This window comes from Rhizobium sp. Leaf321, assembly GCF_001423215.1.
Taxonomy (GTDB): domain Bacteria; phylum Pseudomonadota; class Alphaproteobacteria; order Rhizobiales; family Rhizobiaceae; genus Neorhizobium; species Neorhizobium soli.
In genome coordinates this window covers 634,220-744,493 of sequence record NZ_LMOF01000008.1, presented here as the reverse complement: position 1 = coordinate 744,493, position 110,274 = coordinate 634,220, and the positions used below count along the sequence as shown (strand labels likewise).

116 protein-coding genes, 1 tRNA gene, 1 other RNA gene and 1 pseudogene are annotated in these 110,274 nt (G+C 60.4%); 59 read left to right on the top strand and 60 right to left on the bottom strand.

Annotated elements, in window-relative coordinates; all coding sequences use genetic code 11:
* Positions 1-192 precede the first annotated feature (192 nt).
* From pal to ybgC, 6 genes are all read right to left on the bottom strand, one after another.
* Entirely contained in the window at positions 193-735 is a 543-nt protein-coding gene (gene pal, locus ASF70_RS20645) for a peptidoglycan-associated lipoprotein Pal (RefSeq protein ID WP_062460745.1), read from the bottom strand.
* Positions 736-908: 173 nt separating this feature from the next.
* Positions 909-2,213, bottom strand: a complete 1,305-nt coding sequence (gene tolB / locus ASF70_RS20640; RefSeq protein ID WP_062460748.1) for a Tol-Pal system beta propeller repeat protein TolB — start codon at positions 2,211-2,213, stop codon at positions 909-911.
* Between the two features lie 11 nt (positions 2,214-2,224).
* Positions 2,225-3,406 carry a cell envelope integrity protein TolA gene (locus ASF70_RS20635; RefSeq protein WP_062460751.1) on the bottom strand — a complete coding sequence of 394 codons (1,182 nt, stop codon included), beginning with the start codon at positions 3,404-3,406 and terminating at the stop codon, positions 2,225-2,227.
* Between the two features lie 9 nt (positions 3,407-3,415).
* Positions 3,416-3,874 (bottom strand): protein TolR, encoded by a 459-nt coding sequence (gene tolR, locus ASF70_RS20630; protein ID WP_062460755.1) that lies wholly within the window; start codon positions 3,872-3,874, stop codon positions 3,416-3,418.
* Between the two features lie 27 nt (positions 3,875-3,901).
* Positions 3,902-4,621, bottom strand: coding sequence for a protein TolQ (gene tolQ / locus ASF70_RS20625; RefSeq protein WP_062582426.1), 720 nt, complete (start codon positions 4,619-4,621; stop codon positions 3,902-3,904).
* A gap of 267 nt (positions 4,622-4,888) precedes the next feature.
* Entirely contained in the window at positions 4,889-5,338 is a 450-nt protein-coding gene (gene ybgC, locus ASF70_RS20620; RefSeq protein WP_062583118.1) for a tol-pal system-associated acyl-CoA thioesterase, read from the bottom strand.
* Between the two features lie 122 nt (positions 5,339-5,460).
* Between ybgC and ASF70_RS20615 the strand changes: the two genes are divergently transcribed.
* From ASF70_RS20615 to ASF70_RS20605, 3 genes are read left to right on the top strand one after another with little or no spacing between them, the layout of a single operon-like run.
* Positions 5,461-6,681 (top strand): NAD-dependent epimerase/dehydratase family protein, encoded by a 1,221-nt coding sequence (locus ASF70_RS20615; protein WP_062582424.1) that lies wholly within the window; start codon positions 5,461-5,463, stop codon positions 6,679-6,681.
* 7 nt (positions 6,682-6,688) lie between these two features.
* Positions 6,689-7,498, top strand: coding sequence for a glycosyltransferase (locus ASF70_RS20610; RefSeq protein ID WP_062582422.1), 810 nt, complete (start codon positions 6,689-6,691; stop codon positions 7,496-7,498).
* The gene (locus tag ASF70_RS20605) at positions 7,495-8,364 is read left to right on the top strand and encodes an NAD(P)-dependent oxidoreductase (protein WP_062582420.1); all 870 of its coding nucleotides are present in this window, start codon (positions 7,495-7,497) and stop codon (positions 8,362-8,364) included. Before ASF70_RS20610 ends, ASF70_RS20605 begins: the two co-directional genes overlap by 4 nt.
* Positions 8,365-8,382: 18 nt before the next feature.
* Here ASF70_RS20605 and ASF70_RS20600 read toward each other — a convergent pair whose 3' ends face one another.
* From ASF70_RS20600 to ruvC, 6 genes are all read right to left on the bottom strand, one after another.
* Positions 8,383-8,808, bottom strand: a complete 426-nt coding sequence (locus tag ASF70_RS20600; protein WP_348270996.1) for a hypothetical protein — start codon at positions 8,806-8,808, stop codon at positions 8,383-8,385.
* Positions 8,801-9,022 (bottom strand): DUF2945 domain-containing protein, encoded by a 222-nt coding sequence (locus ASF70_RS20595; protein ID WP_062460771.1) that lies wholly within the window; start codon positions 9,020-9,022, stop codon positions 8,801-8,803. The genes ASF70_RS20600 and ASF70_RS20595 overlap by 8 nt, the downstream gene beginning before the upstream one ends.
* Before the next feature lie 55 nt (positions 9,023-9,077).
* Positions 9,078-9,566 (bottom strand): NUDIX hydrolase, encoded by a 489-nt coding sequence (locus ASF70_RS20590; protein ID WP_244474113.1) that lies wholly within the window; start codon positions 9,564-9,566, stop codon positions 9,078-9,080.
* A 31-nt stretch (positions 9,567-9,597) separates the two neighbouring features.
* Positions 9,598-10,638: a Holliday junction branch migration DNA helicase RuvB gene (gene ruvB, locus ASF70_RS20585; protein ID WP_062460777.1), complete on the bottom strand. Its 1,041-nt coding sequence runs from the start codon at positions 10,636-10,638 to the stop codon at positions 9,598-9,600.
* Positions 10,639-10,849: 211 nt separating this feature from the next.
* Complete coding sequence (gene ruvA / locus ASF70_RS20580) at positions 10,850-11,467, bottom strand: Holliday junction branch migration protein RuvA (protein ID WP_062460779.1); 618 nt, start codon at positions 11,465-11,467, stop codon at positions 10,850-10,852.
* A gap of 181 nt (positions 11,468-11,648) precedes the next feature.
* Positions 11,649-12,158 (bottom strand): crossover junction endodeoxyribonuclease RuvC, encoded by a 510-nt coding sequence (ruvC, locus tag ASF70_RS20575; protein ID WP_062460782.1) that lies wholly within the window; start codon positions 12,156-12,158, stop codon positions 11,649-11,651.
* Positions 12,159-12,376: 218 nt separating this feature from the next.
* Here ruvC and ASF70_RS20570 point away from each other — a divergent pair, with 218 nt between their 5' ends.
* Entirely contained in the window at positions 12,377-13,228 is an 852-nt protein-coding gene (locus ASF70_RS20570) for a methyl-accepting chemotaxis protein (RefSeq protein WP_062582416.1), read from the top strand.
* 129 nt (positions 13,229-13,357) lie between these two features.
* Positions 13,358-14,368 (top strand): LLM class flavin-dependent oxidoreductase, encoded by a 1,011-nt coding sequence (locus tag ASF70_RS20565; RefSeq protein WP_062583114.1) that lies wholly within the window; start codon positions 13,358-13,360, stop codon positions 14,366-14,368.
* 57 nt (positions 14,369-14,425) lie between these two features.
* On the opposite strand, the gene ASF70_RS20560 is transcribed toward ASF70_RS20565, so the two are convergent.
* The gene (locus ASF70_RS20560; protein ID WP_062460788.1) at positions 14,426-15,172 is read right to left on the bottom strand and encodes a YebC/PmpR family DNA-binding transcriptional regulator; all 747 of its coding nucleotides are present in this window, start codon (positions 15,170-15,172) and stop codon (positions 14,426-14,428) included.
* Between the two features lie 141 nt (positions 15,173-15,313).
* Here ASF70_RS20560 and ASF70_RS20555 point away from each other — a divergent pair, with 141 nt between their 5' ends.
* Positions 15,314-15,826: a pyridoxamine 5'-phosphate oxidase family protein gene (locus ASF70_RS20555; RefSeq protein ID WP_062460791.1), complete on the top strand. Its 513-nt coding sequence runs from the start codon at positions 15,314-15,316 to the stop codon at positions 15,824-15,826.
* Between the two features lie 33 nt (positions 15,827-15,859).
* Here the strand turns inward: ASF70_RS20555 and ASF70_RS20550 are convergent, their stop codons facing one another.
* The 8 genes from ASF70_RS20550 to ASF70_RS20515 all read right to left on the bottom strand — a co-directional run bounded on the left by ASF70_RS20550 (position 15,860) and on the right by ASF70_RS20515 (position 23,173).
* Positions 15,860-16,723 (bottom strand): MBL fold metallo-hydrolase, encoded by an 864-nt coding sequence (locus ASF70_RS20550; protein WP_062582414.1) that lies wholly within the window; start codon positions 16,721-16,723, stop codon positions 15,860-15,862.
* Between the two features lie 142 nt (positions 16,724-16,865).
* Positions 16,866-17,060 carry a hypothetical protein gene (locus tag ASF70_RS24095; RefSeq protein WP_156461898.1) on the bottom strand — a complete coding sequence of 65 codons (195 nt, stop codon included), beginning with the start codon at positions 17,058-17,060 and terminating at the stop codon, positions 16,866-16,868.
* A 145-nt stretch (positions 17,061-17,205) separates the two neighbouring features.
* Positions 17,206-18,030 (bottom strand): TIGR00282 family metallophosphoesterase, encoded by an 825-nt coding sequence (locus ASF70_RS20540; protein ID WP_062460799.1) that lies wholly within the window; start codon positions 18,028-18,030, stop codon positions 17,206-17,208.
* A gap of 11 nt (positions 18,031-18,041) precedes the next feature.
* Positions 18,042-18,644 carry a 5-formyltetrahydrofolate cyclo-ligase gene (locus tag ASF70_RS20535; RefSeq protein WP_062582410.1) on the bottom strand — a complete coding sequence of 201 codons (603 nt, stop codon included), beginning with the start codon at positions 18,642-18,644 and terminating at the stop codon, positions 18,042-18,044.
* Between the two features lie 13 nt (positions 18,645-18,657).
* Complete coding sequence (locus ASF70_RS20530) at positions 18,658-19,938, bottom strand: hemolysin family protein (RefSeq protein WP_082471996.1); 1,281 nt, start codon at positions 19,936-19,938, stop codon at positions 18,658-18,660.
* Positions 19,939-20,192: 254 nt separating this feature from the next.
* Positions 20,193-21,224: a sensor histidine kinase gene (locus ASF70_RS20525; RefSeq protein ID WP_062582408.1), complete on the bottom strand. Its 1,032-nt coding sequence runs from the start codon at positions 21,222-21,224 to the stop codon at positions 20,193-20,195.
* A 9-nt stretch (positions 21,225-21,233) separates the two neighbouring features.
* On the bottom strand, positions 21,234-21,677 hold the full coding sequence (locus ASF70_RS20520) for a response regulator (protein WP_062460808.1): 444 nt from the start codon (positions 21,675-21,677) through the stop codon (positions 21,234-21,236).
* Entirely contained in the window at positions 21,674-23,173 is a 1,500-nt protein-coding gene (locus ASF70_RS20515) for an ATP-binding protein (protein WP_174196153.1), read from the bottom strand. The genes ASF70_RS20520 and ASF70_RS20515 overlap by 4 nt, the downstream gene beginning before the upstream one ends.
* Positions 23,174-23,396: 223 nt before the next feature.
* Here ASF70_RS20515 and ASF70_RS20510 point away from each other — a divergent pair, with 223 nt between their 5' ends.
* Positions 23,397-23,675 (top strand): BON domain-containing protein, encoded by a 279-nt coding sequence (locus ASF70_RS20510; RefSeq protein ID WP_062460811.1) that lies wholly within the window; start codon positions 23,397-23,399, stop codon positions 23,673-23,675.
* A 96-nt stretch (positions 23,676-23,771) separates the two neighbouring features.
* Here ASF70_RS20510 and ssrS read toward each other — a convergent pair.
* From ssrS to ASF70_RS20495, 3 genes are all read right to left on the bottom strand, one after another.
* Positions 23,772-23,930: non-coding RNA, 6S RNA (gene ssrS, locus ASF70_RS20505), on the bottom strand.
* Between the two features lie 99 nt (positions 23,931-24,029).
* Positions 24,030-24,401, bottom strand: coding sequence for a cell division protein ZapA (locus ASF70_RS20500; RefSeq protein ID WP_062460814.1), 372 nt, complete (start codon positions 24,399-24,401; stop codon positions 24,030-24,032).
* 10 nt (positions 24,402-24,411) lie between these two features.
* Positions 24,412-24,684, bottom strand: a complete 273-nt coding sequence (locus ASF70_RS20495) for a DUF4164 domain-containing protein (RefSeq protein ID WP_062460818.1) — start codon at positions 24,682-24,684, stop codon at positions 24,412-24,414.
* 319 nt (positions 24,685-25,003) lie between these two features.
* Here ASF70_RS20495 and tkt point away from each other — a divergent pair, with 319 nt between their 5' ends.
* Complete coding sequence (gene tkt / locus ASF70_RS20490) at positions 25,004-26,980, top strand: transketolase (protein ID WP_062582406.1); 1,977 nt, start codon at positions 25,004-25,006, stop codon at positions 26,978-26,980.
* 73 nt (positions 26,981-27,053) lie between these two features.
* On the top strand, positions 27,054-28,064 hold the full coding sequence (gene gap, locus ASF70_RS20485; protein WP_062582404.1) for a type I glyceraldehyde-3-phosphate dehydrogenase: 1,011 nt from the start codon (positions 27,054-27,056) through the stop codon (positions 28,062-28,064).
* 126 nt (positions 28,065-28,190) lie between these two features.
* On the opposite strand, the gene ASF70_RS20480 is transcribed toward gap, so the two are convergent.
* Positions 28,191-28,424, bottom strand: coding sequence for a hypothetical protein (locus ASF70_RS20480; protein ID WP_062582401.1), 234 nt, complete (start codon positions 28,422-28,424; stop codon positions 28,191-28,193).
* Between the two features lie 192 nt (positions 28,425-28,616).
* Between ASF70_RS20480 and ASF70_RS20475 the strand changes: the two genes are divergently transcribed.
* The 6 genes from ASF70_RS20475 to ASF70_RS20455 all read left to right on the top strand — a co-directional run bounded on the left by ASF70_RS20475 (position 28,617) and on the right by ASF70_RS20455 (position 35,009).
* A complete protein-coding gene (locus ASF70_RS20475; RefSeq protein WP_156461897.1) occupies positions 28,617-29,177 on the top strand; it encodes a histidine phosphatase family protein in 561 nt (186 codons plus the stop codon).
* A gap of 90 nt (positions 29,178-29,267) precedes the next feature.
* Entirely contained in the window at positions 29,268-29,429 is a 162-nt protein-coding gene (locus ASF70_RS24090) for a hypothetical protein (RefSeq protein ID WP_156461896.1), read from the top strand.
* 118 nt (positions 29,430-29,547) lie between these two features.
* Positions 29,548-31,374, top strand: a complete 1,827-nt coding sequence (locus ASF70_RS20470) for a potassium/proton antiporter (RefSeq protein WP_062582399.1) — start codon at positions 29,548-29,550, stop codon at positions 31,372-31,374.
* Between the two features lie 118 nt (positions 31,375-31,492).
* Positions 31,493-32,692, top strand: a complete 1,200-nt coding sequence (locus ASF70_RS20465) for a phosphoglycerate kinase (protein WP_062582397.1) — start codon at positions 31,493-31,495, stop codon at positions 32,690-32,692.
* A gap of 271 nt (positions 32,693-32,963) precedes the next feature.
* The gene (locus ASF70_RS20460) at positions 32,964-33,860 is read left to right on the top strand and encodes a fructose bisphosphate aldolase (protein ID WP_062582395.1); all 897 of its coding nucleotides are present in this window, start codon (positions 32,964-32,966) and stop codon (positions 33,858-33,860) included.
* Positions 33,861-34,091: 231 nt separating this feature from the next.
* A complete protein-coding gene (locus tag ASF70_RS20455) occupies positions 34,092-35,009 on the top strand; it encodes a PhzF family phenazine biosynthesis protein (RefSeq protein WP_062582393.1) in 918 nt (305 codons plus the stop codon).
* Here ASF70_RS20455 and ASF70_RS24375 read toward each other — a convergent pair whose 3' ends face one another.
* The gene (locus tag ASF70_RS24375; RefSeq protein ID WP_165699874.1) at positions 35,010-35,174 is read right to left on the bottom strand and encodes a hypothetical protein; all 165 of its coding nucleotides are present in this window, start codon (positions 35,172-35,174) and stop codon (positions 35,010-35,012) included.
* 207 nt (positions 35,175-35,381) lie between these two features.
* Between ASF70_RS24375 and ASF70_RS20450 the strand changes: the two genes are divergently transcribed.
* From ASF70_RS20450 to ASF70_RS20440, 3 genes are all read left to right on the top strand, one after another.
* Positions 35,382-36,659 carry an MFS transporter gene (locus tag ASF70_RS20450; protein WP_062582392.1) on the top strand — a complete coding sequence of 426 codons (1,278 nt, stop codon included), beginning with the start codon at positions 35,382-35,384 and terminating at the stop codon, positions 36,657-36,659.
* An 18-nt stretch (positions 36,660-36,677) separates the two neighbouring features.
* Positions 36,678-36,869, top strand: coding sequence for a DUF1192 domain-containing protein (locus tag ASF70_RS20445; protein WP_062460843.1), 192 nt, complete (start codon positions 36,678-36,680; stop codon positions 36,867-36,869).
* Positions 36,870-37,310: 441 nt separating this feature from the next.
* Positions 37,311-37,823 carry a DUF1465 family protein gene (locus tag ASF70_RS20440; RefSeq protein WP_062461855.1) on the top strand — a complete coding sequence of 171 codons (513 nt, stop codon included), beginning with the start codon at positions 37,311-37,313 and terminating at the stop codon, positions 37,821-37,823.
* Positions 37,824-37,880: 57 nt separating this feature from the next.
* Here ASF70_RS20440 and ASF70_RS20435 read toward each other — a convergent pair whose 3' ends face one another.
* Together ASF70_RS20435 and rpmE are read right to left on the bottom strand one after the other, a co-directional pair.
* Positions 37,881-38,417 (bottom strand): AAA family ATPase, encoded by a 537-nt coding sequence (locus tag ASF70_RS20435; RefSeq protein ID WP_156461895.1) that lies wholly within the window; start codon positions 38,415-38,417, stop codon positions 37,881-37,883.
* A gap of 65 nt (positions 38,418-38,482) precedes the next feature.
* A complete protein-coding gene (gene rpmE, locus ASF70_RS20430; RefSeq protein ID WP_062460846.1) occupies positions 38,483-38,704 on the bottom strand; it encodes a 50S ribosomal protein L31 in 222 nt (73 codons plus the stop codon).
* A gap of 188 nt (positions 38,705-38,892) precedes the next feature.
* Here rpmE and ASF70_RS20425 point away from each other — a divergent pair, with 188 nt between their 5' ends.
* Positions 38,893-40,689, top strand: coding sequence for an ABC transporter transmembrane domain-containing protein (locus ASF70_RS20425; protein WP_062582390.1), 1,797 nt, complete (start codon positions 38,893-38,895; stop codon positions 40,687-40,689).
* The gene (locus tag ASF70_RS20420) at positions 40,689-41,963 is read left to right on the top strand and encodes a glucoamylase family protein (protein WP_062582387.1); all 1,275 of its coding nucleotides are present in this window, start codon (positions 40,689-40,691) and stop codon (positions 41,961-41,963) included. Before ASF70_RS20425 ends, ASF70_RS20420 begins: the two co-directional genes overlap by 1 nt.
* On the opposite strand, the gene ASF70_RS20415 is transcribed toward ASF70_RS20420, so the two are convergent.
* The 4 genes from ASF70_RS20415 to ASF70_RS20400 form a co-directional block, all read right to left on the bottom strand.
* Positions 41,964-42,185 (bottom strand): hypothetical protein, encoded by a 222-nt coding sequence (locus ASF70_RS20415; RefSeq protein WP_062460856.1) that lies wholly within the window; start codon positions 42,183-42,185, stop codon positions 41,964-41,966.
* Position 42,186: 1 nt separating this feature from the next.
* Positions 42,187-43,218 carry a peptidoglycan -binding protein gene (locus tag ASF70_RS20410; RefSeq protein ID WP_062582385.1) on the bottom strand — a complete coding sequence of 344 codons (1,032 nt, stop codon included), beginning with the start codon at positions 43,216-43,218 and terminating at the stop codon, positions 42,187-42,189.
* A 3-nt stretch (positions 43,219-43,221) separates the two neighbouring features.
* Positions 43,222-44,292 (bottom strand): hypothetical protein, encoded by a 1,071-nt coding sequence (locus ASF70_RS20405; protein WP_062460863.1) that lies wholly within the window; start codon positions 44,290-44,292, stop codon positions 43,222-43,224.
* A 154-nt stretch (positions 44,293-44,446) separates the two neighbouring features.
* On the bottom strand, positions 44,447-45,247 hold the full coding sequence (locus ASF70_RS20400; protein ID WP_062461861.1) for an inositol monophosphatase family protein: 801 nt from the start codon (positions 45,245-45,247) through the stop codon (positions 44,447-44,449).
* A 208-nt stretch (positions 45,248-45,455) separates the two neighbouring features.
* Here ASF70_RS20400 and ASF70_RS20395 point away from each other — a divergent pair, with 208 nt between their 5' ends.
* Positions 45,456-45,812, top strand: coding sequence for a hypothetical protein (locus ASF70_RS20395; RefSeq protein ID WP_062460866.1), 357 nt, complete (start codon positions 45,456-45,458; stop codon positions 45,810-45,812).
* A 23-nt stretch (positions 45,813-45,835) separates the two neighbouring features.
* Here the strand turns inward: ASF70_RS20395 and ASF70_RS20390 are convergent, their stop codons facing one another.
* Both ASF70_RS20390 and ASF70_RS20385 read right to left on the bottom strand, forming a co-directional pair.
* Complete coding sequence (locus ASF70_RS20390; RefSeq protein ID WP_092659857.1) at positions 45,836-46,972, bottom strand: tetratricopeptide repeat protein; 1,137 nt, start codon at positions 46,970-46,972, stop codon at positions 45,836-45,838.
* Positions 46,972-47,625, bottom strand: coding sequence for a thiamine phosphate synthase (locus tag ASF70_RS20385; RefSeq protein WP_062460869.1), 654 nt, complete (start codon positions 47,623-47,625; stop codon positions 46,972-46,974). The genes ASF70_RS20390 and ASF70_RS20385 overlap by 1 nt, the downstream gene beginning before the upstream one ends.
* Positions 47,626-47,761: 136 nt before the next feature.
* Between ASF70_RS20385 and ASF70_RS20380 the strand changes: the two genes are divergently transcribed.
* Both ASF70_RS20380 and ASF70_RS20375 read left to right on the top strand, forming a co-directional pair.
* The gene (locus tag ASF70_RS20380) at positions 47,762-48,547 is read left to right on the top strand and encodes a sulfite exporter TauE/SafE family protein (protein ID WP_062460872.1); all 786 of its coding nucleotides are present in this window, start codon (positions 47,762-47,764) and stop codon (positions 48,545-48,547) included.
* A 107-nt stretch (positions 48,548-48,654) separates the two neighbouring features.
* Positions 48,655-48,912 carry a metalloregulator ArsR/SmtB family transcription factor gene (locus ASF70_RS20375; protein WP_062460875.1) on the top strand — a complete coding sequence of 86 codons (258 nt, stop codon included), beginning with the start codon at positions 48,655-48,657 and terminating at the stop codon, positions 48,910-48,912.
* A gap of 118 nt (positions 48,913-49,030) precedes the next feature.
* Here the strand turns inward: ASF70_RS20375 and ASF70_RS23790 are convergent, their stop codons facing one another.
* Positions 49,031-49,207 carry a DUF465 domain-containing protein gene (locus tag ASF70_RS23790; protein WP_082471995.1) on the bottom strand — a complete coding sequence of 59 codons (177 nt, stop codon included), beginning with the start codon at positions 49,205-49,207 and terminating at the stop codon, positions 49,031-49,033.
* A gap of 229 nt (positions 49,208-49,436) precedes the next feature.
* Between ASF70_RS23790 and ASF70_RS20370 the strand changes: the two genes are divergently transcribed.
* The 6 genes from ASF70_RS20370 to ASF70_RS20345 all read left to right on the top strand — a co-directional run bounded on the left by ASF70_RS20370 (position 49,437) and on the right by ASF70_RS20345 (position 53,319).
* A complete protein-coding gene (locus ASF70_RS20370; protein WP_062461867.1) occupies positions 49,437-49,640 on the top strand; it encodes a YdcH family protein in 204 nt (67 codons plus the stop codon).
* Between the two features lie 21 nt (positions 49,641-49,661).
* A complete protein-coding gene (gene purE / locus ASF70_RS20365) occupies positions 49,662-50,159 on the top strand; it encodes a 5-(carboxyamino)imidazole ribonucleotide mutase (protein WP_062582383.1) in 498 nt (165 codons plus the stop codon).
* Positions 50,160-50,167: 8 nt separating this feature from the next.
* On the top strand, positions 50,168-51,241 hold the full coding sequence (locus ASF70_RS20360; protein ID WP_062582382.1) for a 5-(carboxyamino)imidazole ribonucleotide synthase: 1,074 nt from the start codon (positions 50,168-50,170) through the stop codon (positions 51,239-51,241).
* Between the two features lie 144 nt (positions 51,242-51,385).
* A complete protein-coding gene (ykgO, locus tag ASF70_RS20355) occupies positions 51,386-51,511 on the top strand; it encodes a type B 50S ribosomal protein L36 (protein WP_003497670.1) in 126 nt (41 codons plus the stop codon).
* 188 nt (positions 51,512-51,699) lie between these two features.
* Positions 51,700-52,272 (top strand): tetratricopeptide repeat protein, encoded by a 573-nt coding sequence (locus ASF70_RS20350; RefSeq protein ID WP_244474092.1) that lies wholly within the window; start codon positions 51,700-51,702, stop codon positions 52,270-52,272.
* A 9-nt stretch (positions 52,273-52,281) separates the two neighbouring features.
* Positions 52,282-53,319 (top strand): alpha/beta hydrolase, encoded by a 1,038-nt coding sequence (locus ASF70_RS20345; RefSeq protein WP_062582377.1) that lies wholly within the window; start codon positions 52,282-52,284, stop codon positions 53,317-53,319.
* Between the two features lie 61 nt (positions 53,320-53,380).
* Here ASF70_RS20345 and pyk read toward each other — a convergent pair whose 3' ends face one another.
* Positions 53,381-54,820: a pyruvate kinase gene (pyk, locus tag ASF70_RS20340; protein WP_062460890.1), complete on the bottom strand. Its 1,440-nt coding sequence runs from the start codon at positions 54,818-54,820 to the stop codon at positions 53,381-53,383.
* Entirely contained in the window at positions 54,820-55,203 is a 384-nt protein-coding gene (locus tag ASF70_RS20335) for a DUF1036 domain-containing protein (protein ID WP_082472039.1), read from the bottom strand. Before ASF70_RS20335 ends, pyk begins: the two co-directional genes overlap by 1 nt.
* A 281-nt stretch (positions 55,204-55,484) precedes the next feature.
* Here ASF70_RS20335 and ASF70_RS20330 point away from each other — a divergent pair, with 281 nt between their 5' ends.
* The 4 genes and pseudogenes from ASF70_RS20330 to ASF70_RS20315 all read left to right on the top strand — a co-directional run.
* A complete protein-coding gene (locus ASF70_RS20330) occupies positions 55,485-56,282 on the top strand; it encodes an N-formylglutamate amidohydrolase (protein WP_062582375.1) in 798 nt (265 codons plus the stop codon).
* A gap of 23 nt (positions 56,283-56,305) precedes the next feature.
* Positions 56,306-56,614: a DUF1244 domain-containing protein gene (locus ASF70_RS20325; RefSeq protein WP_062582373.1), complete on the top strand. Its 309-nt coding sequence runs from the start codon at positions 56,306-56,308 to the stop codon at positions 56,612-56,614.
* Positions 56,615-56,711: 97 nt separating this feature from the next.
* Complete coding sequence (locus ASF70_RS20320) at positions 56,712-56,984, top strand: DUF2312 domain-containing protein (protein ID WP_062460899.1); 273 nt, start codon at positions 56,712-56,714, stop codon at positions 56,982-56,984.
* Between the two features lie 85 nt (positions 56,985-57,069).
* Positions 57,070-58,347 (top strand): annotated as a pseudogene (locus ASF70_RS20315) (FAD-dependent oxidoreductase); the annotation flags it as partial.
* On the opposite strand, the gene ASF70_RS20310 reads toward ASF70_RS20315, so the two are convergent.
* Both ASF70_RS20310 and ASF70_RS20305 read right to left on the bottom strand, forming a co-directional pair.
* Positions 58,331-60,310: a DUF882 domain-containing protein gene (locus ASF70_RS20310; RefSeq protein ID WP_244474091.1), complete on the bottom strand. Its 1,980-nt coding sequence runs from the start codon at positions 60,308-60,310 to the stop codon at positions 58,331-58,333. The pseudogene ASF70_RS20315 and the gene ASF70_RS20310 overlap by 17 nt on opposite strands.
* Before the next feature lie 195 nt (positions 60,311-60,505).
* Positions 60,506-62,089, bottom strand: coding sequence for a sigma-54 dependent transcriptional regulator (locus ASF70_RS20305; protein ID WP_062582368.1), 1,584 nt, complete (start codon positions 62,087-62,089; stop codon positions 60,506-60,508).
* Positions 62,090-62,279: 190 nt separating this feature from the next.
* Here ASF70_RS20305 and ASF70_RS20300 point away from each other — a divergent pair, with 190 nt between their 5' ends.
* Both ASF70_RS20300 and ASF70_RS20295 read left to right on the top strand, forming a co-directional pair.
* Positions 62,280-64,124, top strand: a complete 1,845-nt coding sequence (locus tag ASF70_RS20300; RefSeq protein WP_062582366.1) for a M3 family oligoendopeptidase — start codon at positions 62,280-62,282, stop codon at positions 64,122-64,124.
* Positions 64,125-64,160: 36 nt separating this feature from the next.
* Positions 64,161-64,814, top strand: coding sequence for an aminotransferase class IV family protein (locus ASF70_RS20295; RefSeq protein WP_062460911.1), 654 nt, complete (start codon positions 64,161-64,163; stop codon positions 64,812-64,814).
* 9 nt (positions 64,815-64,823) lie between these two features.
* Here ASF70_RS20295 and ASF70_RS20290 read toward each other — a convergent pair whose 3' ends face one another.
* Together ASF70_RS20290 and ASF70_RS20285 are read right to left on the bottom strand one after the other, a co-directional pair.
* Positions 64,824-65,156 carry an Atu4866 domain-containing protein gene (locus tag ASF70_RS20290; RefSeq protein WP_062582364.1) on the bottom strand — a complete coding sequence of 111 codons (333 nt, stop codon included), beginning with the start codon at positions 65,154-65,156 and terminating at the stop codon, positions 64,824-64,826.
* A gap of 14 nt (positions 65,157-65,170) precedes the next feature.
* The gene (locus ASF70_RS20285; RefSeq protein WP_062582362.1) at positions 65,171-65,890 is read right to left on the bottom strand and encodes an SDR family oxidoreductase; all 720 of its coding nucleotides are present in this window, start codon (positions 65,888-65,890) and stop codon (positions 65,171-65,173) included.
* 112 nt (positions 65,891-66,002) lie between these two features.
* Here ASF70_RS20285 and ASF70_RS20280 point away from each other — a divergent pair, with 112 nt between their 5' ends.
* Positions 66,003-66,893, top strand: coding sequence for a LysR family transcriptional regulator (locus ASF70_RS20280; RefSeq protein WP_062582360.1), 891 nt, complete (start codon positions 66,003-66,005; stop codon positions 66,891-66,893).
* A 6-nt stretch (positions 66,894-66,899) separates the two neighbouring features.
* On the opposite strand, the gene ASF70_RS24450 is transcribed toward ASF70_RS20280, so the two are convergent.
* Positions 66,900-67,043: a hypothetical protein gene (locus tag ASF70_RS24450; RefSeq protein ID WP_156461893.1), complete on the bottom strand. Its 144-nt coding sequence runs from the start codon at positions 67,041-67,043 to the stop codon at positions 66,900-66,902.
* A gap of 379 nt (positions 67,044-67,422) precedes the next feature.
* Here ASF70_RS24450 and ASF70_RS20270 point away from each other — a divergent pair, with 379 nt between their 5' ends.
* The 5 genes from ASF70_RS20270 (at position 67,423) to ASF70_RS20250 (ending at position 73,810) form a co-directional block, all read left to right on the top strand.
* Positions 67,423-68,871 (top strand): homospermidine synthase, encoded by a 1,449-nt coding sequence (locus ASF70_RS20270; RefSeq protein ID WP_062582356.1) that lies wholly within the window; start codon positions 67,423-67,425, stop codon positions 68,869-68,871.
* A gap of 285 nt (positions 68,872-69,156) precedes the next feature.
* Positions 69,157-69,519: an outer membrane lipoprotein Omp10 gene (omp10, locus tag ASF70_RS20265; protein WP_062460929.1), complete on the top strand. Its 363-nt coding sequence runs from the start codon at positions 69,157-69,159 to the stop codon at positions 69,517-69,519.
* Positions 69,520-69,741: 222 nt separating this feature from the next.
* Positions 69,742-71,940 (top strand): 5'-nucleotidase C-terminal domain-containing protein, encoded by a 2,199-nt coding sequence (locus ASF70_RS20260; protein WP_062583104.1) that lies wholly within the window; start codon positions 69,742-69,744, stop codon positions 71,938-71,940.
* 132 nt (positions 71,941-72,072) lie between these two features.
* Positions 72,073-73,107 (top strand): ferrochelatase, encoded by a 1,035-nt coding sequence (gene hemH / locus ASF70_RS20255; protein ID WP_062582354.1) that lies wholly within the window; start codon positions 72,073-72,075, stop codon positions 73,105-73,107.
* 16 nt (positions 73,108-73,123) lie between these two features.
* Complete coding sequence (locus ASF70_RS20250; protein WP_062582352.1) at positions 73,124-73,810, top strand: SDR family oxidoreductase; 687 nt, start codon at positions 73,124-73,126, stop codon at positions 73,808-73,810.
* 3 nt (positions 73,811-73,813) lie between these two features.
* Here the strand turns inward: ASF70_RS20250 and queC are convergent, their stop codons facing one another.
* Positions 73,814-74,524 (bottom strand): 7-cyano-7-deazaguanine synthase QueC, encoded by a 711-nt coding sequence (gene queC / locus ASF70_RS20245; RefSeq protein ID WP_062582350.1) that lies wholly within the window; start codon positions 74,522-74,524, stop codon positions 73,814-73,816.
* A 148-nt stretch (positions 74,525-74,672) separates the two neighbouring features.
* On the opposite strand from queC, the gene ASF70_RS20240 reads away from it, so the two are divergent.
* On the top strand, positions 74,673-75,710 hold the full coding sequence (locus ASF70_RS20240; RefSeq protein WP_062582348.1) for an SPFH domain-containing protein: 1,038 nt from the start codon (positions 74,673-74,675) through the stop codon (positions 75,708-75,710).
* A 7-nt stretch (positions 75,711-75,717) separates the two neighbouring features.
* Positions 75,718-76,197 carry an NfeD family protein gene (locus ASF70_RS20235; protein WP_062582346.1) on the top strand — a complete coding sequence of 160 codons (480 nt, stop codon included), beginning with the start codon at positions 75,718-75,720 and terminating at the stop codon, positions 76,195-76,197.
* Positions 76,198-76,211: 14 nt separating this feature from the next.
* Here ASF70_RS20235 and ASF70_RS20230 read toward each other — a convergent pair whose 3' ends face one another.
* Positions 76,212-77,207, bottom strand: a complete 996-nt coding sequence (locus tag ASF70_RS20230; RefSeq protein ID WP_062582344.1) for a KpsF/GutQ family sugar-phosphate isomerase — start codon at positions 77,205-77,207, stop codon at positions 76,212-76,214.
* A 307-nt stretch (positions 77,208-77,514) separates the two neighbouring features.
* Positions 77,515-77,700 (bottom strand): Flp family type IVb pilin, encoded by a 186-nt coding sequence (locus ASF70_RS20225; protein WP_062460949.1) that lies wholly within the window; start codon positions 77,698-77,700, stop codon positions 77,515-77,517.
* Between the two features lie 460 nt (positions 77,701-78,160).
* Here ASF70_RS20225 and ASF70_RS20220 point away from each other — a divergent pair, with 460 nt between their 5' ends.
* Positions 78,161-79,684: an outer membrane beta-barrel protein gene (locus ASF70_RS20220; protein WP_062582342.1), complete on the top strand. Its 1,524-nt coding sequence runs from the start codon at positions 78,161-78,163 to the stop codon at positions 79,682-79,684.
* Between the two features lie 393 nt (positions 79,685-80,077).
* Positions 80,078-81,355, top strand: a complete 1,278-nt coding sequence (gene fucP / locus ASF70_RS20215) for an L-fucose:H+ symporter permease (RefSeq protein ID WP_244474112.1) — start codon at positions 80,078-80,080, stop codon at positions 81,353-81,355.
* Positions 81,356-81,436: 81 nt separating this feature from the next.
* Here the strand turns inward: fucP and galU are convergent, their stop codons facing one another.
* A complete protein-coding gene (galU, locus tag ASF70_RS20210; RefSeq protein WP_062460958.1) occupies positions 81,437-82,324 on the bottom strand; it encodes a UTP--glucose-1-phosphate uridylyltransferase GalU in 888 nt (295 codons plus the stop codon).
* A gap of 198 nt (positions 82,325-82,522) precedes the next feature.
* Here galU and ASF70_RS20205 point away from each other — a divergent pair, with 198 nt between their 5' ends.
* From ASF70_RS20205 to ASF70_RS20195, 3 genes are all read left to right on the top strand, one after another.
* Positions 82,523-83,743, top strand: a complete 1,221-nt coding sequence (locus tag ASF70_RS20205; protein WP_082472037.1) for a lytic murein transglycosylase — start codon at positions 82,523-82,525, stop codon at positions 83,741-83,743.
* Between the two features lie 110 nt (positions 83,744-83,853).
* Positions 83,854-85,020, top strand: coding sequence for a DUF459 domain-containing protein (locus ASF70_RS20200; protein WP_082472036.1), 1,167 nt, complete (start codon positions 83,854-83,856; stop codon positions 85,018-85,020).
* 118 nt (positions 85,021-85,138) lie between these two features.
* Entirely contained in the window at positions 85,139-86,059 is a 921-nt protein-coding gene (locus ASF70_RS20195) for an alpha/beta hydrolase (RefSeq protein WP_062582337.1), read from the top strand.
* A 67-nt stretch (positions 86,060-86,126) separates the two neighbouring features.
* Here ASF70_RS20195 and ASF70_RS24445 read toward each other — a convergent pair whose 3' ends face one another.
* From ASF70_RS24445 to gltB, 3 genes are all read right to left on the bottom strand, one after another.
* Positions 86,127-86,297: a hypothetical protein gene (locus ASF70_RS24445; RefSeq protein ID WP_210166807.1), complete on the bottom strand. Its 171-nt coding sequence runs from the start codon at positions 86,295-86,297 to the stop codon at positions 86,127-86,129.
* Positions 86,298-86,310: 13 nt separating this feature from the next.
* Positions 86,311-87,765, bottom strand: coding sequence for a glutamate synthase subunit beta (locus ASF70_RS20190; RefSeq protein WP_062582335.1), 1,455 nt, complete (start codon positions 87,763-87,765; stop codon positions 86,311-86,313).
* A gap of 182 nt (positions 87,766-87,947) precedes the next feature.
* On the bottom strand, positions 87,948-92,684 hold the full coding sequence (gene gltB / locus ASF70_RS20185) for a glutamate synthase large subunit (protein ID WP_062582333.1): 4,737 nt from the start codon (positions 92,682-92,684) through the stop codon (positions 87,948-87,950).
* Positions 92,685-93,161: 477 nt separating this feature from the next.
* Here gltB and ASF70_RS20180 point away from each other — a divergent pair, with 477 nt between their 5' ends.
* A complete protein-coding gene (locus ASF70_RS20180) occupies positions 93,162-94,214 on the top strand; it encodes a low specificity L-threonine aldolase (RefSeq protein WP_062582331.1) in 1,053 nt (350 codons plus the stop codon).
* A gap of 3 nt (positions 94,215-94,217) precedes the next feature.
* On the opposite strand, the gene ASF70_RS20175 is transcribed toward ASF70_RS20180, so the two are convergent.
* Positions 94,218-95,075 (bottom strand): LysR family transcriptional regulator, encoded by an 858-nt coding sequence (locus ASF70_RS20175; protein WP_062582329.1) that lies wholly within the window; start codon positions 95,073-95,075, stop codon positions 94,218-94,220.
* Between the two features lie 97 nt (positions 95,076-95,172).
* Between ASF70_RS20175 and ASF70_RS20170 the strand changes: the two genes are divergently transcribed.
* On the top strand, positions 95,173-96,174 hold the full coding sequence (locus ASF70_RS20170; protein WP_062582327.1) for a bile acid:sodium symporter family protein: 1,002 nt from the start codon (positions 95,173-95,175) through the stop codon (positions 96,172-96,174).
* A gap of 16 nt (positions 96,175-96,190) precedes the next feature.
* Here ASF70_RS20170 and mazF read toward each other — a convergent pair whose 3' ends face one another.
* The 3 genes from mazF to ASF70_RS20155 all read right to left on the bottom strand — a co-directional run bounded on the left by mazF (position 96,191) and on the right by ASF70_RS20155 (position 97,415).
* Complete coding sequence (gene mazF, locus ASF70_RS20165) at positions 96,191-96,526, bottom strand: endoribonuclease MazF (RefSeq protein ID WP_062582325.1); 336 nt, start codon at positions 96,524-96,526, stop codon at positions 96,191-96,193.
* Complete coding sequence (locus tag ASF70_RS20160) at positions 96,523-96,765, bottom strand: AbrB/MazE/SpoVT family DNA-binding domain-containing protein (RefSeq protein ID WP_062582324.1); 243 nt, start codon at positions 96,763-96,765, stop codon at positions 96,523-96,525. The genes mazF and ASF70_RS20160 overlap by 4 nt, the downstream gene beginning before the upstream one ends.
* Positions 96,766-96,932: 167 nt before the next feature.
* Positions 96,933-97,415 carry an Hsp20 family protein gene (locus ASF70_RS20155; protein ID WP_062460976.1) on the bottom strand — a complete coding sequence of 161 codons (483 nt, stop codon included), beginning with the start codon at positions 97,413-97,415 and terminating at the stop codon, positions 96,933-96,935.
* Positions 97,416-97,706: 291 nt separating this feature from the next.
* On the opposite strand from ASF70_RS20155, the gene ASF70_RS20150 reads away from it, so the two are divergent.
* A complete protein-coding gene (locus ASF70_RS20150; RefSeq protein ID WP_062582322.1) occupies positions 97,707-98,696 on the top strand; it encodes an alpha/beta hydrolase in 990 nt (329 codons plus the stop codon).
* Between the two features lie 6 nt (positions 98,697-98,702).
* On the opposite strand, the gene hisN is transcribed toward ASF70_RS20150, so the two are convergent.
* On the bottom strand, positions 98,703-99,479 hold the full coding sequence (hisN, locus tag ASF70_RS20145) for a histidinol-phosphatase (protein ID WP_062460982.1): 777 nt from the start codon (positions 99,477-99,479) through the stop codon (positions 98,703-98,705).
* Between the two features lie 373 nt (positions 99,480-99,852).
* A complete protein-coding gene (locus ASF70_RS20140; protein WP_062582320.1) occupies positions 99,853-100,740 on the bottom strand; it encodes an N-formylglutamate amidohydrolase in 888 nt (295 codons plus the stop codon).
* Positions 100,741-100,920: 180 nt separating this feature from the next.
* Here ASF70_RS20140 and cpdR1 point away from each other — a divergent pair, with 180 nt between their 5' ends.
* The 7 genes from cpdR1 (at position 100,921) to ASF70_RS20105 (ending at position 104,997) form a co-directional block, all read left to right on the top strand.
* Positions 100,921-101,283, top strand: coding sequence for a response regulator CpdR1 (gene cpdR1, locus ASF70_RS20135; protein WP_062460988.1), 363 nt, complete (start codon positions 100,921-100,923; stop codon positions 101,281-101,283).
* Between the two features lie 97 nt (positions 101,284-101,380).
* Positions 101,381-101,455, top strand: a tRNA-Val gene (locus ASF70_RS20130).
* 525 nt (positions 101,456-101,980) lie between these two features.
* Entirely contained in the window at positions 101,981-102,196 is a 216-nt protein-coding gene (locus tag ASF70_RS20125) for a hypothetical protein (RefSeq protein WP_062582318.1), read from the top strand.
* A gap of 69 nt (positions 102,197-102,265) precedes the next feature.
* On the top strand, positions 102,266-102,751 hold the full coding sequence (locus ASF70_RS24080; RefSeq protein WP_156461892.1) for a hypothetical protein: 486 nt from the start codon (positions 102,266-102,268) through the stop codon (positions 102,749-102,751).
* A 149-nt stretch (positions 102,752-102,900) separates the two neighbouring features.
* Positions 102,901-103,674 (top strand): hypothetical protein, encoded by a 774-nt coding sequence (locus ASF70_RS20115; RefSeq protein ID WP_062582314.1) that lies wholly within the window; start codon positions 102,901-102,903, stop codon positions 103,672-103,674.
* The gene (locus ASF70_RS20110) at positions 103,674-104,027 is read left to right on the top strand and encodes a MazG nucleotide pyrophosphohydrolase domain-containing protein (RefSeq protein ID WP_062582312.1); all 354 of its coding nucleotides are present in this window, start codon (positions 103,674-103,676) and stop codon (positions 104,025-104,027) included. Before ASF70_RS20115 ends, ASF70_RS20110 begins: the two co-directional genes overlap by 1 nt.
* On the top strand, positions 104,017-104,997 hold the full coding sequence (locus ASF70_RS20105) for a hypothetical protein (protein ID WP_062582311.1): 981 nt from the start codon (positions 104,017-104,019) through the stop codon (positions 104,995-104,997). Before ASF70_RS20110 ends, ASF70_RS20105 begins: the two co-directional genes overlap by 11 nt.
* A gap of 453 nt (positions 104,998-105,450) precedes the next feature.
* On the opposite strand, the gene ASF70_RS20100 is transcribed toward ASF70_RS20105, so the two are convergent.
* Positions 105,451-106,167: a hypothetical protein gene (locus ASF70_RS20100; RefSeq protein ID WP_062582310.1), complete on the bottom strand. Its 717-nt coding sequence runs from the start codon at positions 106,165-106,167 to the stop codon at positions 105,451-105,453.
* 412 nt (positions 106,168-106,579) lie between these two features.
* Between ASF70_RS20100 and ASF70_RS20095 the strand changes: the two genes are divergently transcribed.
* On the top strand, positions 106,580-106,777 hold the full coding sequence (locus tag ASF70_RS20095) for a hypothetical protein (RefSeq protein WP_062582309.1): 198 nt from the start codon (positions 106,580-106,582) through the stop codon (positions 106,775-106,777).
* A gap of 211 nt (positions 106,778-106,988) precedes the next feature.
* On the opposite strand, the gene ASF70_RS20090 is transcribed toward ASF70_RS20095, so the two are convergent.
* The 4 genes from ASF70_RS20090 to ASF70_RS20075 form a co-directional block, all read right to left on the bottom strand.
* Complete coding sequence (locus ASF70_RS20090; RefSeq protein WP_082471994.1) at positions 106,989-107,600, bottom strand: hypothetical protein; 612 nt, start codon at positions 107,598-107,600, stop codon at positions 106,989-106,991.
* A 603-nt stretch (positions 107,601-108,203) separates the two neighbouring features.
* Complete coding sequence (locus ASF70_RS20085) at positions 108,204-108,527, bottom strand: hypothetical protein (RefSeq protein ID WP_062582307.1); 324 nt, start codon at positions 108,525-108,527, stop codon at positions 108,204-108,206.
* A 137-nt stretch (positions 108,528-108,664) separates the two neighbouring features.
* A complete protein-coding gene (locus ASF70_RS20080; protein ID WP_062582306.1) occupies positions 108,665-108,889 on the bottom strand; it encodes a hypothetical protein in 225 nt (74 codons plus the stop codon).
* 19 nt (positions 108,890-108,908) lie between these two features.
* On the bottom strand, positions 108,909-109,640 hold the full coding sequence (locus tag ASF70_RS20075; protein WP_062582303.1) for a peptidoglycan recognition family protein: 732 nt from the start codon (positions 109,638-109,640) through the stop codon (positions 108,909-108,911).
* Between the last annotated feature and the right edge of the window lie 634 nt (positions 109,641-110,274).

Genomic DNA, 110,274 nt, shown 5'->3' with positions numbered 1-110,274 from the left:
GGCGCTGTAGCTTGCGCCGGATTGGCGCAATACGGATTTTTCTGAACTGCCGTCAAAAAGCAACCAAGTCGACGTTCAAAATCAAGGGAAACGGGGCCAAACTAAGGAAAAACAAAAAAGGTGGCGCGAAGGCCACCTTTTCTCACCAAAATGTCATGTGTGGAACGGGGACTGGCCCGCCCCTCACCGGCATTACATGCCAGCGCCACCGAGAACGGTAACCGCGCGGCGGTTCTGCGACCAGCAGGAGATGTCGTCGCAAACTGCGACCGGACGTTCCTTGCCGAAGGAAATGGTCTTGATGCGGTTGGCAGGAATGCCGCGCGAAGCAAGATATTCCTTGGTGGACGAAGCGCGACGGGCGCCGAGTGCCAGGTTGTATTCGCGTGTACCGCGTTCGTCGGCATGGCCTTCGACGGTGATCGCGTAGTTCGGGTAACGCTGCAGCCACTGAGCCTGACGATCGAGCGTCTGCTGGGCATCTGCACGGATCGAGGTCGAGTCCGTATCGAAGAAGATCCGGTCGCCGACATTGACCGTGAAGTCCTGGCTCGAGCCAGGTGTTGCCGAGCCGCCGGCACCACCGCCGTTGAGGCCAAGGTCACCCGCGTTGTTCGGAAGGTTCTTCTTGTTGGCGCAGCCTGCGAGAGCGAGGGCCAGCGTCAGAGCGATGACGGCCGGGTTGCGAGCGAGGGTCTGCATACGGCTCATCGCCGGGGTATGAATGCGGCTCATGGCCGTTCTCTCCTTGATCATTTAATTTAAGAGTTGCCGAACTCTAACGGATTTAGGTTAACCATGATCAAACGCTTATGGTTAACGAATTCCTTCCGGTGCCCTATTTTTCAGTCGTTCGCTGCCGGTTGGAACGCAAGCGCGGCAGATCTGCCGCGCCTCAAACGTGCCTCCTATTCAAGAAGCGGCGACCAGGCCGGGTCGGACCCGAATGCCGGTGTCTTGACCATCTGCTCGTTATAGCCGCTGAGATCGATCGAATACAACTGCGGACCACCGGCGCCGGCGTTCTGGCGGAAGAACATCAGAACACGCCCGTTCGGTGCCCAGGTCGGACCCTCGTTATGGAAGCCCGATGTCAGAATGCGCTCGCCAGAACCGTCCGGACGCATCACGCCGATCGAGAACTTTCCGCCCGACTGCTTGGTGAACGCGATCAGATCGCCACGCGGCGACCAGACCGGCGTCGAATAGGAACCATCGCCGAACGAGACGCGGCTCTGGCCCGAACCGTCGGCCCCCATCACGTAGATCTGCTGGCGGCCGCCACGGTCGCTTTCGAACGTGATGCGCGCACCATCGGGCGAATAGGATGGCGCGGTATCGATCGCAGCCGTCGACGTCAGGCGCGTCGTCGTGCGCGAACGCAGGTCCATCGTGTAGATATTCGCGTTGCCTTCCTGCTGAAGGCTCATGATCACCTTCTGACCGTCAGGCGAGAAGCGCGGCGAGAACGTCATGCCCGGGAAATTGCCCACCACTTCGCGCTGTCCGGTTTCCAGCTGCAGCAGGTAGACCCGCGGCTGGTTGCCCTCGAACGACATGTAGGTGACTTCCTGACGGCTTGGCGAAAAGCGCGGCGTCAGCACGAGATCCTTGGTGCCGGTCAGCATGCGGACGTTGAAACCGTCCTGGTCCATGATTGCCAACTGACGCTGACGGGCAGTCTTCGGACCGCTTTCGGATACGAACACGACGCGGGTGTCAAAGTAGCCCTGCTCGCCGGTGATCTGCTTATAGATCGCGTCGGCGATGATGTGCGCCAGACGACGCCAGTTTTCCGGCTGAGTAAAGAACTGCTGGCCTGTCATCTGCTGGCCGGCAAACGTATCCCAGAGTCGGAATTCGGCGCGCAGACGACCGTCGCCTTCACGGCTGACACGGCCGACGACCAGCGCCTGGGCGTTGATCGCCTTCCAGTCTTCGAAACGCGGCGCGCGGCCCGGATCGGTGATCTTTTCGATGAACGCCTGCTTGTTCACAGGCGCGAACAATCCCGAACGCTGAAGATCGGCGGCGATAACCTGCGAAATCTGCGGTCCAAGCTCGTTGTTGGACAGGAAATCGGTAATCGCGATCGGCAGCGGCTCGACATTGCCCTTGTTGATGTTGATCTCGACCACCGCGTTTGCGGGGTTGGAGATCGCGGCAGCACCGGCGGACGCCATCATGAGCCCGAGGAAGGAACGTCTGATCATGGTTTGGCCTTTCAAAGCATATCAAGATCGCTGGGGCTGAAGTTCACGATGACTTCGCTCCACGCATCGTATTTGTCTGCCGGCAGGTTCTTGAACGGCGACGAACGCAAGACAGCGCGGCGCGCGCTGGATTCGAGCGTCCGGCGGGCCGTATCTGAACCGCCGCTTGAGGAAACTTCGGGTTCGCCGACGATCATGCCCGACTGGTCGAGCCGCATATGGACGCGGATGACCACGCCTTCTGCACCTTCGATGCCGGCGATATAGGACCAGTTCTTGCCGATCTGCCCGCGCAACGCGTCCATTTCGCTGACGCTGAGCTTCGAACCGGTCGACGGCTTCGTGCTGCCCGTGGAGGCAGGCGACGTGGAACGCTTCGCACCGCCGCCCGACGCGTCCTGCTTGTTGAGGAGCGCTGCGATCTGGTCGGCATTGAAGTCGCTGGCCTTGGAAGACGAGGACTTGGCCGTCTCCTGCTTCTTGCCTTCCTTCTTGTCGGTCGGCTTTGAAGCTTCCGTCGCCTTGGTATCCGCCTTGGCGGTTTCGGTCGGCTTCGGCGGGTCAGGCTTTTTCTCGACCGGCTTTTCGACGGGCTTTGCCTGCTCCTTCGGCGGTTCCTGCTTCGGCTTGGCAGCCGGCAGCGGAACGCTGTCGGGGAGCGGCGCTTCCTCGGTCTTGGCTTCGGTCGGAGTTGGGGTCGGTGGCGGTGTCTCGGCCTTGGGCGGCGTCGGCTCGGGCTTTGGCGGGGTCGGCTCCGGCTTCGGCTGCGGCAGCGCTGCCACTTCCTGAGGCTTCGGCGCCGTCTCTTCCTTGACGATATCCTTGACCTGGTTGTCCTCGTCCGTCGGGGTCGGCGTCGGGCGCTCCACCGGCTTTGGCGCGGCGGCGGCTTCGGTCTTCAGGGGCTTCTTGGCCGGTGTCGGCGGGGACTTCAGGTCGATGTCGCTCTCGCCGGCATTCTCGGCGTTTTCGACGACCTTCTGGTTCTTGGTTTCCTTCACCGAAGGCTTTTCGGTGAGAGGCGCCTTCTTGTCACCCTGCTGCATCTGGGTGATCGATTCCACCGGGACGATGTCGACCGGCAGCGCCTCGACGTCGGCGACGTTGAGCTGCATCGGTGAACTCAGCGAGACAAGCGCCCAGCCGAGAAGCACCGAATGGAGAACCAGCGATGTGCCGATACTACCCTTCATGGCGTGGGATCACTGCTCCTGTTCCTGAAGGGTAACGAGGCCGAGGTTCTTGTAACCGGCAGACGAAATGCGGGCCATGACCTTCATCACCACGCCATAGGCAGCGGCAGTGTCGCCACGCACATAGATGCGCTCGTTATAGCCGGTCGTGGCGATTGCCTGCAGCTTCGGCAGGATCTCGTCGATCGTGATCGGGGTTTCCTGCAGGAAGATCTGCCCTTCCGGATTGACCGAAACGGTGATCGGCTGCGTATCGGAATTCATCGCCTTGGCCTGGGTTTCAGGCAGGTCGATCGGCACGCCGACAGTCATCATCGGTGCGGCGACCATGAAGATGATGAGAAGCACGAGCATGACGTCGACAAGCGGCGTGACGTTGATTTCGCTGATCGCGCCGCTACGGCTGCGCCCACCGCGACGTCCGCGACGACCGCCTCCCGATTTTGCTCCTCCGGCCGACATGCCCATGGTGCTTACTCCTGGCGTTGTGCCTGATTACTGAGCGGCCTGGCGTGGCTGCAGCTTCTCGTCGATCTGGCGCGAAAGGATGGCCGAGAACTCGTCGGCAAAACCTTCCATCCGCGATGAAAGCTTGCCAGCTTCGCCCATGAAACGGTTGTAGGCGATAACCGCCGGGATAGCGGCGACAAGACCGATGGCGGTTGCCAAGAGCGCTTCGGCGATACCCGGTGCAACGACCGCAAGGTTGGTGGACTTCGATCCGGCGATCGCCTGGAAGGAGGTCATGATACCGATGACGGTACCGAACAGACCGATGAACGGACCGGCCGAACCGATGGTCGCCAGCGAACCGAGACGTGCCTCGTAGGCCTCGCCTTCACGCGACATCGTCACGTCCATGGCGCGGTCGATACGCATCTGGAGACCGATCGGCGAACGGGCGCCGCGTTCAAAGCTCTTCTTCCACTCGCGCATGGCAGCAACGAAGATGGCAGCAAGGCCCGTGTTCTGGCGCTCGCCAAGGGTGCGGTAAAGTTCTTCCAGCGACTGGCCGGACCAGAACACCTGCTCGAACTGGTCGAACTGGCGCCGCGCCTTTGAAAAGGCCATATATTTGTCGATGACGATCGCCCAGGTCCAGACCGAGGCACCCATCAGCCCGATCATCACCATCTTGACGATCAGTCCGGCTTGCATGAACAGCGCCCAAAGGCTCACGTCATGCGTCGCAGCTTCCAGAGCTACCTGTTCCATCTGTCTTCAATCCCCGAATCCAAACGCCCGGCATTTCACAACCGGGCGGGTTCCAAAGCGCGCTCTCGCGAGAATGTTTCTGTCCGCCGAGATCGCCGCCTAACGCCCAAGATGTCCTGAGTTTTCAGCTTGGCTTCTCGCCTTCAAATTTGGTCAAAGGAAGGCGTGCGTTGCACAAATTCCTCACGGGTTAGTAAGACTACATTATCGTTAATAATGTGTTACGGCCGCAAGCTTGATCAGCGCTTTGGCTCTATTGTCTAAAGCTCAGATCGGCGCTGTTAGAAACTTCTCCGCGATCGCCTCCGGCAGTCGTCGTGGACGGCCGTGTCTGTTGATGACGGCGATGACCACCTTCGCCGCGATCAGCAGCGTTTCGCCGCGGCGGATTTCCTGGGTCAGCACCATCTTGGCGCCACCGGCCTTTTCGGTGATCGTCCGGATCGTCAGGATATCGTCCATCCGGGCCGGTTGCTTGAAGTCGATCTCCATGCGGTGAACAACGAAGACCAGCCCCTCCTCATCCGCCGACAGAAGCGCACCCTGCTCGCAGCCGAGGCACCGCAGATAGTCTGTTCGGCCGCGCTCGAGAAAGTGCAGGTAGCGGGCGTGATAGACGAGGCCGGAGAAGTCCGTGTCCTCGTAATAGACCCGCTGGACGAGGCTGTGACCGCCCTCGATCAGTTCTCCGGATAACAAAAAATTCTGCTCTGTCATAAGCTTGCCTTGAAATTCCATCTTCATCCCCTGGATAAAGGCGGAATACCGATCCACTTTCGGTGTCCTGTCATACTTCCCGCCCGCATAAAATAGGGCACCCGCGAACGGAGAGAACATTCATGAAGATTGCAGTCCTTGGCGGCGATGGTTTCGTCGGCTGGCCGACATCGCTTCACCTGTCCGATGCCGGCCACGAGGTGCATATTCTCGATAACCTGTCGCGCCGCTGGATCGATACGGAACTCGGTGTTCAGTCGCTGACGCCGATGGACAGCATTCAGGAACGGACCCGCATCTGGCACGCCGAGACCGGCCGCCGCATCCACTTTCACCTGATCGACCTTGCCAAGGATTACGAGCTTCTGAAGGGTTGGCTGGCGGCGAACCGTCCAGACGCCATCATCCACTTCGCCGAACAGCGGGCAGCCCCCTATTCGATGAAGAGCGACCGCCACAAGAACTACACTGTCAACAACAACGTCAACGCCACGCACAATCTGTTGAACGCCATGGTCGAGCTCGACCTCGACGCGCATCTCATCCACCTGGGCACAATGGGTGTCTATGGCTACTCGACCGTCGGTGCGGCGATCCCGGAAGGCTACCTTCCTGTTGGCATCGAGACGATGGATGGGCGCACGGTTAGCCAGGAGATCCTCTATCCAAGCAATCCCGGCTCGATCTACCACATGACGAAATGCCTCGATCAGCAGCTGTTTGCGTTCTACGCGAAGAACGACGGCCTGCGGATCACCGATCTCCACCAGGGCATCGTCTGGGGAACCCACACGGAGCAGACCCGCCGCCACGAGCAGCTGATCAACCGGTTCGATTACGACGGCGATTACGGCACGGTTCTCAACCGCTTCCTGATCCAGTCGGCGATCGGCTATCCGCTGACCGTCCACGGAACCGGCGGGCAGACCCGGGCCTTCATCCACATCCAGGATTCGGTACGCTGCATCGAGATCGCGCTCAACACACCGCCCGCCCGAAACAACCGGGTCGAGATCTTCAACCAGATGACGGAAACCCACCGGGTCCGTGATCTCGCCGAAATGATCTCCAAGATGAGCGGCGCCCAGATTGCCTGGCTGCCCAACCCGCGCAAGGAAGCCCCCGAAAACGATCTCGTCGTGAAGAACGACAAGTTCCTGAGCCTTGGCCTGCAGCCGACCACGCTCGGCGAAGGACTGCTCGCCGAGATCGTTGATGTCGCGAAGAAATATGCCTACCGCGTCGATCGCAGCCGTGTCCCCGCCGTTTCCGCTTGGACGCGCGATATCGCCGCCAAGGTCGAGCACGATCCGGAAGGCTTGCGGCTGAAATCCGTCTCGTGATGGCGCGATGAAAAACGCCTTCGTCACCCTCGTCACCAATGCCGATTACGCGATGGGCGCGACGGCGCTGGCCCGATCGATCAGGTTGACCGGGACCACGGCCGAGATCGTCGTGCTGTATACGGCTGCGGTCTCAGCTTCCGACCTTGGCCCGCTCGAGGCCCTAGGCTGCAGGCTGGTGGAAGTCGCGCACCTTCCGCTGTCCGACGCGTTCAACGACCGTCACGCCCGAAAGAACCTGCATGGGGCGGCGCCCTTTACCAAAGGCAACAAGCCGGAGTTCCACACGCCGCTCGACAACTTCTGCAAGCTGCGCCTGTGGCAGCTGACCGACTACGACAAGGTCGTTTTCGTCGATGCGGACGCGCTGGTGCTGAAGAACATAGACAAGCTGTTCGCCTATCCGGAGTTTTCCGCGGCACCGAACGTCTACGAGAGCATGGCCGACTTCCACCGGATGAACTCCGGCGTCTTCGTAGCCAAACCCTCGCTGCAGACCTTCGACGCCATGATGGCAGCGCTGGATGTGCCCGACGTCTTCTGGCGCCGCACCGACCAGACGTTTCTGGAACACTTCTTTCCGGACTGGCACGGCCTGCCGGTGACCATGAACATGCTGCAATATGTATGGTTCGCCATGCCGGATCTCTGGAACTGGAAGAGCATCGGCATCCTCCACTACCAGTATGAAAAGCCCTGGGAGAAGAATCACCCGAAGGCGCAGCAGTTGAAGCCGCTGATCGATCTCTGGCGGGACTTCTACGAAGGCCGCACACCTGACATCGCCGCGCTCCCCAATCCGGCGCGCCTCCCATGAAGGTCCTCGTCTCCGGCGGAACCGGGCTCGTTGGCCGCTATGTCGTAGAGGCGCTGCTGGATGCCAGCTATGAGGTGATTGTCGGCGGCCGGACACGGCCGCAAACCGACCTGTTCTCGAAACCAGTCGAATTCGTCCCCCTCTCGCTCGATCCCGATCTCGACCAGAGTGATGTCTTCACCAATGCCGATTTCTTCGTCCACGCCGCCTTCGACCACGTCGCGGGAAGATACCGGGGCGGCGAAGGCGACGATCCCACGCGGTTTGCCCGCATGAACCTCGATGGCACGATGAAACTGTTCGAGACTGCCAAACGAGCCGGTCTCCGCCGCGCCGTCCTCATCTCCAGCCGCGCTGTCTATGACGGCCTGCCTGACGGGTTGCCGCTGATCGAAGACACGGATCTTTCACCGACAAGTCTCTACGGCGAGATCAAGCATAAAGGCGAATTGGCAGTCGCCGGGCTTTGCGACCCGGACTTTTCGACTGCAAGCCTGCGGTTGACTGGTGTCTATGGACATCTGAGACCCAACAAATGGGATCAGATGTTTGAAACCTACCGTTCCGGCGGCGTCATCGAACCGCGTGCGGGAACGGAAGTAAACGGCAGCGATGTCGGCTCCGCCGTTCGTTTGATGCTGGAAGCCGAGGCCGTCAGGATCGCCGGCGAAAGTTTCAACGTGTCAGACATACTCACCGATCGAAGCGAGATCCTCAGTCACGTCGACAATGGCCGCCGCTTGCCCGAGAAGGCTGATCTGTCGCAAGTGCGCGTCATGCCGACGGCAAAGATCGAGGCGCTTGGCTGGAGGGGCGGTGGCAAACCGCTGCTTGCGCAAACAATTCGCCGCCTCGCCTCCTCCTGATCTCATCCACGCTACGACCTAGTGGGACGAGGCGCGTTGCGTCTTGGCCTCTTGCTTCGTCTTGTCGATCTGCTTCATGTGCTCTTCAGCCCACTTCTGGCCGGCGTCGCCGCCCCACAGAAGCCAGGCAATGTAACCAGCAGATGGGTTGCCGTCGTCGCCGAAATTGTCGGAGCGCTTGTCGACATTGTGACGCTTGAAGTAGCTCACCATCCGCTTCACCGTCTGTTCCGACAGATGCTTGCGATGCTGAAGATCGCGAGCGCGTGCTATCCCGACCGTCGTGCCGCCGCGGCGGTATTCGGCGCGCAGCTTCAAGCCCTTCTCGGCCGCAGCCGCAACGTCGGCCGGCGGCTTGTGGTCAAGCTGCGATGGTTTGGACGGGCTGCGCGCGCGAGTCTTAGACTGCTCGTGCTGATGTTCGTGCGAAGATCTTTCAGCCATCGGTCTTCTTCAGCTCCGATTGGCTTTTCAAAACCTTGTCGCCGTCTTCCTGCTTGACGAGGAAGGCGGGCTTGTCGGCATCCGCCTTGCGCTTGATCGTCTTGCCCTTGATCTTGCGCTCGACATCCTTGGTGAACTTCTCGGCGACCTTACCTTCGGCCTTCGACTTTCCCCATTTCCATTCGACTTCGTTTCCGACGCTGATCTTCTGCATGGATCATCTCCTTCTACTCCTGAAAAAACTCAAGGGAGCAAAGGATGTTCCAACATCAGTCTTTCAGATCGAGATCGCCATCGCGCCAGACCACGTGTTTCGGGCTCGCAGGCAGATCTTCGATTTCCTCCGCGATAAAATACGGCGGGATATCCAGCGCCTTCAGCGAGTCCCTCGTCGCCTTGACCCACTTGAACTCGAGTTCGTGCGTGTCGACGATCCGGTGGACGATCTCGGTCGGGTGAAACGGGAAACTCTCCGGCAGCTCCATCAGATAGTAGAAGCCGAGTTCGTGCCAGTCGCGCTCTTCATAGCGGAAGAAGTTCTCGACCGCCCACAGCAGCCGTCCGACTTTCACCTCCGCCCCGAGTTCCTCGACCATCTCGCGTTTCAGGGTTTCCTCGGAGGTTTCGCCCACTTCCGCGCGTCCGCCGGGAAAGGTCCAGAACGTCTCATGCACGGCGCGGTGCACCAGCACATGGCCATCGCGGAAACCAAGCCCCGCGATGCGCATCTGAAAAATGCGCTTCGGCTTGAACTTCATCCGGATGCGCAAATCCTGGGGTTCGTCGCTTTTACTCATCGTCGAAACTGATCCTGAACTGGGCCGCTTCCATATCCTTGGGCGGCTGCAGGCCGAGATGCTTCCAGGCGACTGCCGTCAGCACCCGTCCCCGCGGCGTGCGCTGGATAAAGCCCTGCTGGATCATGTAGGGCTCGATAATATCCTCAATCGCGTCGCGCGGCTCCGAAAGTCCCGCCGCGATCGTCTCGATACCCACGGGCCCGCCGCCGAAGTTGACGGCGATCATGTTGAGATAGCGCTTGTCGAGCTGGTCGAAACCGGCGTGGTCGACATTGAGGCGGATCAGCGCCTCGTCGGCGATCTCCTTGGTCACGGCTTCCGCACGCGCCACTTCGGCAAAATCGCGGACACGGCGCAACAGCCGTCCGGCGATACGCGGCGTGCCACGGGCGCGCCGTGCGATCTCGCGCGCGCCGCCATCGGTCATCGGCAGGTTCATCAGGCGCGCACCACGCCGGACGATACCTTCCAGTTCCTCGACCGTGTAGAACGACAAGCGCACGGGAATGCCGAACCGGTCGCGCAGCGGCGTCGTCAACAGCCCGATACGGGTGGTGGCAGCAACCAGCGTGAATTTCGACAGGTCGATCTTCACCGACCGTGCCGACGGCCCTTCGCCGATGATCAGATCGAGCTGAAAATCTTCCATCGCTGGATAGAGGATTTCCTCGACCGCCGGGTTGAGACGGTGGATTTCATCGATGAACAGCACGTCTCGGTCTTCGAGATTGGTCAGAAGCGCCGCCAGATCGCCGGCCTTTGCAATCACAGGACCGGAGGTCGAGCGGAAATTGACGCCCAGTTCCTTGGCCATGATCTGCGCAAGCGTGGTCTTGCCGAGACCCGGCGGGCCGACGAACAGCACGTGATCCAGGGCCTCGCCCCGGTTCTTGGCGGCCTCGATGAAGATCTTGAGGTTGGCGCGAGCCTCTGCCTGCCCGGTAAACTCGTCGAGCGACTGCGGGCGCAGCGCCGTATCGAAATCTTCGCCCCGTTTTTCCGGCGAGATGAGGCGGTTTTCGTCGGTCATGCAAGAATTTCCATCTCGGGCGCGCAGGATGCGGCCTTTGTGTCTGATGTCAAGGAGCAGTGGCACCGGCCATGTGGAGCAGCAACTCTCGGCACGCCGCGATCCTTGATCGCTATCCTGATCTGACCTTCAAGAGCCATGGTCGTGAACGCACCCAATCTGTTACTTCCCGCAATTGTCCGGCCCTACCGATATCCCCGTACCCCGGATATCACGACCTCGCCAGTTCCTTCAGACCCAGCCGGATCAGCTTGGCGCTGTCGGCATCCTCACCGGCTGCCTTCAAAGCAGCGGCGACTGCATTGGCCGCCTGATCGCGAGAATAGCCAAGATTGGTGAGCGCCGAGACCGCATCGCTGACGGGCGCAGACGCCACGCCCTCGCCCAGTTCCTGCTTGAAGCCGATATTGGCGGATGCCTCGCCGGCAAAGGCGGGCGCCTTGTTCTTGAGTTCTGTGACAATGCGGACGGCGACCTTGGGGCCGACGCCGGGTGCCCGCGACACTGCGGTCTTGTCCTGCAGCGCAATCGCATTGGCCAGTTCGCCCGGTGTCAGCGTTGAGAGCAAGGCCAGCGCCACCTTGGCGCCGACGCCCTGCACGCTCTGCAGGAGGTTGAACCACTCGCGCTCCAGTGCCGACAGGAAGCCGAACAGTTTCAGCTGGTCCTCGCGCACATAGGTCTCGATAAACAGCACCGCCGCTTCGCCCACATTGAGGCGGGCCAGCGTGCGGGCCGAACAGAAGGCTTCGTAGCAGACGCCGTGCACGTCAACGAGCGCGTAGTCCTCGCCGATCTCGTCGATAGTGCCTTTGAGCTTGCCGATCATGTTTTAGGTCCGCCGCTGAGGATGAAGGAGAATGGGTTCCGGAAATCATGATGCCGAGCATCGGGAAACAGGCACGATAGCGCGCTGCATCGCGCGTCAGAAGCCGATGCGAGCGTACGGCCTCTGCCGAAATACCTACTGAGGGCGGCAGAACAAGTCAAGAACAGAAGAGGCTGATGCGTCAGCCGGCCAAAGCTTGGCGCATGCGGTTTGCAACGCGGTTATGGGCGTGGCAGATGGCGATCGCCAGCGCGTCGGCGGCATCATTACCCTTGAACTCCGCCTTCGGCATCAGGATCTTCACCATCATGTGGATCTGCTGCTTCTCGCCGTGGCCAACGCCGATGACGGCTTTCTTGACCGCGTTTGGCGCATATTCGGAAACAGGCAACCCGGCACGCGCCGGCACCAGCATCACGACGCCACGCGCCTGACCAAGCTTCAGCGTCGCCACCGCATCCTTGTTGACGAACGTCTGCTCGACCGCCGCCTCGTCTGGCGTGTAGGTATGCACAACTTCGGCCAGACCATCGTGCAGCTGGCAGAGGCGCGAGGCGAGGTCGATGTCACCGTCGGACACGACCGTCCCCGATGCCACAAAGCGCAACGAGTTTCCCAATGTCTCGATAACACCCCACCCTGTGCGGCGAAGCCCCGGATCGATGCCGATGATGCGAATCGGTTTTGTCATGGCAACTGTTGTGTCACGCCGGGAATCCTGCGCCAAGGCCGAAACGCGGAGTGACTCTGCAGGCCAACATGCGGACCGAAGCCGTCGGAAGCGTTCATCTTTTGTTAACCATAACCGCATCGTTTTGGGCAGAAGTGGTGATCCAACCGCAACAACCTTTTCCTAATGGCGTTGGTTCGTCACAAAGGGTTTCTTAAGAATCACGAGGAGGCGCCCGAATGATACGGGACTATGATCGGAATGAGACCGAGCTGCGCGATCTTCGCAGAACCGCCGACATCCTGGACGGCGGTCTGCGCCGCTTTGCAAGCGGTGATATCCGCACCACACTTGATGAACCCATGCCCCTGCGTTTCGAGGGCATGCGCCGCGATTTCAATCGTGGACTCGCAACAATCGACCGGACCATCGGCACCGTCGTTTCGAGTGTCGAGACGATGCGGGCCGACACCGAAGCCATGGCCGCCATCCTGCGCAGCCAGGCTCAGGCCCGCCAGGATCAGGCAGACAGAATTACCCGCGCCAAGTCAAAGACCGGCGCGCATGAGAGAAGCGCCAAGCAGCGTCAGGCAATTACCCGTCATGTCGGCACGATCGCCCACAACACCAAGCTCGACATTCGCCGACCGCGCGAAGCGGTTGCTGCCGCGTTGAAGCTGATCGAGACTATGGAACTGTCGGCCGGCACGCCCAGTGCTACAGGCATGAGCGCAATCCGCGCCAAGACCGAAGAGATCGAGCGCGAACTGCGTGCGATCGGCCTTTACGTCGATGCATTGGCCCAAAATGTCGAGGAACTGACCGAATCCGCCGATGCTCAGGCGGCCGAGGCCGAGGCTATCCGTGGCGAACTCGACGAAATGGCCAAGGCAAAGGATGCCCAGGCCCCCGAAATCCTGACCACGCCGCTTGTTCTCGACAGCCTGAACCGCAGCATCGGCGAGATCGATCGCGCTGCCGCACGCTACTCCGACGTGACAATTTTGCCGGCGCCACCAGTCTTTCCGCCTGAAGGATCGCCCCCGTCGTCGGGAGGTCGCAAGCCCTTCCTGCGCCTGATCAAGACCTGAGGCAGCGACCTCACTGTCGGACCTCCACCGACCCCGCCTAGCGACTTTCATCGCCGGCGGGGTCGTATTTGCAAGACCGGCTGCCTAGATAGGGAGAACACTTTTACCTATCCATTTCAGGATATGCCGATGATACCGTTTTCCATTCTCGACCTTTCGCTGATCGGCGAAGGCTATTCCGTCAGCCAGGCGCTCGACCAGTCCCGTCTGCTGGCGATCAAAGCCGAACAGCATGGCTATAACCGTCTCTGGCTTGCCGAACACCATGGCATGCCGGGCATTGCCAGCGCTGCCACGGCGCTCGTCATCGCCCATGTCGGGGCCGCGACCAAGACCATCCGGGTTGGCTCCGGTGGCATCATGCTGCCGAACCACTCTCCCCTCGTGATCGCCGAACAGTTCGGCACGCTGGAAGCGCTGCTCCCCGGCCGCGTCGATCTCGGCCTCGGCCGTGCGCCCGGAACCGACATGCGAACGGCAAATGCGCTGAGACGCAATCTCGATGCCGGCGCGGAGAACTTCCCGCAGGATATCGTTGAGCTCAAGCATCTGCTCGGAACGCCCGTCCCGAACCAGGCAATCCTTGCCGTGCCGGGAACCGAGGCGAATGTGCCGATCTGGCTGCTCGGCTCCTCGACCTACAGCGCCCATGTGGCGGCAGTTTTGGGTCTGCCTTACGCGTTTGCCTCGCATTTTGCGCCAGATATGCTGCTCGACGCGATCGCCATCTACCGCGATCGCTTCCAGCCCTCGGCGGATCTCGACAAACCGTATGTGATGGCCGGTGTCATGGGTGTGGCAGCAGATACGGATGAGGAAGCAAACAGGCTCTTCACCTCGTCGCAGCAGCAGTTTGTCAACCTGCGCAAGAACGTGCGCGGCCTTTTCCCGAAACCGCTCGATACGATGGACGGTTTCTGGACGCCGATGGAGAAGATGAATGTGGAGCACACGTTGCGCTACGCAGCGGTCGGCTCGCCACGAACCATCGAACGCAAGCTCGGTGAGTTCCTGGCCGAAACCCAGGCCGACGAGCTCATCATCTCGATGCCGATCCACGATATCGACAAGCGTCTCCGCTCGGTGGAATTGTTTTCGCAGCTGTCGCTGATGGATAGCCAGCTGCAGCGAGCCGCGTAAACGAATACGGGCCGGTCTCAACGACCGGCCCGCTTCATTTCATGACTAGAGAGGCGATCAGGCCGACAACTTGGCCATGACCTCATCAGAGACTTCGAAGTTCGAATAGACGTTCTGCACGTCGTCGTCGTCTTCGAGATTGCCAATCAGCTTCATCAGCGACAGCGCACGTTCCTCGTCGACTTCGATCGTGTTCTGCGGCTTCCAGATCGACTTGACGGTCTCGGCACCGCCGAGCGTGGCGTCGAGTGCCTTGGAGACTTCACCGAGCGCCTCGAACCCGCAGATGATCGTGTGGCCTTCCTCGTCGGAAATCACATCGTCCGCACCGGCCTCGATCGCAGCTTCCATGACCGTATCCGCATCGCCGACTGACGCCTTGTAGGTGATCTCGCCGACATGGTCGAAGGAGAAGGACACCGAACCGGTTTCGCCAAGAGCGCCGCCGGCCTTCGTGAAGATCGAGCGAACGTTGGAGGCGGTACGATTGCGGTTATCGGTCAGCGCTTCGACGATCACGGCTGTGCCGCCGGGACCGTAGCCCTCGTAACGCACCGCGTCGTAGTTCTCGGCGTCGGCGCCCGAAGCCTTCTTGATGGCCCGGTCGATATTGTCCTTCGGCATCGACTGAGCCTTGGCGTTTTGAACGGCAAGGCGCAGCGCCGCGTTCATATCCGGGTCGGGTAGACCGGATTTTGCCGCAACGGTGATTTCGCGTGCAAGCTTGGAGAACATCTTGGAACGGATACCGTCCTGCTTGCCCTTGCGGTGCATGATGTTCTTGAACTGTGAATGGCCAGCCATGGCACCCCTGTCTGCATCATTATCTGGAATTGTGCCGCCTTATAGTTTCGAAGCGGAGGCCGTTCAAGAGCCTTTCGGATGAGGAACAAACCCCGCCCCGCCTCCGTTCTTCAACCGCACGACAAAGAAGGAGAATTATAGATGGCGAGCCTTACCGAAGCACGCGAAGCCCCCGAACGTCAGATGTGGGACGAAATCAACGGAATCCATGCGGGCATGCTCGGCATCGAAGGTGCGCACATGCACTTCCAGCCGATGGCGCCGAATGTCGATTCCGAGACCAACACGATCTGGTTCTATACCAGGACCGATACGGATCTGGTGAAGGCGCTCGGCACAGCCTCCCGCGCCCACTTCAACGTGGTCGGCAAGGATCACGATTACCACGCCTGCCTCTCGGGCACCCTGGAAGTCCGCAAGGACGAGGCGAAGATCGATGAATACTGGAGCGCCGTGACGGCTGCCTGGTACGAACACGGTAAGTCCGATCCGCATCTGACCATGCTGGCCTTCCGCGTCGACGACGCCGAAATCTGGGCGTCGACCGACAGCACGCTCAAGTTCGGCTGGGAAATCGCCAAGGCGAACCTCAACGACGAGAAGATGCCGGAAGTCGGCGTCAACAAGCGCCTGACCTTCACGCGTCACGCCTGATCAAACGAAAGACAGGGGCTTAAACAGCCCCTGTCACAGCCCTCGCGGCACCATGATCGTCGGCTTCTTCGGCAGGCTGCGCATCGACACGGTGATCGTCTCGCTTGGCGCGTAGGCGATCTCGAACTTGCCGTCGAACATCGACAGGAACCGCTCGAGCGGCGGTCCGAAACGGTGCATCGGCAGGATCAGCGACGACCGCAGCCGTTGAACGACGCGGCTCATGCTGTCCGCCCCCATCGTCAAACCACCATCGACCGGCACCATCAGAATATCGAGCCGACCGATCTGCGTGTACTGCTGTTCGTTGAGTTCGAAATGCAGGTGGCCGAGATGCCCGATGCAGAGACCGGCGACTTCGAAGATGAAGATCGAGTTGCCGTCCGGCTCGATCCCGCCGCCCCAGTTGCGGATATCCGAGACGACATTGCGGATATAGACATCCCCGACCATTTCCCGATGCTCGGCCTTTTCACCCGGCACATCGCTCCATCCGCGCATCACGTGGGCGATCGCAGGATCCGGCATCATCGTGTAGTGGGTGGAATGCGCCTTGTTCATCGTCACCACGTCAGGCATCCGCGACGGCTGGTGAACGCCGCTGTAATCGGTGGCGATGCCGATACCGTCGGGGCTCTCGATAAAATAGGTCGAGTGGCCGACGAAGGTTATCTTCACCTCTTCCCGCGCCGACAGGTTTACCGGTTTGACGACTGGCGCAAGCGTGGGACCCGAGGGATTGAAGCTGGCATAGCGGACATGGGGGAAATTCTCGCCCGGCAGGTTCTGCGCAATCGCCTGGCATTGGCTGACCGGCAACCCGCCCTCCTGCGCCAGCGCCGATATGGCGGATAGAATGAGAGCCGAAAAACCGAATGCCAGCGTTCGCAGCTTCATGCCACACCCCGAACCGCGTTGCGAAAAATCGAGCCGATGCGTTCATGCCATTCCGGGGCTCAGGATGCGGCAAGCATGGCGAAGCGTCCAGCGACGAAGCGCCGTGGTCGTCTCACAATCATGTCATTGAGTGGTTAGCGCCTCAACGCGTCCGGCAGACGAAGGGCAGAAATGAGCTCGCTGTCCCAAAGTTCATCGCGGCCATGGTGAGGCGATTGGCAAGATCGATATCACCCTTGGACGACGGGCACACATCCGCACCGTTGGAGCAGCCGGCTGCAATGAAAGCATTGTTTCCATCGATAAAGGCGCGGGTAATGTCCCGATCTTTGGACATGGAAAGCAGGTCTTGCCAGGCTTTGGCGTAGAAACTGCACTTCTTCTGAGCCCACGTTCCGGCTGAAGGCTGGACGCTTTGCTGTGCCGATGCCCCGAAAACCGGAAGCATCAGAACCGCAAACAGAAGCAGCGCCCGAACCATTCTACCGCCAGAAGCTCGGAATGGTCTCCGCGAGCCGCGGCCCGATCCGGAGCGGCTCGATCTTCTCGGCCAGTCCCGTGGTGTCGGAAATCTCGATGCCGAGACCGCAGATCGTTGCGGGGCCGTTTGCCGCCTCGAAACGGCCTTTCGGCATTTTCGAGATGAACCGGTTGAGCGGCTCTTCCTTGTCCATGCCAAGCGACGAGTCGTAGTCGCCGCACATTCCGGCATCCGACATGTAGCCGGTGCCGCCGTTCAGGATCTGGCAGTCGGCGGTCGGCACATGCGTGTGCGTGCCGACGACGAGCGACGCACGACCATCGACGAAATGGCCGAAACACTGCTTTTCGCTGGTGGCTTCCGCATGGAAGTCGAAGATGATGGCATCCGCCTGTTCCTTCAGCGGGGCCGCGGCAAGGATCGCCTCGGCGGACTTGAAGGGATCGTCGAGTTCCGGATGCATGAAGACCCGGCCCATGATGTTGGCGACGAGGATGCGGGCGCCGTTGCGGCCGTAGAAGATGCCGGATCCCTTGCCGGGCGTGCCGGCCGGATAGTTGGCCGGGCGCAGGAACTGGTCGTGGCGGCCGGCAAACCCGACGGCTTCCTTCTGGTCCCAGACATGGTTGCCGGTGGTGACGACGTCGGCACCGGCATTGATCGTCTCGAGAAAGATCTCTTCGGTAATGCCGAAACCGCCGGCGGCATTCTCGCCATTGACGATGACGAAGTCGAGTTTCAGGTCGGACACCAGCCCCGGCAACTTGTCCCAAACCGCCGTACGGCCGGTTTTGCCGACCATGTCACCCAGAAACAAAAGACGCATGCTTGTCCAATCTACGCGGGCATATCCGCGAACGGCCGATAGCCGCTTTCGGTCAAGACGGCATCGAGCTTCATATCATGAGGTTCTTCAGGCACTGATGCCACTTCCTGGCAGTCGAATGCAATGCCGATCAACCGCGGGTTCAAGCCTTTTTCGCGCAAACGGTGAATGGCCCGGTCATAATATCCGCCGCCATAGCCGATCCGGTGACCGCGGGCGTCGAATGCGGCCAGTGGCACGAGCATGATCTCGGGCTCGAGTTCTTCCTCCTCGGGTCCAGGACCCGAGGTCCCGAACGTACCGGGCACAAGCACCGTCTCAGGCGTCAGTTCGCGAAACACGATCGTTTCCTTGTCGAGGACGACCGGCACGCAGATGCGCCCGCCGCGATCCCGCAGCAATGCCATCAGAGGATGGAGATCCACCTCGGATCGGATCGGCAGAAAGCCCGACACGATCGCTCCGGCATGCAACTCGATTGCCCCGGCGCCATGAACGGCAAGCGCTTGGCTCTTTCCGACCCTATCCGAAACAGACAGAGCGTCTCTCGCGGCGAGGCTCTGGCGCCGCAGTTCCGTCTTGCGTAAGCGATTGTCGGAAAAAGCCTCGCTCATCGGTCCCGTGCCGTCAGTCTGGTGCTCGGCTGAGCAGCAGCTTGTCGATACGACGTCCGTCGAGATCGATCACCTCGAAGGTCCAGCCTCGCGTGGTGAACTTCTCGCCCAGTTCCGGCAGATGCTTCAGCTCGTCGAGAACGAAGCCTGCAACGGTCTCGTAACCCGGGTCATCCTCGATCGGCACGCCCATCTGCGCGGAGAACTCGTCGACTGCCATCCAGCCGGCGACGAGATAGGATCCGTCGTCGCGCGCGACGATGGCGGGTTCTTCAACCTCGTCCTCCTGGAACACACCGGTGATGGCTTCGAGCACGTCGCCGGAGGTGATGATACCTTCGAAATGGCCGTATTCGTCATAGACGAGAACCATATGTGCCGGTGACTTGCGCAGGGCCTGGATGACGTCGAGCGCGCCGGTCAGGTCGGAAACGACAGGCGCTTCGCGCATCAGCGAGGCGGGATCGCCGCCCCTGCCGCCGGCCATGAATTCATAGGCGTCCTTGACGAAGAGCACGCCCTGGATCTCGTCCGACGAGCCCTTGCGTACCGGCAGACGCGAGCGTGTCGTCGCCCGCAGCTGCGCACGAAGCTCGTCCGGCTCATCTTCGGTATCGAGCACCTCCACATCGCGGCGTGGCGTCATGAGGCCGCGCGCGGTACGGTCGGCCAGTCGCATGACGCCTGATATCATCGCCGATTCCTCGGTCTCGATCACGCCCGCGCTATGTGCCTCGGCAAGCACGGTGCGGATTTCCTCGTCGGTGACTTTCTCGTTCGATTCCCCGCTCTGGCCGAGAAGGGCCAGAAGAAACCGACCCGAGATGTCGAGAAACCACACGACCGGGGCACCGATTGTCGCGACCATCTTCATCGCCGGCGCAACTTTGGCGGCCACGAGCTCAGGCGCCCGCAATGCGATCTGCTTCGGAACGAGTTCGCCGACAATCAGCGACATATAGGTGATGACCACGACGACACCGCCGACGCCGAGCCAGTCGGCGAAGTTTTGCGGCATGCCCTGCTCGGACAGCCAGTTGGTCAGACGGGTGCCGAGCGTTGCACCGGAAAACGCGCCGGAGAGAACGCCGACAAGGGTGATGCCGATCTGAACGGAGGAGAGGAAGCGGCCCGGATCTTCAGCCAGCTTGATGGCGGCAGCTGCGCCACGATTTCCCTGCTCTGCCATGACCCGGAGGCGCACGGGACGCGAGGACACGACGGCAAGTTCCGACATTGCGAGGACACCATTGAGAATGGTGAGTGCAACGACGATGAATATTTCGGTTAACAAAAGGGGCTCTTAATCTGGAACAATATCCTGCCTGCAAAACTGACGCCACGGCCCACTTCAACGAGAACCGTTATCGAACGCACCCTATGGGCGCGTCGGCGCTGCTTCGCGCACAGTTCGGAAAACCGCCCGCAATCCTTGGGGGTTCTCGGAGCTATGCACCTTCGCTCGCGGTGGAATCATAGGGTCAGCATGCGTCCAATGCAATGGCCGTCACTGTGGAACTTGCGAGCGTCCGGTCGGAAAGGGAGAAATCACGCCGTCAGGTCGATCAGCAGTTCGGCGCGGGTGCCGCTTTCGCGCGGCACATATTGGATGGAAGCACCAAGCGTTGCCGCCATCGACTTGACGATTCGACTGCCAAGACCCGTGCCCTTCGGCATGTCGCCTTCCTTCCAGCCGACGCCGTCGTCCTCAACCGCAAGCAGCGCCTTGTCATCATCCTGCCGCTTGAGAAGCACACGCACCTCGCCCTCAGCGCCCGGCGGATAGGCATATTTCAGCGCATTGGTGAGAAGTTCGGTCACGATCATCCCGACGGAGACGGCCCGGTCGGACTTCAGCGAGAGTTCGTCGGCCTGCAAAAGGATCGTCGCGCTCTGGTGATCGTTGACCGTACCCTGCACTTCCTTGACCAGAGTGCCGAGATACTTGTCCATCTCCACCTGGCGCACGTCGTCGGACGTATAAAGGCTGCGGTGCATGCCGGCGATCGCGGAGATGCGCGCCTGCGTCTCCGACAGGGCCGCCTTGACGTCGTCGTTCTTGCTGCTCGACACCTGGAGACGGATCAGCGCGGCGACCAGCGCCAGGCTGTTGGCGACGCGGTGGTTGACTTCCGTCAACAGCACCTCGGCGCGTTCCTTGCCAAGCCGGATCTCCTGATCGGCGCGCTCCTTGGCGCGGCGAAGCTCGGCGGTCGCAATCCCCTGGCCGATCGCGCTCTGCATCAGCGGCCAGAACTCGTCGCCCACCGTCTTGATGACATAGTCGGACGCACCGTTCTTCAGCGCGTCGATCGCGATCGTCGCATCGCTCGAACCTGTGACGTAGATGACCGGGAGCCCCACCCCCATCTCGTTCAGCCTGTGAAGGATTTCGAGGCCGGTACCGGTGCTGAGATAGTGGTCGAGAACCACTGCGTGCACGCCACCCTTCTCAACGGTCTCCATTGCCGCGGACAGATCCACGGCATGGACGACCTGATAGCCGAAGCGACCCAGATTGCGCACGGCAAGCCGCGCAAGGGCAAGGTCGTCATCGACGTAGAGAATGGTGTGCTGCATCACGTCTCGTCATTGTCCGGGAATTTGCATCACGGCAAAGAACAGACCGAGCTGTCTGATGGCGTGCGCGAAACTCTCATAATCCACTGGCTTCGTTATATAAACGTTGGCACCGAGATCGTAGCACCGCTGGATCTCTCGCTCGTCGTCGGTCGTGGTCAGGATGACCACAGGCAGTCGCTTCGAGTGAGGGTTGGACTTCACCTTCTCAAGTATGTCAATACCCGACATATCGGGGAGGTTGAGGTCGAGAAGGATCAGCAAATACCGATCCGCATTGGCCGCTCCCAGGCGGTCAGCGCCGAGAATATAATCGAGCGCCGCGTTTCCGTTTGTGAACGGTACGATCTCGTTGTTGACGCCTGCTCGACGGACATTCTTTTCGATGAGGCGCGCATGCCCCTCGTCGTCCTCGACCATAACGATGGTAACTTCTTTGCCGGCAGCATTCATGACCCATGACTCCTGACATATTGGGACAGATCGGTGGGCAGACGGATGATGAATGTCGCACCGCCGCCCAAGGTTGACGTGATCGTAATCTCGCCACCTAAATTTCTGACTAATGATCGCACATGCGCAAGGCCGATGCCCTCGCCGGGCTGGTTCTGCACGCCGGAACGGCGGAACAGCTCGAACACCCGTTCGTGGTCTTCCGGCGCAATGCCGCGCCCGTTATCGGCAACCTCGATCCGGACGAAGCTTCGCCCGAGCGGCGTTGACGTGATCGACAGCGCCAGCGGCCGGTCGGGATGTTGGTATTTGACCGCATTGTCGAACAGGTTACCGAAAACCTGCTCCAGCGAGAACCGGTCGGTGACGAGGGTCTTTGCGGCCGACGTGGAAATCGCCACTTCGCCGCCGCCCTCGTTGACCTGATGGTAGACACTCGCGGCAGTTGCCTCCAGCAGTTCGCTCAGGTCGATCCTCTCCGGCTTCAGCTCACGCCGACCGTCGCGGGAGATCTTCAGGATGGCGTTGATCAGGCCATCCATCTTCTTGGTCGACGAACGGATAAAACCGATTGCCTCTGGAAGATCTTCCTCGACTGCAAGCCGGGCGTCCCTCACCTGAAGTTCGCTCGGCTTGACGTCATCGGCAAGCACGTAGGCGGAGATCGATTTGAGCGAACTATCCAGCTCGCTGGTAAAGCCCATGATGTTGACAAGCGGCGCTCTCAGATCGTGCGAGACGATATAGGCGTAGCGCTGGATCTCGCGGTTTGCCTGGATGAGGTCTTCGGTACGCTCGTTGACCCGCTCCTCCAATCCGGCATTCAAGGTTTCCACCTCGGCACGGGCCTTCTGAAGCTGGCGGACATGCTGGAAGACGATGGCAATCGCGCCGCCGAGAACGAGAATGATCAGGATACCGCCGCCGACGGTAAACCACTGCAGCTTTTCGGAACTTCCGCGGATCTCTCCGATTCCAGAAATCAGGTGTCCATCCAGTTCGCCGATCACGCCGCCAAGCAGGGCGCGCAATTTCTGCATGGCCTCAAGGCCCGACTGGTTGCGAACGATTGCGACTGCCTGCTCGACCTGACCCGAACTTGCGAGCGACAGCGTCGCCTGCATCTCATTGGTCTTTAGCGCGATCAGGCTGCGGATCTCGTCCAGCGGAACGCTGACTATGTCCTGATTGGCCGCCGTCCGCTCCACCTTCTGCAGCTGGAGCGGCAGCGCACCGATGGATGTCCGGTAGGGCTCGAGGAACAGCGGATCCTGCACCAAAAGGTAGCCGCGCTGTCCGGTCTCGGCGGTTTGCACAAGCAAAAGCAGATCGGCAGTGGTCGCGCGCAATGCTCTCAGCTTCGTGACGTCATCGAAATACGTCCTGGTCATCTGCGCCAGGAAGAAAGAAGACATCACGATGCCGAGCAGGATAGCCGCGCCGATGACGAGCATCAGGAGCGACGAGCGGGCGAACGTGGCTTTTGCGTTGGGCATGAAGAAGTCCGCCGATTGAAAACACGCAGACTTACTCGGAAACGGCGCGGCCATTGTCAAGCGTCAGACAGGGGCGCCTGATGCCACATCAGGGGAAAACCGGACTGGCGATCTGACGAACTCGTGTACTGGAAAAAGAAATTAGAAAAAGCGCGGACACATTCGGAACATAAACGTAAGACAACAGTTCATTCATCAGACGTTCATGTTGGGAGTTTCGACAATGTTCTTGAGCAGCCTTCAGCCTACCGCTTCATTCGCCTTTGCCCATGACCACGGCATGATGATGGAAAAGACCGCTATCGAAACGGAACTGAGTTACCTCCCCAACTTCGACAGCAGCAACCTCACTGTCGACGTGACCGGCGACTTCATTGTTCTTGAAGGCGTTGTCAGCTCCAGTGGCGACCATGCCCGCGTTATGCGGATCGCTCGCGAAATCGTCGGCTATGAGCGCGTTCTCTCCCGTGTTCTGGTCTGCTCGATCGAAAAGCGCTCGTAAGCATACCATCGACTAGACGTGCAAAACCCCGCCTTGAGCGGGGTTTTTCGTTTTTGGGCGCGACCATTGTGAATGATCGAGCCCGAATTCTGTAAGGTGCGATCCGCGGCGACCGATGGATTTTTACGATCCTGGGTGCCTACAAACGTAGGTGGGCGCCATATGTCCAAGCCCACGGGCCTGGCCAGGGACAGCTCCCTTTGGATCGAGTATGGCCCCAGGGATTGTGGTTCCTGTCGAGAAGCGCAGAACGCATTTTCAATATAAGGCTGAAGTCGATGGCGCGCCAGTGGCATCGCGAGGCATTTTTTTCTGCAGGCTTTCAGCGACGCTGAACACCGGCGTGAGACGGTCTTAGTTCGCCGGCACACGGCCGTTGAGCTTCGCGGTCAGGCCTTCGAGTCTGGATGAAAGCTCGCTCAGGGCGGAGACGACAAGCTCGTCGCTGCGGCTCTGGTTTTCAGCGGCACCGGCGCGGTTGGATTTCAGCGACTGTACCTCGCCTTCGAGCGCACCGACCTTGCGGGTCAGCTCGGAAAGCTCATCCATGATCATGATCCCGGCCATGACCGTGATGCGAAGATCACCGATCTCGCCGAACTGACCCTTCAGATGTCCGACATAGCGGTCGAATTGGTCGGCGAGATCCGTCAGGTGCTGTTCCTGACCTTCTTCGCAAGCCATCCGATAGGCTTTGCCGTCGATCGTTACCGTTACCTGGGCCATCTCTTTTTCCTTACCGGTCCAGAACCGCGCGGATCGTCTCCATCGCCGTCACCAGACGGCGGGAAACCTCGCGGTTGACCTCTTCGAGACGATTGGCCCGAAACTGCGACTGATCCAGCTCCTGCGCCAGGCGCGATCGATCGGCATGCACGCGCTTGACCTCGCCTTCCATCTCGCCCTGGTCTCTTTGCTGCTCGATGCGCACATCGACGGCATTCTCCAGCCCGCTTATCGCAGCCCGAAGTTCCGAAAGCGCCAGATCCACCGTCTTTTCTGCCGGCATGCGTATATCCCGTGAGGTCGCGATCGGCGCCGAATCGTACGGCAGCGCCTCGCCAACAAGCGCCGTAGACTATTCACCGCTTGAAAGCCGGTCAATAAAACACGCAGACGATACCGCATCGAACTGTGGATCGTCGCTGATCAAGGGCACTCGGCGGCCCTGCCGAAATAGCAGGCAGACTGTGCTAAACCCGATCATTATGTGCCACCGGTGGCCCGCCTTTTGTTGACTTGCGCGCCCCACCTGATATGGATCGGACGCTTCCTGACGAGGCCCGATCATAGGGCCTGACCGACACTCGGACGATAGTGGATTAGCCATGATTTCTCGCGAACAACACGACCGGATGGCCAATGCGATCCGTTTCCTTGCCATGGATGCCGTCGAAAAGGCGAATTCCGGACACCCGGGCATGCCCATGGGCATGGCTGACGTCGCAACGGTCCTGTTTACCAAATACCTGAAATTCGACCCGACCAAGCCGCATTGGCCCGACCGCGACCGCTTTGTGCTGTCGGCCGGCCACGGCTCGATGCTGCTGTACTCGGTACTGTATCTGACCGGCTACCCTGACATGTCCATCGACGACCTGAAGGGCTTCCGTCAGCTCGGTTCCAAGACTGCCGGACATCCGGAATACGGCCATGCGACCGGCATCGAGACCACCACCGGTCCGCTCGGCCAGGGCATCGGCAACGCCGTCGGCATGGCAATCGCCGAACGCAAGCTGCGCGAAGAATTCGGCGCCGACCTGCAGGATCACTACACATATGTGATCAACGGCGACGGCTGCCTGATGGAAGGCATCTCCCACGAGTCGATTGCACTTGCCGGCCACCTCAAGCTGAACAAGCTGATCCTGTTCTGGGACAACAACTCGATCACCATCGACGGTGCCGTGTCGCTGTCCGACTCGACGGACCAGATCGCCCGCTTCAAGGCCGTGCACTGGAACACGATCGAGATCGACGGCCACGATCAGGCAGCGATCGCAGACGCGATCGAGCAGGCCCACAAGTCCGACCGCCCAACCTTTATCGCCTGCAAGACCACGATCGGCTTCGGTTCGCCGAACAAGGCCGGCAGCCACAAGGTTCACGGTTCGCCGCTCGGCGCCGAGGAAATTGCTGCCACCCGCAAGGCACTAAACTGGGAATACGAACCCTTCGTCATCCCGAACGACGTTCTGTCCGACTGGCGCGAAGCCGGCGTCCGCTCATTGGAAGCCGTCAAGGCCTGGGAAGGCCGCCTTGCAGCGTCTGCCCATAAGGCCGAATTCGACCGCCGCTTTGCCGGTGACCTCCCTGCGGGTTTCGACACTGCCATCAACGACTTCAAGAAGAAGCTTGCTGAAACCAAGCCGACCGTTGCGACCCGCAAGGCGTCAGAAGACGTTCTGGAAGTCATCAACGGTTTCGTGCCGGAAACGCTCGGCGGCTCCGCCGACCTGACGCCATCGAACAATACCAAGACCAGCCAGATGGTCTCGATCACGCCGACGGACTTCTCCGGCCGTTACATGCACTGGGGCATCCGCGAACACGGCATGGCATCCGCCATGAACGGCGTCACCCTGCATGGCGGTCTGATCCCCTACGGCGGCGGCTTCATGATCTTCTCGGACTATTGCCGTCCACCGATCCGCCTCGCCTCCCTGATGGGTATCCGCGTCATCCACGTCCTCACGCATGACTCGATCGGCGTTGGCGAAGATGGCCCGACCCACCAGCCCGTCGAACAGGTGGCAAGCCTTCGCGCCATCCCGAACCTGATGGTGTTCCGCCCGGCCGATGCGACCGAAACGGCAGAATGCTGGCAGATCGCGCTCGAAACCAAGGATCGTCCGTCGGCGCTTGCGCTGACGCGTCAGAACCTTGCACCGGCCCGCACCGAATATTCGGAAAAGAACCTCTGCACGCTCGGCGCCTACACGCTGTCGGGCAACGCGGATGCCAAGGTCACCATCTTCGCATCCGGTTCGGAAGTCGAACTGGCGATTGCGGCGGCAAAGACGCTTGAGGAAAAGGGCGTCAGCGCACGCGTTGTTTCCGTGCCCTGCACCGAACTGTTCTTCGAACAGCCGGACGACTATCGCCGCGAGATCCTCGGCAACTCGCCGGTCAAGATTGCGGTTGAAGCAGCCGTCCGCGAAGGCTGGGATGCCTTTATCGGTCCTGAAGGCACGTTCGTCGGCATGAAGGGCTTTGGCGCTTCGGGTCCTGCCAAGGATGTCTTCAAGCACTTCGGCATCACGGCTGACGCTATCGTCGCCGCAGCCGATGCAAAGCTCGCCTGATCATTCAAATGACGGGGCGACGGTAAAACGCCCGCCCCGTCCAGCTGCCAAACTATTTTCTCGGGAGAACTCTATGACTGTAAAGGTTGCCATCAACGGCTTTGGCCGTATCGGCCGCAACGTCCTGCGCGCGATCGTCGAATCCGGCCGCACGGACATCGAAGTGGTCGCGATCAACGATCTCGGCCCGGTCGAGACCAATGCCCACCTTCTGCGCTACGACTCGATCCACGGCAAGTTCCCGGCGGACGTCAAGGTCGAAGGCGACACGATCATCGTCGCCGGCGGCAAGCCGATCAAGGTAACCGCGGTGCGTGACCCGGCCCAGCTGCCGCACGCCGAAATGGGCGTCGATATCGCGCTCGAATGCACCGGCATCTTCACCGCCCGTGACAAGGCCGCTGCCCACCTGACGGCCGGCGCCAAGCGCGTCATCATCTCGGCTCCCGGCGACAATGCTGACCTCACGGTCGTGTTCGGCGTCAACGACGACCAGCTGACCAAGGACCACCTGGTCATCTCCAACGCATCCTGCACCACGAACTGCCTGGTTCCGGTCGTCAAGGTGCTGAACGACGCTGTCGGCATCGACCACGGCTTCATGACCACGATCCATTCCTATACCGGCGACCAGCCGACCCTCGACACGATGCACAAGGACCTCTACCGCGCCCGTGCAGCGGCTCTGTCGATGATCCCGACTTCGACCGGTGCAGCCAAGGCCGTTGGCCTCGTTCTGCCGGAACTGAAGGGCAAGCTGGACGGCACGTCGATCCGCGTTCCGACCCCGAACGTCTCGGTCGTCGACTTCAACTTCGTGGCCAAGCGCGCCACGACGGTTGCCGAAATCAACGACGCCATCAAGTCTGCCTCCGACGGCAAGCTGAAGGGCATCCTTGGCTACACCGACGAGCCGCTGGTTTCCCGCGACTTCAACCACGACAGCCACTCCTCGATCTTCGCCTTCGACCAGACGAAGGTTCTCGAAGGCACGTTCGTGCGCATCCTGACCTGGTACGACAACGAGTGGGGCTTCTCCAACCGCATGTCGGACACGGCTGTTGCCATGGGCAAGCTGATCTGAAGATAGCGCGCATGCCGGTCCTTGAGGACCGGTCCTGACGCTCAGGCTTTTGACCCCCTCCCCTTAAAAGGAGGGGGTTTTGCGTTATGGGACATGGTCGGGAGAGGTCGCCCGTGCGAAAGTCCGTCAGGACGCCGTAAACTTCACCGTCACGCCGCGCTGGCGAAAATAGGCCTGCATCAGCTTGCGGCCCTGGCGATTGTTCTGCACGATCCGCGCCGGGTCGAACTCGGCTTCCTTCTGGCCAGCCTGGGTGAGCGCTGCCTTGAGAGCGGCGATATGCGTGTCGAGATCGGCATTGTTGGCCTGAAGCGATTCATAAATGCGGTTTGTCGCTTGGGCTACGGTCGGTTCGCTCATGTCATACTCCAGTCATTGTTTCGCCGGCGCTTAGCACACTTTCTGGCACGACCCAATTGCGATGATGACCCGTCGGCGTCAGCAGATACCCCATCCGAGGGATGTTATTTTTCGTGAGGGTGGAAACCACGCAGTATCATTGCACGTATTGGCTTTGGACAGACAAACGCCAGCACCACCTGGAGATACGCCATGTTTCTGCGACGCCAGTTGCTGATCGCCTCCGCTCTTGCCCTGACCAGCAATGCAAGGGCGCAATCCGATCCTTGGGCAGAGCTTCGCACTGGCGCGGCTCTGGTGCTGCTTCGTCACGCGATTGCACCCGGAACCGGCGATCCAGCGAATTTTGCGATCGGGGACTGCAGCACGCAGCGCAATCTCTCCGCGCAGGGCATCGCTCAGGCGGGCCGTATCGGCACGCCCTTCCGGGAGAACGGCGTGGCGCAGGCGCGGGTCTTTTCCAGCCAGTGGTGCCGCTGCCTCGATACCGCTAAAGGTCTTGGTCTTGGACCGGTCGAGCCGCAGCCGCTGCTCAACTCGTTTTTCGGCAGTCCCGAAGATGGCAGGCCGCAGACGCAGGCCCTGCGCGCCTGGATGACGGGCTTGCCGCCCGGCCGGCCGGTTGTGCTGGTCACCCACCAGGTCAACATAACCGGGCTTACCAACATCGTTCCTGCCAGCGGCGAACTCCTGTTCGTCACGGCCGGTGCGGCCGATCCACTAACGGTGATCGGCAGGGTCGCCGCTGAGTAATAGGCAGCGACCGGCAACGTTTTCCGGCTCCTTGACTCGGCGCTGGGGTCAGCTCTTCGGCGTGTTTGCCACCACGCCGACCTTCACGACGTGCTGACCGCCATTGACGCCATCATGGCCGAGGTCGCTGCCGGTTGGGCCTGCGTCAGCTATTCACTTCGCACCGGCGTGATTTTTCTTCAGCCCGGCCCTTCTCTTGCCGGATTTGTTCCCGTCTATTTGAATATGCACATCGAATCGCCCGGCCACTGACCGGGATCTGCTCCATGGCTATCTTGCCGCATCGCGGCAGCGGCACAGGATCCGACAATCGCCGGGCCTGCTGATGGATGGATTTCCGTAAACGGCGGCGAGAGGAAGGACGGGGACTTTGGAGGCTTTCTACATCATCCTGCTGGTCGGCACGGTTCTGGTGTTGGCTGCGGCCTTTTCCAGCCTGCTTGCCTTCCGGTTCGGCGCTCCCCTGCTTCTCGTCTTCCTGTCGATCGGCCTGCTGGCCGGTGTCGATGGTCTTGGCATCCGCTTCGAGAACTACTCCTTCACCTTCATGCTGGGGTCGTTGGCGCTCGCCATCATCCTGTTCGATAGCGGCTTCGGCACCTCGCTCCACTCCTTCAGAATAGCCGCGGTTCCAGCCCTCACGCTCGCGTCCGTCGGCGTGCTCTTGACCGCCGGCGTATTCGGCGTCGCGGCCAAGTATTTCCTGGGCTTCAGCTGGCTCGAAGGCTTCCTGCTCGGGTCGATCGTCGCCTCGACTGACGCAGCCGCGGTGTTCTTCCTGCTGCGCATCGGCGGCATCAACATCCGCGACAAGGTGCGCTCCACGCTCGAAGTGGAATCCGGTACCAACGACCCGATGGCGATCTTCCTGACGATCGCGCTGTCCGAGCTTCTGGCCACCGGCCAGGGCTTTGGCGGCCTAGACCTGCATTTCGTCGTCATGTTCCTCGAGGAAATGGGGCTCGGCGTGATCTTCGGCCTGCTCGGCGGCTTGATGATCGTCTGGGTCCTGAACCGCTTCACCTCCGATCGGGGTCTCGCTCCGATCCTGGTCCTGACGCTTGCGTTGCTCGTGTTCGCCTTCACCGGCGCCATGGGCGGCAGCGGCTTTCTTGCGGTCTATGTGGCCGGCATCTACTCGGGCAATCGCAAGATGTTTGCCAAGCATCAGATCACGCGCTTCAACGAGGGGCTGACGTGGCTGGCGCAGATCATCATGTTCCTGGTGCTCGGCCTGCTCGCCACACCCTCCCAGTTCCCGATCCTGCTCGTGCCGGCGATCGGTCTGGCGCTGTTCCTGATTTTCGTCGCCCGCCCGATTGCCGTGTGGATCAGCCTGATGGCCTATGACTTCACGCAGCAGGAAATCGGTTTTCTGTCCTGGGTCGGTCTGCGCGGCGCGGTGTCCATCCTGCTCGCCATCACGCCGATCCTGTCGGGCGCTGAAAACGGGTCCGTTTTCTTCAACGTCACCTTCATCATCGTGCTCGTCTCGCTTCTTCTCCAGGGTTGGACGATCAAGCCGGTGGCGCGGTATCTCGGGTTGATTATCCCGCCGCGGATCGGCGCCGTCGACAAGCTGGAACTCGACCTTCCCGGCAAGGCGACCCATGAACTGATCTCCTACCGCGTCCTCAAAGACAGCCCGATCCTGTCCGGCGAGCGCATTCCCCGCTGGGCCATGCCCTCGCTGGTGATCCGCGACGGCCGTAGCCTCCGCTACCAGTATGCCGGGCGGCTGCGGGAGAACGACCAGGTCTACCTGTTCGTGACGCCGAACTACACGAAACTGCTCGATCGGCTGTTTGCCAGCCGCGTGCCTGTCGATGATGACGATGCGGAGTTCTTCGGCGCCTTCGCCATCTCGCCGACACGGCCCGCAACCGAATTGGACCTCGCCTATGGTCCGGGCCTGCTCTCGGCAACCGAGCAGGCAATGACGATCGGCGAACTGATGCATTCCCGGCTGGGCGGCAAGACGGAATATGCCGACCGCATGCGTTTCGGCTCGATCGTGCTGATCGTCCGGGAAACCGACGAGCTTGATCATGTCACCAAGATCGGCGTCTCGCTGGAACCGGTGGAGCCTGCCACCAAGCTGCCGATCTTCATCAACATGCGCGAAATCGCCCACCGGATAAGGGACCAGATCCGCAAGTATCGCGGCAAGCCTGTGCCCGGCCCCCCATCCGCCTGAACCCCGGCCGCCATCCGGCAACCGGCGCAAAGGCTATTTCGTTGAGCCGACAGCCTTGCGCCGTCGGACAAGAATAGTATGGTCCCGCCACCCTTTATCAAGCAACGGGATCAGTACCATGCCGGCCTTCAAGACCCTCGACGACCTCACCGATATCGCAGGTAAGCGCATTCTCGTCCGCGTCGACCTCAACGTTCCCGTGAGCGACGGCAAGGTGACGGACGCGACCCGTATCGAGCGCGTTGCTCCGACAATCACGGAACTGTCGAAGAAAGGCGCCAAGGTCATCCTGCTCGCCCATTTCAGCCGCCCCAAGGGCGAACCGGTCGCCGACATGTCGCTGTCCCAGATCGTCATGGCCGTCAATCAGGTGCTCGGTCAGAAGATCCTGTTCGCCTCCGACTGCATCGGCCCGGAAGCCGAGGATGCTGTCGCCTCGATGAAGAACGGCGATGTTCTCCTTCTTGAAAACACCCGCTTCCACACGGGCGAAGAAAAGAACGACAGCGGCTTTACCGAAGAACTGGCCAAGAACGGCGACATCTATGTCAACGACGCCTTCTCGGCCGCACACCGTGCCCATGCCTCCACGGAAGGTCTTGCCCACCGCCTGCCCGCCTATGCCGGCCGCACCATGCAGGCTGAACTTGAAGCACTGGAAAAGGGCCTCGGCGAGCCTGCCCGCCCGGTCGTTGCCATCGTCGGCGGCGCCAAAGTGTCGAGCAAGATCGATCTGCTGCAGAACCTGGTGAAGAAGGTGGACGCGCTGGTAATCGGCGGCGGCATGGCCAACACGTTCATTGCCGCACAAGGCATCGATGTCGGCAAGTCGCTTTGCGAGCATGACCTTGCAGACACTGCCCGCGCCATCATGGCGGAAGCCGAAGCGTCCGGCTGCACCATCGTGCTGCCGACAGACGGCGTCGTGGCACGCGAGTTCAAGGCGAATGCCGCAAACGAAACCGTCGCGATCGATGCCATCCCGTCTGACGCGATGATGCTCGACGTCGGCCCGAAATCCGTCGAAGCCGTCAACGAATGGATCGGCAAGGCCTCGACGCTGGTCTGGAACGGCCCGCTCGGCGCCTTCGAGATCACCCCGTTCGACACAGCGACCGTCTCCGCTGCAAAATTCGCAGCCGCTGAGACGAAGGCCGGCAGGCTGGTTTCAGTCGCCGGTGGCGGCGATACGGTGGCAGCACTCAACCATGCAGGCGTGGCCGACGATTTCTCCTACGTCTCGACCGCAGGCGGCGCTTTTCTGGAATGGATGGAAGGCAAGGAACTGCCCGGCGTTTCGGTTCTGACAAAGGCCTGATCGGCCAGCGTTCGGAGAATGCCTCTTGGTGGGTCAGAGGCGCGGGACATAGGCTTCCGCGCCCGATCGGCAAGGCGGATTTAAAGAAATTCAATATTTTAAACGATTGAAACGATTTCAATCGTTTCAATGGCTTAGAGCATCATTTCCCTTTAAAAGAACTTCTGTTATCGGCGGGAGAGAAGTTCGGATATGCTCTTCAATATCGGGCTCTCCGAAGATTGAATGGGCACACGCGCGCAACGCGCCATTGTGAGGGATAGGAGCGATTATGGTAGACGCGAAGATGTTGGACAAAGTCAGGTCGGCGCCCGGTTTTATTGCGGCGCTTGATCAGAGCGGTGGTTCGACACCCAAAGCGCTGCTGCTCTACGGCATTGCCGAAACCGAATACCAGGGCGACGAAGAGATGTTTCGCCTGATGCACGCCATGCGCGCCCGCATCATGAAGGCACCGGCCTTTACAGGCGACAAGGTTGTCGGCGCCATCCTGTTCGAGCGCACCATGGATGGCGATGTCGATGGCGAACCTGTTCCCTCCTACCTCTGGGAAAAGCGCGGCGTCGTCCCTTTCCTGAAGATCGACAAGGGCCTTGCTGCCGAAGAAAACGGCGTGCAGCTGATGAAACCGATGCCCGATCTCGACGCTCTCCTGATCCGCGGCCGCGAAAAGGGAATTTTCGGTACAAAGATGCGCTCGGTGATTGCCTCTGCCGACAAGGCCGGCATCGCTGACGTTGTGCAGCAGCAGTTCGAAGTCGCGCGCCAGATCATCGCACAGGGCCTCGTTCCGATCATCGAACCGGAGATCCTTATCAACAGCACGACCAAGGCTGAAGCTGAGACCATCCTGCGCGACGAGATCGCCCAGCAGCTCGATACGCTCGGTCCGGGCGAAGACGTGATGCTGAAGGTAACGATCCCAACGGTCGCCGACTTCTATGCGGATCTTGCCGCTCACAAGTCGGTCGTTCGCCTCGTCGCCCTGTCCGGCGGCTACAGCCGTGCCGACGCCTGCGAAAAGCTCAGCCACAACCGCGACATGATCGCGAGCTTCTCGCGCGCGCTCACCGAAAACCTGCGCGTCTCGATGAGCGATGCAGATTTCGACGCGAGCCTGGCTGAAACCATCGACGGGATCTATTCCGCGAGCGTCAACAAGGCCTGATGCTCTAACCCTGATGCTGCGGCATCGGGAACACGAACCTGGAAAAGGCCGCCTCAGCTTTAATAGCTCTGGCCCTTTTCATGGGAGGAAGAGGCCGCACCGGGGGGTGCGGCCTTTCTCGTTTCCAGACCCTGCCCAGACAATCAGGATTGATGTCTTCCATCAAAACCATTGTCTGGTGATGGGAGATCGCAGGCTCTAGAAGTGGGGCCTCAACTGGGGAGCCTGTCCATGCCTGTTGCCGATTTCGTCACCGTCGATGTCTTTACCGACCAGCGCTTCTTCGGCAATCCGCTTGCGGTCATCACAGACGCCCGCGGCCTTTCGGGCGATGAGATGCAGGCGATCGCAACGGAGTTCGGCTATTCCGAAACCACGTTCGTGCTTCCACCGGACAATCCAGCCAACACGGCGCGCGTGCGCATCTTCACGCCGACGACAGAGGTTCCCTTTGCCGGCCATCCGAATGTCGGAACTGCCTTCGTCCTTGGAAACCTGCCCGACCTGTTCGGCAACGCTTTAGGCAACACGCTCCGCTTCGAGGAAATCGCCGGACTGGTCGAGATCGACCTGATCCGGAAGGGCGATGTGGTTGTCGGCGCAACCATCCGGGCACCGCGACCACTTGAACTGGGCGCCGAGATCGAACCTGAACGTATCGCCGACTGCGCATCCATCGGCGTCGGGCATGTCGTCATGCACAATCACGCACCCGTCTTCGCATCGGTCGGCTTGCCATTCGCAATTGCTGAGTTGGACGGTTTGCAGGCGCTCGCCACGGCCAGGCCGGATCTCACGTCATTCCGTCGCGCGGCCGAGATCAGCCCGGGCGATCAGATGGAGTTTTCGCTGTTTCTCTATGTCCGTGATGCCAAGGATCCCCTGCATATCCGTGCCCGCATGTTCGCACCGCTCGACAATGTGCCGGAAGACCCGGCAACGGGTAGCGCGTCTGCAGCGCTCGGCGCGTTCCTCGCGACGCTTGACCCTGAAACCGACGCCGATATCCGCATGACCGTCGAACAGGGTGTGGAGATGGGCCGCCGCAGCGTGATCGAGCTCGCCATGGTCAAAAGACAAGGTCGCGTCACCGATGTGCGGATCAGCGGAAGCTGCGTGAAGGTGATGAGCGGCCGTATCGAGCTGTAATCAGCCGACGAACTCGCGCAGCAGCAGTGCTGCGGACCAGAGCGCGAAGGCGACCAGCGCCAGCTTCCAGAAATCCATCCGGCGCCTGAGGCCCGGGAGGTTCAATGGCTTGATGATCTGCACGACCATGGCCAGCATCAACAGGACGGAGATTGTTTTTGTCATCTGTCTTTCGTCACTGTTTCAAAGGCTCGCCACAGGCTGGACATTTTTGCTCTCCACCACAGTTAGACCGGGAGGAGAATCGGGGTCTGTTGCGTCATGATCTCTGATCTGCCTTACCTTCGTTAACGTCCTGTGCCGGTCTGCGCAACATCGCTCCGGCACGGCAGGGCGGATCACCGACCACGAAGAGAGCTGACAGTATAGACGATGAGCCGTAATCTCCTTCCCGTTCTCGCCCTCCTCACTGGTACGCTCTTTCTGTTCCTCGGCAATGGCCTGCAGGGTCTTTTGTTGCCGGTGCGCGGTTCGATCGAAGGTTACTCGAACGAGGTTCTCGGCCTGCTCGGCACAACCTGGGCCTCAGGCTTCGTCATCGGTTGCTTCGTGGCACCGAATGTCGTGCGCCGCATCGGGCACGTTCGCGCTTTCTCCGGCTTCCTGGCCCTGATCTGCCTCAACGTGCTTATGACCGGCCTGCTGGTCGATGACGTCGCGTGGCTCATCCTGCGGGCAATCACCGGCTTTTGCACTGCCGGTACGTCGATGATCATCGAAAGCTGGCTCAACGAACGTGCCACACCGGAAAACCGGGGCACGATCTTTTCCTTCTATATCTCCATCACCCTGTTCGGCGTTGTCGGTGGCCAGTTGATGGTGCCGTTTGCCGATGTGACGCTGCCGACGCTGTTCATGGTCTGCGGCATCCTCTACTCGATCGCCGCCCTGCCGACGACGCTGTCCAAGGCTGCGTCACCACAACCGCTGAAACGCGCGCGGCTGGATCTCAAGGGTCTGTTTCGAAACTCGCCGATCTCCTGCGTAGGCATTCTCTTGGTCGGCATCGCCAACGGGGCCTATGGCACGCTCGGCGCCGTGTTCGCGACCAAGGTCGGCCTCGACAAGGGATCGGTCGCCGCAATGGTATCGATCACCATCTTTGCCGGCGCGATCATGCAGTTTCCGGCGGGCCGGTTGTCGGACAGGCTGGACCGCCGTCATGTCCTTGCAGTCCTCTCCGGCGTCAGTGCGCTGGCAGGCCTTGCCGTTGTGCTGGTTGCGCCGACCAACGTCTACACGATCGTTATCCTCGTCGCGACCTACGGCGCCGCCGCGAACGCGCTCTACCCGATCGCCGTTGCCCATGCCAACGACTTCGCCCAGCCCGAGGACTTCGTAAAGGTCTCCGGCGGCCTGTTGCTTCTTTACGGCATCGGGACGATCATCGGCCCGACGCTCGGAGGTCCTGTCATGACCTGGGCCGGCCCGCACGCCCTGTTCGGCGTCACGGCTGTCGCCCATCTGATGATCACCGTCTATGCGATCGTCCGAAGCCGGCAGCGCGCACCCGTCCCTGCCGGCGAACGCGACGCCTACACGACGGTGACAGGAACCAACGGACCACTCGCGACACCCGAGGGCCTCTCGCTCGATCCGCGCGCAAGACCCAAGGATGCAGCCGCGTCTGAACAGCAGACGACGCCATAACGGCCAAGGAGCCTTGAAATGTCATTTCTCGACGACGACCGCCCGAAGAAACCCGCAGCTCACGAGATCGGCGCCGATCTATCGCTGCTCTCTGCGGACGAACTGCAGACGCGCATCACCATCCTGCAGGAAGAGATCGCGAGACTGGAAGCAGAGAAGGCGAGGAAGGCTGAGGGTCGCAAGGCCGCTGACAGCTTTTTCCGGACCTGATGTGCCGGACTAAGAATAAACCGCAAAACCACGATCAATCTTAAGCAAACATTAATCATTAACAGAGAATATAGCGATGTTCGGTTCTGCCGGACTCAGACAGTTTCACCGCTCGGCGAATGGTCTGATTTCTCCCTGTTTTACCTTGAGAGCCGCTTTTGCGGCTCTTTTTTTTGGCTGTCGGTCTGTACAGGCTCACGCAGCCATCAAAAACCCGTTCCAAAGGCCATTTTCAGGGGACTTGCGCTTTCGCAAGATCTGTTTCATTTCAAGAAGATCGAGGGCGTTTACCGGTTCCTGTGGGTATTAACCTTTCATTAAGAAACGCCTTGCGGATTTCCAGTATAAGGATCATGTTCACTTCATTCAGCGGGCCAGATGGAACTTTTTGAGCCACTTCGCCATTGCCTGAGTAAGAAAGCATTAGCAGGAATGAATTCGATGTCCGAGCAGGGATTGAACACAGTGAGTTTTGCGGGCCGCGCCGCAAGCTCTGCCCAGTTCAAGTCACTATACTCCGAAGGCATGGCTCTTGTTGAAGAGACAGCAAGCTATCTGGACGGTCAGGGTCGTGCTGCATCCAAGGTTCTGCCGCGCATGGCCTCGGTTTTGTATGCAGCTGAATCCATGCGTCTGACGACTCGCCTGATGCAGATGGCATCGTGGCTTCTGCTCCAGCGTGCCGTCAACAACGGCGAGATGAGCCGCGATCAGGTTCTTTCGGAAAAGAGCAAGGTGCGTCTCGACGGCTTCAATGTCGATCGCAATGCTCCGGGCTGGCTCGATCTGCCGGAAAGTTTCCGTGATCTTGTCGAACGCTCGCTTCGTTTGCAGAACCGCGTCGCTCTTCTGGACCGCGAAATCTATCGCGCCCCGGAAGCCGTTGTCATCTCCGACAACGAAAACAGTGTCCGCGCCCAGCAGAACCTGCTTCACACCGCATTTGGTGGCTGAGATCTGAACGTCGACAGTCCAAAGGCAGGCATTGGGCCTGCCTTTTTGCGTTTGGAACTATGCAGATAGCGACGCCAGATAGGCGTTGACACTGTCACGACAGTCCAGCCGGTGTTTCGGGCCCTCGAAGGCGCTGAACATCCGGTCATGCGCCTCGAATGAATTCCAGTTGTTGTGTCGGAAGCGATAGCCCGCCACCCAATGGAGTAGCTCTTCGAAGGACGCAACGCTTCCCCCACCCTGAAGACCGCGATGGCGAATGTTTTCGAGGCAGACGTCGTCGGCGATGTCGAGGAAGATCAGTGTCGTTGCCCGGGTGATGGCGAGACTGGCAAGCCGGCCATAGACGCCCTCGATCAGCCAGACATCCTGTGCTGCAATCCGGCAAACGTCGTCGTCAACGACCTGCCTGTCACGGGCGATGCCGTAACGTCCCGGCTCCCAGTGGACGTCGTCCAGATGAATCGGGTGATGGCCGAGCGCCTCCCCCATCCTTGTCGCAAGCCACGTCTTACCCGATCCGCCATTGCCGAAAATGAGCACGCGGCAGAGCGGAAGCGGTAGCTTGGACAGACAGTTGGCCTTCTCCTCCATGCCTTCTAGAAAAACAAAAAAGCCCGGCTTTCGCCAGGCTTCTTTTGTCAAAATGCAAAAAGCGATTAGAGGCCGAGACCGCCGAAACGCTTGTTGAACTTGGAAACGCGGCCACCGCGGTCCAGCATCTGCTGGTTGCCGCCGGTCCAGGCCGGGTGCGACGTCGGGTCGATTTCGAGGTTCATGGTGGCGCCTTCGGTGCCCCAGGTCGAGAACGTCTCGTATTCGGTACCGTCGGTCATGACGACCTTGATCTTGTGGTAGTCGGGATGGATGCCAGCCTTCATGTCGATATTCCTGCTCTGCGAGGTCCATTCGTCGCATTGCGCGAGCAAGAACCGTCTTTAATGAATGAAGCCGCAAACCGGCGCGGTCACGGCTTCCCAATTGGATGCGGAGCCTATACAGGAAGGGCGCCGCAAGTACAAGTCCCCGAAAGGCTGAGATTCCGCTGCCCGGGGGCCATGGAGACGACATGGCCGAAAGCCGAGAAAATCAGAAGAAAAACCGCAGTCTCAAGCCGCTTTCCCGACTGCTCCCCTATCTTTCCCGCTATCGAGCCATGGTCGCCGGCGCGACTTTTTTTCTCGTCCTTGCCGCCTGCACCACACTAGCGCTGCCGCTGGCTGTCCGCCGCATGGTGGATCATGGATTCGCATCCTCCGACGGACATTTCATCAACAACTATTTTGTCATGCTGTTCGTTCTGGCGGTCCTTCTCGCGATCGCAAGCGGCATGCGCTACTATTATGTGATCACCATCGGCGAGCGCGTGGTGGCGGATCTTCGCCGTGAGGTCTTTTCGCATGTGACGCGTTTGTCTGCTTCCTTCTTCGACGTCAACCAGTCCGGCGAGATCGTCTCGCGGCTGACCGCCGATACGACCCAGATCAAGTCCGCCTTCGGTTCTGCCGCGTCCCAGGCCCTGCGCAACACCATCCTCTGTCTCGGAGCGATGGGCATGATGGTCTATACGAGCCCCAAACTCTCGGCTCTGGCACTCGGCGCCATCCCGCTGATCGTCTTTCCGCTCGTCGGCTTCGGCCGCTCGGTGCGCCGCCGGTCGCGCGCCGCCCAGGACATGCTGGCCGCGACCTCCGCCTATGCAGCCGAAACGATCGGCGCCACACGCACAGTTCAGGCCTTCACCGGCGAGGCTGTCGCCACCTCGCGCTACAGCGACACGGTCGAGAATGCCTTTGAGGCCGCCCGCAAGTCGATCCGCGCCCGCGCGCTTCTGACCGGCTTCGGCATCGTGCTGATCTTCGGCTCGATCGTCGGCGTCCTCTGGTACGGCGCCCAGAGCGTGCTTGCCGGCACGATGACACCGGGCACGCTCGGCCAGTTCGTGCTCTATTCGGTGATTGCGGCAAGCTCGCTCGGCACACTGTCGGAAGTCTGGGGCGAACTGTCGTCTGCAGGCGGCGCCGCCGAACGGCTGTCCGAGCTGCTGGATGAAGTGTCCGCCGTGCGTGACCCGGAACACCCGAAAGCGCTCCCCTCACCCCCGCTCGGCGATGTCGCGTTCGACAGCGTCTCGTTCGCCTATCCGGCACGCGTCAGCGCCATCACGCTCAATGCGCTTTCCCTGCATGTGGCACCGGGAGAAACCGTCGCCATCGTCGGTCCCTCGGGCGCCGGCAAGAGCACGATCTTTTCGCTGCTGCTGCGCTTTTACGATCCGACGGCCGGATCGATCCGGCTCGATGGCGTCGATCTGCGCCATGCGACGCTTCAGGATATCCGCTCACGGCTTGCGATCGTGCCACAGGACGTGACGATCTTTGCAGCCTCCATCCACGACAACATCGCCTTCGGCGTACCAGACGCGACACGCGAGGCCGTGCGTGCCGCAGCAATCGCTGCCCAAGCAGACGAATTCATCGCGAAGCTCGACAACGGCTATGACACGCTCGCCGGCGAACGCGGCATCACCCTGTCCGGCGGCCAGCGCCAGCGGATCGCCATCGCCCGCGCGATCCTGAAGGATGCTCCGGTCCTGCTGCTCGACGAAGCCACCTCGGCGCTCGATGCGGAAAGCGAAACACTGGTGCAAAAGGCGCTCGACGGATTGATGCGCAACAGGACCACGCTCGTCATCGCCCATCGCCTCGCGACGGTGTTGAAGGCCGACCGGATCCTGGTGCTGGAAAACGGTCGCGTCGTCGAGGAAGGCACGCACCAGAGCCTGGTGGCGGCTGGCGGTCTCTATGCCAAGCTCGCGCGGCTGCAATTCCATGATCTCGAGCAAACTTCCGTCAGCGCGATCTGATGGACGCGCCCCCCATCATCTCCGCAGATCTGGATAGTCTGCTCGATGACGTTCAGCAGCGCACCTTCCGGTATTTCTGGGATGGTGCTCATGCGCAGAGCGGCCTCCCTTATGACAAATGCCTTCTCGACGGCACACCCGGCATCGATGCGATCTCGATCAGCGGCACGGGCTTTGGTCTGATGGCAATTCTGGTCGCCTGCGAGCGCGGCTGGATCACCAGCGACGAGGCGCTGGTTCGCATTACCACGATTGTCGAGAGCCTCGAACTGGCACCGCGCTACCACGGCGCGTTCTCTCACTTCATCAATCCCGCTACCAGCGCAATGATTCCGTTTTCTGCGCTGGATGATGGGGGCGACATCGTCGAAACGACCCTTCTCCTTCAGGGCCTGATCTGCGCGCGTGAATATTTCGCGGCAGAGACCATTTCCGAGAAATCGCTGCGCACCGCGATCACCCGGCTGTTCGACGAGGTCGAGTGGACCTGGTACACCCGCGGCAAGACCGACGGCCCGATCTACTGGCACTGGAGCCCGATCAACGAGTGGGCGATGAACCTGCCGATCACCGGCTGGAATGAGGCGCTTTCAACCTATGTCTTTGCCGCCGGGTCGGACACGTTTCCGATCGATCCGCAGAACTATCACTGCGGATGGGCACGCAACGGCGCTATGAAGAACGGCGAAGAATATTTCGGCATACAGCTGCCGCTCGGTGAACCCATGGGCGGGCCGCTGTTCCTGTCGCAATATTCCTTCTGTGCGCTCAATCCACGCGGCCTGTCCGATCGCTACGCCGATTACTGGCGCCAGGCGGTCGCGCATTCACGGATCAATCGCGCCTATTGCCTGACGGTGCCGGAATATGCCGCAGCCGGCGTCTGGGGCCTGACGGCATCGGAAGCCCAGGCCGGCTACGCCGCCAATTCGCCGCTGGTCGATTTCGGCGCGATTGCACCGTCTGCAGCACTGTCGAGCTTTCCTTTCGTGCCCGGCCATGCGGAAGAAGCCTTGCGCGCGCTCCTTGCCTACGAGAACGGACGGCTGGTCAACCGCTTCGGCTTCGCCGACGCGTTTGCGCCGAAGACAGGCTGGGTCGCATCGACCTACATCGCTATCGACCAGGGTCCGATCGTCGCGATGATCGAGAACCACCGCTCGGGTCTGTTGTGGAAACTGTTCATGGCCGCTCCGGAAGTGCGCCGCGGCCTCGACCGGCTGGGATTCCGCTATCCGGCCACTTCGCTCGAGCACAAAAACGTCGGCACCTGATCACTTCGCGCGTTTGAACGTCCATTTGACGACATGATCACCGTTGCGCTTGATCTTGGTCTTCATCTTCAGCTGCACCGATTGCTCGCCGAACGCAGCCTGCGCCTCCTCGAACGCCCGCCGCGCCTGCGCCATCGCCTCGTGATAGGCGGTATTGTCGCGGCGAGGCGTATCTGCCACCGCCTTGGCGATCGCGTCGATGTCGGGCTTGCTGTAGGTCATGTCAGCGTTCGGTAAGCTTCAGTTCAATGCGGCGGTTCTGGTTTCTAGCATCCGGCGTATCGCCAGCCGCGATCGGCTGGAATTCGCCAAAGCCCGCTGCCACCAGCCGGTTGGCGGGCACGCCCTTCGAGATCAGATACTTGACCACCGACGTGGCACGCGCGGACGAAAGCTCCCAGTTGTCGCGGTAGCGTCCGGTGCCGGAAAGCGGCGCATTGTCCGTATGCCCGTCGACACGCAGCACCCAGTTGATCTCGGCTGGGATTTCCTTGGCGAGATCGAGAAGTGCCGCGGCAAGCTTGTCCATCTCCACGAGACCGGCCGCATCCAGTTCGTTGCCGCCGATGGGGAAGAGCACTTCCGACTGGAACACGAACCGGTCGCCGACGATGCGGATGTTTTCGCGGTCGGAGAGAATCTCGCGCAGACGCCCGAAGAAGTCGGAGCGGTAGCGATTGAGTTCCTGAACACGGGCCGCAAGCGCCACGTTGAGGCGGCGACCGAGATCCGAAATCTGCGCCTGCGAGTTGGCGTCCTTCGTTTCCGACGCCTGCAGCGCCTGTTCGACGGCGGCGATCTGGGCCCGCAGCGCCGCGATCTGCTGGTTGAGAAGCTCTATCTGGCTCATCGCCCGGGCGCTGACCTGCCGCTCGTTGGAGAGTTCACCCGTCAGAGTGGTCACGCGGGAATTGGCCGCGTCGCTTGCACCACTGCCCTGGTTGAGAAGCTGCTGCAGCCGCGACCGGTCGCTTTCAGCAACCGCCAGCGACGATTGCAGGTTGGCGAGCTGGTCTTCGATATCCTGATTGTTGCCCTTTTCCAGCGCCAGAAGCTCTGTCAGTTCCGCGATCTGGCTGTTCAGCCGGTTCAGAACCTCGTCGCGACCGGAAATCTCGCGGGTAAGCAGGAACTGCGCCAGCACGAACACCGTCAGTAGGAACATGATCGCCATCAGAAGCGTGGTCAGCGCGTCGACGAAGCCCGGCCAGTAGTCCACGCCGTGCTGGCGGCGACGGTTCTTGCCCAGCGCCATGGTCTACTTGCTCCCGATCTTGTCGGACTGACCGATCTTGTCGGAGAGCCGGTCCAGCGTGCGCCGCAAGGCCTTCGATTCTTCCTGCTGCGCCTCGATCCAGTCGCGCAGCATCTGCTGCTCGTTGCGCATGTTCTTGACCAGCCCCTGAATGCCTTCGGCAAGGTTTGCCATGGCAGCAAGCGACTTCTCGTTCTGCTGGACATCACCGCTGCCGGTTCTGCCCTGAGCCGCCGCAATCTTGCGCAGCTCGTCGGCAAGCGTCTTGAATTCGCCGGAGGAACCAGCTGAAAGCCCTGCCGCCGCAACCGGCGCGTCCGATCCCGTATCGGTCACCGATGAGAGCCAATTTTCGAGTTCCGTATAGAACCGGTTCTGGGCACGTCCTGCCTGGAGATCGAGGAAGCCGAGGATCAGCGAGCCCGAGAGGCCGAGCAGCGACGAGGAGAACGCCGTGCCCATACCGGCAAGCGGCTGCGCAAGACCGGTCTTGATAGCCGACAGAATGTCGTTGGAGCCGCCGGCGCCCGGATCGAGCGCACCGATGACGTCGCTGATCGAGCCGATCGTGCCGATCAGGCCCCAGAACGTGCCAAGCAGGCCGAGAAACACCAGGAGCCCGATCAGGTAACGGGACGTATCCCGAGATTCGTCGAGGCGGGTGCCGATCGAATCGAGAATGGAGCGCAAGGTTGCGGTCGAAAGCGCCGTCTTGCGGCGACCACCGATCAGCGAGCGCATCGGCGCCAGAAGTTTCGGCTCGCGGCCCACCTTGTCGACGGTGCCGGCAGCGCGGAACGAGTTAAACCAGCGCACTTCCGGAATAAGGCCGATGACCTGCAGGAAAACCAGAACGATACCGATCAACAGGACGCCGAGGATTAGACCGTTCAGACCCGGATTGGTCTGGAACGCTTGTGCGGCCTGGCGGTACAGGATCGAGCAGACAAAACCGACGATGATCAGGAAGATCAGCATCGTCCAGAGGAAGGAAGCCGGGTTGGAAAGCTTTTCGGTAAAACGGCGGCGGTTAGCTTCAGTTTCGTCCAGATCGTCCACTGTCGCATTCGCCATAATAAGCCTCGCCTCTGGGTCGCGTCGCGCGGAGGCTAGAGCAAAATTGCGACGAATTGAAGTGTCGCCACGGTGCAAAGACCGGGACAAGCCGAAGTTTTTTCCTCGCCATTTCAAATGACAAGCAGCACTCCGGCCGTCACTGCATCAGCAATCAGCGCGACGGAACCGGACGATTGGAAACTTCCAGCAGCGCCTTCTGGATCAGCTCGTTGCCGGCAACAATGCTCTTGGTGCCAAACATATCGGTCGAACCCTTGATGTCGCTGACAAAGCCGCCCGCTTCGCGGATGAGAACGAGGCCGGCAGCGATGTCCCACGGCGAAAGACCGATTTCCCAGTGACCGTCGAAGCGACCGGCAGCGACATAGGCGAGATCAAGCGACGCAGCGCCAAGGCGACGAACGCCCGCCACTTCGCCCATCACGTGGCGCAGTTCGACCAGGAACTTGCCGTGATCGCCGCGGCCGAGATGCGGCACGCCGCAACCAACCACGCAATCGGACAGGACCCGGCGTGCGGCAACGCGAATGCGACGGTCGTTCAAGAACGCGCCGCCGCCCTTTTCTGCCGTATAGAGTTCATCCGTGCCCGGGTTGAAGATCACGCCGGCGACGATTTCGCCATTGCGCTCCAGCGCGATCGACACCGCGAACTGCGGAATGCCGTGCAGGAAGTTGGTCGTGCCGTCGAGCGGATCGACGATCCAGCGATGAGCGCCGTCCGTGCCCTTCTCCTCCTGGCTTTCCTCACCGAGGAAGCCGTAGGTCGGGCGCGCCTTCATCAGCTCGTCATGGACGATCTTTTCCGCCTTGAGATCCGCCTGGGTCACGAAATCGCCCGGTCCCTTGACCGAAACCTGCAGGTTCTGAACTTCGCCGAAATCCCTGGAGAGCGACTTGCCAGCCTTGAGGGCGGCCTGAACCATGACGTTGAGAAGGGCTGAGCGGGCCATGCGGGAAATCCTGATCGTATGGTCCCGAACATGCATCAGCCGGGACGTGTCTGTGGCGAATTGTCTTGATTGGCCGGTTCAAGACCACAAAACCAAGGGAAATTCAAGTCGAAGCCGACAAAGCCCGCGTGAACGGACAAAATGCGACATTGCCCGCCTGCCTGCGATCTGCCAGAACGCCGGCTATCGAGATTTTAGGAGTATCACCGTGAAGATCGCATTGCCATTCGGCATCAGCCTCGGACTTGTGGGCGTGATGACCATGCTGTCGCTGGGTCTGATCTCGGCGCTGCCGGCCGATACCCAGTTGCCGATCCACTTCACCCTGACCGGCACACCGACCAGCACGGCACCGGCCATGATCGCGCTGCTGCTTCTGCCGGCCTGCGCGCTCTTCGTGACAGCCATGTTCGCACTTGGCCCCCGCATGGGCGGCCGTATCAAGGCCTCGCCGGGCATCTACCTGATCGTCTGGCTGGTAACGCTGCTGATCCTGGCGCTTGCCCACGGCTTTATCATCCGCCACGCCCTGTTCACGCTGGCGGCGATGAAGGCAACCGCCTGACCACTTGAACTACTGGCGGTTGACTACTGGCGGCGGAAGCGGTTCGCCGCGTCGATCGCCTGGCGCTGCTGCTCGTCGTTGATGCCGAGGTAGAAATCTTCAAGCGCCGCGTCTTGAAGTCCGGCACGCCTTGAAAGCACATACCACTTGGCGGCCTCGACCGGGTTTGGTCGCGTGCCCAGCGCCTCGATATAGAGATGCGACAGCTTGTTCTGGGCAACCACATTGCCGCGATGGGCTGCAATCCGCAGCCATTCGAAGCCCTTGTCGTAGTTGCGCTCGCCGCCGACGCCGTTGACGAACCAGATGCCCATGTCGAGCTGCGCCGTGTCGAACCCGGCCTTCGCCGCGCGCTCCAGCCATCGGCGAGCCTCGGCCTTCTTCTCCTCGGGCACGCCCTTCATGTTCACGTAGAGCTGGGCCACCGCATATTGCGCATCCGCCACGCCCTGCTTTGCCGCCCGCTCGTAGAATGGCAGCGCCAGCTTGAAACCTTTGTCGCCCGGATTGTCCGACACCAGGATCTGGCCCCAGTTGAACTGCGCCGATGAATTGCCGGCTTCCGCCGCCTTGCGCATATAGTCGTCGGCCTTCTTTTTGTCGGCGGGCACGTAACGGCCGCTCATCAAAAGAAGCGAATACTGGAACATGGCGGCAGGATCGCCGCGCTCGGCAGCCTGCCCGTACCAGAAGGCCGCGGTCTTTGCGTCGCGGTTGATGCCGAGCCCCTTGCTCATCATTTCGGCGACAAGCGTCTGCGACGCCGCATCGCCGGCCGACGCACGCTTCAGTGCGACATCGAGCGCCTTGACGTACAAGCCGCGCTGGAACGCACCATAGGCCTCGTCGATCGGGCCCGTATAGGGCTTCTCCGGCGGCAGTGGCGGCAAGGTCACGCCCATGCGCTGATAGAGTTCGACACCGGCGGACGGCACGATGCCATCGGGCTGTGCACCGCGTTCGACGCCCATTGCATCCGGCGCGACCGGTCTCGTCACCACCTGACGCGACTGCGCCGCCGTCGGCCCCTCCTGCTCCACCGCACCGGGTTGCTGCACCTGCGCAATTGCCGGATGCGGCAAGACGGCCGACGCGGAAAGGCTGGCGGCAAGCATCAGGACGGTGGATGAGGCGCGACGAATCGATGGCATGGAGACCATCAAGCCTCAAACCGTGGCGCTTTTTCGTCCAGATCGGCGTTGACCAGTCGAACTGCTTCCTGCGGTCCTTCGGGATGATCGAAGACAGCCAGTCTCAAAGCCACAAATTCCGCTCCGTTTTCGGCAACCTCGAGCGCCGAGGAAATGTCCGTGCCGCCCATGGCGATGCAGGGAATTTCCACCATCGAAGCCCACCATTCCGCAAGCGCGACGTTCTTCGGATGCGCCTCCGGCTTGATGTCGCCATCGAGCTTGCCGAAGAAAATATAGTCGGGGCGGCGCTCGCCCACTTCGAGCGCCGTGTGACGCTCGGATGCACCACCGGCGCCGACGATCATCTTCGGGCTGAATTTCTCGATCGTTTCTTCCAGCTCTTCCATCGAACCGGCCATATGCAGGCCATCTGCCTTGACGCGACCTGCGACGCGGCTGTCTCCGGCGATCAGCGCTGCGGCACCCGCGGCCTGGATCATCGGCACCATGAGTTCGGCGCGGTCCTGGAACGCGGTATCGTCTTCATCGTATTGCGGCAGGATCACCGAGGCGACATCGCCGCCCGCAAGCGCCTTCTCCAGTCGGTCCGCCTGCGCTTTCGCATCCGCATCCTGCGGCACGATCAGCACCAGACGGCAACGCTCTTCCTGTTTCTTCATGTTTCTTCCCATGCAGCGAACCGCAACCCGGCGATCCGCACTCGTTTTCTCTTGAATGATTCGATAGACCGGAAGGATTGCGCAATCAACCGCTCATCCCATCTGCCCGCCTCAACGGTGCAAGCCTGAAGTGCCCATGCCAGACATATTTTCCTCCGATACGCTCAGCCTCGCCTTCTTTGCAGCAGCGGTGCCCGCCGTGATGCTGGTCGGGCTTTCCAAGGGCGGCATTGGCGGCGCGATCGGCCTGATGGGCATGCCGCTGATGTCGCTTGCAGTCGACCCGGTCAAAGCGGCGGCGATCTTCCTGCCGATCCTGATCCTGATGGATATCGTGGCACTCTGGTCCTGGCGCCATTTCAACGACAGAAAAACCCTGCTGATGATCCTGCCGGGCGGCGTCATCGGCATCGCGCTCGGCTGGGCGACCTCGGCCTATGTTTCGGACGACGCGTTGCGGATTGTTATTGCCGCGGCAACGATCTTCTTCGCCCTCCGCTACTTCTGGCAGGTCTACGGCCCGGATAAGAACCGTCCGGCCGCCGCACTGCCCCATCGTCCGGCGGCCGCCACGTTCTGGGGCGCGCTGTCGGGCTATGCCAGTTTCGTGGCGCATGCCGGAGGCCCGCCCTTCCAGATCTACGTTCTGCCGATGAAGCTGGATCCTAAGAAATACACCGGGGCCAGCATCCGCTTCTTCGCCATCGTCAACGCCGTCAAGATCATCCCCTATTTCCTTCTCGGCGCATTGGGGGCCGAAAACCTGACGATCTCGGCGACATTGCTGCCGGCAGCCCTGGTCTCGACCATGCTCGGTGCCGCGATCGTCAAGCATCTGAAGTCGGAAGTGTTCTATCCGATGACCTACGCGCTCGCTCTCGTTGCCGGCGTAAAGCTACTGTGGGACGGCCTGCCGATCTGACCGGTCCATCCAAACATCATAAAAAACCCAATTACAATAAGGCCTTCCGCCGGTCGCGAGACACGAAAACGGTTGATGCTTCGTCAAGTTATGCTTAGCTTCAAACTATGACACTCGATCCGTTTTCAGCCATTGCCGATCCGAACCGGCGCCATCTCCTCGAAGAGCTGAGACGCGCGCCGAAAACCGTGAATGAACTTGCACAAGGACTGCCGATCAGCAGGCCGGCCGTCTCGCAGCATCTGAAAGCACTGCTGGACAGCGATCTCGTGACTGTCACACCAGAGGGAACGCGGCGCATCTATGCCGTGAACGGCAGCGGCTTCACCCGGCTCAACCTGTGGCTCGACCAGTTCTGGACGTGAATTCTGGCCGCGACTGTGACGTTACGACCAGAACTATTGCTTTTAGTCTTGGAATTTATCGTGCCGCTGTGGGCACCCTCTCACGAATGTACGTGAGGCGCGTGGCGCTTTTGATCGCCTAATGACGGGTGTCGGTCTTTAACCGCTCCACCTCGTCTTTGATGCGCAGCTTGCGGCGCTTGAGCTCTGCGATCTCACGATCGTCGGCGGATGGAGATGCGAGAACGGACTGGAGTTCCTCTTCGAGGTCGCCGTGCTTCTTTTCAAGCGATGCGATATGCGCCTGGACGGTCATGTGGCATGTTCCTTCCTTAGGTACCTGCCTTGGCACTCCTCTGAGCCAAGGCTTCAGGTTTGCAACAGAAGTGTGACACGGTTGGTCCGCTTTGTCGAAGGAGAAATCATGGTCTCTCAGCGGCAAATTCGTGGCGTCGGCTAACTTCCAGTTAACGCGGTTTGATGGTAGGAGCTTGCAGATGAAGCCGGGGTTTGCAAAAAGCCGGCGTAAAGAATGGGGACTGAGCATGCGTGATCAGGAACAGGCGGATAACCGGCTGGTACTCGCGAAACTTCGCCAGGAACACGAAGATTACGACGCCGCGATCAATGCCATGATCAAGGTCGGCTGTGAGGCTCTTCGCATCCAGCGCATGAAGAAGAAGAAGCTGGCCATCAAGGACCGGATGACCCAGATCGAAGACCAGATCATTCCCGACATCATCGCTTGAGTTCACCTTAAAGGGCCTGGAATGTCAGAAAGACCCGCAGTCGCCATCATCATGGGCAGCCAGTCCGACTGGGAGACCATGAAGAACGCCGCCGACACGCTTGATACGCTCGACATCGGTTACGAAGCACGGATCGTCTCGGCACACCGCACGCCGGACCGGATGTACGAATTCGCTAAGAGCGCCCGCGACGAGGGCTTCAAGGTCATCATCGCCGGTGCCGGCGGCGCTGCCCACCTGCCGGGCATGACAGCGGCCCTGACGCCGCTTCCGGTGTTCGGCGTGCCCGTCCAGTCGAAAACGATGAGCGGAACCGACAGCCTCTACTCGATCGTCCAGATGCCGGCCGGAATTCCCGTCGGCACGCTGGCCATCGGCCGTGCCGGCGCGATCAATGCCGCCCTTCTTGCTGCAGCGGTGCTTGCCCTTTCCGACGATGACCTTGCCGACCGACTCGACGCCTATCGCGCGCACCACACCGCATCGGTCGCCGAATATCCCATCGACGAAGCACCCTGAGAAACATCATGACGATCCGCACCATCGGCATAATCGGCGGCGGCCAGCTCGGCCGCATGCTGGCGATCGCTGCCGCACGCCTGAACTACCGCATCATCATCCTTGAACCGCAGGCGGATTGCCCGGCCGCCCAGGTCGCGAACGAACAGATCACGGCGGCCTACGACGACAGGACGGCGCTGGCCGATCTCGCCAGCCGCTGCGACGTCGTGACCTACGAATTTGAAAACGTACCGGTTGAGGCAGCCGAGTTCCTGCAGCAGTCGGTTCCAGTCTACCCGCCGGCCAAGGCCCTGGAAGTGGCGCAGGACAGGATTGTTGAAAAGCAGTTCCTCAACGGCTGCGGCATCGAGACCGCAAGGTTTCATTCCGTCGACAGCCAAGCCGATCTCGAAGCAGCGCTTGCAGACTTCGGCGGCAAGGGTGTCTTGAAGACCCGCCGCATGGGCTACGACGGCAAGGGCCAGCGCGTGTTCCGCTCCAGCGACGACAAGGCCGATGGCGCCTATGCGGACCTCGGCTCGGTGCCGATGGTTCTCGAAAGCTTCGTGCCCTTCGAGCGCGAAATCTCGATCATCGCCGCGCGTGCCAAGGATGGCACGGTCTCCTGCTACGATCCGTCCGAGAACATCCACCGCAACGGCATCCTTCATACCTCCACCCTGCCCGCGACCATTCCAGACACGACCGCGCAGACCGCGCGCAGTGCCGCCGAAAAGCTCCTCGCTGCCCTCGACTATGTCGGCGTGATCGGCATGGAATTCTTTGTGATGGCCGATGGCACCCTGATTGCCAACGAGATCGCACCGCGCGTGCACAATTCCGGCCATTGGACAGAGGCTGCCTGCGTGGTCTCGCAGTTCGAGCAGCATATCCGCGCGGTGGCCGGCTCAAGGCTCGGCGATCCGCGCCGTCATTCCGATTGCGTGATGACCAACCTGATCGGCGACGACATCCTCGACGTGCCCGGCTGGCTCGCGAGGACCGACGTGCTGGTCCACCTCTACGGCAAGACGGAATCCCGTCCGGGCCGGAAAATGGGCCATGTCACGGAGCTGAAGGGGCGGAAAACCCGGTCATAAAGTGCGTCACAAGGTTGACACGCATCCAGCCACGGGTTATCTGCACGCCAACCTGAGCGCGCCCCTCGTCGACAGATAGGCGGCACGCTTTCGATTGATAGAGACAAGCGGCTCTTTGAGCCCACAGACTTCTGGACCAGTACAATGAAGATCAAGAACTCGCTCAAGGCGCTGAAGGCTCGTCATCGCGATAACCGTCTGGTTCGCCGCAAGGGCCGCGTTTACATCATCAACAAGCAGAACCCGCGCTTCAAGGCCCGCCAGGGCTGATTTGCGCTGATATCGACGTTTTGTCCGGGCACGCCTGAGACGATCAAATTGTCGGTAGCGTGAAATTTCGGGTTTGACCTTCGGCGCATGCGGATTACTTTATCCGCATGCGCTGTTTTCGTTCAAGCTTCGTGATCCTTGCTGTGTGTGTTGCGGTGCCTGCCTTTGCGCAGACCCTGCCCCAGCCCATGCTGCCATCCCAACCGATGCCTCCCGCTCCGCCGCTGGAAAGTCCGCAGCAGGGAGGTCCGGAAGCAGCACCAAATGCCGGCCAGCCTCTCAACGCCAGGGTCGACCCGCTATTTGCGGCGCTGAAACGTGAGCGCAATCCGGAAAAGGCGCGCGGAATCGCCACGCAGATCGCCATGAACATGGGTGAGTCGGGCAGTCCCACAGTCAATCTCCTGATGGGCTGGGCGGCCACGGCCGCCAAGGAAAAGCGCAACGCCGCCGCCCTCGACTTCCTCGACCGCGTCACTCTCATCGATCCCGCCTATGTCGAAGGCTGGAACCGCCGCGCCACAATGCATTACGCGATGGGCGACCAGCGCAAGGCGATGGCCGATATTGCCGAAGTGCTGAAGCGTGAGCCTCGCCATTTCGGCGCGCTGGCCGGTCTTGCCGGAATCCTCACCGAAGCCGGACGGGACAGCCAGGCGCTGAATGCGTGGGAGCGTTATCTCGACATCTACCCCGCCGATCGCGAGGCGCAGGAGGCTGTGACCAAGCTATCCGAAAAGATCGCCGGCAACCGAACCTGATGGGCCGCCATGGGGATTGTACCTCTTATCTTGTCTCTCATCGCATTCGGCTTCGGCTTCACGGCCTGGAAGGCGAAAGCGATCGAGGCCAACCTTCCGAACGACGGTGAACTCACCGATCTCGGCGATATCCGTATCAACGCCCTTCATGTCGCAGCACCAGCCGAGGGCGACCTTCCCCCGATCGTCTTCATCCACGGCGCCAGCGGCAATCTGAAGGACCAGGAAGCAGCGTTCCGCAGACCGCTAGAAGGGCGCGCCGAAATGCTGTTCGTCGACCGTCCCGGTCACGGCTATTCCGAGCGTGGCGGCGAAGAGAACGGCTTTCCGGATGGCCAGGCCGAAACGATCGCTCGCCTCATGGATCGCTACGGCATCGAGAAGGCGATCATCGTCGGCCATTCCTTCGGGGGTGCGATCGCCACATCCTTCGCGCTCTACCATCCGGAAAAGACGGCAGGCCTGCTTCTTCTCGCGCCCGCCACCCATCCCTGGCCGGGCGGCGTCGACTGGTACTACAATCTCGCAGCCCGCCCCTATCTCGGACGTCTGTTTACCCGCTTCCTCGCTCTTCCCGCCGGGCTAGTGCTGATGGAGAAGGCAACCCATGCCGTCTTCCATCCCAACCCCCGTCCAGACCGCTACCTCGACGGCGGCGCCACCGCACTGGTGTTGCGGCCCGAGAACTTCCGCAACAACGCGATCGACGTCGCCAATCTCAACGACTACGTGACCAGGGTCGCGCCGCGCTACAGCGAGATCACCGCACCGACGCTGATCATCAACGGCGACAGCGACAAGATCGTCTCGATGGATATCCACGCCCGGGCCCTCACTGCCGCCGTGGCCGGTGCAGAATTGATCGTCATCCGCGGCCTCGGCCACAAGCCGGATTACCTCGCGACGGATCTCGCCATCGCCGGGATCGAGAAACTCGCAGGCCGCCACCGCGACCTTCAGGCCGTTGCCCGCATGGTCGAGGCACGACTGGCGCGGGTGGCCGACGAGCCGATGCCGGACATGGATTTCTCGATCGAGAAGACCTGACGCAAAAAGGCCGCCGGATCACTCCAACGGCCTTTGTCATTTCACGCTGTTGAGTTCGGGTTTAGACCCCACTCTGCCCATCTGCACCGATATAGGCGATGCGCAGCATGTTGGTGGCGCCCGGTGTGCCCAGTGGCACGCCGGCCGAGATGATGATCCGGTCGCCCGGCTTACCAAAACCTTCGGACGCGACGATGCGGCAGGCGTTGTTGACCATGTCGTCGAGATCAGTCGCGTCGTGGGTGACGACGCAGTGCATGCCCCAGCCGATCGACAGTCGACGCGCGGTCTTGACGCTCGGCGACAGTGCCAGGATCGGAACGTTCGGACGCTCGCGCGAAGCGCGAAGGCCTGTCGTGCCCGACGATGTGTAGGTAACGATCACGGCAAGCCGCAGCGTCTCTGCAATCTGGCGGGCAGCAAGCGAGATCGCATCGGCACCGGTTGCTTCCGGCGTCGCGCGCTGCGCGTAGATGATGCTCGGATAAAGCGGATCGTCTTCCACCTTGCGGGCAATCGATGCCATCATCGAAACGGCTTCGACCGGATACTGACCGGACGCCGATTCGGCCGACAGCATGATCGCATCGGCACCTTCGAACACGGCGATCGACACGTCGGACACTTCGGCGCGGGTCGGAACCGGCGCGCTGATCATCGATTCCAGCATCTGGGTCGCGACCACGACCGGCTTGCCGGCGCGGCGACATGCGCGTGTCAGCTGCTTCTGGATGCCGGGGACCGCCTCGATCGGCATTTCGACGCCAAGATCGCCACGGGCCACCATGACGGCGTCGGAGAGATCGATGATCTCATCGATCCGCTCGAGTGCCTGCGGCTTTTCGATCTTAGACATGATGCCGACGCGGCCGCGGGCAATCTTGCGAACTTCGGCGAGATCTTCCGGGCGCTGAACGAAGGACAAAGCGACCCAGTCGACATCGTCGGTCTCAAGCACGGCATCGAGATCGGCGCGGTCTTTGTCGGTGAGAACGCCAACGGCGAGCAGCGTATCGGGAAGGCTAACACCCTTGCGGTCGGAAATGCCGGTGCCGGCAACGACAGTGCAGGTGATCGACGTGCCGTCAACCTTTTCGGCCCGCAGCGCCAGCTTGCCGTCATCGATCAGCAGGCGATCGCCGACCTTCACCGATTCGAGAATTTCGGGATGCGGCAGGAACACACGGTTCTCGTCACCGGGAGCCTCGTTATTGTCGAGTGTAAACGTCTGGCCTGGGACCAGCGTCACCTTGGTATCGGCAAACTTGCCAACGCGCAGTTTCGGACCCTGTAGGTCGGCGAGGATGCCGATCGGGCGACCGGATTTCTTTTCCACCGAGCGAATACGCTCGATCAGCGTCCGCATCATCTCATGGCTCGAATGGCTCATGTTGATGCGGAAAAGATCCGCGCCTGCCTCGTGCAGCTTGGCAATCATCTCCTCGTCGGAGGATGCCGGGCCGAGTGTGGCAAGGATCTTAACTTTGCGGTATCGCCTCATCAATTCTGGCCTTCCTGGGATCCGGACGTGTCTGAAAGCTGGACCATCCAGCTGCCCTGACGGCCCGTGTCATATTCCTTGAAACCCATGCGCTGGAAGCCACGGGTGAAGCAGTCGTCGACGCCGACGACCTTGAACTCGTTCTCGGCGACGCACATGTTGACGCCGCCGGTCCAGCGGCCGCCGCGGGCCGCGTCCTCGGCATAGAGATAATAATAGCGGGACTGCAGCTCGCCTTCGATCAGCGTCGCGCAGGTTGATGCGGGTACCTGCCACCAGCCTTCGGTGTTCCAGCCATCCTTGGCACGGTAGCCGATCGCCACGCCGACGAGGTTCTGGGTTCCGTTGCAGACGCGGAAATCCGCAAGTGCCGGAGACGCCATCAACAGCGGCGCACTGACGCAGAGCGCGGATGCCACGGCAGGCACAGAAAACAGGGCGGAAAGATATGTTCTAAGGGATTTTTTCGACACGGTTTCCGTCAGGACTCCATGGTTATTCGTGATGCACTTTCTCGCGCGGCAGGGTTTGAAAGTCAACGCAATCTAATCGATTATATTCTGAACGCCCGCCGGGGGCCGCTTGCCTTGTCCGCGGCGACCGTGGCAGGAAACGGCCGAGATATCACCGGGACAGGCTGCGCAAAACAATGGTACAAGCCCCGATGGACACAGACGACTTCCAACCGTTCGAAATCATAGACGGCGATTATGACGGCGGGATGGTTCTTCTCGCCGACCACGCAATGAACCACCTGCCCGCCCGCTACGGCGATCTTGGCCTGCCAGAAGACGCATTCCGGCGCCACATCGCCTTCGATATCGGCATCGAGGGATTGACCCGCCGGTTGGCCGACATTCTGAACGTGCCGGCCGTGCTCGGTTGCTTTTCCCGCCTGCTGATCGATCCGAACCGCGGCGAAGATGATCCGACGCTGATCATGAAGATCTCCGACGGCGCCATCGTTTCCGGCAACCACCCGATCACCCAGGAAGAATGGGATTTTCGGCTTGCCACCTACCACCGGCCCTATCACCGCGCCGTCGAACAGACGATTTCAAGGGCCAGCGCGTCCGGCCGGGCACCGCTTGTGCTGTCGCTGCATTCCTTCACGCCGTACTGGCGCGAAACGCCGCGGCCCTGGCATGCGGGCGTGCTGTGGGATACCGACGATCGGGTCGTCGTACCTCTCATCGAGCAGCTTAGAATTCCCGGCGATATCGTCGTCGGCGACAACGAACCCTATGACGGCGCCCTGAAGGGCGACACCATGTACCGGCACTGCATGATCCCCGGTATTCCCCACACCCTGCTGGAAGTGCGCCAGGACCTGATCGGCGACGAGCAAGGCATCGAGGACTGGGCACAAAGATTGGCGCCGATCTTCACGACGCTCAATGCCGACCCCACATTGCATGCGTATCAAATCTTTCCGTCGCGCACCGGCCCCTACCCCGCGTGAGCGTTCAGACAAAGGAGGTCACGATGACCGAACTTTCCAAGGAACAGCAGACCGAGCTCGAGGCTGCAGCCTTCCGTCGCCTCGTGTCACATCTGCGCGAGCGGACCGACGTCCAGAACATCGACCTGATGAACATGGCCGGTTTCTGCCGCAACTGCCTGTCCAACTGGTTTAAGGACGCGGCCGACGAGGCAGGCCTTGCTCTCACGAAGGATGCATCCCGCGAGATCGTCTATGGCATGCCCTACGAGGACTGGAAAAATCTGCACCAGTCGGAATCCACAGGCGCTCAAAAAGCCGCATTCGAGGGCAACAAGCCGACCCATGGCTGACGCCCACGGACAAGGCCCGCGTATTTGGGCCTTGACCTTGCCGCCGCTTTTCGGCAGGTGACAGCCAATCAACACAGATCAAGATCAGGAGGCCCCGATGTCTGATGCTCATGGCGTCGCCCGCGACCAGCTCCGCGCATTTATCGAGCGTATCGAGCGACTGGAAGAAGAGAAGAAGACCATCGCCGACGACATCAAGGATGTCTACGGCGAGGCAAAGGGCATGGGCTACGATACCAAGATCATGAAAAAGGTCATCGCCCTTCGCAAGAAGGACGATCAGGAGCGGATGGAAGAGGACCTCATCCTCGACACCTATCTGGCAGCCCTCGGCATGATCGAAAGCCCGGCCGAACAGGACGCCGCCTAAACAATTTTGAAGACGACAAGGAACCCGCCGGCAACGGCGGGTTTTTTCATGGGCGCAAGCATCGCATCTTCCTCAGAGACACTCGGAATCGGTCATGGATTATGATGTCATCGTCGTTGGCGCCGGTTTCACCGGCCTGACTGCCGCAACGCAGCTGATGAAAGCGGGCGTGAACGTTGTTTTGCTCGAAGCGCAGGATCGCGTCGGCGGACGCGTCGAGGCGCAGGTTTTTGAGGATGGCACGGCCGTCGATGCGGGCGGACAGTTCTTTTGCCGCGACATGCCGGAAGTGGTCTCATTGGCAAGAGAGTTCGGCAGGACCTTTGTGAAGACCTATGCCGAGGGCGACACCACATACCTTCCCGAAGTCCCCCGCGGGCGGGCAGAAGCGATCTGGAACGGCGTCGATGCACTGCGCGAGACGATGATCGCGACCGATCTTTCCGATCCGGCGCTCAGAAAGCTGACGGCTTACGACTGGGCGCAGAGACAGCCGGTCGAGGACGATATACGGCAGGGGTTTCTGCGCATGGTGACCGGCCTCTGGTGCCGCGCGCCGCAGGAGATTGCCTTCACCTATCTCGCGGCAAACGACAGACGCATCACCAACACCACGTCCGAACTCGAGTTGTTTCTCGCCGGCACGATGCATGCGCTGGCCGACGATCTGGCGGCAACCCTTGGCGATCGGCTAAGGCTTGGCATGCCTGTCACTGAGCTTGCCATTTCCGGTGGCGGTGTCACGTTGATGACCGGCACGGGAAAAATGACGGCAGCGCAGGTCGTGCTCGCCGTGCCGCCCATCATGGCGCGCCGCCTGTCCTACGCCCCAGCACTCCCGCCGCATCTGACAAGAGCACTGGATGCGTGGAGCCCTGGCATGGTCATCAAGCTCAACATCCGCTTTGAGCGACCCTTTTGGCGAGACCGGGATCTCAGCGGCATGACCATGTGGAATGATCCGCAAGGCCTGTTTGCCTGCGACGCCAGTCGCGACGGTTACGCCGGACTGATCGTCTTCGTTAGCGGACCTTTGGCGGCGGCGTGGCACGACAAGCCCGCCCGTGAGCTTGAAACGTTCGTAATTGAGAAACTGGCGGAGGCGCTGGGCGACGAGGCCAGACACAGTCTGGACATTCGCATGCGTGACTGGGTCGACGACCGCTGGAGCGACGGCGCCTATAGTGACGTGATCACCAGTCTCGACGCCAACGACGCGGAAGCGACCCTGACAACCGGCATGCCGCCGGTACATTTCGCATCGTCGGAACTGTCGCCGTCTTTCCCGGGCTACGTCGAGGGGGCAATCGTCGCCGGCAAACAGGTGGCGGCCAAAGTCCTGAAACTCAGTCCTGGCCGCTGAACCGGTTGGGATCGATGGCGACGGCAGCACTCACAGGCTTGAAGCCGCTGCTTGTGTAACCGGCCGAATAATCACGATCGAGCGTCCGGCTGACCACGCGAGGCGCCTTCATCGAAACCGGGTTCTGACCTTCAGCGCGATTGTTGTTCACTGCCCATTTCGCCACCATGTCACCGGTCAAGCCGTTCTTGCCAGCTTTGGCCTGCCCCTGTGCAGTCGCAGGCTTGCCAGCGCGGCCGCTCTTGGCGGTGCCGTAGCTCGGCATGGTACCCAGCGACGCCGTTGCAGGACGCGGCGCGTCAAACCCGTCGCCGAACTGCATCTGCTTGGCGGACGGCTGGATCACCTTGGGCGAAAGAGCCGCCATCTGGCGCTGCGCAGGCGCGGCCATCGGCACCGGTGCCGACACGGCGACGGCCTGGGCTGGCGCTCTTGCTGGCGCCGCCTGCGGTGCCGGAACAACCGGCGCTTCGACGCTTCGCGACAGCGCTGCCACCAGTTCCGGCGTAAGGCTCTGCTGATCGCTCTGCGGGCGCGATGCAACGAGCGGCGCTGCTGGAGCACCCGGGCGGTGGATCGGAACTGGCACGGAGCCAAGGTTTTCGAATGGCGCCGGCTCTATGGAGGCAGTCAAGACGCTGGTTTCCGCATCACCCTTCAGCCCGCGAGGACCAAGGAGGGTCGGAACCGGAATGGCGTAACCGGACAGATCGGCGAAATTTTCAGCCCGCTGCACATCGGCTGCAGCAGCCGTCTGCATGGCAAGCGCGTCCTGCGCGGCATTGCGGGTCGGCTGATAGAGCGCCGTGGCAAGCCCACCCGGACCCGCGGTGCTGGAGTCAGAACGGAAGGCCGGCCGTGACAGCGGCACAGGCGCTGCAATCGCCGGCTCGACCGGCTCAGCAGCAGCAACGAGTGTCGGCGCAGTCGGCGTCGGGGCAGTTGGCGTCGGCGCAACCCGTGCAGTCGCGACCGGTGCCTCTTCGCCATCGTCGGCAGCCGGAGCGGAACGCGGTGCTCCACGGCTGGCAACCATTGGTGCCTTCATGTCTTCGTTGTCTTCGACCTCGTCGGCACCACCGCCGCCAAACAGTGCGGCAAGGAACCCGCGACGCTTGGGTGCTTCGCCGCGGATCGAGCCGCCGGCTGTGCTGGCGATCGCAATTGAATCAGAACCAACGCGCTTCTTGTAATCGGCGAGAGCGACCTCGTAGCCCGGCAACGGATTGCCGTCAGCCGGAAGATGCAGCGTGTTGCCCTTCGGGAAGATCTGAACCAGTTCCTTGCGGGTCATGCGCGGCCAGGCACGAACGCCGCCAACATCGAGATGCACGAAAGGGGAACCGGAAGTCGGGTAGAAGCCGACGCCGCCCACCTGCATCTGCATGGCGAGCGCCCGCAGGGTCGAGAGCTTCACGCCCGGAATGTAAAAGTCCATCGCCTTGCCGAGCATGTGCTGGCTGTTCTTCGCGACGCCGGTCTTGCGCGAGCGACCGCGCAGCATGCCGTTTGTGGTCGGCGAACGGAAAGCGGAGACGATGTGGATGGAATCGGTGGCGCCGGAGCGCTGGTAGACTTCCCAAACCAGGTCGAACAGGCGCGGATCCATCTTCGTCGGCTGGTTCTGGCGCCAGTCGCGGAGGAACTGGTTGAGCTGTGCCAGACCGCGCGGATCGAATCGTCCATTGCGCTTGTAGGTGATGGTGGCCTTCTCGCCGGTGTGGACGAAATAGAGCTTCAGGCTGCGGGTATCGCCAGCGGCCTCTGCCTCGTGCACCGAAGCTGGAAGAATCGTAAATGCGATTGCAGCAAGGGTCGACGCCACGACGAAACGCTTGGCGATCCGCTTGAAGATCGACGATCTGATCCCTGCAAGACGACCAGATCCGGCGCCAACGCGCGCCGCACGGTCATCGTCAGAGCGCACACCCGAAGGCGTTTTCTGAACTTTGAAATACGGCAAAGCGTTCCCCGTCCTGTCGACAACTACCCTCGTCGTCTCATCTGACTGCTAAATGCGGTGACAGCATGGCAAATGTGTCACACAAGCACAAGCACCTCTCGTATAGTCAATGAATTGCTAATGAGAGATTGACAAGGTTAGGGGAAGAGGCTTGCGCGAAGATTATCGTCATAAAAATCCCGATTTCGCGCCGATTCAGGCCGCTTCCTTCAGCGGATCGTCGGGATCGATGCCATAATCCTTGAGTTTTCTGTAGAGAGTCGAGCGCCCGATGCCGAGTTTGCGTGCCACCTGGCTCATCTGTCCGCGATAAAATTTCAGTGCAAAACGGATCAGCTCTTCTTCCACGTCGGCCAGTTTACGCACCTCGCCGGTGTCGTCCGTGCTGACGATGACGTTGTCGGAAGCCGGATAGGCGGCCGCCAGCAGCGCGCGCGGATCGGGCCGCATCGGCTGGGTATGCATGGCGGACCGTACCGGGATCGGGAAGCCACCATCGACAACGGCCTCGTGCCGCAGACGCGGACGCGGATCCATCTCGAGCGATGAAGGCTGCACGGCGGCACCGGTCGCGGCCAGTTCTTCCGTGCGGAATTCCGGCAGCTGAGCTGCAATCTGCGGGAAATCTTCGTCCGTCAGCTTGTCGCCCTGGGTCAGAACCACGGCGCGGAAGATCGCGTTTTCCAGCTGGCGGATATTGCCCGGCCAGTCATAGGCGGTCAGAAGTGCCATCGCGCTGGCGCTGATACCGACACTGCGTTCGAGCTTCTGTTCCACCGAAAAGCGCTCGGCGAAAACCCGGACCAGATGCGGAATGTCTTCCTTGCGGCGACGCAGCGCCGGGATGGTGATGGGGAAGACGTTGAGACGGTAATAGAGGTCCTCGCGGAACCGCCCTGCCCGGACTTCCTCGATCAGGTCCTTGTTGGTCGCCGAAATCAGCCGCACGTTGACCTTCTGGACCTTGCCGGCCCCAACCGTCTCGATTTCACCCTGCTGCACGGCGCGCAGAAGCTTCACCTGAACTTCAAGTGGAAGATCACCGATCTCGTCCAGGAACAGCGTGCCGCCGTCAGCCTCGACGAACTTGCCCGTGTGCCGCTCGGAGGCGCCGGTAAACGCGCCCTTCTCGTGACCGAACAGGATGCTCTCGACAAGATTGTGCGGGATGGCACCGCAGTTGACAGTGATGAACGGCTTGCCCGCACGGTCGCTGGCGGACTGGATGGCGCGGGCCACCATTTCCTTGCCGACGCCCGATTCGCCTTCGAGCACCACCGGAATGTTGGAGTGCGCGGCGCGCTGGGCCAGATCGATGACGCGCAGCATGTCCGGGCTTGCCGAAACGATATCGTTGAAACCGACGATGCCGGCGCGGCGGCGACCGGTGCGCGACTTGGTTTCCTTCTGGCCAACCTTGAGGGCATTGCCGATCGACGCACCGATCCGCTCCGGTGACACCGGTTTGACGACGAAATCGAAGGCACCGGCGCGCATGGCTTCCACCACCGTTTCGATGCCGCCCTGGCCGGTCTGCACGATGACGGGCGTATCGATGCCCATGCTGCGGATGGTTGAAAGAAAGCTCAGCCCGTCCATTTCCGGCATCATCAGGTCAAGCACGATGACATTGACCGGTCCGCTGAGGTTCTGGAGAAAGTCGAGAGCAACGAGGCCGTTCTCGGCGAGATGGGCGACATGTCCGAACCGTTCGACGGCATTCTTCAAGAGGCGGCGCTGGATCGGATCGTCATCTACGACTAGGACATGGGCAATCATGCTCGGCTCCTGCAACGTTCATCGTGCACCCTTGATGGGCTCTTATGCTGCAAGTTGTGTCAGAGAGGCTTGAACATCCCCTTTTGAGAAAAGCTTGCATTTTAACGGCCGAGGGGGAAAACAGTCGGTTCTGGCACAGGATCGCCGTCGACAGGAGAAAACCGTGAGAAATTTCCGTAACTGGCACACCATGACCGCCTCTCCTGCTTTTTCCGGCGCGTCCCCCGCTGCTTCGCCCGCCGACCCCGCGCTCGGTGTCCTGCCAGTCTGGAAATTGTCCGATCTCTACGCTGCCAAGGATGCCCCGGAATTTGTGGCCGATCTGGAAAAAGCGCGCACGCTGTCGCTGGCTTTCGAGGAAAAGTGGAAGGGCAAGCTTGCAGACGCTGCCGCAAAGACCGGTGCCGGCGGACTTGGCGAGGCCTTGTCGGAATATGACGCGCTCGACGACCTCCTCGGCAAGATCGGCTCGTTCGCCGGCCTCACCTATTTTTCGGACACGTCCAACCCGGCAAACGGCAAGTTCTACGGCGACATCCAGACAAAGCTGACGGATCTCTCCTCGCATCTCCTGTTTTTCGCGCTGGAACTGAACCGGATCGACGATGCGGTCATCAATGCGGCGATGGACCGCGATCCCGCAACCGGCCATTTCCGCCCCTGGCTGGTGGACTTGAGAATGGATAAGCCCTTCCAGCTGGACGACAAGCTCGAGCAGCTTTTCCTCGAAAAGTCGATGACGTCGGCCGCAGCCTTCAACCGCCTGTTCGACGAAACCATGTCGGAACTTCGCTTCGAGGTGGATGGCGAAAAACAACCGCTCGAAATCACGCTCAACATGCTGGTAGAGCCCGAGCCGGAAACCCGCGCCAAGGCGGCCGTAGCACTGTCAAAAACCTTTGGCGAGAACCTGCGCGTCTTCACGCTGATCACCAACACGCTCGCCAAGGACAAGGAAATTTCCGACCGCTGGCGCGGCTTTGAGGATATCGCCGACAGCCGTCACCTGGCGAACCGTGTCGAACGCGAGGTCGTCGACGCGCTCTCGGAAGCTGTCACGCAGGCCTATCCGCGCCTGTCGCACCGCTATTACGCGATGAAGGCGAAATGGCTCGGCGTCGCCCAGCTGAACTACTGGGACCGCAACGCGCCGCTGCCGGAAACGCCGAAGGGCCTCATTTCCTGGCCGGAAGCAAAGGACACCGTATTATCCGCCTACGGCGCCTTCTCGCCCGAGATGGCCGCCATCGCCGGCCGCTTCTTCGACGAGGAATGGATCGACGCGCCGGCACGGCCCGGCAAGGCACCGGGCGCGTTCGCGCATCCGGTCGTGCCGTCTGCGCACCCTTACGTTCTCGTCAACTATATGGGTAAGCCGCGCGACGTGATGACGCTTGCCCATGAGCTTGGCCACGGCGTGCATCAGGTTCTCGCCGGCGGCCAGGGCGCGCTGATGTGCCAGACACCGCTGACGCTTGCCGAAACCGCCTCCGTGTTCGGCGAGATGCTGACGTTCCGGGCACTCTTGGAAAAGACCAGGGACAAGCGCGAACGCAAGGCGATGCTCGCCCAGAAGGTGGAGGATATGATCAATACGGTCGTCCGCCAGATCGCCTTCTACCAGTTCGAGCGCAAGATCCACACGGCCCGCAAGCAGGGCGAACTGACGTCGGAGCAGATCGGCGAACTGTGGCTGTCCGTCCAGAACGAGAGCCTCGGCCCGGCAATCCGGATCTCGGAAGGCTACGAGACGTGGTGGACCTATATCCCCCACTTCATCCATTCGCCTTTCTACGTCTATGCCTATGCCTTCGGCGACTGCCTGGTGAACTCGCTCTACGCGGTCTACCAGAACGCCGCCCCCGGCTTCCAGGACAAGTATTTCGGCCTTCTGAAGGCAGGCGGCACCAAGCATCATTCGGAATTGCTCAAGCCATTCGGCCTAGATGCCACCGATCCGTCCTTCTGGTCGAAGGGCCTGTCGATGATCGAAGGTCTGATCGACGAGTTGGAAGCTTTGGACAAGGCTGTCTGATCAACGGACGGTCAAACGTAGGTCGGAGGGGTTGCGATGTCTGTGAAGGCCAAGGGTCGCGGTGCAAAACCGGTGGATCTTTCGCTGATCGAAACCATGCGCTGGGAGCCGGGTTCCGGTTTTACCCGGATCGACCAGCATTTGCGTCGGCTGAACCGTTCAGCCGATGCCCTTGGCTTTCGCCCGGCCCCGCCAGACCTGATGAAACAACTCCAGGCCTCGGTCGAAGGGGAGACGCCACTACGCGTGCGGCTGGAAATGACGTTCCGCGGCAAGGTCGAGATCGTCGCCACGCCCTTCGCGCCCGTTGCCAAGGACGCGATCTGGCGGATCGGGATCGCGCAGACGCGCCTGCCCTCGGATGATCCGATGTATCGCCACAAGACATCGCGCCGCGAAGTCTATGACGCCGCCCGCGCCGAATTCCCTGAAGACGTGGACGAGGTGATCCTGCTCAACGAACGCGCCGAGGTCTGCGAAGGCACGCGCACCAATCTCTTCGTGGAGCAGGCCGACGGCACGCTGACGACGCCGCCGATTTCATCCGGTCTGCTTGCGGGGATCCTGCGCGGCGATCTGATCCGCGAGGGCCGCGCGAAGTCTGGCCTTGTGAAACAGACCGACCTTGCCGGAAAACGCCTCTTCGTCGGCAATTCCCTGCGCGGCCTGATCCGGGCCGAACTGGTCTGAACAGACACTCTACTTTTCCCGGTAGAGCACCATCCCCGCATGATGCAGCACGCCATCGACGAAGTCGCCATCGGCTGAGAAACCCGTGTCGTCCCAATACTCGATGTGATCGCCGGTGACGAGATACCGGCCCTGATACGCGCTTTTGCGAGAGCCGTGTGCTTCATCATAGCGGTTATCTTGCTGCAGCTCGTGGCGGATATGTCCGTCTGCCGTTACCCACATTCCGACGTAGGGATGACTCGCGGGTTGGATCTTGTTGTCCTTGATGTCCTCTGCATGGGAAGGAAGCGCCGCGCCGAAAGACGCGGCGGCAACGAGGAGGAGATGGCGGCGGTTCATGGCAGCCGTACCCTTCACTGCGCCCGCGTCGGGCGAACGACAATCTCGTTCACATCGACATCGTCGGGCTGCTCGATCGCGAAGCGCACGGCGCGACCGATCGCATCCGGCTTCAGGGCAATGGCGCGGTAGGTCTTCATGGCCTCGGCAGCCACGGCATCGGTGATGGTATCGGCAAGCTCGCTCTCCACCACACCCGGATGGATGCAGGTGACGCGCAGGTTGTCATGCTCCTGCCGCAAGCCGTCGGAAATCGCCCGCACCGCATATTTGGTGGCGCAATAGACCGCAGCCGTGGGTGAAACACTGAGAGCGCCGACCGATGCGATATTGATGATCTGGCCTGAGCCCTGCGCCGTCATCAGAGGCAGCACGGCAGCTATGCCGTAGAGCACGCCCTTGATATTCACGTCGATCATCCGGTCCCACTCGTCGACCTTGAGCGAAGACATCAGCGATAGCGGCATGACGCCCGCATTGTTGACGATCACGTCGACCCGGCCGAATTCCGCCACCGCCGCCTGCGCAAATGCCGCGACATCGGCGCGATCGGTGACGTCAAGCCTGCGGATCGCGACCTTGGCGCCCAAGTCCCGGAGTTCCCGGGCGAGCTCCTCCAGCCGGTCGGTGCGGCGGGCGCCCAGCATCAGTGCCGCCCCGGCTTTTGCCAGTTCGCGGGCGATACCTGCACCGATCCCGCTCGATGCGCCGGTGATGAGAACAACCTTGTCCACGTGATTAGCTCCTTCGCTCTCCGCTTGCCTGCGGATTGCAAGGACCCTATTCCTCCTCCATTGTCGCGATAAGCCGCCCAGCTGTTTCCACAGTGGCAAGGAATTCTAACCAATGCTGACTGATTACAATGCGCTCGCGGTCTTCACGCTGGTCGCAGAAGAAAAAAGCTTTCGTGCCGCCGCCGACCGCCTCGGCGTCACCCGCTCGGCCGTCAGCCAGACGATCCGCCGGTTGGAAGAGACGCTCGGCATCGCGCTCGTTGCACGCACCACCCGCAGCGTTGCCCTGACGGAGGCGGGCGAGCGGCTCTATTCCGAGGTTGCGCCAGCGCTGTCGGAGATGCGCGGCGCCACCGAGGCGGCAGCAAACCTGCACGGACGTCCGCGCGGCCGCCTGAACCTTGCGGTCTCCTCGATTGCCGAGAGCTTTCTATCCGGCCCCGTGCTCGCGTCCTTCGCCGAGGAACATCCGGAGGTGACTTTGCATATCACTGTGACCGACGAAGAATTCGATATCGTTGCGGAGGGCTATGATGCGGGCGTGAGGCTCGGCGAAGTCATCGCGCAGGACATGATCGCCGTGCCGGTTTCCGGAAACCAGCGCCAGATCGCCGTCGCCTCGCCGGGCTACCTCAAAGGCTACGGCACCCCGGCTCACCCACGCGAACTTGGCGTTCACCGTTGCATCGGGTGGCGGGCCTCCGTCCATCAGGCGCCCTATCGCTGGGAGTTTTCGCAAGACGGCAAGGAATTCTCGGTCGCCGTTTCTGACACGATCACCACGACCGACATGGCGCTGATGGTTCGCCTGGCCATTGCCGGCGCGGGCATCAGCTTCGGCATGGAAGAGAGCTTCCGCCCGGCGATCGCCACGGGCGAGCTGGTGCCGGTGCTCGAAGAATTCAGCCCGTGGTTTCCGGGCTTCTATCTCTACTATCCGAGCAGGCGGAACATGGCGCCAAAACTGCGCGCTCTGGTGGATCACCTGCAAGGGACCAGATGAGTGATGTCAGGCGGGCGACCGGGCGACAGCCACCGCCATGGTGCACCCAAGCGCCAGCACCAGCCAGAACACGACCCACAATCCCCACGCCGGAAAAGCACGTGCCATCGACACGTTGCCGCGACGGATCCTGCTAAGCTTCGACGGCACCAGGATCGCCCCGATGCCCCCGCGCCCTGACCTATTCGGCGACAAGCGCAAACCGAATTTCAACATGACATTCCCCTGGTCGTTCCCAGCAGATTTTAGGGTGCGCGAAAACGGATCCAAGGGACAGGTGCTAGATTTAGCATTATCCACGCAAAACGGACCAACCGAGCGGAAACCACATTTTGGGCGCCCGGCGCGCCGGTCGGGCGAAAACAACCTCGGGACCGTTATTCCAGCGTAGGCCTCAAACGCGACCCCTTTATTGTGACGAAATTTTGTGATCTAGGCCGGGCATCAGATGCATGTCACACGGGTCCGTTACGCCTGCAAAACGCAGGCTGCGGCGGTGGAAGAGCAGTCGACCCATAGGGAGAATACGATGAAAGACGAGACCTATCCGGTATATGGCGAAATCACCGGTCCGATCGTGATGATCGGTTTCGGATCGATCGGCCGCGGCACGCTGCCGTTGATCGAACGCCATTTCAAGTTCGACAAGAGCCGGATGGTGGTTATCGACCCGCGCGAAGAGCCCTCCGACATGGAGATCCTCAAGAAGCACGGCATCCGTCACATCAAGGATCATGTCACCAAGGAAAACTACAAGGAGCTGCTGAAGCCGCTTCTGACCGAAGGCGAAGGCCAGGGCTTCTGCGTCAACCTGTCGGTCGACACAGGCTCGCTCGACCTGATGAAGATGTGCCGCAAGCTCGACGTCCTTTATATCGACACGGTCGTCGAACCCTGGCTCGGCTTCTATTTCGACAAGAGCATGAAGAACTCCGAGCGCACCAACTATGCGCTGCGCGAGACCGTGCGCCATGAGAAGAAGAAGAACCCGGGCGGCACCACGGCCGTTTCCACCTGCGGCGCAAACCCGGGCATGGTCTCCTGGTTCGTCAAGCAGGCGCTGGTGAACCTTGCCAACGACACCGGCCTCAAATTCGACGAGCCGGACCAGCACGACCGCGAAGGCTGGGCGAAGCTGATGAAGAAGCTCGGCGTCAAGGGCGTCCACATTGCCGAGCGCGACACCCAGCGCACCAAGCATCCGAAGCCCCTCAACGTGTTCTGGAACACCTGGTCGGTCGAAGGCTTCATCTCGGAAGGTTTGCAGCCGGCTGAACTCGGCTGGGGCACCCATGAAAACTGGATGCCGAAGAACGCCAAGAAGCACAAGAAGGGCTGCCAGGCGGCAATCTACCTTGAGCAGCCAGGCGCCAACACCCGCGTTCGCACCTGGTGCCCGACGCCGGGTCCGCAATACGGTTTCCTCGTCACGCACAACGAGTCGATCTCGATCGCCGACTATTTCACCGTCGAGAAGGACGGCGAAGTCGTCTACCGCCCGACATGCCACTATGCCTACCACCCGGCCAATGACGCGGTTCTGTCGCTGCACGAAATGTTCGGCAATGGCGGCACCCAGCAGCCGGTCCTGCACGTCCTCGACGAGGACGAGCTGGAAGACGGTGTCGATGAACTCGGCGTGCTGCTCTACGGTCACGAGAAGAACGCCTACTGGTACGGCTCGCGCCTGTCGCTCGAAGAAACCCGCCGCATCGCGCCTTACCAGAACGCAACCGGCCTGCAGGTAACCTCCGCCGTTCTCGCCGGCATGGTCTGGGCACTCGAAAACCCGAAGGCCGGCATCGTCGAAGCCGACGAGGTGGACTACAAGCGCTGCCTCGAAGTGCAGTTGCCGTATCTCGGCCCGGTCGAAGGCCACTACACCGACTGGACCCCGCTCGAAGGTCGCCCGGGTCTGTTCCCGGAAGACATCGACGAAAAGGACGCCTGGCAGTTCAAGAACATTCTGGTTCGCTAGGAATCAATGAGGGGGCTCGCGTCAGCCGCGGGCCCCACCGCCTCTCCCGCTTGCGCGGCGCGGAACCCCGCCTCGATCGCGCCTTGCGGCGGCAACTTGCGGCCTCTTCCAGGCCATGACGGGAAGAACCGGCTGGAGCGTATAAAAGCCACACCCGCGCCCGTTCTTCACAAAGCGAAAACTCCTGCCTGTCCCCAGTCTTCCCAATCCGCAGTCTTGCTTTACATAGGCTCCAGAAGGCATGGTTGCAGACCACAAGCCGGACCGAATCGCGGGAGACAGATCATGAACTTCAAAACGGGCCTCGTGCTCATTGCGGCAGCCAGCCTCACGGCCTGCGTCTCTTCTCCGCCGCCACGCATGGTATCAGCACCAGTGCAGCCGCAGGGCGTCGAGGGCGCATGGGTCGATCCGAACGGTATCGTCTCCACCTTCCAGGCGGGCACGTTCAACACCCGTGCAAGCGACAGCAACGCGCTTCTCGCCTCCGGCACCTATAACAAGCTCTCGCCGACGCTGGTCGAGATCAACATGACCTCGCTGGTGCGCAAGACGCAGTCGCGCGTCAACTGCTCGTTGGTCACCCAGAGCCAGCTGAACTGCACGCAGGATAGCGGCGCGCAGTTTTCGCTCGCTCGCCGCAGCTGATCGCCCAGCTTCACAGTCATTCCAGAGTTAGGAAGGGCCTCGCTTGATGCGGGGCCTTTCGCGTTGTGCGCGAGGGCGAATAGCTCCGGCCTTGTCACATTTACCTTGAAACCAGTTTTGCTTGGTGAAAACATGCGCTGCACAACGATCGTCACCATGGCGTGATACAAAAATCGGGAACATGCACGCCCACACGCGCGCAATCATAAAAGGAGAGAGATGATGATGAGAACTATCGGATTGGGGATCGTGACCGCATCGGTCATTGCCCTTTCGAGCGGCGTCGCAATGGCCGACTTCGAACTCAACATTCTCCACATCAACGACCTGCATTCCCGTATCGAGCCGATCAACAAATACGATTCCACCTGCACGCCGGCCGAGACCGAAAAGAACGAATGCTTTGGTGGCATCGCGCGCGTGAAGTCGGCCATCGACGCCCGCCGCAGCGAATTGCAGGGCAAGAACGTTCTCGTTCTCGATGCCGGCGACCAGTTTCAGGGTTCGCTGTTTTACAGCACCTACAAGAGCGCACCCGTTGCCGAATTCATGAACGGCATCGGCTTCGATGCGATGGCGATCGGCAACCACGAGTTCGACGACGGCCCGCAGGAACTGCTGAAGTTCATTACCGCGCTGAAGTTTCCGATCATTTCCGGCAATACCATCGCCAAGGCTGGAACACCGCTGGCCGACAAGTACAAGGGTTACGTGATCAAGGATTTCGGCGGCCAGCGTGTTGCCATCGTCTCCGTTCTCGCGAAAGATACGAGCGAAACCTCTTCGCCTGGTCCCGACATCACCTTCGAGGACGAGATCACCTATGTGAAGAATGCCGTGGCTGATCTCCAGTCGCAGGGCATCAACAAGATCGTGCTCCTGTCCCATGTCGGCTACGTCAAGGACAAGGAAATCGCGGCAGCCGTTGCCGGCATCGACGTGATCGTCGGCGGCCACAGCCACACCTTCCTGTCGAGTACCGACCCCAAGGCATCCGGCCCCTACCCGACCATTGTCAAAAGCCCTGCCGGCGTCGATATTCCGATCGTGACCTCCTACGCCTACTCCAAGTATCTCGGTGATCTCTCCGTCGTGTTTGATGACAACGGCGTCGTGAGGTCTTCAGCGGGGGCACCGAAGCTGCTCGATTCCAGCGTTCCGCAGGACGCGGCGTTTGTCGCCAAGGTCAAGGAACTCGGCGGCCCGCTCGAAGAGATCAAGAAGAAGGTCGTCGGCTCGACCGAAGGCGTCATCGATGGCGATCGCCTCAACTGCCGCGCCAAGGAATGCACGATGGGCAACCTGCTTGCCGATGCACAGCTTGACCGCGTCAAGGATCAGGGCATCACGCTCTCCATCCAGAACGGCGGCGGCCTGCGTGCCTCGATCGATTCCGGCGAAGTGACGATGGGCGAAATCCTTACCGTCCTGCCGTTCCAGAACACGATCGCAACCTTCCAGCTGAAAGGCTCGGATGTCGTCACCGCCCTTGAAAACGGCGTCAGCCAGATCGACGACGGCGCCGGTCGCTTCCCGCAGGTGGCAGGCATGAAGTTCTCCTTCGACCGGTCGAAGTCGAGCGGCAGCCGCATCAGCGACGTTCAGGTCAAGGAAGGCGAGGCCTTCGTTCCGATCGACCCGAACAAGACCTACGGCGTCGTTACCAACAACTACGTCCGCACCGGCGGCGACGGCTACAAGATCTTCAACACCGCGGCCGTCAACGCCTACGACTTCGGACCCAACCTCGAAAACGCCGTTGCCGACTACATCTCGGCCAACAGCCCCTACAAGCCCTATACCGACGGCCGCATCACCGACCTGACACCGGCAGACTACAAGCCGTTACCGAAGGCCGCTGCCGCCCCGGCACCGGCACCGGCACCGGCACCGGCACCGGCACCGGCTGCAACGCCTGCCCCTGCGCCTGCCGCAACTCCTGCTCCGGCGCCTGCTACAACTCCCGCACCGGCTGCACCGGCAACGACGGCCCAGGCTCCTGCCACTCCTGCCCCCTCTGCCCCGGCTACCCCCGCCCCGGCCACTCCGGCTACTCCTGCTCCGGCGCCAGCGGCACCGGCAACCCCGGCACCTGCGACCCCCGCACCAGCAGCACCGGCTCCTGCACCAGCGGCTCCAGCCGCCCCCGTGCCCATGACAACGGAACCGGCAGCACCTGCACCAGCCGCACCTGCACCAGCCACCCCTGCACCGGCCACGCCGGCTCCGACAGCCACAACGGCGTCCCCGGCTCCCGCCGGCCCGAGCAAATACACTGTGGTCAAGGGTGACTCGCTGTGGAAGATCGCCGAAAGCACCTATGGCGACGGCGAGAAGTGGATGGACATCTCCAAGGCCAATAGCCTTCGCAACCCGGATGTCATCCAGATCGGCAAGGAGCTGGAACTGCCGGCCAGATAAAAACGAAAGCGGGACAATTTGTCCTGATGCAACCGACGGCTCGGGGCTTCCCCGGGCCGTTGATTGTTTCTAAATAGAGCCAGACAATCCTCCGGCCGCATCCTGCGGTCGAACCCGATCGGAAGTGACCGCATGAATATCGTGCCCTCAAAACTGCCCACCGGTCATCCGAAGGTTACCTTCGGCAAAGTTGGCGTCCTGCTCGTCAATCTCGGCACGCCCGACGGCACGGACTACTGGTCGATGCGGCGTTATCTCGCCGAATTCCTGTCCGACAAGCGCGTGATCGAATGGTCGCGGCTGTTCTGGTATCCGATCCTCTACGGCATCGTCCTCAACAAGCGCCCGCAGAAGGTCGGCAAGGCCTATGAGGAGATCTGGAACAAGGATCTCGACGAGAGCTATCTGCGCACCTACACCCGCAGCCAAGGCGAGAAAATGGCCGAGCGGCTGGCCGATCTGCCGAACGTCGTGGTCGACTGGGGCATGCGCTACGGAAAGCCCTCCATCGCCGAGCGCATGGACGCGCTGAAGGCGCAGGGCTGCGACCGGATCCTGCTGTTTCCTCTTTACCCGCAATACGCGGCTGCAACGACGGCGACCGTCAACGACAAGGCGTTCGAATACCTGATGAAGCAGCGCTGGCAGCCGGCCTTGCGCACGGTGCCAACCTATCACGATGACCCCGCCTATATCGTGGCGCTGGCCAATTCCGTTCGCCAGACGCTGTCGACGCTCGAGTGGGAACCGCAGCTGCTGATCACCTCGTTCCACGGCATTCCGCAGTCCTATTTCAAGGCCGGTGATCCCTATCACTGTTTCTGCTACAAGACCGCGCGGTTGCTGCGCGAAGAGCTTGGCTATACCGACAAGCAGTTGCGCCTGACCTTCCAGTCGCGCTTCGGGCCCGAGGAATGGCTGCAGCCCTATACCGACAAGACGATGGAAACGCTTGCCGCCGAAGGCATCAAGCGCGTCGCCATCATGAACCCCGGCTTCGTCTCCGACTGCCTGGAAACGCTTGAGGAAATTGCCGGCGAGGCTGGCGAGATCTTCATGCATCACGGCGGCGAGAAATTCGTCCACATCCCCTGCCTCAACGACAGCGTCGACGGCATCAACGTGCTCGAAACGGTGGTTCGCCGCGAGTTGCAGGGCTGGGTCTGAGCTAAGGAAGCGCATTATGAAGCGAGCCATCGTTACCGGCGGTGCCGGCCTGATCGGAAGCGGGATCTGCACTGATCTGGCCGACCACGGTTTCGAGGTCGCCTCGTTCGATTTCATTGAAACGGCTGATGTCCCGAAGGGCGTCCAGCCCGTTCTCTGCGATGTCTCCGACGAAGCCTCGGTCGAGGAAGCCTTTGCGCTGCTCGGCTGGGACAGTCTCGACCTGCTCGTCAACAATGCCGGCATCGCCAGCCCGAACCATGGCCCGATTGCGCAGCTGTCGCTTGCCGACTGGCGCCGCGTGACCGACAGTCACCTGACCGGCGCCTTCCTGATGACCCGTGCGGCAGTGCCGCTGATGTCATCAGGTGGGTCCATCGTCAACATGGTGTCGACCCGCGCCTTCATGTCGGAACCGGATACGGAAGCCTATGCCGCGTCCAAGGGCGCATTGGTCGCCTTCACCCACGCACTTGCGATCAGCCTTGGCCCGAACATCCGGGTCAATGCCATCGCGCCGGGCTGGATCACCAATGAGACGACGCTGAGCGAGGAAGACCACGCACAGCATCCGGTCGGCCGCGTCGGTCGCCCGAAGGACATTGCCGCCGCCGTCCTCTATCTAACGGGTGCCGGCTTCATGACCGGCCAGGTCCTGACGCTCGACGGCGGCATGACGAGAAAGATGATCTACGCCGAGTAGTGCTTACCGCACCTCGTCGGCGCGAAACCCGTCCGTTGCGGACTTCCAGAAATCGGCATCCTCATACTCGGTTGGATCGACGACGCCAGCGAGATGAAACGCCTCGCGCCGCTCGACGCAGGTGCCGCAGCGGCCGCAATGCTTTTCGCCGCCCTTATAGCAGGACCAGGTGTCGCCGAACGGTGTGCCATGCTTCGCACCGTCGGTGACGATGTCGGCCTTCGACCCATTCACATAGGGTGCCAGCAGCCGCACCGAGGCGTAACCGTCGAGCGCATGATCCTGCATCGTCTGGAACGCGTCGATAAAGCCCGGCCGGCAATCGGGATAGATGAAATGGTCGCCGCCATGGACGGCAATCGCCACCGCATCCGCGCTCTGGGCCGCCGCCACGCCGAACGCGACCGCCAGCATGATCGCGTTGCGGTTCGGCACGACGGTGACGCGCATCGTTTCCTCAGCGTAATGGCCATCAGGCACGTCCAGATCGTCCGTCAGCGCTGATCCGGTCAGCTGGCTGCCGATCGATCGCATATCGATGATCTGGTGGGGTACGCCCAGCCGCGTCGCGCAAGCCGCGGCATAGTCGAGTTCCTTCCTGTGTCGCTGGCCGTAATCGAACGAGACGAGCCCGATCAAATCCTGCTCGGCATCAATCTTGTGGGCAAGCGAAACGGAATCCAGTCCGCCGGAACAGACGACGATGGTCTTCATGGTTTTGGTCCTTGTTTTGTCGGGGTAGGCTGCGACCCGTGTGTCCGGCGGTTTCTAGTGCAAGAACATGCGCTTGTGAACACCTCCGCACATCTCTAGGGTTGTCGGGTATGAAACGAACGCAATTTATTGGGCAGGAGGCCTCTTCATGAGCCTGGACGGTTTCGACTATTTTGTCATCGGTATCGTAATCCTCGCGATACTCCTGCTCTTTGCCCTCGTGAAGACCGTGCCGCAGGGCTATAACTACACCGTCGAGCGGTTTGGCCGCTACACGCGCACGCTGGAGCCGGGCCTCAACATTCTGACGCCGTTCATTGAGCGCATCGGCGCGCGGATGAATGTCATGGAACAGGTGCTCGACATCCCCACCCAGGAAGTCATCACCAGGGACAATGCCAGCGTTTCGGCCGATGCCGTCGCCTTCTATCAGGTGCTGAACGCGGCGCAGGCCGCCTACCAGATAACCAATCTGCAGCTCGCCATCCAGAACCTCACGATGACCAATATTCGATCGGTCATGGGTTCGATGGACCTCGACGAGCTGCTGTCCAACCGAGAAGTCATCAACGAGCGGCTGCTGCGCGTCGTCGATCAGGCGGTTCACCCCTGGGGCATCAAGGTCACCCGCGTCGAGATCAAGGACATCCAGCCGCCGGCAGACCTCGTGCAGTCCATGGGCCGCCAGATGAAGGCGGAGCGCGAGAAGCGCGCCCAGATCCTCGAGGCCGAAGGCTCGCGCAACGCGCAGATCCTGCGGGCCGAGGGTGCGAAACAGGCAGCCGTGCTGCAGGCCGAAGGCGAACGCGAAGCGGCCTTCCGCGATGCCGAGGCACGCGAGCGTCTGGCAGAAGCCGAAGCACGCGCAACGCAGGTCGTTTCCGAAGCGATCGCTGCCGGCAACGTCCAGGCGATCAACTACTTCGTGGCGCAGAAATATACCGAAGCGCTGGTCGAGATCGGCAAGGCGAACAATTCCAAGATCGTGCTGATGCCGCTTGAAGCCTCGTCGCTGATCGGTTCGCTCGGCGGCATCGGCGCCATCGCCAAGGAAGTCTTCGGAGATGGCGACGGCCCTGCCCCGGCAGCGCCCCGCACGCAACCCGGCCAGCCTTCGCGCACCACCCGCAGCACGCCGAGCGTGACCGCCGTCATCCCGCCCTATACGCCCTCCTCCGACAAATGAGGCTGCAATGATCATCGATCTGGTACGCAGCCTCGGCTCGTGGAGCTGGTGGCTCCTCGGCCTCGTCCTGCTCGCAGCAGAACTTGCCGTTCCCGGTGCCTTCCTGATCTGGATCGGGCTTGCCGCCATCATCATCGGCGCGCTGTCTCTGGCACTCTGGGATACCGGCATCTGGACCTGGCAGGTGCAGCTTCTGCTGTTTGCCGTGCTAGCGGTCGCACTGGCGGTGGTCGGGCGTCGCTTCTATTCGAGCCGTGGCGGCGAGAGCGATCAGCCGAACCTCAACCGCCGTGGCGAAAGCCTCGTCGGGCGCACCGCAACGCTGCACGAGCCGATCGCGGAAGGTCGCGGACGGATCAGGCTTGATGATACGTGGTGGTCGATCATCGGGCCGGACCTGCCAGCCGGCACTCAGGTGGTGATCATCGAATCAAATGGCCGCGATCTTCGCGTCGAAGCAACCGCGACCGTCTTGCGTCCCACCTGAAACTCAGATGGGTTTCAGGCGACGCCGACGCGCAGCAGATCGTGGAAATGGACGATGCCGATCGGGCGCTGATCTTCGCCGACGACGAGAAGTGCACCGATACTGTACTGGTTGAGAAGCGCAAGAGCCGCAGTCGCCAGCGTATCCTTGCCGACAGTCTTCGGGCGCACGGTCATGACCTCGTCCACGGGCATCTTCGTCAGGTCGACATCGAGATGGCGCGCAATATCGCCATCGGTGACGACGCCGACAAGCCGGCCCTCATCATCGGTAACACCGACGCAACCGAACCGCTTGCGCGACAGTTCCTGCACCGCTTCCGGCATCAGCACGCCCTGGCGCACCAACGGAATGCTGTCGCCGACATGCATGAGGTCGCTGACATGCGACAGCATGGCGCCGAGCTTGCCGCCAGGATGATAGACGCGGAAATCGGTTGCCGAAAAACCGCGCGCTTCCAGCAGCGCAACAGCAAGCGCATCGCCCATCGCAAGCTGCATCAGCGTCGAGGTGGTTGGAGCCAGTCCGTGCGGACAGGCTTCCTGTTCCTTCGGCAGAAGCAGAACGACATCTGCCGCTCTGCCGAGCGCTGAGACCTCACCAGACGTGAGTGCGATCAAAGGAATAGAAAAGCGACGGGTGAACGATACGATCCCCTGCAACTCGGCGGTCTCGCCGCTCCAGGACAGCGCCAGCACGACATCGCCGGGCGCAATCATGCCGAGATCGCCGTGGTTTGCTTCGACCGGATGCACGAAGAAGGCTGGCGTTCCTGTCGAGGCAAAGCTTGCAGCAATCTTTTTGCCGATATGGCCGCTCTTGCCGATGCCGGTCACGATGACACGACCGCTGATGCCACCGATCAGCTCGGCCGCTGCGCGGAACGGGCCGCCCAGGCCATTCTGAAGGGCATGATCAAGGGCTACAAGGCCCTGTTTTCCAAAGGCAATTGTCCGCAGGGCGGAATCAATGACATCGACCTCTGCGGCCTGCAACGCTCTCTTTATCATGTCGCAGGCTTAGCGCTTTTTCCTGGTCAAGTCCATCGCATTAGCCGCTGAGCAAGTATTGCGGACTTCGAGAAAACAATGCGTCGATCTTCGAAACCGGTCGCTGGCCAGAGTGTCGCTGAGCAAGGAAAGAACCGGGCAACGGGAAATCGCACAGCTGTTTGCGTACATCACTGACGCGCTCAGCGTTCCAAGATATTCGCGGAATAAATACGTCCAACGGCCCCCAGCACACTGCAGCCTGATGACGAACGGAGCCCCCTCGAATGTCGAGACGGCTCCTTCTATGGCATTTCGCAGACTGCAATCAGCAAGTGGTGGCACTTCCGTCGCAGGTGAGCTTTCCTGCTATGTTGCTGAACTGGTTATTCAAAGCGCCGCCGAGCGTTGTTGCGCCGGCAATCAAAGCAACGGAAATAAGTGCGGCAATGAGGCCATATTCGATGGCAGTCGCGCCCGACTCATCCTTCATCATGCGTGCAAGAATTGACATATAACTCTTCCCTGACTCGCCCCTCGGAACGGAATTGCTCCGATATCAAGTTTCTATACTTTAACTGTAGATACATTTTCTTAATGCGCTTCAACAAATCCAATGTGTGTAAATGTCACGTTTGACTTGGTTAAATCACCGTAAACGCGCGAATTCGCCAGCCTTGGGCAACCGGCGTTTGTGCCCTGCGACCCTCCATGCGCGCTGGGAATGTTCATGCAAATGTAGTGGCATCTCCTGGCGAGTGGACGGATAGCGTGAAGGGCAGTCGCGCAGCCCCACGCGGCCGGTTTCACCAACTGTTAACCATAAACTAACCCTTTCGAGGCATACTTCGCGATAAATCCGACAAGGTGACATTCGTGTTTCAAAGCATACACTTAGCCAGGACGGACCTGTGGATGCGGAGCGACGCTGGACTTTGCCTTTGGATCAGCATTTCCGATTTCCGGGCAGTCCGATGATTATCAGCAGGACAAAAGCCACGACGCTTTCGTTGCGCGGCCGTGCGTATGGACTGCTGCTGGCCGGCTCGGCACTGATCCTCCCGTCGGCTGCCGTTTCGCAGAGCCTTTTTCCAGACAGTGGCAGCGCGCTTCCAGCCATTCCCAGCAGCCAGGTCGGAACAGCCGGAACATCGACGATTACCCGCAACACCCCGACTGCACCGGTCGGCGGGACGATTCCCGGCATAGTCGCCGTTGCCGGAGACGAACGGGCCGCCGATACGACGGCGCAACAGAGTGCGGCCGCGCGTGTTCAGGAGCCGGAAGTCGACCTCAACCAGCCGATCGGTCCGTCCGATCTCGAGCCGCTCGATGATGGTCCCGAGGCAATCGATCCGCAGGAGGCTCCGCGTCAAGAGGTGGATCCGACCGGCATCCGGCTCGGCACGTTCATGCTGCGCCCGTCCATCAATCAGAGCATCAACACAGAAATCACCCGCGAGAACGGATCGAAGGAAACGCGCAATTACGCGGCAACCGGGATTCGCGGAACGCTGACCTCCGACTGGTCACGGCATGCGCTGACAGTTACCGGCGAAACCACGATCGAGCACAATTTCACCAAGAGCAAGGAAGGCGAGGATCCGGAGGGCAAGATCAGCGCGGATCTGCGTCTCGATCTTGCAGACGATACCGTTGCGCATCTGACCAGCGGTTACAGCTTTACCCGTGAGGACAATGACGACCCGAACGCCGTCGGTGGCGCCGACGTCCAGTCCGGCGTGCACCTGTTCCAGACCGGGGCCTCGATCGGTCGCGACATCGGCAAGATCAGAGCACTCGCCGCCGTCAACGGCTCTCGATATGTCTATACCGAGGCAAAGCTTGCGGACGGCGGCACGCTCAACATGAAAGACCGCAATCGCAGCGGCATCGATGGTCGACTGCGCCTCGGCTATGAACTTTCGCCTGCCCTCATCCCGTTTGGGGAAATCGCATCGGGCCACACATTCTACGATCGCAAGCGCGATGCTTCTGGCTATCAGCGCTCATCGCAGACCTATGCCGCACGCACCGGCGTCGAGTTCGATTTCGGCGAGAAACTGCGCGGCGAGTTGGGAACGGGCTATGAGGTCGTCGACTACGAGGATAACCGCCTCAAGAATGTCGGTGGCATCAGCTTTGATGGCGATGCGACCTGGTCACCCCAGCGCGGCACCGACGTCAATCTCGGCCTGCGCACGACAGTCCAGGATTCCACAACGCCCGGCGAAGGCGGATGGGTGGAGTATGAACTCACCGCAGCGCTTGCGCACGAGATGCGCGACAGCGTCGTGGCACGCCTGAGCGGCAGCACCGTGTTCCGCAACTTTGATTCCGGCAGCGAAGACGAGGTCACCTGGCTTGCCGGCGCGGGGATAACATGGGCGATCAACCGCTATCTCGATCTCACGAGCGACGTTGAATACGAGAAAACCACGGGCGGCACCGAACAGAACATCGTTCGCGCGGGCATGGGGCTGACTCTGAAGCGATAGCGTCCATCAGGCAATCACGTTTCCGTGATATCTATCCCGGTACTGCCGCCACTCGGCGCCAATGCTTCGACATGTGTGCCTTCACAATAGGCATAAAGTACGAAGTCGCGCTAAACGGCCCGGGATCGGAATGGGTTCTGTCTCCAACATACCTTCCCGCGAACAATTATTTCCGCACTGCAGCAATCGTTGCTCCAGCTACTCCTCCAGCGCATGGCTTCTCCAGCCGATCACGCCGTCCATGCACGTTGTACAAAGCTTGCGCCCGGGCTTCCGCCCACTTCCCCTCAGGACTGTGCGCAACATATAAGCGCTCACGACGAATTGTCGCAGTGCAGCATTAATGCACTCCATCGATACATCCTGATAGATTAGAGGCTCAACGTGGCTGGAATTCCAACAGACAGCGCGACCACACCGCGCACAGCAACAAGTTCGACGGCAGGTAACAATTACCGCTTCGCTCTCGTTGCCCTGACTTCCCTGTTTTTCATGTGGGGCTTTATCACCTGCCTGAACGACATTCTGATCCCGCACCTGAAGAACGTCTTCCAGCTCAACTACACCCAGTCGATGATGATCCAGCTGTGCTTCTTCGGCGCCTATTTCATCGTGTCGCTGCCGGCCGGCGCGCTTGTGAAGCGCATCAGCTACAAATGGGGCATCGTCGTCGGCCTGCTGATTGCAGCGATCGGCTGTGCGCTGTTCATCCCGGCTGCCAGCTACCGCGTCTATGCGCTGTTTCTCGGCGCGCTGTTTGTGCTGGCAAGCGGTGTCACCATTCTGCAGGTTGCCGCCAATCCCTATGTGACGGAGCTGGGCGCCCCTGAAACTGCCTCGAGCCGGCTGACGCTGACCCAGGCCTTCAACTCGCTCGGAACCACGATCGCACCGCTCTTCGGCGCCTTCCTTATCCTGTCGGCCGCGACCGGCGACATCCAGAACGCCAGCGGCGAACAACTCGAAGCCTTGCGCCTCGCAGAGGCTGATGCCGTCCGCTTCCCTTACATGCTTCTGGCAATCGCCTTCCTCGTGCTGGCCGCCGTCTTTGCAGCCCTGAAGCTGCCGCATGTCGAAACGGAAGACACGACGGTCGCTGAAGGCGGCGAACGTAGCTCCGCGTGGGCCTACCGTCACCTCGTTCTCGGCGCGATCGGCCTGTTCGTCTATGTCGGTGCCGAAGTGTCGATCGGCTCGTTCCTGGTCAATTACCTGGCAGAACCAAGCATCGCCGGCATGCCGGAATCCGAAGCCGCCCATTACGTCGCCTATTTCTGGGGCGGCGCCATGATCGGTCGTTTCGTCGGCGCCTATGTCATGCGCTTCGTCGACGACGGCAAGGCGCTGGCGTTCAATGCCGGTGTTGCGATCCTGCTGATCCTGCTCACGGTGTTTGCGGGCGGCTCGCTGGCAATGTGGTCGGTCCTCGCCATCGGCCTGTTCAACTCGATCATGTTCCCGACCATCTTCAGCCTGGCACTCAAGGGTCTTGGTCGCCACACCAGCCAGGGATCGGGCATCCTGTGCCTGGCGATCGTCGGCGGTGCCATCCTGCCGGTCGTGCAGGGCATGCTGGCCGATACGGTCGGCATCCACCTCGCCTTCCTGATGCCAGCGATATGCTACCTCTACATCGCCTATTACGGCCTCAAGGGTCACAGGGCCGCCTGATCGAAGGCATGGATCCCTGAAACGAAAAACGCCCCCGCGATCGTCTCGCGGGGGCGTTTTCTTTTGCAGTAACGGATAGGCTTACATCAGCTTCGAGACGAGCGCCTTCAGCGGCTCTTCGATCGCCGGGCGAATGTCCGGGCGCTGCAGGGCAAAGGCGATATTGGCCATGATGAAGCCGTCCTTGGCGCCGCAGTCGTAGGTCTCGCCCTTGAAGTGGTAGCCGGCAAATTCCTGGCTCTTGGCCAGCGCCAGCATGCCGTCGGTCAACTGGATCTCGTTGCCGGCGCCACGTTCCTGGGTTTCCAGGATCTTGAAGATTTCCGGCTGCAGGATGTAGCGGCCGTTGATGAAGAAGTTCGAAGGAGCTGTGCCCTTGGCAGGCTTTTCGACCATCTCGGTGATCTTGAAACCGTCGCCGACGGTCTCACCCTTGCCGACGATACCGTACTTGTGGGCCTGATCCGGATCGCATTCCTCGACCGCGAGAACGTTGCCGCCGGTCTGGTCGTAGAGTTCGACCATGCCCTTGAGGCAGCTCTTTTCCGACGACATGATCATGTCCGGCAACAGGACCGCGAAGGGTTCGTTGCCGACGATGTCGCGCGCACACCATACGGCGTGACCGAGACCGAGCGGAACCTGCTGGCGGGTGAAGCTCGCCGTACCGGCCTTCGGCAGGATATGCGAGAGCAGCGTCAGTTCGGCATTCTTGTTGCGCTCGCGCAGCATCTGCTCGAGTTCGAACTGAATATCGAAATAGTCTTCGATCACACCTTTGCCACGGCCGGTCACGAATACGAAATGTTCGATGCCGGCTTCCGCCGCTTCATCGACCACATATTGGATGACCGGCTTGTCGACGACCGTCAGCATTTCTTTTGGCACAGCCTTTGTGGCCGGCAAGAAGCGGGTGCCGAGGCCCGCAACAGGGAAGACTGCTTTACGAATTTTCCGTTCTTGTGACACTCATGCCTCCTGATGCATTTCGCTGTGCGGTTTCGGGTCTTTTGTCGGCTGTAATAAACATTTGCTACCTTTTAGCAAAGATCTGCCCCGGCCGCGCGTTTCATGGTAAAGAATTTGTTGACCCTATCCTGTTATCACATCGTTGAGCCGCATCCCGATCTCGCCATGATGGCCAGAATAAAAATGGACCGACTGCCGATGAAAAAAATCAGCCCCAATCGCTTCCGCGCAACGATCTTCTCGCTTGTCGCCGGCCTTGCCATATCGACCTGCGCGATAGATGCCCGCGCCGATGCCGGTTTCAAGACGTGGGTTGCAAATTTCTATTCGACTGCTGCCAAAAGCGGCATCAGTCGCTCGACCTATGATCGCGCCTTTGCAGGCATCAGCGGTCCCGACCAGGAAGTCCTGCGCAAGGCCGAGTACCAGCCGGAATTCAAGTCGAAAATCTGGGATTATCTCGACAGCCGCGTCAATCCCTACACGGTCAAGATCGGCCGCGAAATGGCTGCCCGCCATGGCGCGACGCTGAACGCCGTGGAGCGGCATTTCGGTGTCGACAGAAACATTCTCCTCGCCATCTGGTCGATGGAATCCAACTATGGCGCAGCTCTGGAAAACCCCGAACGTCTGCACCACGTGCCGCAGGCACTGGCGACGCTCGGCTGGGGCGATCCGAAGCGCGGCAAGTTCGCGCGCAACCAGCTGATCGCCGCCTTGAAGATTCTTCAGGCAGGCGACGTATCCCCCAAGCAGCTGACCGGTTCCTGGGCAGGCGCGATGGGCCATACCCAGTTCATCCCGACGAGCTACCTGCTCTATGCGGTCGACGCTGATGGCAACGGCAAGCGCGACATCTGGCATTCGGTTCCCGATGCGCTGGCGACCTCCGCCAACCTCCTGGCCAAGAACGGCTGGACTGCCGGCAAGACCTGGGGCTACGAATCCGTGCTTCCCGCCGGCGCCGCAAAATACGAAGGCCAGAGCAAGACCTTGGCGCAGTGGGCAGCGCTGGGCTTCCAGCGTCCGAACGGCAAGGGTTTTCCGCGCGGAGCAGACCGCGCGACATTGAAGCTGATGGCCGGCGCGAACGGTCCAGCCTACCTGATGCTCTCCAACTTCTTCACCATCAAGCGCTACAACGCAGCCGACAGCTACGCGCTCGCGGTCGGTCTTCTCGCCGACGAGATCGCCGGTTTCGGCGGTGTACAGCAGTCCTGGCCGCGCCCCAACGGCACGCTCGACATCAAGGAAAAGTTCGAGCTGCAGAGCCGCATGAAGGAACTCGGCTATTACGAAGGCGAAGTGGACGGCAATTTCGGCTCCGGCTCGAAGGCCGCGATCTCCGCCATCCAGAAGCGTCTCGGCATGCAGCCGGATGGCGAGCCGTCGCATTCTCTTCTCAAGGCGATCCGTTGAGGCTAGCATGCGATGCGCCGCAATCGTGAACGGTGCGGCCAAAAGGCATGAAAACGATGAAGCTCTTGCGCCACAACAGGCCAAACCGACGCCTGGTCCGGACGGTATTCATGGTAGCGACCAGCCTCGTGCTGTCGCTGCCATCAACCGTTTCGTTTGCCCAGGACGGCGGCGATCGGCGCAACCTGTTCAACATGCTGTTCGGTGCGCCGCGCACAGAGCGATATGAACGCTACGAACGTCCGACCCGGCGATATGACCGGCAGGATGGATCGATCATTGAGATGGCGCCACGCCGGCAGAGAAGCCGTGCCACTCCGCAGGCTGCGGTTCCCCGCACGAGGACGGCGCCGATACCCTCTCAGCCCCAGGCCGAACCCGTCGCCAAACTGGAAACCGCCAAAAAGATCCTCGTTATCGGCGATTTTCTCGCTGGCAATATCGGGGGTGAGCTGGAAACGACGTTTGCGACCTCCCCGGGGGTTTCAATCATCAGCCGCAGCGACGGATCCTCCGGCCTGGTGCGCGACGACCATTACGACTGGCTTGGCCAACTGCCGGCTATTCTCGACGAGGCCAAACCCGCGATCGTGGTCGTCATGCTGGGTGCCAACGACCGCCAGCAAATGGACACCGCCAGCGGACGCGAGAAATTCCGCACGGATGCCTGGTTCAAACAATATGAAACCCGTGTCGCGGAGCTTGCCGGCATGATCGCGCAGCGCAAGCTGACGCTGCTTTGGGTCGGCCTGCCGGCGTTCCAGTCGCCATCGATGATGGCGGACGCGGTCACGCTCAACACGCTTTATCGGGGACAGGTGGAGAAGGTCGGCGGCGAATTCGTCGACATCTGGGACGGCTTCGTCGACGAAGACGGCAGGTTCGTCCTGACTGGCTCGGACGTCAACGGACAGCAGGTACGCCTGCGCAATTCCGACGGCATCACGCTCACCAAGCCCGGCAAGGAAAAGCTCGCCTTCTATGTCGACAAGGTCCTGCGCCGGCATCTGGGCGACATGGCAAGCCCCGATCTCGCCAAATTCGACAGCAGCACCCTCCCGCCGCTCCAGACGCTCGAATCTCCTGCCAACCCCGAAGTGCCCGTACGGCCGATCAGCCTGGTTGACCCGGAGCTGGACGGCGGCCAGGAGCTTCTGGGCGGCAATGCGCCACCGGCCCGTCTGACGGAAACGCCGCGCGACAAACTGGTCAAACGCGGCGAACTCGAGCCCGCCCCGGCCGGTCGGATCGACGACTACCGGCTCACGACCCAGTAGGTCTTTGACACGAGCGCGAGCTCTCGCCTGTAGCTTCGCGAAAAAACGTGCTACATAGTCATAAATTCCCAGTTCAGACGTGCATGGCCTAGCTGATCTCTTTTATCGGAGTGCCCGCATGAACCTGCTTTTTCGCGTTATCGTATCAACGATTCTGCTTGCGACGCCGGTCCTTGCAGACGTTCCGCCGTTTCCATCCACCTTCAGGACCCAAACTGTCCATGTCGGCAACGTAGACATCCATCTCCGGATTGGCGGCAAGGGACCTGCCGTCGTTCTGCTACATGGCTACGGCGAAACCGGCGACATGTGGGCGCCGCTCGCTGCAAAGCTCGAGATGGATCATCTGGTCATCGTTCCCGATCTTCGCGGCATGGGTCTGTCATCACACCCCGAAGGCGGCTTCGACAAGGCAAGCCAGGCCCGCGACTTGGCCACCATTCTTAACGGACTGCACATTGATCGTTTCGCGCTGGTCACGCACGATATCGGCAACATGGTGGGCTTCGCCCTCGCGACGCAGCAACCTGCCCGCGTGACCCGCTTCGCGCTGCTCGATGCGCCCGTTCCCGGCATCGGACCATGGGACGAGATCCTGAAAAACCCGCTTCTCTGGCATTTCCGCTTCGGGGGGCCGGACATGGAGCGTCTCGTCGCCGGGCGCGAGCGGCTCTATCTGGACCGGTTCTGGAACGAATTTTCCGCCGACCCAAAGCGGTTCGACGAAGCATCCCGCAAACACTATGCCGCCCTCTATGCCTTGCCAGGCGCCATGCATTCCGGCTTCGCCCAGTTCGCGGCCTTCGACCAGGATGCGATCGACAACCGCGCCTGGGCAGCCACGGGCGCAAAATTGGAAATGCCCATTCTGGCCGTTGGCGGTGAAAAGTCCTTCGGGCCGGGCATGGCGGCGGTGATGCGCACCGCAGCCACGCAGGTCAGCGAGGGCGTGATCGCCGATGCGGGCCACTGGCTGATGGAAGAACAGCCGGATGCCACCGTCAAATTGATCGACGCGTTTCTCTCCAGCAGCGAGTGATGCGATCACAAAACCAGGCGCTTATTGTGGAAAGCAAGCGTCGCCCAAGCAGCAATTCGGGTCGATCCTACTGATGACCGTCTGCGCGCAGGAATCGGATCGTGAAATTACTGATCCGGGCGATGCACAGCGTATCGAGCAGGCCAAGATCGATTGCGGGATGGTCATGGGCAAGCATGACCTGATTCTCCCGAAACAAAAACGGCCCCTCCCCGCGAAACGGAGAGAGGCCGTTCATTTTGACATATCAGTTAGCGCGGCAGGACGCTCGATCCCATCAGCGCTTCGTCGATGGCTCGTGCTGCCTGACGGCCTTCGCGGATCGCCCACACCACCAACGACTGGCCGCGGCGAACGTCGCCGGCGGTCCACAGCTTGTCGACCGAGGTCTTGTAGTCGCGCTCGTTGGCAATGACGTTGGTGGAGCCGCGGCGGTCGACATTGAGCGCCAGCTTGCCATCGAGTTCGGACAGCACGCTATCCGTTGCAGGGCCCGAGAAGCCGATGGCGATGAAGGCGAGATCGGCCTTGATGATGAAGTCGGTGCCCGCGATCGGCTGGCGGCGATCATCCACTTCGCAGCAGCGAACGCCGGTCAGCTGGCCGTCTTCGCCGACGAATTCCAGCGTTGCCACCTGGAACTCGCGGATCGCGCCTTCGGCCTGGCTGGACGACGTGCGCATCTTGGTGGCCCAGAATGGCCACACCGCGAGCTTGTCTTCCTTTTCCGGCGGCTGCGGGCGGATGTCGAGCTGGGTCACCTTGACGGCGCCCTGGCGGAACGCGGTCCCGACGCAGTCGGAAGCGGTATCGCCACCGCCGACGACGACGATATGCTTGCCACCGGCAAGGATCGGCTCGGCGGCCCAGGCGACGCTGTCGATATTTTCGCGGCCGATGCGGCGGTTCTGCTGCACCAGATACGGCATCGCATCATAGACGCCGTGCAGTTCCGTGCCGGGAATGCCGGCCGGACGCGGAGTTTCCGAACCGCCGCAATAAAGCACGGCGTCGAATTCCGCAGTCAGTTCTTCCACCTTCTTGTCGACGCCGATATTGACGCCGTAGTGGAAGGTCACGCCTTCGCCGGTCATCTGCTCGACGCGCCGGTCGATGAAGTTCTTCTCCATCTTGAAATCAGGAATACCGTAGCGCAGCAGGCCACCGGCTTTGGACTCGCGCTCGAACAGATGTACGTCGTGACCGGCGCGCGAAAGCTGCTGGGCCGCCGCCATGCCGGCAGGACCCGAACCGATCACGGCAACCTTGCGGCCACTCTTCACGGTCGCCGGCTGCGGCACGATATACCCGAGCTCATAGGCCTTGTCGGCAATCGCCTGCTCGACAGTCTTGATCGCGACCGGCGCATCTTCGAGGTTGAGAGTGCAGGCTTCCTCACACGGCGCGGGACAAACGCGACCGGTGAATTCGGGGAAGTTGTTGGTGGAATGGAGGTTGCGGATCGCCTCCTCCCACTTGTTGTTGTAGACGAGGTCGTTCCAGTCGGGGATCTGGTTATGAACAGGGCAGCCGGTCGGGCCGTGGCAATAGGGAATGCCACAGTCCATGCAGCGGGCCGCCTGTTTCGTCACTTCCGCATCCGACATCGGAATGGTGAATTCGCGGAAATGGCGGATACGATCGGACGCCGGCTGGTACTTGCCAACCTGCCGGTCGATTTCCATGAATCCCGTAACTTTGCCCATAGTCTTTCCCTCAGTTCACAGAGGCGGCCATTGCGGCCCCCAGTACCAGTAGGCGAAACCGATCACCGCCCCCAGCACCACAAATTCCAAAACTAGCGCACCATTGACCAGTGCTGCGACCGTTGGAACGGCCGCGGCGATTGCCACGGCCACTCCGGCATGAACGATGCGTCCCTTGCGGTTCACTCCGCAGCCACGCCCATCCGCATCCGTTCCATCTCCACCAGTGCACGGCGATATTCGACCGGCATGACCTTGCGGAATTTTGGACGGAACTCGCTCCAGCGGTCGAGAATGTCCTTGGCGCGGGTCGAGCCGGTATAGTGCATGTGGTTGGAGATCAGCTGGTAGAGCCGCTCCTCGTCGTGACGCGTCATGTCTTCGGAAACGTCCACGCGTCCCTTGTGCATGATGTCGCCGCCGTGATGGTGCAGCTTTTCCAGCATGTCGTCTTCTTCAGGTACCGGCTCCAGTTCCACCATCGCCATGTTGCAGCGCTTGGCGAAATCGCCTGTCTCGTCGAGAACGTAAGCCACGCCGCCCGACATGCCGGCTGCGAAGTTGCGGCCGGTTTCGCCGAGCACGACGACGATGCCGCCGGTCATGTATTCGCAGCCATGGTCGCCCACGCCTTCGACCACCGCGATGGCGCCCGAGTTGCGCACCGAGAAGCGCTCGCCGGCAACGCCGCGGAAGTAGCATTCGCCGGTCGTTGCGCCGTAAAGCACGGTGTTTCCGACGATGATCGAGTTCTCGGCAACGATGTTGGAGTTTTCCGGCGGCCGCACGATGATGCGTCCACCCGACAGACCCTTGCCGACATAGTCGTTGCCGTCACCGATCAGGTCGAACGTGATGCCGCGCGCGAGAAACGCCGCAAACGACTGTCCGGCCGTGCCGCGCAGCGTCACATGGATCGTATCGTCCTTTAGACCCTTCTGGCCCCAGCGCTTGACCAGCGCACCCGACAGCATGGCGCCGACGGACCGGTCGACGTTCTTGATCGGCACTTCGAAGACGACAGGCTCCTTGCTTTCAAGAGCGGCTTGCGACTTCTCGATCAGCTTGCGGTCGAGAATATCGTCGATCGGATGCTTTTGCCGCTCGGTCCAGTAGGTCGCAGACTTCGGAGCCTCAACCTTGTGAAACAGCTTGGTGAAGTCGAGACCCTGCGACTTCCAGTGCGCCAGCATGTCGTCCTTCTCGAGCAGCTCGGAAAGGCCGATGATCTCGTCGAACTTGGTGAAGCCAAGCGAGGCGAGGATCTCGCGCACTTCCTCGGCCACGAAGAAGAAGTAGTTGATCACGTGTTCCGGCGTGCCCTTGAAGCGCTTGCGCAGAACCGGGTCCTGCGTGGCAACACCGACGGGGCAGGTGTTGAGATGGCACTTGCGCATCATGATGCAGCCGGCGGCAATGACAGGCGCCGTCGCAAAGCCGAACTCGTCTGCTCCGAGAAGGGCACCGATGATGACGTCGCGGCCGGTCTTCAGGCCACCATCGACCTGCAGCGCGATCCGCGACCGCAGACCGTTCAGCACCAGCGTCTGCTGGGTCTCGGCAAGGCCGATTTCCCAAGGGGAACCGGCATGCTTCAGCGAGGTCAGCGGCGAAGCGCCGGTGCCGCCGTCGAAGCCTGCGACCGTGATATGGTCGGCGCGGGCCTTGGCAACGCCTGCCGCAACCGTGCCGACGCCCACTTCCGAGACGAGCTTCACGGAGATGTCGGAGGTCGGGTTGACGTTCTTCAGGTCATAGATCAGCTGCGCCAGATCTTCGATCGAATAGATATCGTGATGCGGCGGCGGCGAGATGAGGCCGACCCCCGGCGTCGAGTGACGGGTCTTGGCAACGGTCGCATCCACCTTGTGGCCGGGCAACTGACCGCCCTCGCCGGGCTTTGCACCCTGCGCCACCTTGATCTGCAGCATATCCGCATTGACCAGATACTCGGTCGTCACACCGAAGCGGCCGGATGCGATCTGCTTGATCGCCGAACGCTCCGGGTTCATCGAACCGTCGGCGAGCGGCAGATAACGATCGCTTTCCTCGCCGCCTTCACCGGTGTTCGACTTGCCGCCGATGCGGTTCATGGCAATCGCAAGCGTCGTATGCGCCTCACGGGAAATCGAGCCGAACGACATGGCGCCGGTCGAGAACCGCTTGACGATATCGACTGCGGGCTCCACCTCGTCGAGCGACACCGGCTTGCGGCCGGACCGTTCCGCCGACTTGATCTTGAACAGGCCGCGAATGGTGTTCATCCGCACCGCGCTCTCGTTCACCATTTCGGCGAACTCGCGGTAGCGATCCTGGCTGTTGCCGCGCACGGCATGCTGCAGGGTGGCGACCACATCCGGCGTCCAGGCATGGCTTTCGCCACGCATGCGGTAGGCATATTCGCCGCCGATATCGAGCGACGAGGCGAGAACCGGATCCTTGCCGAAGGCTGCACGGTGGCGGGTAACGGTTTCCTCGGCGATATGATCGAGGCCGATACCTTCGATCGACGTCGCGGTGCCGAAGAAATACTGGTTGACCAGCTCGGTGTTCAGACCGACGGCATCGAAGATCTGGCCGCCGCAATAGGACTGGTAGGTCGAGATGCCCATCTTGGACATGACCTTGAGGATGCCCTTGCCGACCGCCTTGATGTAGCGCGAGACGATCTCGGAACTGTCCACTTCCTTCGGAAACTCGCCGCGCATATGCATGTCAGTCAGCGTGTCGAAGGCGAGATAAGGGTTGATGGCTTCGGCACCGTAACCGGCGAGAAGGCAGAAATGGTGGATCTCGCGCGGCTCGCCCGATTCGACGACGAGACCGACCGAGGTGCGAAGACCCTTGCGGATCAGATGGTGGTGCACGGCAGCTGTCGCGAGAAGCGCCGGGATGGCAATCCGGTCCGGTCCGATCTGGCGGTCGGAGAGGACGATGATGTTATAGCCGCCCTTGACCGCCGCTTCCGCACGCTCGCAGAGGCGATCGAGCATTTCCGGCATGCCTTCGGCGCCGCGCTCGATATCGTAGGTGAAATCGAGCGTCTTGGTGTCGAACCGGTCTTCCGTGTGACCGATCGAGCGGATCTTTTCCAGATCGCCATTGGTGAGGATCGGCTGGCGAACTTCCAGGCGCTTGGCGTTGGCCGCACCTTCATGGTCGAGAATGTTCGGCCTCGGCCCGATAAACGAGACGAGGCTCATGACGAGCTCTTCGCGGATCGGATCGATCGGCGGGTTCGTCACCTGCGCAAAGTTCTGCTTGAAATAGGTGTAGAGCAGCTTCGACTTTTGCGACATCGCCGAGATCGGCGTGTCCGTGCCCATCGAACCCACGGCTTCCTGCCCGGTCGTCGCCATCGGCGACATCAGGATCTTGGTGTCCTCGGATGTGTAGCCGAACGCCTGCTGGCGATCGAGCAGCGAAACGTCGCGGCGCAGCGCCCGCGGTTCGACCGGCTTCAGGTCCTCAAGGATCAGCTGCGTGCGATCCAGCCACTTTTCGTAAGGATGACGGGTTGCAAGCGTGGTCTTCAACTCCTCGTCGGAGATGATCTGACCCTTTTCCATGTCGATCAGCAGCATCTTGCCCGGCTGCAGACGCCACTTCTTGATGATGCTTTCTTCCGGCACCGGCAGCGTGCCGGCTTCGGACGCGAGAATGATACGATCGTCGTCGGTGACGAGGTAACGCGCCGGGCGCAGACCGTTGCGGTCAAGCGTCGCGCCGATCTGGCGGCCATCGGTAAAGCATACGGCAGCCGGACCGTCCCATGGCTCCATCAGAGCCGCATGGTATTCGTAGAACGCCTTGCGCTCCTTCGACATCGACTGATTGCCGGCCCAGGCTTCGGGGATCAGCATCATCATCGCATGCGCCAGCGAATAGCCGCCGCGCAGCAGGAATTCGAGCGCGTTGTCGAAGCAGGCCGTATCCGACTGACCCTCGTAGGAGATCGGCCAGAGCTTGGAAATGTCCTCGCCGAACAGCGGCGAGGACACCGACGCCTGACGCGCCGCCATCCAGTTGACGTTGGAGCGCAGCGTGTTGATTTCGCCGTTATGGGCAACCATGCGGTATGGATGCGCGAGCTTCCAGGACGGGAACGTGTTGGTAGAGAACCGCTGGTGCACGAGGGCGACAGCACTTTCAAACCGCGGGTCGGCCAGATCCTTGTAGTAGGCGCCGACCTGATAGGCGAGGAACATGCCCTTGTAGACGATCGTCGTCGATGACAGCGATACCGGATAGAAGCCGGTTTCCTGGCCGCCGAACTGATCGTAGATACGGTTGGAGATGACCTTGCGAATGAGGAAGAGCTTGCGCTCGAAATCCTGATTGGTCGCGGCATCGCGGCCGGCGCCGATAAACACCTGGAGGTGATAGGGCTCGGTACCGGCAATATCCGGCGCCTTGGACAGCGAGGAATTGTCGACAGGCACTTCGCGGAAGCCGATGAACTGCTGGCCCTCTTCGGCCGTCACATCGACGATGACCTTCTTGAAGTGCTCGATCTGATCCGGGTCGCGCGGCAGGAAGAAGTGACCGACGGCATATTCGCCAGCCTTCGGCAGGGTGATGCCCTGCTTTGCCATTTCTTCGCGGAAGAACTTGTCGGGGATCTGCAGGAGGATGCCGGCACCATCGCCCATCAGCGGATCTGCCCCGACGGCGCCGCGATGGGTGAGGTTTTCCAGAATGAACAGGCCGTCCTTGATGATCTGGTGCGACTTCTGGCCCTTCATATGGGCAATGAAGCCGACGCCGCAGGCATCGTGCTCGTTGCGCGGGTTGTAAAGACCTTGTGCTGCCGGAATACCGGAGGCAATGAATGGCAGACGCTGTTCGACGCCCGAGCCAGCTTCCGCCGCGGTCGCGGTGGCGGGCAGACAGTGCACTTCAGGAACATTCTTCGTCATTGCTATTCCTCCTGTTGGCCACTCACGATCGAGCTTGCAAACGGCGTATTCTTCATTTCACCCGAAGAAATGCCTCGTCCTTTCAGGTGGCAGACTGCGGAAGCAGGAAGCCCTTGAGAGCACGAAGCATACCCTTGAACACGTCGACGGTCACCGCTCGGAAACGAAAAACCGCCTTCATTTCAAAAATTAGGACAACAATTCTGTCCTAATTCTCGAATTTTATGACATAAGTGCCGCCTGTCTTCAATCCCCGGCCCACGAAAAAGTTAAGGCTAAACGACAGTTGATTACTGGTTGCGATGCCAGCTTGAAATAATCTTGCGCCGCGAATGACAGAACTCGGCTTTGATTACGCGGCACGAGCAGACACCGCTCATTCGGCATGTTTCCGGATTGATCAACGGTCCAAAAGGCTTATGGTCCGCCTCGCTCAAAGCCCCGCATCTTATCCCACATCGCTTGCAAGGTAACGTCATGTTCTTCGCCTCGGACAACTGGGCTGGCGCCCATCCCGCAATCAATGAACGCTTGTCGAAGGAATCCACCCGCTTTGCCGCGGCCTACGGCAACAGCGAGCTAGACCGCTCGATCGAGGCTCGCTTCAACGAGATGTTTGAACGCGACGTCGCCGTCTTCTTTGTCGCGACCGGCACGGCAGCCAATTCGCTAGCGCTTGCCAGCGTCGCCCGCCCCGGCGGCCTCACCTTTTGTCATTCCGAAGCGCATGTGATCGAGGACGAGTGCGGAGCACCCGACTTCTTCTCGGGCATGCGCATGGTCGCGGTCGAGGGCCCGGCCGGCAAAATGCTGCCGGAAAACCTTGTGGAGCGCATCTCACGCTACCCGCAAGACGCCATTCACCACGGCCGCGCCGCCGCCATCACCATGACGCAGGCAACAGAAGTCGGCACGATCTATACGCTCGAAGAAATCGACGCGATCGCAAAGATCGCCAAGGACAACGGTCTGCCGCTGCACATGGACGGGGCCCGCTTCGCCAATGCTCTGGTCGCGCTTGATTGCTCGCCCGCCGAGATGACCTGGAAGCGCGGCGTCGACGTGCTGTCCTTCGGCGGCACCAAGAACGGCTGCTGGTGCGCCGAGGCGATCGTGTTCTTCAATCCTGATCTCGCCAAGGATTTCGCATTCCTGCGCAAGCGCAGCGCACAGCTGTTTTCGAAATCGCGCTTTATCGCAGCCCAGTTCGACGCCTATCTGAAGGACGACCTGTGGATGGGTCTCGCCGGCCATGCCAACACCATGGCCGATCGCCTGCGCACCGGCTTCGGCGCGCTCAACAGCGCAAGGCTTGCCTGGCCGACGACATCGAACGAAGTGTTCGCCATCCTGCCGAAAGCCTCCGCCAAGGCCGCCGAAGAACAGGGCGCACGCTTCTACAACTGGCCGGCACCCCGCGACATTCCGGAAAAGGTCAAGGCAGACGAAGTGCTCATCCGCATGGTCACATCGTTTGCGACCACGGAAGAAGACGTCGACCAGTTCCTGTCGATCTGTGCTTCCGCCTGATCGTCAGCCCTGCTTTTGCGGCGCAATCTGCGCCGTAATCAGGTTGGACAGGGCCTCGACCAGCGCGGCATCTGCGCCGCGCCTGGAAATCAGCACGAACTCGACATCCTGCAGCGTTGGCAAACGGTCCCCGGTGATCTCCTTGAGGCCTTCGGGCGCCATGCTGCGCGGCTGCACGAGCACGCCCATTCCCGCCCGCGCCGCAGCCGTCAGACCGCTGAGACTGCCGCAGGTGCAGACGATCCGCCAGGACATACCGGCTCCATCCAGCGCCTCTTGCGCCACCCGCCGCGTGATCGAGGGCGACGGGAAGGCGATCAGCGGCAGAGCATCGGTCCGGTCGATCATGCGCTCCGGATCCCGCGCCAGCCACACAAGCGGCTCGCGGTAGAGCAGACGCCCATGGGTTTCCCCCACATGCCGTTTGGCGAGAACCAGATCGAGATCGCCCGCGTCCTGCATCTGATTGAGCACGGCCGACAGCGCCACGGTCAGCTCCAGATCGACCAGTGGATGCAGACGAATAAAATCTTCGAGAATGCCGGTCAGCCGGCTCGCAACCACATCCTCGGAAACGCCGAGCCGCAACCTGCCACGCAGCCGGCTTTCGCCGAACAACGAGGACACCTTGCTGTTGAGATCCAGCATTCCGCGCGCATAGCCCAGCAGCGCCTCCCCTTCCGTCGTCAGCCGCACGTGGTGCGTATCCCGCGAAACGAGCTGACGCCCGAGCGACTTTTCCAACCGCTGGATATGCTGGGTAACGGTCGACTGCCCGAGCCCCAGCCGTGCCGCCGTATCGGTAAAACTTCCCGTCTGCTCCAGCACGAGAAAACTGTTCAGGTGATGCAGGTTGAGCATGGTTATCCGACTTCGCGATAGCTGTTAGTGTTTGCATTCAAATTCATGATAAGCGAAGACAGCCTCGACAAACAATGAAATCGTCGAAGGATTTTCCATGCGCCGCTACCTGCCGGATCGCTTCACCGTCATGCTCGTCTGCACCGTCATCCTCGCCTCCTTCCTGCCGATCCAGGGTGTATGGGCGGAATGGTTCGGGGTGGCGACCGACATCGCCATCGGCCTGCTTTTCTTTCTGCATGGCGCGCGCCTGTCGCGGGATGTGGTGGTCGCAGGCGTCCTGCACTGGCGCCTGCATCTGACGATTCTTTTGACGACGTTCGCGATCTTCCCGATCCTTGGGCTCATGATCGGGTTCGTTCCAGAAGACATCCTGCCGGCACCGCTTTACATGGGCATCCTCTTCCTCTGCGTGCTGCCGTCCACCGTGCAGTCGTCGATCGCCTTTACCTCGATGGCGGGCGGCAACGTGCCGGCGGCGATCGTCGCGGCATCCGGCTCCAACATCCTCGGCATGTTCCTGACCCCGCTTCTGGTCGGCCTGCTTCTGTCGACGACTGGCGACGCCGGCGTTTCGACCGATGCCATCCAGAAGATCGGTCTTCAGCTTCTGGCACCGTTCATCGCCGGCCAGATCCTGCAGCCGTGGATCGGCAACTGGATCCGCTCCAAGAAGAAGATCCTCTCGCCCGTCGACCGCGGCTCGATCCTGATGGTCGTCTACCTCGCCTTCTCGGAAGCGGTCATCGAAGGGATCTGGAGCAGGTTTTCGGTGAGCGACATCGCCGCAGTCGTCGTCATCGACATGCTGCTTCTGACCGTCGTCATCTGCATCACCATGTTCGGCAGCAGACTGCTCGGCTTCAAGAAGGAAGACGAGATCACCATCACCTTCTGCGGCTCCAAGAAATCGCTGGCAAGCGGCGTACCGATGGCCAACGCCATCTTCTCCGGCCAGTCGGCCTCGATCGGCGCCATCGTCCTGCCGATCATGCTGTTCCATCAGATCCAGCTGATGGCCTGCGCCGCGATCGCCCAGAAATACGCCGATCGCGCCAGGGCCAAGGAAGAAGCCCTCGCCAAGGTCGCCGCAGCCTGAAACCGGCGTGCAGACCTTAAGGTGTGCCAATCAGGGCCGAAGCTTTGGCCCTGATTTCCTGAAGCTCAGAGGCTGAAACACGGCTCTTGCGTTCGGCGCGGCGTGAGCGCCAGTCGAGGCTTTTTACCTGATCTGCAAGGACGCATCCTTTGTCGTCCTTCAGAACGACCTCGAATGGATACCCTTTCACCTTCGTCGTCATCGGGCAGCAGAGCATCAGTCCGAAACGATTGTAGCTTGCGGGACTAAGGACGACTGCAGGCCGCCGCCCCGCTTGCTCGTGTCCGGACTGCGGCGAGAAATCAAGCCAGAGGATGTCGCCGGCATCGGGAACGTTGGACTGAGCGTTCACAACGCTTCTCTGCCGACCGGCGCACCAAAGTCGGCCTCGTCATGCAGATTGTCGGCGTTCATACCGGCAACAAGGTGGTCTAGCGTTGTGTCCAGTTCGGTAACAGCCTGGATAACGATACGGCCGTTTTCTTCGGATACTTCGACGACGGAATCCGGCTTGAGGTTTGCCGCTTCCATGACGGCTGCCGGAATGCGAACAGAAGCGCTGTCGCCCGATTTCTTGACAGTAACACGCATCGGCACTCCCTCACGTTGAAGATCAGGCTGAGATAATGTCGATACGGTAGGCCGCCCGGCAAACCCGGTCAATGCCAACCAAAACGCCCCCTCCCGGCGTGGGAAGAGGCGTCTGTATGCTACCCGTGACTGGAGGTCATTGGGCTGTCATTACTCTCCGTGGCGGGTCAGTTGACCTGCTGCGGAGCGATCTGCGCTTCGATCGTCTTGACGCTGTCGGACGCATCGGCCGCAATCGAGATACGGCGTGGCTTGAGCGCTTCCGGAATGTTGCGCACCAGATCGATGTGCAAGAGACCATTCTTCAGCGAAGCGGTTTCGACTTCCACGTGATCGGCGAGCTGGAAGCGGCGCTCGAAGGCGCGCTTGGCGATGCCGCGGTAGAGATATTCGGTCTCGGCACCGGCTTCGTCATCGCTCTTCTCGCCCTTCACGGTCAGCGAATGGGCCTGGAATTCGATCGAGAGTTCCTTCTCGTCAAATCCCGCGACAGCCATCGTGATGCGATAGGTGTTGTCGCCGGTCCGCTCGATATTGTAGGGCGGATAGCTCTGCGCCTGATCGCCAAGGTTGCGATTGTCAAGTAGATTGAAGAGACGGTCGAAACCGACGGTGGAGCGGTACAGGGGGGAAAAATCGACGTGACGCATAAAGTCCTCCATTGAAGCGACGTTGCGGTTTAGGTTTGGCGTCTCACCCCGTTCTGGCGATGAAGACCCCGTTCTGCAGGCCCTTTCGGCGCCTGCAGAGGAAAGATGGGAATTGATTTTCCGTCATTCAAGAGGTTTTTTCATTGGGGAAATTCATCCCGTGACGGGCTCGGCTTCCTGGTTATAGGCCGACAGGTCAGAGTTCTCCGCTCCGGCCTCGCCTCTATCCGCATCCACCATTTCAGATGATTTCACTTGACGTGGCGGCCCGGATCGCTTGAGCCTGTCGGCATGACTGACACGCCCCACGCCTCACAGACCCTGTTGCGATCGACGCCGGAAAACCCGGCGCCGGCCGATTACACCGCTGGCCATTTCACCGGTCACCGCGGCACGAAGCTGCGTTACGCGCTTTTCCGCTCACCGGTCTCACCAGCCCGCGGCACGATCGTGCTGCTGCAGGGGCGCAATGAGTTCATCGAGAAATATTTCGAGACTATCCGCGAGCTCAACGCGATGGGCCTGTGGGTCGCGACCTACGATCTGCGCGGCCAGGGCGGTTCCGACCGCGAGACGCGGCATCCGAAAAAAGGCCATGTCAGACATTTCTCCGACTACCAGAAAGACCTCGACATCTTTCTCGAGCAGATCGTGCTTCCGGATGCGCGCCTGCCGTTTTTTCTGATCGCCCATTCCACCGGCGCGCTGATCGCCCTTTCGTCGGCGCCGAAACTCGCCAACCGGATCAGCCGCATGGCGCTGCTGTCGCCCTATATCGGCTTTCAGGGCCAGGCCCTGCCGGAACGCATCGTCTGGCCGCTTTCGACGGTCATGCGCTGGACCGGGTTCGGCAAGATCCAGCTTGGCGGAGACAAGCGCTTCATACCCTTCGAACGAAACGGCCTGACCGGCGATCGCACCCGCTTCGAGCGAAATCTCGGCCTCTACGCCGCCTATCCGGAACTGACAGTCGGCGCACCGACGGCCGGCTGGGTTCACGAGACCCTTCGCGCAGGCCGGCGCGTCTCGTCGCAGGCGCATCTGACACGGATCACCATTCCGACGCTGATCATCGCGCCTGTCCTTGATGGCGTCGTGCCCTATTCGGCCCAGGAGGAACTCTCGCGCAATTTCCGGGCGGCACAGCTCATCACCATCACCGGCGGCCGCCATGAGCTGCTGCAGGAAAAGAATATCTACCGGGCCCAGGTGATGGCGGCGCTCGAGGCCTTCATGCCCGGTCTCGATGGCGGCATAGACCTCAGCGAAACCGCGGCCTGACCCGTCTTATCGGCGCGCCAGCAGCGCAAGCGCTTCGGCGTGCACGCTACGCGAACCGGCGGCGATGATATTGCCGCCGTTCTCCGGCCGGCCACCGTCCCAGTCGGTGATGATGCCGCCGGCCTGCTCGATGATCGGGATCAGCGCACCGACATCATAGGGCTGAAGATTGTTCTCAACCACGAGGTCGATATGACCGCCCGCCAGAAGGCAATAGGCGTAGCAATCGCAGCCATAACGGAACAGCCGCACCTTCTCTTCGATCGAGCGGTAAAGGGCCAGATCCTCGCCCTCGAAAATATGCGGTGACGTGGTGAAGAGAACCGCATCGGACAGCTGTCCGCAGTCACGCACGGCAAGAACGGCCTCACCACCCGGGCCGCGATAGGTTGCGACCTTGCCATCGGCAAAATAACGTTCGCCAGTAAACGGCTGGTCCATCATGCCCATCGTGGCGCGACCATTCGACTGCAAGCCGATCAACGTGCCCCACAGCGGCACGCCTGAGATAAAGGCCCGCGTCCCGTCGATCGGATCGATGACCCAGACATGCTCGCGGTCGAGCCCGACATTTCCATGCTCTTCGCCCAGGATACCGTGTTCGGGAAACCGCGCCTCGATCAGGGCCCGGATGGCGGTTTCCGCCGCCCTGTCGCCCTCGGTCACCGGATCGAAACCGCCGGCCAGCTTGTTGACGACGGAGACACCGGTGCGGAAGCGCGGCAGCGTCTGCTCGCGGGCGGCATCGGCGAGCGTATCGAAAAAGGCGCGATCAGGCAGCATCAACAACTCCGTCCCAGAAAAGCTGCCCCCGTTCTAAAGCAGGTCTTGACGCTTAGAAAGGCCTGAACCGTTCTTCGACTGACCAAAACGTGATCACTTCGCCAAATAATGATGCAATTTTCATCACGTCAAATAATTGATTGACAAATGTGCATAACGGACGTAGCGTCTTCATACAGTCTTTGACTGTAAATACCCTCCTTGGGTGTTTCCTCCCTAGACTTAGCCGCGCTGTAAGCGCGGTTTTTTTTGTCCAAATACAGGGATGGAAGGATATCGCTCGATGAGCACGCAGATGTCTGCATGCTGCGGCATTGAGTTCTGTCAGGGAGTCGGCTACCTCGGCGATCGAAGTCAGCCTGATGCGGGGATACTATTCCGCGGCGAGCGCGGTATCGCCGGCCGAGAAATCAGCGACGAAGTCGGCCATCTGGCGCATGAACAGCGAGAGTGCGGCGGCGATCGCATCGAATTCCGGCCGCTTCGAAAGCGTCCCCTCATCCACGTAAAGCCCGCGGTTGATCTCGATCTGCAGCGCGTGCAGGCCGCGCACGGGCCGGCCGTAATGTTCGGTGATGAACCCGCCAGCATAGGGTTTGTTGCGCACGGCGGCAAAACCCATCTCGCTCAGGAAGCTGAGCGCCGCGCGCGAAAGCTCGGCAGACGCGCTTGTGCCGTAGCGATCGCCGATGATGAAGTCGGGCTTCACGTTCGAACCCGAAAGCCGGATATTGCCAGGCATCGAGTGACAATCAATCAGCACGCAGATGCCGAACCGGGCATGCGTGGCCGCGATCAGCCGGCGCAGGCAGGCATGGTATGGCTTGTAGATTGCCTCGATCCGGGACAGGCCCTCCGCCACCGAAAGCTTGCGCCGGTAGATATCCATGTTCTCGGCGACGATGCGCGGAATGGTGCCGAGGCCACCGGCAACGCGCATCGATCCGATATTGGCGTAAGGCGGCAACGGACCATCGAACATACGCGGATCGAGTTCGAACGGCTCGCGATTGACGTCGAGATAGGCCCTGGGGAAATGGGCGGCCAGCAAGGGCGCGCCAAGTTCCGGCGCATCGGCGAAGAGATCGTCGACATAATGATCTGCCGAACGGCGAATCGCCATCGAGTCGAGATTGCTGTCGGCAAGAAAGCTTTCCGGGTAGCACCGGCCGCTATGGGGAGAGTTGTACACGAAGGGAATGGTTTGCCTGGCGGGTTCCCTTACTTCGAAATGCTCAGGATCGCCGGCGTTGAAATCCATTCCGTTTTTACCATGTCATGAACAAGTCGGATGAGGTATGTTGCCAGTTGCCCGGCGGGAAGTCCATACTATGTAATCCCACCAAGGCTGCTTCGGCTCTTATTAAACGGATGTTTACCGTCAATTGAGAGTGTAGACGGCCATACAGCCACGACTCATAGACAGATAGCGGTCCCCGAGATGCTTCCAAAAATCCTTCTCGCCGAAGATGACAACGACATGCGCCGGTTCCTGGTGAAAGCGTTGGAAAAGGCGGGCTACAAGGTCATTTCCTTCGACAACGGCGCCAGCGCCTACGACCGGCTCCGCGAAGAGCCTTTCTCGCTGCTCCTGACCGACATCGTCATGCCCGAGATGGACGGCATCGAGCTCGCCCGCCGCGCGACCGAACTCGACCCCGATCTCAAGGTCATGTTCATCACAGGGTTTGCCGCCGTCGCTCTGAATTCTGATTCGAAGGCCCCGAAGGATGCAAAGGTTCTCTCCAAGCCCTTCCACCTGCGCGATCTTGTGGACGAAGTGAACAAGCTTCTGGCCGCGTAAGCCCGGTTTTCCGGCGGCTGTCAAAAAGACTTCACAAAACCGGAAAAAGCCTATTGACGGCACATCGGTTTCTGTGGTCTTAAGCCGCCCATCGGATGGGCGTATAGCTCAGCGGGAGAGCACTACGTTGACATCGTAGGGGTCACAGGTTCAATCCCTGTTACGCCCACCATCCGATCCTCTAAAAGGCCCTGTTTCGACAGGGCTTTTTGGTTTCTAGGCGATCCCCAAATCCCTTACCTTGCCACCGGCGGCGGCCATTGATTTTACGGAAGAACTCTCTGCGCTCCCCTCACCCATTTCGGTGCTGAAAAGCCATCTCGCTTTCGAACTGGCGCAGTCGACGAATCACTTGCGCACATAGTGCCCCTACAGGTTCACTGAACCTGTAGGCCGCGGTTCGGGAGGCTTCTGATCGATGATGAGGCAGAGGGTTCAGCGAGGGTCTTCAACCCCGAGAAGGTTACTGAAGACTGCCGATGGTCTGCTCGCAAGTTGAGGTAGAAGGCGCGCGCGATCGGCGCCCTCAGAGTGCTCGACAACCGAATGGTTCTAACCCAGGGCGATGTCGTGCGTCTGCTTGAATCGACCCGGCGCCAATCAAACCGGACCCGCAATCCGGATATGAGCGACTTCTCAAGATCCGAGCCGCTCAGGAAATGAAGTCGCGACGGTGACAGAGGGAGACTGATGTCGGATGACGAGAAGAACCATCGCATCGATTGCAGAACTCAAACGCATGGCCCAGGTCGCAAACGAAGAAGGCGTAGCTGTCGAGCTGGAACGCGATGGGATCATCGTACGCGTGATGCCGTTTCAGCCCGCTCAGACGATTGGACCGAGGCAGACTCGCGAGGAAGAAACCGAAGGCGGGCTGACTCAAACGCTGGCAGATACAAATCGACGACGCTAGCGGTCGACACGTGGCCTTGACGCACTAGCAAATCCTGTCACCTTTGACCCGTATGAGGTGAGGTGGAGCATGAAGGAATTTTTCATCGCGCTCGTGGGGGCTGTCTGCGGGAGTTTGGCGACGGTGGGGGCCGCCTCATTTGGTTACCTAAGTAAGGATCGTGAACTCGATATTGAGATGGTCAGAGTTTCTCTGAATATCCTGTCCGGCGAAAGGCAAGATACATCTGGTCCCGGTAGAAGATTTGCTCTTAGAGCACTTGCGGAATATTCCGGAATTAAAATCCCTCCGGATGAATTCGAAAAATGGGTCGAAAGCGGTACGCTGCCTAAGTCTGTTCTTACTGGAACTCTACGAGCCCACGAGGTTCCTTTCGGCATGGAAACGACCTCACCAGATGGGCGCAAGGGCTTATATTTGGGAGATGGTGCTGCGGGCTTAGTGCTCCTCGAGACTTTGCCGGATGGAAGCGCACAAATAACAGCAGCACCCAGCCCTCGCCCACCAGAGCTGGATTACAAGCCAAGAGAGCGAAACCCTGTGCCGAGTCCCTAAAACAAGAATCAAGACATCATCCGTCAGCTTGATGAGGTTATCCTTTTCGACGAGCGGCAGGCCGAGAAAACCGGTTCTGAGCGTACTACTCGCCTTTTCCATGCGACTTTATTTAAGCTAGCGCTGACTCGAGAGGGACTGACAAAAACATGACACTGAACGACCGAGATATCGACGCTGCGATCAGAGATCGAGGGCTCATAACAAATTCCAATCCCCGTGGCCTCGCTGGTGCGTGCTACGAATTGCGGATGGGAAGCGTCTACTACGACCTGACCGAAGGCGGGAAACGATTCGCTCTTTCTGAAGGCGAGCACGCGCTGATCAAGCCTGGTCATCGCGTGGTTTTAATCACGGCGGAGGAGCTTAATGTCCCACCAAATCTCCTTGTTCGTATCATCAGTAAAGGCGCATTGTTCAGCATTGGTCTTAGTCCCGTCTCGACCTACGCGGATCCAGGTTTCGCTGGCAACCTAGGCATCGTCACCCAGAACATTAGCGATAAGTATATTGTCCTCCCACAGGGAGAGCCAATCGCGAAGGCGGACTTTACGCAACTATCTGGCAATGCCGATCGTCCTTACCACGGCCAGCATGGTTTCCAAGCAGGCATCTGGCCCATCAAGGCACACCTTCAAAAAGAATATTCGGAGGTTAGCGGAGACAGCCGTGTAGAATCAGAGAGGCAAGAATCTCTGGCTTTGCTTCCGTCGGCAACACGGACTGCGATAGAAAGGCTAGAGAATACATTGGCCATCATGTTGGTGGCAGTTTTTATCGCGATCGCGTTAAATGCGGTTTTCCTCTTCCTCGTGCAGGGACAACTACTCGACCAGTTTTGGGGAATAGTAGGTAACCTTGCTTCGAGCGCCATCATTGGCATCGCGTCAATTTTCATTAACTCAAGTCGGAGAAATCGTTAATGCAACTTACGGACCTGATAGACAGTCAGATCAATGCCGATGAAAGGCGTGGATTCCCAGTCAAGTTTGGCACGGATGCAGAGCGACTCGATCAACTCTTGCGAGATTTAGTTGGCCTCACCAGTGAGGTTGGTGAATTCGCTGATAGCTTGAAGAAGGTCGGGCTCGCGATCTCAAATCCCGGATACAATGGTGTAAGCCTCAGTGAGGCTACACCACAGCTACGCTCAGAACTCGCTGACATTTCCATCTACGTATTCCGCCTGATTTCCATCTTGGACGGAAATCTTGAAAGTGAGATTTTGCGAAAGATGGCAATCAATCAGGAACGGTATAAGCACCTTGAGCGATAGACTGACATTCTTTGTAGCCGTGAACACTGGCTTCATAACGAATGGGCTGCCTGACCGGCGGTTTCTGGATTTCTATGAGAGCCGCAGCTCTCACGAACTCTACTGTTCGATCGTCGGCAACGTGGTCGTGCCGGGTGGTTACGGAAGCAATGCATCAACGCCGACAATAACTGATGACCTCGTTTGGGGTGAGCTTGCGAGAGGAATCGCATACGGAGGAGCAAGACCGGGCATCCAGCTTGCTTCAGCTTGGGATGGGTATGTCGGCGCGAGGAAATTCGTAACTTCGGCACCAAACACCACTATTCAACAAGCCCGCGCACTAATGGCGAGCAAGGGTCGACACGAATTATCGGAGGTAATAGATTCCTTCAGATCTGCGGCACGTAAGGCTTTGGAACATGGATTCAGACATGTGCAGCTTCATGCTGCTCATGGGTATCTGCTAAGTCTTTTGATCGACCGCCGCATAAATCCCCTCGCTGATTTCGTACTCGATGGACTAAGCTCGCTTGCCGTCTACCTCCGCCGCGAGGGTATAGAGACGTCAATACGGATCTCAATGAAGACAGGTGATGAAAGCTTCGATAATGCCGGAGCGGTTGAATTCCAAGACGAAGTAGCAGCGCTTCCCTTCGATTTCGTTGATCTATCGTCAGGCTTCTACAACGTTGATAAACGTTTGATCTACCCAACGACGCCCGACTTTCTAGCCTCGAGGATGTCGCAGAGCCGTCAAGTCGCTAGCCGACATCTAAACCGCAACTTCATCTTTTCAGGCCGCCTAAAGATGGATAGTTTGGGAGATCTTCCTTCGAACATGCACCCGGGACTCTGCCGAGATCTTATTGCTAACCCTAATTTCCTCCTAACTACTCAGAACGGCTGCGCAAACCACAACAAGTGTCACTACTACTCAAGAGGCAAAGCGCACCTGACCTGCGGGGAGTGGAAATCATCCCCAACATAAGCCCATCGGCCTGGCCTACCTTCAGAAACTCGCACCGCGACCAGCCGTAAGTTTACCGGCAGTTCTGCTAGTCGGCCATGCTGCCCGTAGGCGATGTCGTTCATGGGTAAGGCAGATCCCCGTGCTCCGGATAAAAACTCGAGACGTTCCCTCATTCGTTGAAGAAGTGGCCGCCACGGGTGCAACACCACCGACATCGTCGGGTGAGCGGTTTGCAACCGATGCCATACTCGGCTTGGGAAGCTCGCAGAATTGCTAACAAACGCAAGGCAGCGTGTCACTGGACTATTGACTTGGCCTTAACTGGCTCGGCATGTCTCGCAAGCAAAGTGTGCTTAGACCTCTAACACGCTCCGTTCCGGGCGAGAAATTGACGCCTGGATCCACTATGTCAATTGTGCCATGGCGATGGCCGAATCCCATCTTCTCGTACGGAAATTAGAAGAGCCACGCTTAGACCGACAGAAAGTCTTTGAGGAAAGCAATTTTTTTCTCAAGTTTTTCCAACCCCTCCCTGTCTAGAAGGGCCGTCACCTTCACAGTGTCGCCACTGATCTCAGCGTTGATTATATTTAGTTCCATCGCTGGCGCTGCGATGGCGGGGGGCGTCGGATGGAAATTTGTACTATGCACCTGATTTGTCTCCGGTCTCGTGATCGATTCATCAGGACTTGCATCGAAATCGGAATCGTCGCTACCACTTTCGAACGCTTTAGATTGCTCTAGGTATCGGACAGTATCGAGATAGGCTTTTGCAACGGGACCTATAGCTCGATCTAAAAAGTTCTCACGTACAAGCCATCCTCTCAACGCCGCCTCTGAGGGTGTGCCATCGCTAAATCTAGATCTAATAACATTGAACACGCTTGGTGAAAAACCGGCCTCCTTCAGGGCTGCACGCTTGTCGTGTTCGCTATCCGGAAAAATTATATCCACTAAAGTCTGCGTGACGCGAAGCTGACCCTTACCTGCTCGTTCAACGAGCCCGTAATGAGCAAGAGTTGCCAATGTTTTGTCAGCGGCGCCGCTCGTGCCACCGTATCCTATATGCCGCGCAGCCACATCTCGATCGATTGGGTTTTTCCTATCTTTTTCGAATATTTGCCTAGCCAGGTCGATTGCTTTTTCTAGCGAAAAATTTGGGTATGCAGGACTTTGCTTTTGCGTCACGATCGCTGTCTCCTCTAGATTGCTTCTCCATAACCTATAGATTAAGCAATCAAATAAAGCAATAAGATCGCAGCAAACGCTTTTGATGATTGCTTATCTGTTGGAGATGTGCGCAAATACGAGTCGCCGAGGTTGCATCCTTGGCAATTGTGAAAACTTGGAGAGCAAATGGAGGCGCCCTATAACGACCGCTTCCTGATCTAACGGGTCTAGACCACCCGGCTAGTTTCAGCAGTCGCCATAGGGCGGCACGAGCCGAGGCGTGAATGCCTCGCTTCAAAAGTGATCTGAAAATGGTTTCAGATCAGGAACAATGACCGAGTGACGGTTATCGTGAGCGATATGACCATGATTCATTCATTGAATCTCGTCAACCGTTATTCGGTCGCAGCCTTTCTAGAAAGGAAAGGATATGCACGACCGCAAGGTTACGCCGGACATCGTTCCGGTAATTAAGTTGGCTCGTATGAACCGGATTCCCTACTCGTGGATCTCCGGCTATTATCCGGGTTTGAATTTCGGCCGTATTGCAGACGTTATGGCGGGCAAGTTGTTTCCCGACATCCCGCCTGCCGATACGTTGCCTCCGGATTTTCCGACGACACACTAAGAGCAATACCGGGGGCGGCCTAGCGGTCGCCCTTTTTACGTCCTGGAATTGCACGGCCTGTTTTCGGCATGACCATCGCTTCAACTGCGTTTCCAAAGGGAGCGCGGTCCTAGAGAAATCCTTATGTACCGTTTCGCCACCCAAGTTTGGATTCGGCTGGCACTCGGGTTTCCGCCGGCGTTGATTGTCGAGGAATGTTTTGCCGTTTGCGCTAGGGCTCGCCGACCTTCTGCCGCTCGACGCGATCAAGCCGCTGCCTGAGATCCATGATCACGTCGCGGGCGCCGTAGACGCTTCCCTGCGCCTGCTTGAGTTCGTCGACTTGGCGCTGCTGATCTTGGAAGCGCTGATCGTAGTTGGCCCACACACGAGCGTGCTCGTCTCGCGGCACCAGCCCTTCCCGAAGCTCCTTGATAGCGGCTTCGGTTCGCTGGCGATCCTCTTGTCCACGAGCCGTGCGCCACTCCATTTCCTTCTGCGTGACCATGCCGGCGACGATCGTCGATAGGCTGTCCTTCGTCTCAAGCGATCGCATGCGCATATCCTCGCGCATGGTGGTGATGTTGTCCTTTATTGGCTGCAGCGCCATGAAGCCCAGCCCGCCAAGCACAGTGATCGTCACTGAACAAAAGCCGATGATGATCGGCCACTGCGTTTTCGAGCCACCGCGAATGTCATCAACTAGCGAGCGGATCTGCGAGGCGATCTCGGAAAAGCCCTTGCCCATCCGGTTGTCGAGGTCGCCGATCTGGCGCGATTGGTTCTCGACACGCTCGCCAAGCTGCGCATATTTCGCTTCTGGATCAAAGCCGCCGCTTGGCATGTCGTTTCTCCCTGTCATGGTCCCGGAGCCCTTCCAATAAAAAAACCGCCCCGAAGGGCGGCGCAGCGTAGTTATTTCTGAAGTGATTGTTGGCAGTCAAAGTTCGCTATTTCGCTTGTTTCAGACTATGGCCACATGCAGACGTGCCAGCATTGCTTTAGTCTTTACCGGCAATTCATCTAGAGGAGTTCCCAGTTGAAACGTGTCGACCTATACATCCTGACGTTACTCGTCCTGGTTCCGTTAATCGGCCTTACAGTGGTCGTCACCACGGTATCGATTACTGCGGTCGGGCGGTTTGCACGGAGTTTGGACTTCTACCGGACGGCAGATAACTGGGCAGTCGTTCGGCAGTTTGAGGGAGGCATTCAGGCGTTAGACACCACTACCGGCCGTCTCTGCATTATCTGGACCGACCCCTCCAGAACACCCGCAGAGTGCTCGCGGCCGAAGAAATAGGCTCCAAGAGCACTGCTTTAGTTGCGCAAGACATTTATCACTGACAACCAAGTGGCGCGCACCAAGCAGAAGCTTGTAAAGCAGTCTGTATGGACATCTGGAGCAGCTGTTGCCCCTGATGTTATAAAAAATGTCCCTACGGACTCAAGCCCAACCTAGATTCCTGAAGATGATTTTACTGCCGGGGAAAGCCCCCTCGATAAGCGCTTCTAATTCTTCCTGTTCATCCATCGCGAAATTATAGTTGATCGTCAGATGGATAGCGTTTCCGGCGAAATCAATCTTACAGGCGTCGCCTTTTGCTTGCTCAAAAACCGACTGAGCGAAGTCAAACATCTCTTGACGGTTGTCTAGTCGAATTTCCGACGTGGGCGTTACGATGACTTCTGCCGATCTCCCGCTGCCATCAAACTCTACAGGAAATGCACCCCGTCTCATTTCTAAAGTAAAACCGTTAGCCTCTGCCATTGCCGCTCTCCTTTGTTGAGAAACGTATAGAAGCAGCTATGTGTAATTCTAGCGAGCGAAAAGAATTCTGCAACATTTCGAAGCCCCTCAGGCCGCCGCGCCCATATGTCTGGCGAACTGAAGGGCATTCAGCTAGGTCATGCCGGCTTGTTGGCTGGGAAAGCGTAGACGAAGGCGGCGTTAATCGCCGTCATCAGGCCCGCCGTGATCTGCGCCTGGCTGAAGCCGAAGGCGGTGCAGGTCTGCACCTGGTCGACGAGAGCGCACTCGGCAACGCTGGTCCATTTTGTTGCGATATAGGCGAGCAGGATAGCAACGAGATTGCCGATAAGCGCGCCGATGAGCTTGCTGTACTGGGACATGCGACTTTCCTTTCGGGGGTTAAAGCTTGGACTGCACCATGGCGCGCATCTGGTCGCCGATCGCGGCCGCGCCTTGGATGGAGGTGTCGAACGGCAGGCGGGCGATGTCCCACTTGCCTTTCTGCTTGATGCCTAGGTTCGTCTGGACTTCGGCATGGCTGAGGACTGTCTTGCGGCTGACCTTGATGCTGTATCGATTGCACAGCTGCCCCAAGACGTTTGCCAGTTCGTCCCACTGAACGCGCGTGATCGGCTGCTTGCCGGCGCTGAAGGGGTTCTCGATGGCGCCAGCCATGCCGCAGAGCGACACACCGATGAACCCGGTGTTGCAGTTCAGCGTGTGAGCTGCGTAGCCGGCCTTCGCCTTCGGCAGGCTATTCAGGTCGATAGAGGGGGCGCCTCGGACATGCTTGCCGTCGCTCTCGATCAGGAGATGGTAATGCGAACGGTCGGGATCGCTCGCCTTGTTCTGACCGGCCGTCCAGTGGAAGACGATTCCAGTGATCTTGGCATCCGGCATCCAGGCGGCAGGGATGACCCTGTCTTTAATGTCAATCGATGTCGTGGGTACCGGAGGCGGCAGCGACGTGGCCGGCGCGTCGGCAAGGGTGCGAAGCCTCTCCAGCTGGTCGAGCGCAGCGTTAAACGCATCGTCGGCCTCTTTGCCGTAGCCGCCGTCGGCACCATATTTGGGGAGCAAGAAGCCAAGCATCAGCAAGCGCTTCTGCGTTTTCTGCAGAGACGGGTTCATGTCAGATTTTCCTTTGAGGTTGCGCCGTTTCGGAGCGGTCGCTTTGGATCTTCAGAAGGCGGTAACGCTGCGCGCCATCAGGCAGGAACCGGAAGCGCCGTCGTGCTTTCGAAGATGAGCGGAGGTTTCGATGGACAAATTTTCAACGGTATTCGCAGTGTTGGCCGCGTTCCTTGCGATGGGCTTAGTCGCAATGGACTTCCTTGCGTACTGGTGACCAACGAGGATGGGCGGCTAGATCTGGCCGTTGTGCTCGTCTGATGATCAGCTACAAATTAATGCGTCGCGGTTGCCTTCCCTAAAGGACCCCCTCCCGCGGCGGAGGCCCGGCGCGGTGGACCTCGCGTACAGCGGGCGCCGGGTCTCCTAAGTAGAAACCGCATCTGGCCAAAGAGTTTTCACGCGCTAGCTTCTGTGATGCCGTGGCCGTCTTCCTTGATGCCCACCACGGCAGAGGCTCGGCGTTGGGTCTCCGGTTCCCTACAGTGAGCGCCGAGCCTCACCTCTCCCACGTAGCGACCTACGCCGGCCACGCGATTTCCGGCATGCCGCCGATGAATTCTGGTATCGTTGGCGCAGCACTCTCCCCAGCCTCGACGGAAGCGAGCAGAGTGAACATGTACAGCAGGCAGCA

What these genes read in the sequence shown, in the direction of transcription:
- ASF70_RS24375 (WP_165699874.1), bottom strand. Translation starts at nt 35,174, where the DNA reads ATGACAAAAACAATCTCCGTCCTGTTGATGCTGGCCATGGTCGTGCAG.
- ASF70_RS20415 (WP_062460856.1), bottom strand. Translation starts at nt 42,185, where the DNA reads ATGACCTACAGCAAGCCCGACATCGACGCGATCGCCAAGGCGGTGGCA.
- gltB (WP_062582333.1), bottom strand. Translation starts at nt 92,684, where the DNA reads ATGACGAAGAATGTTCCTGAAGTGCACTGTCTGCCCGCCACCGCGACC.
- ASF70_RS20290 (WP_062582364.1), bottom strand. Translation starts at nt 65,156, where the DNA reads ATGAACCGCCGCCATCTCCTCCTCGTTGCCGCCGCGTCTTTCGGCGCG.
- ASF70_RS20375 (WP_062460875.1), top strand. Translation starts at nt 48,655, where the DNA reads ATGACACTCGATCCGTTTTCAGCCATTGCCGATCCGAACCGGCGCCAT.
- ASF70_RS20425 (WP_062582390.1), top strand. Translation starts at nt 38,893, where the DNA reads ATGGCCGAAAGCCGAGAAAATCAGAAGAAAAACCGCAGTCTCAAGCCG.
- ASF70_RS20155 (WP_062460976.1), bottom strand. Translation starts at nt 97,415, where the DNA reads ATGCGTCACGTCGATTTTTCCCCCCTGTACCGCTCCACCGTCGGTTTC.
- ASF70_RS20230 (WP_062582344.1), bottom strand. Translation starts at nt 77,207, where the DNA reads ATGATAAAGAGAGCGTTGCAGGCCGCAGAGGTCGATGTCATTGATTCC.
- ASF70_RS20330 (WP_062582375.1), top strand. Translation starts at nt 55,485, where the DNA reads ATGGACACAGACGACTTCCAACCGTTCGAAATCATAGACGGCGATTAT.
- ASF70_RS20160 (WP_062582324.1), bottom strand. Translation starts at nt 96,765, where the DNA reads ATGCGTGTTACTGTCAAGAAATCGGGCGACAGCGCTTCTGTTCGCATT.
- ASF70_RS20405 (WP_062460863.1), bottom strand. Translation starts at nt 44,292, where the DNA reads ATGGCGAATGCGACAGTGGACGATCTGGACGAAACTGAAGCTAACCGC.
- ASF70_RS20075 (WP_062582303.1), bottom strand. Translation starts at nt 109,640, where the DNA reads ATGAACCCGTCTCTGCAGAAAACGCAGAAGCGCTTGCTGATGCTTGGC.
- ASF70_RS20460 (WP_062582395.1), top strand. Translation starts at nt 32,964, where the DNA reads ATGGTAGACGCGAAGATGTTGGACAAAGTCAGGTCGGCGCCCGGTTTT.
- ASF70_RS20205 (WP_082472037.1), top strand. Translation starts at nt 82,523, where the DNA reads ATGAAAAAAATCAGCCCCAATCGCTTCCGCGCAACGATCTTCTCGCTT.
- queC (WP_062582350.1), bottom strand. Translation starts at nt 74,524, where the DNA reads ATGAAGACCATCGTCGTCTGTTCCGGCGGACTGGATTCCGTTTCGCTT.
- ASF70_RS20350 (WP_244474092.1), top strand. Translation starts at nt 51,700, where the DNA reads ATGCTGCCATCCCAACCGATGCCTCCCGCTCCGCCGCTGGAAAGTCCG.
- ASF70_RS20445 (WP_062460843.1), top strand. Translation starts at nt 36,678, where the DNA reads ATGTCATTTCTCGACGACGACCGCCCGAAGAAACCCGCAGCTCACGAG.
- ASF70_RS20520 (WP_062460808.1), bottom strand. Translation starts at nt 21,677, where the DNA reads ATGAATGCTGCCGGCAAAGAAGTTACCATCGTTATGGTCGAGGACGAC.
- ykgO (WP_003497670.1), top strand. Translation starts at nt 51,386, where the DNA reads ATGAAGATCAAGAACTCGCTCAAGGCGCTGAAGGCTCGTCATCGCGAT.
- ASF70_RS20635 (WP_062460751.1), bottom strand. Translation starts at nt 3,406, where the DNA reads ATGAAGGGTAGTATCGGCACATCGCTGGTTCTCCATTCGGTGCTTCTC.
- ASF70_RS20570 (WP_062582416.1), top strand. Translation starts at nt 12,377, where the DNA reads ATGATACGGGACTATGATCGGAATGAGACCGAGCTGCGCGATCTTCGC.
- ASF70_RS20225 (WP_062460949.1), bottom strand. Translation starts at nt 77,700, where the DNA reads ATGTCAATTCTTGCACGCATGATGAAGGATGAGTCGGGCGCGACTGCC.
- ASF70_RS20320 (WP_062460899.1), top strand. Translation starts at nt 56,712, where the DNA reads ATGTCTGATGCTCATGGCGTCGCCCGCGACCAGCTCCGCGCATTTATC.
- ASF70_RS20550 (WP_062582414.1), bottom strand. Translation starts at nt 16,723, where the DNA reads ATGAAGCTGCGAACGCTGGCATTCGGTTTTTCGGCTCTCATTCTATCC.
- tkt (WP_062582406.1), top strand. Translation starts at nt 25,004, where the DNA reads ATGATTTCTCGCGAACAACACGACCGGATGGCCAATGCGATCCGTTTC.
- ybgC (WP_062583118.1), bottom strand. Translation starts at nt 5,338, where the DNA reads ATGACAGAGCAGAATTTTTTGTTATCCGGAGAACTGATCGAGGGCGGT.
- ASF70_RS20170 (WP_062582327.1), top strand. Translation starts at nt 95,173, where the DNA reads ATGCGCCGCTACCTGCCGGATCGCTTCACCGTCATGCTCGTCTGCACC.
- ASF70_RS20525 (WP_062582408.1), bottom strand. Translation starts at nt 21,224, where the DNA reads ATGCAGCACACCATTCTCTACGTCGATGACGACCTTGCCCTTGCGCGG.
- ASF70_RS20305 (WP_062582368.1), bottom strand. Translation starts at nt 62,089, where the DNA reads ATGATTGCCCATGTCCTAGTCGTAGATGACGATCCGATCCAGCGCCGC.
- ASF70_RS20515 (WP_174196153.1), bottom strand. Translation starts at nt 23,173, where the DNA reads ATGCCCAACGCAAAAGCCACGTTCGCCCGCTCGTCGCTCCTGATGCTC.
- ASF70_RS20345 (WP_062582377.1), top strand. Translation starts at nt 52,282, where the DNA reads ATGGGGATTGTACCTCTTATCTTGTCTCTCATCGCATTCGGCTTCGGC.
- ASF70_RS23790 (WP_082471995.1), bottom strand. Translation starts at nt 49,207, where the DNA reads ATGACCGTCCAGGCGCATATCGCATCGCTTGAAAAGAAGCACGGCGAC.
- tolR (WP_062460755.1), bottom strand. Translation starts at nt 3,874, where the DNA reads ATGGGCATGTCGGCCGGAGGAGCAAAATCGGGAGGCGGTCGTCGCGGA.
- omp10 (WP_062460929.1), top strand. Translation starts at nt 69,157, where the DNA reads ATGAACTTCAAAACGGGCCTCGTGCTCATTGCGGCAGCCAGCCTCACG.
- ASF70_RS20125 (WP_062582318.1), top strand. Translation starts at nt 101,981, where the DNA reads ATGACGAGAAGAACCATCGCATCGATTGCAGAACTCAAACGCATGGCC.
- ASF70_RS20300 (WP_062582366.1), top strand. Translation starts at nt 62,280, where the DNA reads ATGACCGCCTCTCCTGCTTTTTCCGGCGCGTCCCCCGCTGCTTCGCCC.
- ASF70_RS20600 (WP_348270996.1), bottom strand. Translation starts at nt 8,808, where the DNA reads ATGGCTGAAAGATCTTCGCACGAACATCAGCACGAGCAGTCTAAGACT.
- ASF70_RS20280 (WP_062582360.1), top strand. Translation starts at nt 66,003, where the DNA reads ATGCTGACTGATTACAATGCGCTCGCGGTCTTCACGCTGGTCGCAGAA.
- ASF70_RS20095 (WP_062582309.1), top strand. Translation starts at nt 106,580, where the DNA reads ATGCACGACCGCAAGGTTACGCCGGACATCGTTCCGGTAATTAAGTTG.
- ASF70_RS20510 (WP_062460811.1), top strand. Translation starts at nt 23,397, where the DNA reads ATGTTCTTGAGCAGCCTTCAGCCTACCGCTTCATTCGCCTTTGCCCAT.
- ruvB (WP_062460777.1), bottom strand. Translation starts at nt 10,638, where the DNA reads ATGACCGACGAAAACCGCCTCATCTCGCCGGAAAAACGGGGCGAAGAT.
- ASF70_RS20410 (WP_062582385.1), bottom strand. Translation starts at nt 43,218, where the DNA reads ATGGCGCTGGGCAAGAACCGTCGCCGCCAGCACGGCGTGGACTACTGG.
- ASF70_RS20610 (WP_062582422.1), top strand. Translation starts at nt 6,689, where the DNA reads ATGAAAAACGCCTTCGTCACCCTCGTCACCAATGCCGATTACGCGATG.
- ASF70_RS20475 (WP_156461897.1), top strand. Translation starts at nt 28,617, where the DNA reads ATGTTTCTGCGACGCCAGTTGCTGATCGCCTCCGCTCTTGCCCTGACC.
- ASF70_RS20360 (WP_062582382.1), top strand. Translation starts at nt 50,168, where the DNA reads ATGACGATCCGCACCATCGGCATAATCGGCGGCGGCCAGCTCGGCCGC.
- ASF70_RS20605 (WP_062582420.1), top strand. Translation starts at nt 7,495, where the DNA reads ATGAAGGTCCTCGTCTCCGGCGGAACCGGGCTCGTTGGCCGCTATGTC.
- ASF70_RS20250 (WP_062582352.1), top strand. Translation starts at nt 73,124, where the DNA reads ATGAAGCGAGCCATCGTTACCGGCGGTGCCGGCCTGATCGGAAGCGGG.
- ASF70_RS20110 (WP_062582312.1), top strand. Translation starts at nt 103,674, where the DNA reads ATGCAACTTACGGACCTGATAGACAGTCAGATCAATGCCGATGAAAGG.
- ASF70_RS20235 (WP_062582346.1), top strand. Translation starts at nt 75,718, where the DNA reads ATGATCATCGATCTGGTACGCAGCCTCGGCTCGTGGAGCTGGTGGCTC.
- ASF70_RS20595 (WP_062460771.1), bottom strand. Translation starts at nt 9,022, where the DNA reads ATGCAGAAGATCAGCGTCGGAAACGAAGTCGAATGGAAATGGGGAAAG.
- ASF70_RS20220 (WP_062582342.1), top strand. Translation starts at nt 78,161, where the DNA reads ATGATTATCAGCAGGACAAAAGCCACGACGCTTTCGTTGCGCGGCCGT.
- ASF70_RS20480 (WP_062582401.1), bottom strand. Translation starts at nt 28,424, where the DNA reads ATGAGCGAACCGACCGTAGCCCAAGCGACAAACCGCATTTATGAATCG.
- hemH (WP_062582354.1), top strand. Translation starts at nt 72,073, where the DNA reads ATGAATATCGTGCCCTCAAAACTGCCCACCGGTCATCCGAAGGTTACC.
- ASF70_RS20495 (WP_062460818.1), bottom strand. Translation starts at nt 24,684, where the DNA reads ATGCCGGCAGAAAAGACGGTGGATCTGGCGCTTTCGGAACTTCGGGCT.
- ASF70_RS20535 (WP_062582410.1), bottom strand. Translation starts at nt 18,644, where the DNA reads ATGAGCGAGGCTTTTTCCGACAATCGCTTACGCAAGACGGAACTGCGG.
- ASF70_RS20590 (WP_244474113.1), bottom strand. Translation starts at nt 9,566, where the DNA reads ATGAAGTTCAAGCCGAAGCGCATTTTTCAGATGCGCATCGCGGGGCTT.
- ASF70_RS20555 (WP_062460791.1), top strand. Translation starts at nt 15,314, where the DNA reads ATGGCGAGCCTTACCGAAGCACGCGAAGCCCCCGAACGTCAGATGTGG.
- ASF70_RS20615 (WP_062582424.1), top strand. Translation starts at nt 5,461, where the DNA reads ATGAAGATTGCAGTCCTTGGCGGCGATGGTTTCGTCGGCTGGCCGACA.
- ASF70_RS20335 (WP_082472039.1), bottom strand. Translation starts at nt 55,203, where the DNA reads ATGGCGTCTCCGGCACTTGCGGATTTCCGCGTCTGCAACGGAACCCAG.
- ASF70_RS20325 (WP_062582373.1), top strand. Translation starts at nt 56,306, where the DNA reads ATGACCGAACTTTCCAAGGAACAGCAGACCGAGCTCGAGGCTGCAGCC.
- purE (WP_062582383.1), top strand. Translation starts at nt 49,662, where the DNA reads ATGTCAGAAAGACCCGCAGTCGCCATCATCATGGGCAGCCAGTCCGAC.
- gap (WP_062582404.1), top strand. Translation starts at nt 27,054, where the DNA reads ATGACTGTAAAGGTTGCCATCAACGGCTTTGGCCGTATCGGCCGCAAC.
- ASF70_RS20195 (WP_062582337.1), top strand. Translation starts at nt 85,139, where the DNA reads ATGAACCTGCTTTTTCGCGTTATCGTATCAACGATTCTGCTTGCGACG.
- ASF70_RS20455 (WP_062582393.1), top strand. Translation starts at nt 34,092, where the DNA reads ATGCCTGTTGCCGATTTCGTCACCGTCGATGTCTTTACCGACCAGCGC.
- ASF70_RS20540 (WP_062460799.1), bottom strand. Translation starts at nt 18,030, where the DNA reads ATGCGTCTTTTGTTTCTGGGTGACATGGTCGGCAAAACCGGCCGTACG.
- ASF70_RS20270 (WP_062582356.1), top strand. Translation starts at nt 67,423, where the DNA reads ATGAAAGACGAGACCTATCCGGTATATGGCGAAATCACCGGTCCGATC.
- tolQ (WP_062582426.1), bottom strand. Translation starts at nt 4,621, where the DNA reads ATGGAACAGGTAGCTCTGGAAGCTGCGACGCATGACGTGAGCCTTTGG.
- ASF70_RS20090 (WP_082471994.1), bottom strand. Translation starts at nt 107,600, where the DNA reads ATGCCAAGCGGCGGCTTTGATCCAGAAGCGAAATATGCGCAGCTTGGC.
- ASF70_RS20175 (WP_062582329.1), bottom strand. Translation starts at nt 95,075, where the DNA reads ATGCTCAACCTGCATCACCTGAACAGTTTTCTCGTGCTGGAGCAGACG.
- cpdR1 (WP_062460988.1), top strand. Translation starts at nt 100,921, where the DNA reads ATGCTTCCAAAAATCCTTCTCGCCGAAGATGACAACGACATGCGCCGG.
- ASF70_RS20370 (WP_062461867.1), top strand. Translation starts at nt 49,437, where the DNA reads ATGCGTGATCAGGAACAGGCGGATAACCGGCTGGTACTCGCGAAACTT.
- ASF70_RS20500 (WP_062460814.1), bottom strand. Translation starts at nt 24,401, where the DNA reads ATGGCCCAGGTAACGGTAACGATCGACGGCAAAGCCTATCGGATGGCT.
- hisN (WP_062460982.1), bottom strand. Translation starts at nt 99,479, where the DNA reads ATGCTGCCTGATCGCGCCTTTTTCGATACGCTCGCCGATGCCGCCCGC.
- tolB (WP_062460748.1), bottom strand. Translation starts at nt 2,213, where the DNA reads ATGATCAGACGTTCCTTCCTCGGGCTCATGATGGCGTCCGCCGGTGCT.
- ASF70_RS20420 (WP_062582387.1), top strand. Translation starts at nt 40,689, where the DNA reads ATGGACGCGCCCCCCATCATCTCCGCAGATCTGGATAGTCTGCTCGAT.
- ASF70_RS20140 (WP_062582320.1), bottom strand. Translation starts at nt 100,740, where the DNA reads ATGGATTTCAACGCCGGCGATCCTGAGCATTTCGAAGTAAGGGAACCC.
- ASF70_RS20565 (WP_062583114.1), top strand. Translation starts at nt 13,358, where the DNA reads ATGATACCGTTTTCCATTCTCGACCTTTCGCTGATCGGCGAAGGCTAT.
- ASF70_RS20080 (WP_062582306.1), bottom strand. Translation starts at nt 108,889, where the DNA reads ATGTCCCAGTACAGCAAGCTCATCGGCGCGCTTATCGGCAATCTCGTT.
- ruvA (WP_062460779.1), bottom strand. Translation starts at nt 11,467, where the DNA reads ATGATCGGCAAGCTCAAAGGCACTATCGACGAGATCGGCGAGGACTAC.
- ASF70_RS24080 (WP_156461892.1), top strand. Translation starts at nt 102,266, where the DNA reads ATGAAGGAATTTTTCATCGCGCTCGTGGGGGCTGTCTGCGGGAGTTTG.
- ASF70_RS20560 (WP_062460788.1), bottom strand. Translation starts at nt 15,172, where the DNA reads ATGGCTGGCCATTCACAGTTCAAGAACATCATGCACCGCAAGGGCAAG.
- ASF70_RS20150 (WP_062582322.1), top strand. Translation starts at nt 97,707, where the DNA reads ATGACTGACACGCCCCACGCCTCACAGACCCTGTTGCGATCGACGCCG.
- ASF70_RS20435 (WP_156461895.1), bottom strand. Translation starts at nt 38,417, where the DNA reads ATGGAGGAGAAGGCCAACTGTCTGTCCAAGCTACCGCTTCCGCTCTGC.
- ASF70_RS20440 (WP_062461855.1), top strand. Translation starts at nt 37,311, where the DNA reads ATGTCCGAGCAGGGATTGAACACAGTGAGTTTTGCGGGCCGCGCCGCA.
- ASF70_RS20380 (WP_062460872.1), top strand. Translation starts at nt 47,762, where the DNA reads ATGCCAGACATATTTTCCTCCGATACGCTCAGCCTCGCCTTCTTTGCA.
- ASF70_RS20115 (WP_062582314.1), top strand. Translation starts at nt 102,901, where the DNA reads ATGACACTGAACGACCGAGATATCGACGCTGCGATCAGAGATCGAGGG.
- ruvC (WP_062460782.1), bottom strand. Translation starts at nt 12,158, where the DNA reads ATGACAAAACCGATTCGCATCATCGGCATCGATCCGGGGCTTCGCCGC.
- ASF70_RS24445 (WP_210166807.1), bottom strand. Translation starts at nt 86,297, where the DNA reads ATGAACGGCCTCTCTCCGTTTCGCGGGGAGGGGCCGTTTTTGTTTCGG.
- ASF70_RS20400 (WP_062461861.1), bottom strand. Translation starts at nt 45,247, where the DNA reads ATGGCCCGCTCAGCCCTTCTCAACGTCATGGTTCAGGCCGCCCTCAAG.
- pal (WP_062460745.1), bottom strand. Translation starts at nt 735, where the DNA reads ATGAGCCGCATTCATACCCCGGCGATGAGCCGTATGCAGACCCTCGCT.
- ASF70_RS20450 (WP_062582392.1), top strand. Translation starts at nt 35,382, where the DNA reads ATGAGCCGTAATCTCCTTCCCGTTCTCGCCCTCCTCACTGGTACGCTC.
- ASF70_RS20200 (WP_082472036.1), top strand. Translation starts at nt 83,854, where the DNA reads ATGGTAGCGACCAGCCTCGTGCTGTCGCTGCCATCAACCGTTTCGTTT.
- rpmE (WP_062460846.1), bottom strand. Translation starts at nt 38,704, where the DNA reads ATGAAGGCTGGCATCCATCCCGACTACCACAAGATCAAGGTCGTCATG.
- ASF70_RS20385 (WP_062460869.1), bottom strand. Translation starts at nt 47,625, where the DNA reads ATGAAGAAACAGGAAGAGCGTTGCCGTCTGGTGCTGATCGTGCCGCAG.
- ASF70_RS20240 (WP_062582348.1), top strand. Translation starts at nt 74,673, where the DNA reads ATGAGCCTGGACGGTTTCGACTATTTTGTCATCGGTATCGTAATCCTC.
- ASF70_RS20190 (WP_062582335.1), bottom strand. Translation starts at nt 87,765, where the DNA reads ATGGGCAAAGTTACGGGATTCATGGAAATCGACCGGCAGGTTGGCAAG.
- ASF70_RS20180 (WP_062582331.1), top strand. Translation starts at nt 93,162, where the DNA reads ATGTTCTTCGCCTCGGACAACTGGGCTGGCGCCCATCCCGCAATCAAT.
- ASF70_RS20085 (WP_062582307.1), bottom strand. Translation starts at nt 108,527, where the DNA reads ATGGCAGAGGCTAACGGTTTTACTTTAGAAATGAGACGGGGTGCATTT.
- ASF70_RS20390 (WP_092659857.1), bottom strand. Translation starts at nt 46,972, where the DNA reads ATGGTCTCCATGCCATCGATTCGTCGCGCCTCATCCACCGTCCTGATG.
- ASF70_RS24095 (WP_156461898.1), bottom strand. Translation starts at nt 17,060, where the DNA reads ATGTCCAAAGATCGGGACATTACCCGCGCCTTTATCGATGGAAACAAT.
- ASF70_RS20295 (WP_062460911.1), top strand. Translation starts at nt 64,161, where the DNA reads ATGTCTGTGAAGGCCAAGGGTCGCGGTGCAAAACCGGTGGATCTTTCG.
- ASF70_RS20465 (WP_062582397.1), top strand. Translation starts at nt 31,493, where the DNA reads ATGCCGGCCTTCAAGACCCTCGACGACCTCACCGATATCGCAGGTAAG.
- pyk (WP_062460890.1), bottom strand. Translation starts at nt 54,820, where the DNA reads ATGAGGCGATACCGCAAAGTTAAGATCCTTGCCACACTCGGCCCGGCA.
- ASF70_RS20260 (WP_062583104.1), top strand. Translation starts at nt 69,742, where the DNA reads ATGATGAGAACTATCGGATTGGGGATCGTGACCGCATCGGTCATTGCC.